The organism is Enterocloster sp. OA13 (assembly GCF_022440595.1).
GTDB classification, from domain to species: Bacteria; Bacillota; Clostridia; order Lachnospirales; family Lachnospiraceae; genus Enterocloster; species Enterocloster hominis.
On sequence record NZ_JAKNTF010000001.1, the window covers coordinates 4,498,381 to 4,613,723 of the forward strand.

The 115,343-nt window shown below is 52.1% G+C and carries 102 protein-coding genes and 1 riboswitch (2 of these 103 only partly in view); of the genes, 19 read left to right on the forward strand and 83 right to left on the reverse strand.

Features of this window, described 5'->3' with window-relative positions; all coding sequences use genetic code 11:
• The 3 genes from MCJ35_RS19955 to MCJ35_RS19965 all read left to right on the forward strand — a co-directional run.
• Positions 1-1,097, forward strand: partial view of a sensor histidine kinase gene (locus tag MCJ35_RS19955; protein ID WP_240299629.1) — the 3' portion only. 199 nt of this gene lie to the left of the window's left edge; 1,097 of the gene's 1,296 nt are visible here — the last part of the coding sequence; the start codon falls outside the window, past its left edge; it ends in the stop codon at positions 1,095-1,097.
• A 44-nt stretch (positions 1,098-1,141) separates the two neighbouring features.
• Positions 1,142-1,933 (forward strand): response regulator, encoded by a 792-nt coding sequence (locus tag MCJ35_RS19960; protein ID WP_025485681.1) that lies wholly within the window; start codon positions 1,142-1,144, stop codon positions 1,931-1,933.
• 83 nt (positions 1,934-2,016) lie between these two features.
• A complete protein-coding gene (locus MCJ35_RS19965; RefSeq protein ID WP_025485679.1) occupies positions 2,017-3,741 on the forward strand; it encodes a sensor domain-containing diguanylate cyclase in 1,725 nt (574 codons plus the stop codon).
• 220 nt (positions 3,742-3,961) lie between these two features.
• Here the strand turns inward: MCJ35_RS19965 and MCJ35_RS19970 are convergent, their stop codons facing one another.
• The 10 genes from MCJ35_RS19970 to MCJ35_RS20015 form a co-directional block, all read right to left on the reverse strand.
• Entirely contained in the window at positions 3,962-4,348 is a 387-nt protein-coding gene (locus tag MCJ35_RS19970; RefSeq protein WP_040380192.1) for a NifB/NifX family molybdenum-iron cluster-binding protein, read from the reverse strand.
• Positions 4,320-4,721 carry a DUF134 domain-containing protein gene (locus MCJ35_RS19975; RefSeq protein WP_008719582.1) on the reverse strand — a complete coding sequence of 134 codons (402 nt, stop codon included), beginning with the start codon at positions 4,719-4,721 and terminating at the stop codon, positions 4,320-4,322. The genes MCJ35_RS19970 and MCJ35_RS19975 overlap by 29 nt, the downstream gene beginning before the upstream one ends.
• A 186-nt stretch (positions 4,722-4,907) precedes the next feature.
• A complete protein-coding gene (locus MCJ35_RS19980) occupies positions 4,908-5,324 on the reverse strand; it encodes a type II toxin-antitoxin system PemK/MazF family toxin (RefSeq protein WP_008719583.1) in 417 nt (138 codons plus the stop codon).
• 71 nt (positions 5,325-5,395) lie between these two features.
• Entirely contained in the window at positions 5,396-5,941 is a 546-nt protein-coding gene (locus MCJ35_RS19985; protein ID WP_034577585.1) for a transcription repressor NadR, read from the reverse strand.
• Complete coding sequence (locus tag MCJ35_RS19990) at positions 5,925-7,760, reverse strand: ABC transporter ATP-binding protein (protein WP_025485676.1); 1,836 nt, start codon at positions 7,758-7,760, stop codon at positions 5,925-5,927. The genes MCJ35_RS19985 and MCJ35_RS19990 overlap by 17 nt, the downstream gene beginning before the upstream one ends.
• Entirely contained in the window at positions 7,747-8,523 is a 777-nt protein-coding gene (locus MCJ35_RS19995; RefSeq protein ID WP_025485675.1) for an energy-coupling factor transporter transmembrane component T family protein, read from the reverse strand. Before MCJ35_RS19995 ends, MCJ35_RS19990 begins: the two co-directional genes overlap by 14 nt.
• Positions 8,524-8,574: 51 nt before the next feature.
• Positions 8,575-9,177 carry an ECF transporter S component gene (locus MCJ35_RS20000; RefSeq protein WP_008719590.1) on the reverse strand — a complete coding sequence of 201 codons (603 nt, stop codon included), beginning with the start codon at positions 9,175-9,177 and terminating at the stop codon, positions 8,575-8,577.
• A gap of 238 nt (positions 9,178-9,415) precedes the next feature.
• Positions 9,416-10,801 carry a [FeFe] hydrogenase, group A gene (locus tag MCJ35_RS20005; RefSeq protein ID WP_025485673.1) on the reverse strand — a complete coding sequence of 462 codons (1,386 nt, stop codon included), beginning with the start codon at positions 10,799-10,801 and terminating at the stop codon, positions 9,416-9,418.
• Positions 10,802-10,806: 5 nt separating this feature from the next.
• Positions 10,807-11,124 (reverse strand): hypothetical protein, encoded by a 318-nt coding sequence (locus tag MCJ35_RS20010; protein ID WP_025485672.1) that lies wholly within the window; start codon positions 11,122-11,124, stop codon positions 10,807-10,809.
• Positions 11,106-11,981, reverse strand: a complete 876-nt coding sequence (locus tag MCJ35_RS20015) for a LysR substrate-binding domain-containing protein (protein WP_008719597.1) — start codon at positions 11,979-11,981, stop codon at positions 11,106-11,108. The genes MCJ35_RS20010 and MCJ35_RS20015 overlap by 19 nt, the downstream gene beginning before the upstream one ends.
• Positions 11,982-12,154: 173 nt before the next feature.
• On the opposite strand from MCJ35_RS20015, the gene MCJ35_RS20020 reads away from it, so the two are divergent.
• The gene (locus MCJ35_RS20020; protein WP_025485671.1) at positions 12,155-13,195 is read left to right on the forward strand and encodes a YeiH family protein; all 1,041 of its coding nucleotides are present in this window, start codon (positions 12,155-12,157) and stop codon (positions 13,193-13,195) included.
• A gap of 134 nt (positions 13,196-13,329) precedes the next feature.
• Here MCJ35_RS20020 and MCJ35_RS20025 read toward each other — a convergent pair whose 3' ends face one another.
• Positions 13,330-14,244: a ketopantoate reductase family protein gene (locus MCJ35_RS20025; RefSeq protein WP_025485670.1), complete on the reverse strand. Its 915-nt coding sequence runs from the start codon at positions 14,242-14,244 to the stop codon at positions 13,330-13,332.
• A gap of 24 nt (positions 14,245-14,268) precedes the next feature.
• Positions 14,269-14,958, reverse strand: a complete 690-nt coding sequence (locus MCJ35_RS20030) for a cyclase family protein (RefSeq protein WP_025485669.1) — start codon at positions 14,956-14,958, stop codon at positions 14,269-14,271.
• Positions 14,959-15,114: 156 nt separating this feature from the next.
• On the opposite strand from MCJ35_RS20030, the gene MCJ35_RS20035 reads away from it, so the two are divergent.
• Positions 15,115-15,762 (forward strand): GntR family transcriptional regulator, encoded by a 648-nt coding sequence (locus tag MCJ35_RS20035; protein ID WP_025485667.1) that lies wholly within the window; start codon positions 15,115-15,117, stop codon positions 15,760-15,762.
• Between the two features lie 80 nt (positions 15,763-15,842).
• On the opposite strand, the gene MCJ35_RS20040 is transcribed toward MCJ35_RS20035, so the two are convergent.
• The 7 genes from MCJ35_RS20040 to MCJ35_RS20070 all read right to left on the reverse strand — a co-directional run bounded on the left by MCJ35_RS20040 (position 15,843) and on the right by MCJ35_RS20070 (position 24,100).
• Entirely contained in the window at positions 15,843-16,862 is a 1,020-nt protein-coding gene (locus MCJ35_RS20040; RefSeq protein WP_025485666.1) for a zinc-binding alcohol dehydrogenase family protein, read from the reverse strand.
• Positions 16,863-16,920: 58 nt separating this feature from the next.
• The gene (locus tag MCJ35_RS20045; protein ID WP_008719608.1) at positions 16,921-17,373 is read right to left on the reverse strand and encodes a NanQ anomerase/TabA/YiaL family protein; all 453 of its coding nucleotides are present in this window, start codon (positions 17,371-17,373) and stop codon (positions 16,921-16,923) included.
• Between the two features lie 63 nt (positions 17,374-17,436).
• Positions 17,437-18,486: a 3-dehydro-L-gulonate 2-dehydrogenase gene (gene yiaK, locus MCJ35_RS20050; RefSeq protein WP_025485665.1), complete on the reverse strand. Its 1,050-nt coding sequence runs from the start codon at positions 18,484-18,486 to the stop codon at positions 17,437-17,439.
• Between the two features lie 62 nt (positions 18,487-18,548).
• The gene (locus MCJ35_RS20055) at positions 18,549-19,508 is read right to left on the reverse strand and encodes a hypothetical protein (protein ID WP_025485663.1); all 960 of its coding nucleotides are present in this window, start codon (positions 19,506-19,508) and stop codon (positions 18,549-18,551) included.
• 6 nt (positions 19,509-19,514) lie between these two features.
• Positions 19,515-21,653: a hydantoinase/oxoprolinase family protein gene (locus MCJ35_RS20060; RefSeq protein WP_025485662.1), complete on the reverse strand. Its 2,139-nt coding sequence runs from the start codon at positions 21,651-21,653 to the stop codon at positions 19,515-19,517.
• A 165-nt stretch (positions 21,654-21,818) separates the two neighbouring features.
• On the reverse strand, positions 21,819-23,213 hold the full coding sequence (locus tag MCJ35_RS20065) for a hypothetical protein (protein ID WP_025485661.1): 1,395 nt from the start codon (positions 23,211-23,213) through the stop codon (positions 21,819-21,821).
• A 173-nt stretch (positions 23,214-23,386) separates the two neighbouring features.
• A complete protein-coding gene (locus MCJ35_RS20070; protein WP_008719620.1) occupies positions 23,387-24,100 on the reverse strand; it encodes a GntR family transcriptional regulator in 714 nt (237 codons plus the stop codon).
• A gap of 465 nt (positions 24,101-24,565) precedes the next feature.
• Here MCJ35_RS20070 and MCJ35_RS20075 point away from each other — a divergent pair, with 465 nt between their 5' ends.
• The 4 genes from MCJ35_RS20075 (at position 24,566) to MCJ35_RS20090 (ending at position 27,637) form a co-directional block, all read left to right on the forward strand.
• Positions 24,566-25,300, forward strand: a complete 735-nt coding sequence (locus MCJ35_RS20075) for a GntR family transcriptional regulator (protein ID WP_034577582.1) — start codon at positions 24,566-24,568, stop codon at positions 25,298-25,300.
• Between the two features lie 44 nt (positions 25,301-25,344).
• The gene (locus tag MCJ35_RS20080; protein WP_025485658.1) at positions 25,345-26,124 is read left to right on the forward strand and encodes an SDR family NAD(P)-dependent oxidoreductase; all 780 of its coding nucleotides are present in this window, start codon (positions 25,345-25,347) and stop codon (positions 26,122-26,124) included.
• A 96-nt stretch (positions 26,125-26,220) separates the two neighbouring features.
• A complete protein-coding gene (locus tag MCJ35_RS20085; RefSeq protein WP_025485656.1) occupies positions 26,221-26,736 on the forward strand; it encodes a NanQ anomerase/TabA/YiaL family protein in 516 nt (171 codons plus the stop codon).
• A complete protein-coding gene (locus MCJ35_RS20090) occupies positions 26,717-27,637 on the forward strand; it encodes a M28 family peptidase (RefSeq protein ID WP_025485654.1) in 921 nt (306 codons plus the stop codon). The genes MCJ35_RS20085 and MCJ35_RS20090 overlap by 20 nt, the downstream gene beginning before the upstream one ends.
• Positions 27,638-27,746: 109 nt before the next feature.
• Here MCJ35_RS20090 and MCJ35_RS20095 read toward each other — a convergent pair whose 3' ends face one another.
• The 14 genes from MCJ35_RS20095 to MCJ35_RS20160 form a co-directional block, all read right to left on the reverse strand.
• On the reverse strand, positions 27,747-28,574 hold the full coding sequence (locus tag MCJ35_RS20095) for a MurR/RpiR family transcriptional regulator (RefSeq protein WP_008719633.1): 828 nt from the start codon (positions 28,572-28,574) through the stop codon (positions 27,747-27,749).
• 4 nt (positions 28,575-28,578) lie between these two features.
• Positions 28,579-29,463 carry an ROK family protein gene (locus MCJ35_RS20100; RefSeq protein ID WP_008719635.1) on the reverse strand — a complete coding sequence of 295 codons (885 nt, stop codon included), beginning with the start codon at positions 29,461-29,463 and terminating at the stop codon, positions 28,579-28,581.
• A 100-nt stretch (positions 29,464-29,563) separates the two neighbouring features.
• The gene (locus MCJ35_RS20105) at positions 29,564-30,013 is read right to left on the reverse strand and encodes a NanQ anomerase/TabA/YiaL family protein (RefSeq protein ID WP_008719636.1); all 450 of its coding nucleotides are present in this window, start codon (positions 30,011-30,013) and stop codon (positions 29,564-29,566) included.
• A 106-nt stretch (positions 30,014-30,119) separates the two neighbouring features.
• The gene (locus MCJ35_RS20110) at positions 30,120-31,622 is read right to left on the reverse strand and encodes a sodium:solute symporter family protein (RefSeq protein ID WP_008719638.1); all 1,503 of its coding nucleotides are present in this window, start codon (positions 31,620-31,622) and stop codon (positions 30,120-30,122) included.
• Between the two features lie 114 nt (positions 31,623-31,736).
• Positions 31,737-32,654 carry a dihydrodipicolinate synthase family protein gene (locus MCJ35_RS20115; protein ID WP_008719642.1) on the reverse strand — a complete coding sequence of 306 codons (918 nt, stop codon included), beginning with the start codon at positions 32,652-32,654 and terminating at the stop codon, positions 31,737-31,739.
• Between the two features lie 201 nt (positions 32,655-32,855).
• Positions 32,856-33,542, reverse strand: coding sequence for an N-acetylmannosamine-6-phosphate 2-epimerase (locus tag MCJ35_RS20120; protein WP_025485650.1), 687 nt, complete (start codon positions 33,540-33,542; stop codon positions 32,856-32,858).
• 413 nt (positions 33,543-33,955) lie between these two features.
• Positions 33,956-35,143 (reverse strand): mandelate racemase/muconate lactonizing enzyme family protein, encoded by a 1,188-nt coding sequence (locus MCJ35_RS20125; RefSeq protein ID WP_008719646.1) that lies wholly within the window; start codon positions 35,141-35,143, stop codon positions 33,956-33,958.
• 59 nt (positions 35,144-35,202) lie between these two features.
• The gene (locus MCJ35_RS20130; protein ID WP_025485646.1) at positions 35,203-36,561 is read right to left on the reverse strand and encodes an APC family permease; all 1,359 of its coding nucleotides are present in this window, start codon (positions 36,559-36,561) and stop codon (positions 35,203-35,205) included.
• 284 nt (positions 36,562-36,845) lie between these two features.
• On the reverse strand, positions 36,846-37,577 hold the full coding sequence (locus MCJ35_RS20135) for a FadR/GntR family transcriptional regulator (protein WP_050927269.1): 732 nt from the start codon (positions 37,575-37,577) through the stop codon (positions 36,846-36,848).
• Positions 37,578-38,097: 520 nt separating this feature from the next.
• On the reverse strand, positions 38,098-39,606 hold the full coding sequence (locus MCJ35_RS20140; protein WP_025485643.1) for an AMP-dependent synthetase/ligase: 1,509 nt from the start codon (positions 39,604-39,606) through the stop codon (positions 38,098-38,100).
• Positions 39,607-39,655: 49 nt separating this feature from the next.
• Positions 39,656-39,883, reverse strand: a complete 228-nt coding sequence (locus MCJ35_RS20145; RefSeq protein ID WP_008719651.1) for an acyl carrier protein — start codon at positions 39,881-39,883, stop codon at positions 39,656-39,658.
• Positions 39,884-39,953: 70 nt separating this feature from the next.
• Positions 39,954-41,360 (reverse strand): condensation domain-containing protein, encoded by a 1,407-nt coding sequence (locus MCJ35_RS20150; protein WP_025485642.1) that lies wholly within the window; start codon positions 41,358-41,360, stop codon positions 39,954-39,956.
• Between the two features lie 4 nt (positions 41,361-41,364).
• The gene (locus MCJ35_RS20155) at positions 41,365-42,357 is read right to left on the reverse strand and encodes an alpha/beta hydrolase (RefSeq protein WP_025485641.1); all 993 of its coding nucleotides are present in this window, start codon (positions 42,355-42,357) and stop codon (positions 41,365-41,367) included.
• Positions 42,358-42,383: 26 nt separating this feature from the next.
• Positions 42,384-42,701 carry an SCP2 sterol-binding domain-containing protein gene (locus tag MCJ35_RS20160; RefSeq protein WP_025485639.1) on the reverse strand — a complete coding sequence of 106 codons (318 nt, stop codon included), beginning with the start codon at positions 42,699-42,701 and terminating at the stop codon, positions 42,384-42,386.
• A gap of 212 nt (positions 42,702-42,913) precedes the next feature.
• On the opposite strand from MCJ35_RS20160, the gene MCJ35_RS20165 reads away from it, so the two are divergent.
• The 3 genes from MCJ35_RS20165 (at position 42,914) to MCJ35_RS20175 (ending at position 47,105) form a co-directional block, all read left to right on the forward strand.
• Entirely contained in the window at positions 42,914-43,570 is a 657-nt protein-coding gene (locus MCJ35_RS20165) for a TetR/AcrR family transcriptional regulator (RefSeq protein ID WP_008719655.1), read from the forward strand.
• 216 nt (positions 43,571-43,786) lie between these two features.
• Entirely contained in the window at positions 43,787-46,606 is a 2,820-nt protein-coding gene (locus tag MCJ35_RS20170; RefSeq protein ID WP_025485637.1) for a transglycosylase domain-containing protein, read from the forward strand.
• Positions 46,596-47,105, forward strand: coding sequence for a hypothetical protein (locus MCJ35_RS20175; protein ID WP_025485635.1), 510 nt, complete (start codon positions 46,596-46,598; stop codon positions 47,103-47,105). Before MCJ35_RS20170 ends, MCJ35_RS20175 begins: the two co-directional genes overlap by 11 nt.
• A gap of 602 nt (positions 47,106-47,707) precedes the next feature.
• On the opposite strand, the gene MCJ35_RS20180 is transcribed toward MCJ35_RS20175, so the two are convergent.
• From MCJ35_RS20180 to MCJ35_RS20210, 7 genes are all read right to left on the reverse strand, one after another.
• On the reverse strand, positions 47,708-48,931 hold the full coding sequence (locus tag MCJ35_RS20180; protein WP_025485633.1) for an AAA family ATPase: 1,224 nt from the start codon (positions 48,929-48,931) through the stop codon (positions 47,708-47,710).
• A 46-nt stretch (positions 48,932-48,977) separates the two neighbouring features.
• Complete coding sequence (locus tag MCJ35_RS20185; protein ID WP_025485632.1) at positions 48,978-49,910, reverse strand: hypothetical protein; 933 nt, start codon at positions 49,908-49,910, stop codon at positions 48,978-48,980.
• Positions 49,911-50,172: 262 nt separating this feature from the next.
• On the reverse strand, positions 50,173-50,832 hold the full coding sequence (locus MCJ35_RS20190; protein WP_025485629.1) for a shikimate kinase: 660 nt from the start codon (positions 50,830-50,832) through the stop codon (positions 50,173-50,175).
• A 97-nt stretch (positions 50,833-50,929) separates the two neighbouring features.
• Positions 50,930-51,574 (reverse strand): flavin reductase family protein, encoded by a 645-nt coding sequence (locus tag MCJ35_RS20195; protein ID WP_025485628.1) that lies wholly within the window; start codon positions 51,572-51,574, stop codon positions 50,930-50,932.
• Between the two features lie 10 nt (positions 51,575-51,584).
• The gene (locus MCJ35_RS20200; RefSeq protein ID WP_025485627.1) at positions 51,585-53,255 is read right to left on the reverse strand and encodes a putative manganese-dependent inorganic diphosphatase; all 1,671 of its coding nucleotides are present in this window, start codon (positions 53,253-53,255) and stop codon (positions 51,585-51,587) included.
• A gap of 511 nt (positions 53,256-53,766) precedes the next feature.
• A complete protein-coding gene (locus MCJ35_RS20205; RefSeq protein WP_025485626.1) occupies positions 53,767-55,332 on the reverse strand; it encodes an N-acetylmuramoyl-L-alanine amidase family protein in 1,566 nt (521 codons plus the stop codon).
• A 99-nt stretch (positions 55,333-55,431) separates the two neighbouring features.
• Positions 55,432-56,631 carry a cation:proton antiporter gene (locus tag MCJ35_RS20210; RefSeq protein ID WP_025485624.1) on the reverse strand — a complete coding sequence of 400 codons (1,200 nt, stop codon included), beginning with the start codon at positions 56,629-56,631 and terminating at the stop codon, positions 55,432-55,434.
• A gap of 48 nt (positions 56,632-56,679) precedes the next feature.
• Positions 56,680-56,755, reverse strand: a riboswitch (Fluoride riboswitch).
• A 131-nt stretch (positions 56,756-56,886) separates the two neighbouring features.
• On the opposite strand from MCJ35_RS20210, the gene MCJ35_RS20215 reads away from it, so the two are divergent.
• Positions 56,887-57,456, forward strand: a complete 570-nt coding sequence (locus MCJ35_RS20215) for a GNAT family N-acetyltransferase (protein ID WP_025485623.1) — start codon at positions 56,887-56,889, stop codon at positions 57,454-57,456.
• A gap of 66 nt (positions 57,457-57,522) precedes the next feature.
• Here the strand turns inward: MCJ35_RS20215 and malQ are convergent, their stop codons facing one another.
• Together malQ and MCJ35_RS20225 are read right to left on the reverse strand one after the other, a co-directional pair.
• On the reverse strand, positions 57,523-59,046 hold the full coding sequence (malQ, locus tag MCJ35_RS20220) for a 4-alpha-glucanotransferase (protein ID WP_227795879.1): 1,524 nt from the start codon (positions 59,044-59,046) through the stop codon (positions 57,523-57,525).
• Between the two features lie 163 nt (positions 59,047-59,209).
• The gene (locus MCJ35_RS20225; RefSeq protein WP_025485622.1) at positions 59,210-60,100 is read right to left on the reverse strand and encodes a helix-turn-helix transcriptional regulator; all 891 of its coding nucleotides are present in this window, start codon (positions 60,098-60,100) and stop codon (positions 59,210-59,212) included.
• 117 nt (positions 60,101-60,217) lie between these two features.
• Between MCJ35_RS20225 and MCJ35_RS32225 the strand changes: the two genes are divergently transcribed.
• From MCJ35_RS32225 to MCJ35_RS20235, 3 genes are all read left to right on the forward strand, one after another.
• Positions 60,218-60,439 carry a DUF6783 domain-containing protein gene (locus MCJ35_RS32225; protein ID WP_353656082.1) on the forward strand — a complete coding sequence of 74 codons (222 nt, stop codon included), beginning with the start codon at positions 60,218-60,220 and terminating at the stop codon, positions 60,437-60,439.
• Between the two features lie 14 nt (positions 60,440-60,453).
• Positions 60,454-62,727 carry a glycogen/starch/alpha-glucan phosphorylase gene (locus MCJ35_RS20230; RefSeq protein ID WP_240299630.1) on the forward strand — a complete coding sequence of 758 codons (2,274 nt, stop codon included), beginning with the start codon at positions 60,454-60,456 and terminating at the stop codon, positions 62,725-62,727.
• A gap of 158 nt (positions 62,728-62,885) precedes the next feature.
• Positions 62,886-64,283, forward strand: a complete 1,398-nt coding sequence (locus MCJ35_RS20235) for a S8 family peptidase (RefSeq protein ID WP_025485620.1) — start codon at positions 62,886-62,888, stop codon at positions 64,281-64,283.
• Between the two features lie 162 nt (positions 64,284-64,445).
• Here the strand turns inward: MCJ35_RS20235 and MCJ35_RS20240 are convergent, their stop codons facing one another.
• The 8 genes from MCJ35_RS20240 to ilvD all read right to left on the reverse strand — a co-directional run bounded on the left by MCJ35_RS20240 (position 64,446) and on the right by ilvD (position 75,169).
• Entirely contained in the window at positions 64,446-65,858 is a 1,413-nt protein-coding gene (locus MCJ35_RS20240; protein WP_025485619.1) for an oxaloacetate decarboxylase subunit alpha, read from the reverse strand.
• A gap of 38 nt (positions 65,859-65,896) precedes the next feature.
• Entirely contained in the window at positions 65,897-67,042 is a 1,146-nt protein-coding gene (locus MCJ35_RS20245; protein WP_120055300.1) for a sodium ion-translocating decarboxylase subunit beta, read from the reverse strand.
• A 50-nt stretch (positions 67,043-67,092) separates the two neighbouring features.
• Positions 67,093-67,476 (reverse strand): biotin/lipoyl-containing protein, encoded by a 384-nt coding sequence (locus MCJ35_RS20250; protein WP_008719698.1) that lies wholly within the window; start codon positions 67,474-67,476, stop codon positions 67,093-67,095.
• 45 nt (positions 67,477-67,521) lie between these two features.
• Positions 67,522-68,340, reverse strand: a complete 819-nt coding sequence (locus MCJ35_RS20255) for an OadG family protein (protein WP_025485617.1) — start codon at positions 68,338-68,340, stop codon at positions 67,522-67,524.
• A 17-nt stretch (positions 68,341-68,357) separates the two neighbouring features.
• Positions 68,358-69,809: an acyl-CoA carboxylase subunit beta gene (locus MCJ35_RS20260; protein ID WP_025485616.1), complete on the reverse strand. Its 1,452-nt coding sequence runs from the start codon at positions 69,807-69,809 to the stop codon at positions 68,358-68,360.
• A 259-nt stretch (positions 69,810-70,068) separates the two neighbouring features.
• Positions 70,069-71,283, reverse strand: coding sequence for an aspartate kinase (locus MCJ35_RS20265; protein WP_008719701.1), 1,215 nt, complete (start codon positions 71,281-71,283; stop codon positions 70,069-70,071).
• Positions 71,284-71,577: 294 nt separating this feature from the next.
• The gene (locus MCJ35_RS20270; RefSeq protein WP_025485614.1) at positions 71,578-73,317 is read right to left on the reverse strand and encodes a DUF5722 domain-containing protein; all 1,740 of its coding nucleotides are present in this window, start codon (positions 73,315-73,317) and stop codon (positions 71,578-71,580) included.
• A gap of 148 nt (positions 73,318-73,465) precedes the next feature.
• Entirely contained in the window at positions 73,466-75,169 is a 1,704-nt protein-coding gene (ilvD, locus tag MCJ35_RS20275) for a dihydroxy-acid dehydratase (RefSeq protein ID WP_227795782.1), read from the reverse strand.
• A gap of 199 nt (positions 75,170-75,368) precedes the next feature.
• On the opposite strand from ilvD, the gene MCJ35_RS20280 reads away from it, so the two are divergent.
• Positions 75,369-76,340, forward strand: a complete 972-nt coding sequence (locus tag MCJ35_RS20280; RefSeq protein ID WP_025485610.1) for a LysR family transcriptional regulator — start codon at positions 75,369-75,371, stop codon at positions 76,338-76,340.
• Here the strand turns inward: MCJ35_RS20280 and MCJ35_RS20285 are convergent.
• Entirely contained in the window at positions 76,321-77,175 is an 855-nt protein-coding gene (locus MCJ35_RS20285; RefSeq protein ID WP_008719710.1) for a MurR/RpiR family transcriptional regulator, read from the reverse strand. The genes MCJ35_RS20280 and MCJ35_RS20285 overlap by 20 nt on opposite strands.
• Before the next feature lie 95 nt (positions 77,176-77,270).
• Here MCJ35_RS20285 and MCJ35_RS20290 point away from each other — a divergent pair, with 95 nt between their 5' ends.
• A complete protein-coding gene (locus MCJ35_RS20290) occupies positions 77,271-77,819 on the forward strand; it encodes a CDP-alcohol phosphatidyltransferase family protein (RefSeq protein WP_025485609.1) in 549 nt (182 codons plus the stop codon).
• A 376-nt stretch (positions 77,820-78,195) separates the two neighbouring features.
• Here MCJ35_RS20290 and MCJ35_RS20295 read toward each other — a convergent pair whose 3' ends face one another.
• On the reverse strand, positions 78,196-79,107 hold the full coding sequence (locus MCJ35_RS20295) for a YitT family protein (RefSeq protein WP_025485608.1): 912 nt from the start codon (positions 79,105-79,107) through the stop codon (positions 78,196-78,198).
• 420 nt (positions 79,108-79,527) lie between these two features.
• On the opposite strand from MCJ35_RS20295, the gene MCJ35_RS20300 reads away from it, so the two are divergent.
• Positions 79,528-79,755, forward strand: coding sequence for a hypothetical protein (locus tag MCJ35_RS20300; RefSeq protein WP_008719716.1), 228 nt, complete (start codon positions 79,528-79,530; stop codon positions 79,753-79,755).
• Positions 79,756-79,930: 175 nt separating this feature from the next.
• On the opposite strand, the gene MCJ35_RS20305 is transcribed toward MCJ35_RS20300, so the two are convergent.
• The 31 genes from MCJ35_RS20305 to MCJ35_RS20455 all read right to left on the reverse strand — a co-directional run.
• Positions 79,931-81,307: an MATE family efflux transporter gene (locus tag MCJ35_RS20305; RefSeq protein WP_025485607.1), complete on the reverse strand. Its 1,377-nt coding sequence runs from the start codon at positions 81,305-81,307 to the stop codon at positions 79,931-79,933.
• Positions 81,308-81,441: 134 nt separating this feature from the next.
• The gene (gene tuf, locus MCJ35_RS20310) at positions 81,442-82,635 is read right to left on the reverse strand and encodes an elongation factor Tu (protein ID WP_008719723.1); all 1,194 of its coding nucleotides are present in this window, start codon (positions 82,633-82,635) and stop codon (positions 81,442-81,444) included.
• 109 nt (positions 82,636-82,744) lie between these two features.
• Entirely contained in the window at positions 82,745-84,862 is a 2,118-nt protein-coding gene (gene fusA, locus MCJ35_RS20315) for an elongation factor G (protein ID WP_040380227.1), read from the reverse strand.
• A 48-nt stretch (positions 84,863-84,910) separates the two neighbouring features.
• Entirely contained in the window at positions 84,911-85,381 is a 471-nt protein-coding gene (gene rpsG / locus MCJ35_RS20320) for a 30S ribosomal protein S7 (RefSeq protein ID WP_008719727.1), read from the reverse strand.
• 354 nt (positions 85,382-85,735) lie between these two features.
• On the reverse strand, positions 85,736-86,155 hold the full coding sequence (gene rpsL / locus MCJ35_RS20325; protein ID WP_008719729.1) for a 30S ribosomal protein S12: 420 nt from the start codon (positions 86,153-86,155) through the stop codon (positions 85,736-85,738).
• Between the two features lie 157 nt (positions 86,156-86,312).
• On the reverse strand, positions 86,313-87,521 hold the full coding sequence (locus tag MCJ35_RS20330) for a DUF401 family protein (protein WP_025485605.1): 1,209 nt from the start codon (positions 87,519-87,521) through the stop codon (positions 86,313-86,315).
• Positions 87,522-87,689: 168 nt separating this feature from the next.
• Positions 87,690-88,136 carry a TIM barrel protein gene (locus MCJ35_RS20335; protein ID WP_081739199.1) on the reverse strand — a complete coding sequence of 149 codons (447 nt, stop codon included), beginning with the start codon at positions 88,134-88,136 and terminating at the stop codon, positions 87,690-87,692.
• Positions 88,085-88,483 carry a cupin domain-containing protein gene (locus MCJ35_RS20340; protein ID WP_025485601.1) on the reverse strand — a complete coding sequence of 133 codons (399 nt, stop codon included), beginning with the start codon at positions 88,481-88,483 and terminating at the stop codon, positions 88,085-88,087. The genes MCJ35_RS20335 and MCJ35_RS20340 overlap by 52 nt, the downstream gene beginning before the upstream one ends.
• A 10-nt stretch (positions 88,484-88,493) precedes the next feature.
• Positions 88,494-89,885, reverse strand: coding sequence for an ABC transporter substrate-binding protein (locus tag MCJ35_RS20345; protein WP_025485600.1), 1,392 nt, complete (start codon positions 89,883-89,885; stop codon positions 88,494-88,496).
• Positions 89,886-90,021: 136 nt separating this feature from the next.
• Entirely contained in the window at positions 90,022-90,849 is an 828-nt protein-coding gene (locus MCJ35_RS20350) for a carbohydrate ABC transporter permease (RefSeq protein WP_155858471.1), read from the reverse strand.
• A 16-nt stretch (positions 90,850-90,865) separates the two neighbouring features.
• Positions 90,866-91,750, reverse strand: coding sequence for a carbohydrate ABC transporter permease (locus MCJ35_RS20355; protein WP_008719739.1), 885 nt, complete (start codon positions 91,748-91,750; stop codon positions 90,866-90,868).
• Positions 91,751-91,787: 37 nt separating this feature from the next.
• Positions 91,788-92,720 (reverse strand): transketolase family protein, encoded by a 933-nt coding sequence (locus tag MCJ35_RS20360; protein ID WP_025485598.1) that lies wholly within the window; start codon positions 92,718-92,720, stop codon positions 91,788-91,790.
• A 2-nt stretch (positions 92,721-92,722) separates the two neighbouring features.
• Positions 92,723-93,541, reverse strand: coding sequence for a transketolase (locus MCJ35_RS20365; protein WP_034577556.1), 819 nt, complete (start codon positions 93,539-93,541; stop codon positions 92,723-92,725).
• Between the two features lie 19 nt (positions 93,542-93,560).
• Positions 93,561-94,220, reverse strand: a complete 660-nt coding sequence (gene fsa / locus MCJ35_RS20370; protein ID WP_025485595.1) for a fructose-6-phosphate aldolase — start codon at positions 94,218-94,220, stop codon at positions 93,561-93,563.
• Positions 94,217-96,118, reverse strand: coding sequence for a TRAP transporter permease (locus MCJ35_RS20375; RefSeq protein WP_240299631.1), 1,902 nt, complete (start codon positions 96,116-96,118; stop codon positions 94,217-94,219). Before MCJ35_RS20375 ends, fsa begins: the two co-directional genes overlap by 4 nt.
• A 44-nt stretch (positions 96,119-96,162) precedes the next feature.
• Positions 96,163-97,245 carry a TAXI family TRAP transporter solute-binding subunit gene (locus MCJ35_RS20380; protein WP_025485594.1) on the reverse strand — a complete coding sequence of 361 codons (1,083 nt, stop codon included), beginning with the start codon at positions 97,243-97,245 and terminating at the stop codon, positions 96,163-96,165.
• 71 nt (positions 97,246-97,316) lie between these two features.
• Positions 97,317-97,604: a 2Fe-2S iron-sulfur cluster-binding protein gene (locus MCJ35_RS20385; protein WP_008719751.1), complete on the reverse strand. Its 288-nt coding sequence runs from the start codon at positions 97,602-97,604 to the stop codon at positions 97,317-97,319.
• Entirely contained in the window at positions 97,604-99,409 is a 1,806-nt protein-coding gene (locus MCJ35_RS20390) for an FAD-binding protein (protein ID WP_025485593.1), read from the reverse strand. Before MCJ35_RS20390 ends, MCJ35_RS20385 begins: the two co-directional genes overlap by 1 nt.
• Positions 99,410-99,508: 99 nt before the next feature.
• Positions 99,509-100,642, reverse strand: coding sequence for an NAD(P)-binding domain-containing protein (locus MCJ35_RS20395; protein WP_025485592.1), 1,134 nt, complete (start codon positions 100,640-100,642; stop codon positions 99,509-99,511).
• Between the two features lie 355 nt (positions 100,643-100,997).
• Entirely contained in the window at positions 100,998-102,218 is a 1,221-nt protein-coding gene (locus tag MCJ35_RS20400) for a M20 metallopeptidase family protein (RefSeq protein WP_051400653.1), read from the reverse strand.
• A 31-nt stretch (positions 102,219-102,249) separates the two neighbouring features.
• Positions 102,250-103,647: a YfcC family protein gene (locus MCJ35_RS20405; RefSeq protein WP_227795796.1), complete on the reverse strand. Its 1,398-nt coding sequence runs from the start codon at positions 103,645-103,647 to the stop codon at positions 102,250-102,252.
• Positions 103,648-103,683: 36 nt separating this feature from the next.
• Positions 103,684-104,769: a M24 family metallopeptidase gene (locus MCJ35_RS20410; protein WP_025485589.1), complete on the reverse strand. Its 1,086-nt coding sequence runs from the start codon at positions 104,767-104,769 to the stop codon at positions 103,684-103,686.
• Positions 104,770-104,821: 52 nt separating this feature from the next.
• Complete coding sequence (locus tag MCJ35_RS20415; protein ID WP_040380236.1) at positions 104,822-106,261, reverse strand: MATE family efflux transporter; 1,440 nt, start codon at positions 106,259-106,261, stop codon at positions 104,822-104,824.
• Positions 106,262-107,956 carry a thiamine pyrophosphate-binding protein gene (locus MCJ35_RS20420; protein WP_025485586.1) on the reverse strand — a complete coding sequence of 565 codons (1,695 nt, stop codon included), beginning with the start codon at positions 107,954-107,956 and terminating at the stop codon, positions 106,262-106,264. It lies immediately after the preceding gene.
• A gap of 149 nt (positions 107,957-108,105) precedes the next feature.
• A complete protein-coding gene (locus tag MCJ35_RS20425) occupies positions 108,106-109,071 on the reverse strand; it encodes a D-2-hydroxyacid dehydrogenase (protein ID WP_008719765.1) in 966 nt (321 codons plus the stop codon).
• Positions 109,072-109,104: 33 nt separating this feature from the next.
• Complete coding sequence (locus MCJ35_RS20430) at positions 109,105-109,995, reverse strand: sugar phosphate isomerase/epimerase family protein (protein ID WP_025485584.1); 891 nt, start codon at positions 109,993-109,995, stop codon at positions 109,105-109,107.
• Between the two features lie 34 nt (positions 109,996-110,029).
• A complete protein-coding gene (locus tag MCJ35_RS20435) occupies positions 110,030-111,046 on the reverse strand; it encodes a uroporphyrinogen decarboxylase family protein (RefSeq protein ID WP_025485583.1) in 1,017 nt (338 codons plus the stop codon).
• 16 nt (positions 111,047-111,062) lie between these two features.
• On the reverse strand, positions 111,063-112,364 hold the full coding sequence (locus MCJ35_RS20440) for an L-cysteine desulfidase family protein (protein ID WP_025485582.1): 1,302 nt from the start codon (positions 112,362-112,364) through the stop codon (positions 111,063-111,065).
• A gap of 122 nt (positions 112,365-112,486) precedes the next feature.
• Entirely contained in the window at positions 112,487-113,485 is a 999-nt protein-coding gene (locus tag MCJ35_RS20445; protein ID WP_008719769.1) for a uroporphyrinogen decarboxylase family protein, read from the reverse strand.
• 122 nt (positions 113,486-113,607) lie between these two features.
• Positions 113,608-114,105: an L-2-amino-thiazoline-4-carboxylic acid hydrolase gene (locus tag MCJ35_RS20450; protein WP_008719770.1), complete on the reverse strand. Its 498-nt coding sequence runs from the start codon at positions 114,103-114,105 to the stop codon at positions 113,608-113,610.
• Positions 114,106-114,220: 115 nt separating this feature from the next.
• Positions 114,221-115,343: the 3' portion of an SLC13 family permease gene (locus MCJ35_RS20455; RefSeq protein WP_025485581.1), read on the reverse strand. Its footprint extends 119 nt past the window's final position; only the last 1,123 of its 1,242 coding nucleotides appear in the window; its start codon lies off the right edge, out of view; the stop codon is at positions 114,221-114,223.

A 115,343-nucleotide genomic window follows, 5' to 3' on the forward strand; every position in this document is an offset into this window, starting at 1 on the left:
TCAGCTTCTGGATGGTACGGATAGCCAACTTCCTTGTGTTTACATTCGGATATATCCTGTTAGCAGTGTTTACGGATTATCTGGTCTGCTTTGTATCCGGGAAGGGGGCCGGGATATCCAGGGCCCCTTCCCGTCTCATGTGGTGGCTGGCCCTGTCAGCCATTGTCCTGGTAGTCATATCACAGTACAACCACATGTACTACCTGATTGACAGCCATAATGTCTACCACCGCCAGCGCTGGTTCTGGATATCCCAGATATACGGCATCATCTGCATGCTTATCAACGGGGCAATCCTGGCGCGGTACAGGAAGTATCTGTCCGGGAAAGAACTGGCCGGGCTGGCCGCCTACATATTGATGCCTGTCATAGCCATGCTGGTCCAGATGCTCATATACGGCATAGCGGTCCTATATATCGCCACCACGGTTTCGGCCCTGTGCATCTACATCAGCATCCAGGTGGAACAGTCCCGCAAATTCAGCCAGGAGGAGCTGGAACTGGAGAAAAGCCGGACAGCCATCATGCTGTCCCAGATCCATCCTCATTTCCTCTACAACTCCCTGTCCGTCATCAAGGGCCTGTGCCAGACCGACCCCAGGCAGGCGGAACTGGCTGTTGACCATTTCTCCGGTTTTTTAAGGGGGAACCTGGATTCCCTGACCGCCGGCTCCCCCATACCGTTCAGCCAGGAACTGTCCCATACAAGGCATTACCTGGAACTGGAACAGATGCGCTTTGGCCACAGGCTGAACGTTATCTATGACACGCCTGTGACGGACTTTTTAATCCCGCCCCTTACCCTGCAGCCCATTGTGGAGAATGCAGTCCGCCACGGCATCGTCAAGCGGGAGGAAGGCGGCACCCTGACGGTTGCCACTGCCCTGACCAGCGATGCCTATACGGTTACGGTGACAGATGACGGGGTCGGATTCGACCCTTCAGGCCCATTGCAGGACGGAAAAAAGCACATAGGCATACAGAATGTCAGGAAACGCCTCCAGGCCCAGTGCAGCGCAAGCCTGACCATCCGGAGTGTCCGGGGATGCGGCACCACGGCAATGATTACCCTCCCAAGGAAAGCTGGGGAAAAATAAAGCTGTTTTCATTCCATTTTAACAGAAAAGAGATGACTGAAACCATGAAAATAATTGCTGTAGATGATGAACCCCTTGTGCTGGATGTCCTGATAAAAGCCATCCGCGAGGCCGAGGCTGGCTGTGAAGTCCAGGGCTTCATGCGTTCCCGTGAGGCCCTGGCCGCGGTCCAGGACGGCCTGCGGCCGGATGTGGCATTCTTAGATATCGAGATGGCGGGCATAAACGGCCTGGAACTGGCCATGAAGATACGCGCCATTTCCAACAACACAAAAATCATTTTCGTCACAGGATATCCCCAGTATGCGCTGGATGCATACTCCATTCATGCCAGGGGATACCTGCTAAAGCCTGCCACCCCGGAACATGTCCGCGGTGAACTGAATGAGCTAAAACGCCCTCCGCTCCATGTAAACGGCCGTATCCGTGTGCAGACCTTTGGGAATTTTGAGATTTTTGTGGATGACAGGCCCCTTCACTTCAATCTGTCCAAGACCAAGGAACTGCTGGCCTATCTTGTTGACCGCCGCGGGGCGGCCGTCAACACAGGCGAGCTGTGTGCGGTACTGTGGGAGCAGCGGCCGGACAGCCTCTCGGTAAGAAGCCATCTGCGCACCCTGATATCTGATTTAAGCCGCACCCTTTCCCTGGCCGATGCCGGGGACATACTGATTAAAAGACGCAACAGCTTTGCCATTGACTGTGAAAAACTGGACTGTGACCTCTATGGTTTCCTGCGCCAGGAACCGGATGCCATCAACACCTACATGGGTGAATACATGATGCAGTATACATGGGCCGAGATGACACTAGGTGAACTGGAGCGCCAGAAATAGGATTTGATTTGCGGTTTCTTTGCGGTTTCCCTGCTATAGTAAAAAGAGAATACCCAGCACTGCGTTGCTAAAAGGAGACCCCTATGAAATCCATACAGACAAAATTCATTGCCCTGATATTAGGCTGCGTCCTGCTTTCCTCCCTGGTCATCGGAGGAGCCGGAATCATGAATGCCAATCAGGTGGTGGACAAGGATTCCGCCGATATCATGAATCTGATGTGCAGCGAAAAAGCCAATGAACTGAACGGGCTTTTTTCCTGCATCGAGCAGTCTGTCAATACAGTAGCAGTCTACGCAAACAGGGAACTGACGGATGTTAAGAAATTCAAGACCGACCCTGAATATGTGAGGGAATATACCAGACGTATCCAGGACATTGCCGTCAACGCCGCCAACAACACCCAGGGAGCGCTGGCCGTCTATGTGCGCTACAATCCGAATTTCACCTCCCCTACCTCAGGCCTTTTCTGGAGTAAGACAGCCCTGGACGGGCGGTTCCAGGAACTGCCGCCCACGGACTTCTCCCGGTACAGCCCGGACGACGTGGAGCATGTGGGCTGGTATTACCTTCCTGTCAAAAGCGGCCAGGCCACCTGGATGGCGCCCTATATGAACAAGAACATACAGGTTGAGATGATTTCCTATGTTGTTCCCCTGTACGCGGACAACACAACCATAGGCGTGGTAGGCATGGACATTGATTTCAGCCTTATCAAGAATTCAGTGAATACGATACACGTCTATGATACCGGTTATGCCTTCCTGACGGACGAACAGGCCAACATCATGTACCACAGGGATATACCGGCCAAAACCCCCATGGACAGCTTGGAAAGCAGCCTGCTCCCGGTTGCGGACAGACTGCGCAGCGGCGGCATCGGCAATTACCTGTTTTCCTATGAATGGAGGGGACACAGGAAACGGATGGCCCTGTGCAGCCTTAAGAACGGGATGCGTCTGGCCATCACCGCGCCCTCCAAAGAGATAGACGCAGCCAAGAATACGCTGATACTGCAAAGCAGCATTGCCCTGGTCAGCATATCCGCCCTGGCTGTCATCCTCACCATCCTGATGACCCGGCGCCTGATAAAACCCCTGAAGGAGCTGAACGAGGCAGCCAAGAAAATAGCCGAGGGTGACCTCTCCGTCTCCCTCTCCCACCAGACCAAGGACGAGGTGGGCATGCTGGCCGACAGTTTCCAGCAGACCGTCAACCATCTGCAGAAATACATTAATTACATCAACGGCCTTGCTTACCGGGACGGCCTCACCGGGGTCAAGAACAAAACCGCCTATCAGGAAACCGTGGCCAACCTGGAAGAAAAGACCAGGACCGGGCGGCCTGAGTTTGCGATGATTGTCTTCGACATCAACAACCTGAAAACAATTAACGACACCCAGGGCCATGACTTCGGTGACATACTGATCATCGATTCCTGCAAACTCATCTGCAAGGTATTCAAGCGCAGTCCGGTCTACCGCATCGGCGGCGATGAATTTGTGGTGATTCTGGAAAATGATGACTTTGAAAACTATGAAGAGCTTCTGGACCGCTTCAACACGGCTTTGGATGACTACAACAGACACGCCAGGCCTGACGGCAGGATATCCATTGCCAGAGGCATTGCCATCTATGAGGAAAATGTGGACCTGACGGTCAGCGATGTATTCAAGCGCGCTGACGATGCCATGTACCAGAATAAGATACAGATGAAAAAACGGAGGGAAAAGGCAGACCGCAGCGGATCAGGCAGTAACGCAGACCTTTGTCCGGACGGCAGTACCGACCGTAATCCGGACAGGTAGTACCGGCCATAATCCAGACAGGTAGTACCAGCCATAATCCGGACCGTAGTCTAAACAGTGGATTAAACACATAAATAGCCATGGTTATCCCAATTATATTATTGAGAGTCCCAAAACAGCCAGATACAGGCAGACGGTACAAATCCCCATCTGCCTGTATCTTTTCATCTTATCATTTCCAAAATCATGAGAAGCCATAAATCCCCGGCTTCAGGCCCGGTCAATGTCCGCATGTCCCACCATGCCCATGGCAGCTGTGTTCCCCGCCTTCATGGTGATGGTTACACATGGTATCCGGATCATAATCCAGGCTGCCTTTTAAGAATGCATCCACAGCCTCATCCGCATTACCGGATGCTCCCGGGTACAGATCAATCCCGGCCTGGGCCAGGGCAACCCTGGCGCCCCCGCCGATCCCGCCGCAGATAAGCGCTTCCACACCCAGGTTCTTCAAAAATACGGCCAGGGCTTCATGGCCGCTTCCTCCAGTCCCCACAACCTGTGATGACACCACCCTGCCATCTTCCGTCTCATAAAGCTTAAATGCCTCACAATGTCCAAAGTGCTGGAATATCTGCTCATTCTCGTATGTTACAGCTATCTTCATTACAATCTCCTCCTGATTTGTTATTGCAGCGGCGTCTCTGGCACCGGCGCTTCCCGCAGTCCTTACCGCAGCAGCTGCCAGCATCCGGGCACAGGCTGTAATTGCCTCCCCGTATGGCTAACTGCCGTCCATTGACCAGACAGTCCGCCAGCTTCTTCCTGGCGGAATTATAAACCGCCTGGACCGTGGTCCTGGCTACTCCCATCTGCCCGGCACACTCCTCCTGGGTGCAGTCAAGCAGATCAATGAGCCGTATTGTCTCATACTCCTCCAGTGTAAGCTCCACCCTTGTATCCGCATCCTGATCCAATGGACCGAATACTTCTACCGTTGGCTGTGAACAGACTCTTCTGGCTTTAAAGGGCCTTGCCATGCGCATTCTCCTTATCCGCTGCTGTTGCCGCATTGTTTCTGACTTATGTCATTAACTATACAATCATTATTGACATATGTCAATATCTTTTTTGGATTTATCGGCCCTGTTCCCGGAAGCAAACAAAACAGAGGCTGCGTCCCCATCAACGCCACCCCTGCCTATAAAAAAATCTCCTCTCTTCCCTCACACACAAGAGGGCACAAACACCTGTCCCCTTGCGCCAACCAGGTGCCCCAGCCCCAGACTGGTAACCATGGCCTGCTCAATCCCTTCCATCTGACAGGAATCCAGGTGTCCTATGTATTCCTTTAAACGGTTCCTGTCAATGGTGCGTATCTGTTCTGCCAACACGGTGGAATCCTGCTTCAGCCCTCCCCGCATCCTCCGGATACACACATGGGTCGGAATGGCTGCCTTAGTGGAACGGCTGGTGATGGCTGCTACGATGACCGTAGGGCTATACTTATTTCCCACATCATTCTGGATGACCAGGACAGGACGTACGCCTCCCTGTTCAGATCCTACCACCGGTGACAGGTCCGCATAATATAAATCCCCTCTCAGGACATTCTGACTGATATTTTTGTTCTCTCTATACATAACATTACCTCACTGATTCATAAATGGTGTTTCCTACTGGAGATTATCGCCATTTTTGAGGTAATTAAACATCAGTCCCGCATAAGATAACCTTTTTTATCCAATGCCTCCTCGATAAGATTCAGATTCCGTTCCTCCTGCGCGGCCACTGTGTGGTAATGACAGCCGCCTGTAAGGGCCTTTAACGGCTGGTCATGGGACTGCTCCATCTGTGCCACGAACTCAGACGCATCCAGGCGGTTATTGATGATCAGGTCCACGGTAATATGCCCGTAAAGCCCATGTTCCACCGACACATCCAGCACCCTTCCGCCGTAATCCACAATGGTCTGTAACTCATCCAGGGTATCCTCCGTGTTATGGTTCACGCGCATTACCCGCATGCATTCCCTGCCGTCCATTTCGGGGCTGTGAAGGATGTAACCCTTATAAGTAGACATAATCTCCTTATTATCCGCCCTTAAAAGAGCAATATCCTGCACAATCACCTGCCTGCTGACCCCCAGTTTCCCCGCCAGTTCGGTTCCTGATACTGGCGTTGTCCTGTCATTCAATATTTCCAGGATATTCATCCTTCGCATTTCACCGTCCGTCATCCTTTTACTTCCCGCCGTCATGTCTGTCTGCCTCCGCCATGTCCAGATCCACTGTGGATTCTACTATATCTGCATCCGCCATATCCGATGCTGCTTCCGCCATATCCGATGCTGCTTCCGTCACATCCGCCGGCTCCGTCACATCCGTTGCTGCCTCCGCCATATCCTCCACCGTCAGGAAACTCCCCTCATACCCCAGGCAGCTGCACAGACCCGTCACATGCGGCTGTTCCAGTCTTGCCTCACTGAGGGCGTCCGTTTCATAGTATACCCGGCTCTTCGGCCCGTCCGCCAGCACACGTCCATGGGCCATCACAATCATGCGTTCAAAATAAGCGGCGGCAAAATCCATGTCGTGCAGGATAGCCAGGACCATTTTCCCTTCCAGCGCCAGCTTCTGCACAATGCCGCCCAGCCGTCTGCGTCCTCCTGCGTCCTGCGCAATGGTGGGTTCATCCAGGATCAGCACCTGTGGTTCCATGGCAAGTACGGATGCAATGGCCACCATTTTCCTGTCCGCCAGGTCCAGGTCATAAGGATTCTCATCCTGTACTGACAACAGTCCCACTGTCTCCAATGCCTTGACCGCGCTCTTTCTGGCAGCAGCCCTATCCATCCCCAGGTTCACCGGTCCCACCATTACCTCGTCCAGCACACGGTTCTTAAATATCTGGTCATCCGGATTCTGGAACACATACCCGACCCGGCCGGCCAGTCCTGCCACGGTTTTCTCCCCGATATCCTCTCCCTGAAGCAGGATTCGTCCGCTGTCAGGTTTCAGAATCCCTTTCAGCAGCTTGACAAGCGTGGTCTTTCCCGCGCCATTCTGTCCGATGACGGCAGTGGGCCGCCGGTCCAGTTCCAGATTGAGCGCCTTGATGACCGGGCGGTCCTTGGTGTAGGAGAATCCCAGATTCTCTATGGAGAACACGGGGACGGATTCCGGTATTCCTTTTACATCGTCCCCTGCGCCCTCATCCATTTCCCCTGTCCGGCACAGTTTTTCCGGAAAATGCTCCCGCAATGCCAGGGTCTGCTCCAGCGTCACCGGATAACAATTCCCGTATTTCACGGAAAATACCTTTGCAGCCTGTGTATACACAGGAGGCTCAATCCCCAACGTCCCCAGATCCTCCCTGGAAAATATCCGCTCCGGGCTGTCATATGCAATCTGTTTACCCTCATGCAGCAGCAACAGGCGGCTGCAGTAGGATGCCAGCTTTTCCATCTTGTGTTCCACCATGATGATGGTAATCCCCGACCCTGCCAGGCGGTCCACCACCCGGAACACCTCCTCGCTGCCCTGGGGATCCAGCTGGGAGGTAGGCTCGTCCAATACAAGTACTTCCGGCTCCATGGCCAGGATACTGGCAATGGCAACCCTCTGTATCTGGCCGCCCGATAAATCAAATGGGTTGCGCTCCCTGTATGGGCTGATTTCCAACAGTTCCAGGCTTCGCTCCACCCGCTCCAGGATTTCCTCCCTTGGCACGCCCAGGTTCTGGAGCCCGAACGCCACCTCGCCAAACACCGTGTCCCTGGCCCCGGAGAGCTGGTTAAAGGGATTCTGGAACACCAGCCCTACCTTCTTGCAGAGTTCGGATACCGGGGTCTTGGACGCTTCCAAGCCGTCAATCATGACCTGCCCTCCGTAAGCGCCGCCGAACATCCCCGGCACCAGACCCATGAATGCCTGGCACAAGGTACTCTTTCCTGCTTTATTCCCACCCAGTATCCCGATGAACTCACCTTTCTCCACCTTGAACCCCAGGCCGTCAAGAGCCAGCTTCTCTGTGTGGGGATACCTGTATTTCAGATTCTTAACCTCAATAAATGACATGGACTGCCCTCCATCCAACGGCACATACAATGAGAAGGGCCATGGCCGCCGCGAAAAGCCTGTCCCTTCTTCCCATCTTCCCGTCCGTCAGGAATGTCTTCTTTTCCTTTGAATCAAATCCCCTGACCTCCAGTGCAATGGCCCTTTCCCTTGTATTGATCAGGGAGCTGCTGACTACGGGAGCAATGAGCGGGATGAATGCCTTGGCCCTCACAAGAAGGTTTCCCTCTGTTTCCATTCCCCTGCTTCTCTGGGCATCCATGATGGTATTCATGGTCCCCATCATCTGGGGTATAATCTGGAATACGGAACTGATCATATATCCGAATCTGGGCGGAAATCCAATCTGCTCCAGGTCATCCACCAGTTCGGCCGGCTTGGTGGACAGCACGAACACCGCAAATGCCAGCAGCATGTTAAGGATATTAAACCCGATACCTGCCGCATACCGGATGCCTTCCCGGTAGAACTGGAGCGGCCCCAGCGCGAACATCACATTCTGGTTGGCCCGGTTGAACAGACCGTGGATCAGGAACACCGTGGCAATGATGGTAAAGGAAAATGCAATCAGCGGGAAGACCCTGGATATAATCTTCCCACTGACCAAAAGACACAGGCTGACCCCGATGGACACCGCAAACATCCACAGGGAGCCTGCAATCAAAGGAACGCTGACCGCCGCCAGGATATAAGATAATTTTGCAAATGGATGGAGCCTCGTCAGGTATGTATCCTGCTCCACATAAAGGCTTATATTCTTCATACAGGTACCATTTCCTTCCTCATCGTTTCCTTCCTTATCATATCCTTACCGTCAGTCCAGGCTCTCCACCTTATTATCCACATCATACATGGATGTAAGCTTGCCTGGCAGCCCCTTCACAATGGCGTATACCACCAGGATGGTAATCAGCTTATCCGGCACATCCACCACCACTTCATCCAGAAGCGACCCAAGGAAAACCGGCATCCCGGAAGCCTGGGACCATGCAAATACAGCATCCCCCCATACATTGCCCGTGGTACCGCCCCAGAAGATGATGTTAAGGGGTGTGGAAATCACCACTGCGGCCAGTCCGGCCACGCAGGCTGAAAGAATCGCCCCCGGCAGCTTTTTCATCTGTCCCAGCCGGGCCATGATTCCCACTGCCACTCCGATTCCAAGGCTGGTAAGCGCATAAACCAGCGTTATGGTATCCCCTGTGGTAAAGCCGTAAATCAGGTTATTGGCAGCGCCGCACACAGCGCCGATGACCGGCCCGCCAAGGACGGCGCCAATGCAGGTTCCGATGGAATCCAGCCACAGCGGCAGCTTCAGCACGGATGCAAACAGCTTTCCAAGATAGTTGATCCCGATACATGCCGGGATCAGCACAAAACAGGCTGCGTTTAATTTTGTCTTAAATAAATGGTTCATACTCAATCCTCCCTGGTTTTTATACTATCCAGAGGATTTTAACGCAAATATACTGTCTTGTCAACCAAATGTCAGGTGACAAGACAGTATCATTTCCTGATGCTGCGTGTTAAGTCCGTTCCTTTCCCCGTCCGTGGGCTTCCGGCCGGCCCTTCTCATCCATCCACAGGCTTCCGGCCGGCCCTTCCCCATCCGTCCGCATGTTTCAGTCCATCCCTTCCCCATCTGTCCGAAGGCTTCAGTCCATCCCTTCCCCATCCAGCTGTCCGCTCCTGTCCCTATAACAGGTATGCAGCATCTTCTCAGCCAGTCCGCTTAAGGGTTTTCCATAAAATTCGCTGTACAGCGCCTTAATCTCTTCATTCTCATGGCTCAGGCGTACCTTCATGGCGCCGTCCCTCTTATAGAGGCTGTCAATCCGCTTCTGCCGCAGGGCATCCCCTTCAAACTTCTTATCCTTGGGCTGTCCGCCTCCGCCGATGCATCCGCCCGGACATGTCATGACTTCCACGAAATGGTACTGCTTTTCCCCTTCCTTCATCTGCTCCAGGAACCGGCGCAGGCTGGCGGTTCCGTACACCACCGCAACATTTACCGTCATACCGCCTACCTGCAGGCTGGCTTCCTTTACTGCCTCCATTCCCCTTACAGGTTCTAACTGGTAGAGCACGGCAGGCGCCTTGTCCCCTGTTATATACTCATAGGCCGTGCGCAGGGCCGCCTCCATCACTCCGCCTGTATTGCCGAAGATGACCCCGGCTCCGGAGCCCTGGCCCATAAGCCTGTCATAATCAGAATCCTCCAGGGCTGAAAAATCAATATTCTTCATCCTGGCCCACTGGGCCAGCTCCCTGGTGGTGATTACATAATCCATGTCCCGCATATCCTCAATACCAAGGTACTGCCCTGCCGCATTCATCTCCTGCCTGCGGATTTCATACTTCTTGGCCGTACACGGGGTAACTGCCACATTGACAATCCTCTTGGGGTCAATGCCCATTTTCTGTGCAAAATAAGTCTTAATGGTCGGCCCCTGCATGCCGATCGGGCTCTTGGCAGAGGAGATGTGGGGGAGCATTTCAGGATAATAGATTTCCGCAAACTTCACCCAAGCAGGACAGCAGCTGGTAAACTGGGGCAGCGGCCTGTCTCCCGTGGTAATCCGTTCAATCAGCTCACTGGCCTCCTCCATGATGGTCAGGTCAGCCGCAAAGTTGGTATCCAGCACATAATCCACACCCAGGGCGCGCAGCAGAGCCACCATCTTCCCCTGGACAAAGCTGCCGTCCTCCATGCCGAATTCCTCTCCCAGCGCAGCGCGCACCGAAGGTGAGGTAGACACCACCACCACTTTTTCCGGGTCCATGATATCAGCGGCCACCATGCCGTATTCAGGCTGTTCCCGGATGCTCTCCACCGGACAGACATTGGCGCACTGGCCGCAGTTGATACAGACAGCCCTGTCCCCGGTCCTTAACAGGTCATAGGTCCCAAGGACGCCGATGTAATCACGGCACATGTCACGGCATTGGCCGCACTTGATGCATCTGGATTCCTCCCTGAAGATGGAAACATTTTCCTTGTCAATGGGTACCCTTACTTCCGGTGATAAATGTTTACTCATAGCTTTTACCTCACACTTTCTCTGTTGTATTGTTTGTGGTAATTCCGTGCAATCCTAATATTAATAATAATTACTATTATTGTATTTGTCAACCACTTTTGGCTTTTTTTCTCATCTGCACAAAAAACAGGAGGGTCCGGATCAGGCAACAGGAAAACCATCGCCAGATCAGAACACTCCTGCTCTATCTCAAATATCAATCCATCCGCTATTAATCCGTCCGCTATTAATCCATCCGCCGCCTGGTTGTGCCTGTGCACCGTCCATACCGATTGGCCGGCCATATCTTCCCCTGTCATGGATCCTATTGCAGTTCCCTGCATATCTCCCTGTAAACATCCCCATATATACTGCCTTTGTTCCATATAAAAGCAAAATCATGCTCCATCTGGAAATCCCGCAGCTGCAGTTCACGGATCCTGCCGTCCTCAATTCCCTCTTCCACCGCGGTCCTGTAAAGGAAGGTGACGCCAGCGTCCTTCTCCAGCAGCTGGAGGATTACATGCATACTCCCAACCTCGGTCATATGGGCAAAATCCGTCAGCCGGATATTCTTTATCTCCAGGTTCTTCTCCAGTATATCCCTTGTCCCCGACCCCGGCTCCCGAATCAGGAGATGCTCCCCTAACAGGTCCTTAAGCTGCCCAGGCTCACGCTTAAACCGGTGGCAGGAAGCGCACACCGGGATAAATGGCTCGGTCCGGTACACCAGGGAATCGTAGATACGCTCATCATAGTACCCCTCCACCATGGCAAACTGGATATCCCCGTTTGAAAGCTTATGAAGAAGCTCATCCGTGTTGCCGATGGATACCCGGATATCCGCGTCCGGATGCCGGTGTATATAGGAAGCCAGGGGCGTGGATATGACTGACTCCCCAATAGTCCTTGTGGTCCCAAACCTCAAGGTAGGGGCCTGCTCCGGAACGCAGGCCAGCAGCTCCTTCAGGTGGGCCTCGTCATTCTTGAGCGTGGTAGCTGCCTGGAGCAGCCTTTCACCTGCCGGGGAAAGATGTACCTTCTTCCCCTCACTGATAAACAGCCTGACCCCATAAAGCGTTTCCAGATACCGTATATGCTGCGATACGGCTGGCTGTGTAATGTGCAGCTCCTCAGCGGCCTTGGTGTAATTCATATGCCTGCATACGGCAAGAAATGTGTAAACCCTGAAATCCAGCATGATCCAAATCCCCTTTATCCACCTATATTTCCAACGTATTTTATGCTTATTCCTTATCATAACATAACTTTATTAAAATATAAATATATATAATTTTACTTTATGCTTTCCATAAGTTACCATGTATTCCAGGTTACACCAATACATACCGATATTTTGAGGAGGAAAAAGGAATGATAGGATTGAAACAAAAATGGAAGGGACTGCTTCTGTGTCTGGTCATCGCACTGCCGTCCTGGTTTTTAGGGAAACTATTCCCCATTGTAGGAGGCGCCGTGATTGCCATCCTGGCGGGCATGGTCCTCACAGGCTTCATCCGGCACAAGGAAGCGCTGGAACCGGGAATTAAATTTACATCAAAGAAAATACTTCAATGGGCCGTCATACTTCTTGGCTTTGGGATGAATCTGAGTGTTGTCCTGGAAACGGGCAAACAGTCCCTGCCAATCATAATCTCCACCATCACAACCTCCCTGATCATTGCATATGCATTACATAAAGCCATGAATATTCCATCTAAGATATCCACCCTGGTGGGCGTTGGTTCCTCCATCTGCGGTGGTTCCGCCATTGCGGCCACTGCCCCGGTCATTGACGCTGACGATGAAGAGGTTGCGCAGGCAATCTCCGTCATCTTCTTCTTTAACGTGCTGGCAGCAATCCTGTTCCCGGCCTTTGGGAAAATGCTTGGATTTGACACAATGTCCGGCAACGCTTTCGGCGTATTCGCGGGCACTGCCATCAATGACACCTCCTCCGTGACAGCCGCCGCATCCACCTGGGACGGCATGTGGAACCTTGGCTCCGCCACCCTGGACAAAGCAGTGACCGTAAAGCTTACCAGGACCCTGGCAATCATCCCAATCACCCTGTTCCTGGCATTCATAAGGACCAGGAACGAAGAAAAAAATGATAGGGCACAGGGACAGTCCGTAAGCTTCAAGGATATATTCCCATTCTTCATCCTTTACTTCATGGCTGCCTCCATCCTCACCACCATAGCCCTTAATGCGGGTGTGCCCATGGCCTTTTTCCAGCCCATCAAGGAACTGAGCAAATTCTTCATTGTTCTGGCCATGGCTGCCATCGGACTTAACACCAACCTGGTAAAACTCATAAAGACCGGCGGGAAGCCAATCTTCATGGGTGCGTGCTGCTGGGCGGGCATCACGGCTGTAAGCCTGGGGCTTCAGAGTATTCTCGGCATCTGGTAAACCCAGCCCCCTTCCAGTGTTCAGTTTCCTGCGATTAAAATAAGGCCGCCACCGTCAGCTGACGGTGCGGCCTTACTTCATATTCCAATCGACTTCATATTCCAATCGGTAACCCTGCCTGAATGTATCCCGGGTCAGGCGTTCTTTCCTTCCAAAGCATGGACCATATTCACCACAAACTCATGGCTTGGCACTGGTACGCCCACCTTTGCCGCGGCGCGCACAACCGAACCGCTGATGGTGTCCACCTCGCTCTTCCTTCCATCCCTTAAGTCGGCACGGATGGAGGTGCAGCCATTGGGAGACATCTCGGAGGTCTTCCTTACCTTGGCGGCAATGGCTTCCTCGTCAGCCTCAAGGCCCATGGCCTTGGCCACTGCCACTGCCTCCTTAATGAGCCTGCGTGTCATGGCCCAGGCGTATTCATTGGATGCGATGTAGCCCATATCCACCTGAAGGATGCCTGTCACCGCGCTTAAGGATACATTGGTAAACAGCTTATCCCAGATCAGCTGCTGGATATTGGCATGGATTTTCACATTGAACCCGCAGCAGTCAAATGCTTCCTTCAGTCTTGGCAGGAAACCGTCCTTATCCTCAACCAGCATGCCCACATTGGTGTTTCCCTCACCGCCGCGTCTGATATGGCCCAGTCCAAGAACCGCGCCATTATCCTCAGTGGTCCCGATAACAATATGGTCCTGGTCAACAAACTCTCCCAGGATGTCTTCATGTCCGGAACCGTTCTGCAGTGTCATCACATAGGTATCCGGCCCAATCAGGCTCTTATTGCCTGACAGGGCTGCCCGTGAGAACAGGGACTTCACGAACAGGATGACCAGATCCACTGGTTCAAGCCCCTCCGTGGATGTCATGGCCTGTGGGCGGTATATCACATCCTGGCCGTTCTCCTGTATCTTAAGACCTTCTTTCCGGATATGCTCCACAACCGGAGCAGCCGTATCTACAAGATATACTTCATTGTTCTGTGACAGATGTCCGCCATAGATGGAACCCATGGCTCCGGCGCCGATTACAGCTATTCTCATATTTCCCACCTTCTATCATGCATATTATGCAGTAAATCCTGGCAGACCCTCGATTGCATATGCGCGGACCGGCATGGAGTCAGCGCCAATGAGCGGTAATGGGGTATAGGACATGAAGAAGGTATCGGTAGAAAGCTCCTCCAGGTTCTTTAATACTTCCAGGAATACAATGTCCACTTCCATCAGGATATCATGGAAAGGCTTAACGTCCTCGTTGCAGTTCTCAATGGAAACACCGTCGCCAAAGCCCACACATTTCACTTTGTGGTTGCGGAACCACCATGCGCTCTCGGCATTGATGAACAGACGCTTGTCATCCGGGCTGTTGGTAGCGGGTGTGAATGGAGGGAACTTCCAGTTGCTGTCCAGGATCACAATATCCCCTTCCTTGATGCGGTCCCCGCATGCACGGTCCAGGTCAGCTGCGCTGATGTGTGCATTGGGCTCCAGGAAATCGATGTTCACATAGATTGCACGTCCCATAAATGTAGTCAGAGGAAGATCCCCAACCGACTTCCCATCCTCAAAGTGATGGTAAGGACACTCGCAGTGTGTTCCCAGATGGGTGGTCAGATCCAGCGCCGTGTGGAAATCCGGGATCGGGCCGCCTGTGTTGTAGCGGATCAGATGACATCTTCTGGACTCTGTTGCCGGATCCAGCACCTTTGTTAAATCAACCAGTCTTAAACCATTGCCTAATTCGTATACGCTCATTGCTTAATACCTCCTGTTAATATGATTCATTATCGTTGAGTTCATTATACCAGTATACCGGTATACCGGTCAAGCACTTTTTCATTGACTTTATAGAATATCTGGGGTATGATTAATCCAATATCCCATAGGATTAAGAGTAAGGAGTTTTTTATGATGGTTGCCAAAAATTCACTGCAGTCCCAAGCATATAATACACTGAAGGAGCAGATCCTCTCCAATATCCTGACACCGGGCGAGCTCTATTCCGAGACAAGGATATCAAAGGAGCTTGGCATCTCACGCACCCCCATGAGGGAAGCGCTCCAGTGCCTGTCCCAGGATGGCTATATCACTATCATTCCCAGCCGCGGCTTCATGATACGCCAGCTGAGCAGGGAATCCATGAGGGAATCCATACAGATACGCTGTGCCATAGAGGGTTTCTGCGTCCATCTGATTGCATCCCAGCCATCGGAGAAACGCTGCCAGAAACTATTAAAGGAAATGGAGCGCTCCCTGGCCCGCCAGAAAAAGGCCCTGGACTCCCCCAATGCACGACGTTCCTTCATCGAGGAGGACCACCGGTTCCATCTTCTCCTGGTCCACTATGCGGACAATGACGAATTCAACCACCTGTTCCAGAGGCTGATGTACATGATCCATCTGACCACTGCGGGCGCCCTGGCCATTGACGGCCGCGCCCAGGCCACCTATGATGAACACGAGGAGCTTTACAGATGCCTGAAGGACGAGGACGGCGACAAGGCCTACCGGATCCTCATCGCACACCTGCTGATGCCTCTTAACATGGACCTTCTTTAACGGAATCCCTGATGGCAAAAATGCATCTTACACCAGTGCTGCCTGGTGCAGGATGCATTTTTAAAGTTGCCAAAGGACACTTAATCCATTTTTACAACTACCTTCATATAATTGCCGGGATTTTTCTCAATATCCCTGATTGTCCCAGGCGCTTCCCCAAGCCCGATGGTCTTTGTGAGGATTTTAGCCACATCTACCTTTTTCGTGTAAATCAGCTGGATTGCCTCCTCAAATTCCCCTGCGCTGGTGCGTGCGCCCCGGATGTCGATTTCCTTGCGCGTAATCAGGTCCGTTGGTATCGATGTCTCCTTTGGAGGCCATCCGGTAAGGGTAACCCTTCCGGCATGGCTTACAAGGTCCAGGCTTAAACGGACAGCCGCATTGGCGCCGCTGCACTCCATTACCTGCTGCGCCATCATCCCTCCGGTAATCTCGCGGACGCGTGTTTCCGGATCCTCATTGCTGGAATTGATGACATATTCAATCCCCAGCTCCTTTGCAAAATCCAGACGCTCCTGCACCAGGTCCAGCAGGATGGCATGGGCGCCGTAAGCCTGGGCAATCATTCCGGCCAACAGCCCGATTGGGCCTGCACCGATGATGGCGCAGTACTCCCCTGCCTTTAATCCGCCTCTGTGGACACCATGGAGGGAAATGGTCAGCGGCTCAGCCATGGCTGCATCCGTCCAATCCATATCCTCCGGCATCTTTACCAGCATGTCTGCGGGATGGCAGAAATACTCCGCCATGCCGCCGTCAATATGTACGCCCAGAACCTTTAAGTCCGTACAGCAGTTGGTGCGCCCGATGCTGCATGGATAACATTTCCCACAATAAAGATAAGGATCCACAATCACCTTATCCCCCGGCTTTAAGCCCTTTGGGTTATCAGCCGGAATCTCTTCAATGATGCCGGCCAGCTCATGGCCGATGATCCTTGGATAGGATACCAGCTTGTTGGTGCCTCTGAAGGCGCCGATATCACTGCCGCATATGCCTGCTGTCTTAATCCGTATCAGGGCCTGCCCGGGTCCTGGCACCGGCTTTTCAAGTTCAACGCAGTCCACCTGTCTTGGTTCTGCCAGTTTTATTGCTTTCATTGTCGTCTCCTCCTTACCGCATGCAATGGAACCCGCCGGGATCCATGCACCGCCCCTGTTACAGGGCTACCTTCACAACTACCTTCTTAACCTCACATGGTCCGCCTGCCTGGCATCTTGGCTTGTGGGCATCCTCAGGCGCAACCACGATCAGGTCGCCCTCCTCCAGGAATACGCTTCCTGAAAACTCCGGCTCCTCATAAAAGATTAAATCGCTGGCCTCGTTGCGCTCCTTCTCAACCAGTCCATCACGCTTGCACACGCCAAACTGCTCTTTGCCTGAAACCATGTACTGGATGTCAAAATATTTCTCATGTGTTTCAAAGGACCCCTGGCTTGCAGGAAATGTGGTGTACTCCTGGACATTGGCAACCACCGTGTCCCCCATGATGGGATAGCTTCCCGCAGCAAGGGACTTGATGTCGGTCTCAGCCAGCCACTTGTAGGCGCAGGTGAATTTCTCTTCCAGGTAATTATACTTCTCTGCAATACTTACATTTGAAAAAAACATGGTCATTACCTCCCTGTGTAAAAACCCCAGCGCTGTCCGCGCTGTGTCATATTGTCATATATACTATTTGCTTGCAATGTCCTTTGTCTCCAGGTTGCCTGCCGCAATGGCCTGCACCTGTTCCCATACCAGCTCATCCACATTCACGCCTTCAGCCATACTCCTGGCGCGTGTTGAAACTGTGCGCTCGCCCGGACAGGTCACATGGCTTCCCTCGCGCTCCGGGTGGCTTGCGTCAGCAGCTGCCACACGTCTGTTAAGCATGGACTGGATTTCATCCTTAGAACCGAACAGATAGGGGTCAAAGGCAATGAAAATCTGGCAGCAGCCAGTGCAGCTTCCCTGATCCGCCTCATCCATATCGGTTCCGCAGTTGCCGTTTGCCAGCAGGGCAGCAGCCAGGTCAAGGGCAATCGCCATGCCGCTTCCCTTCCAGTATCCGGTGGGTAGGATCCGCTTGCTCTCCTCAATCGCGCCAGGGTCGCTGGTCAGGTTGCCGTCCTTGTCAAATCCGCCTGGGAATGGAAGCTCCTTGCCAGCCAGACGGTAGACGCCCAGCTTGCCGTATGCATACTGGCTCATGGCCATGTCAAGGACAATGGGTCCGTCCTCCCTTGGGATGGCAATGCAGAATGGGTTGTTGCCCACGCCCGGCTCATCGCTTCCCCAAAGAGGCATGCAGCTCTCGGTGTTAATCCAGCTGATTCCCATGAATCCTGCTTCTGCCATACGCCACGCATAGGTGCCGCCCCTCATCCAGTGGGTTGTATTCTTAAGCGTCACACAGCCGATGCCGTGTTCCTTGGCCAGCTCCATGGCACGGTCCGCACAGAACAGTGCATTGGTGATTCCGATTCCCAGATGGCCGTCATAATTCTCCACCGCGCCCCTGGCTCCCGCCAGCTCCGGCTTACCCTCCAGGTTAATCCAGCCTTTCTGCACATATTCCACAAAACGCGGGATACGGTTAAGTCCGTGGCTCTCAACGCCGTCCGCGCTGGACTGGGTGTGGATGGTTGCGCAGACCTCCGCCTGCTCCTCGCTTAACCCCACATTTAAAAATGCCTTCTTAACAGTTTCCTTGATAGTATCATAGGGGATACGTAAACTCATAGTCCTTCTCCTTTTTCCGCACATTCCATGCGCTTTTATACACATTTTACAATCAATTCATATCAATCCGCGTCTGACGGCCGTCCCATGGCTTTTGCCGGATCAGGATCATCCTCCGGCAGACCGGAATCATCCTTCACCGGACCGGAACCGCCTTCCGCCGGACCGGAACCGTCCTCCGCCGGACCGGAACCATCCTCCGCCATACCGGAACCGCCTTCCGCCCGGACTGTCTCCAGTTCCTCCACGGACGGACACGGCTTAAGTCCTGCAAACTCCATCATTTCCTCGTAAAGCCCGCTGGCCTCTTCCGGTGAGTAACCATAGACCAGGAACACGTCCATGACATAGGGGGCATAGGGGATGCCCGTTATCTCCCTTGCAAACGCCATGGCAGCAATCTCGCTCAGGGCAATGATGGTGGAATCGTTGTGCAGGGGCCCAAGGGACCAGAGCCTGATTTTCTCTGTCCTGGTATAAATCTCATGTTTGTATTTTTCTTCCACATAATGGAAGAGTTCATGGGCCAGCAAAAGCCTGCTTATATTCAGGCTGTCCGTGAGCACATCCCTGATTTCCGGTTTTTCCAGGAATTTCTTTGCCTTTTTCACCGCATCCATATAGATGCAGATGGTGTCCGGCACCCGGTATTCGGCAAAAAGCACCCGGTCCGTCTTTTCAGGATAGGTGGGATAGGATACCTTCATGCCCATGGCCTTGGCAATGACCTCCGGATCGGAACTTTTATATTCCTCCATTACCTTTACCGCATATTCCCTGCCGCAGGCCAGGGCGTGTTCCATCCAGTCCCTGCGCTGCCCATCGTTAAATTTGCCGTTCAGGGGTTCCCGTGAGAACACGTACCGGAACCATTCCACCGCGTCAATGGAAGCCAGGTCCCGAAGCATCCGGTCCAGTGGACGCAGTGGAAAATGGGGACGCTCATAGCGCCTCGTCCCCTGTTTTCCAAACAGCCCGTCTGTTATGGGCTTTAAAGCTTTCTGAAACTCTTCCTTATTCATAGTAGATTAAATCTCCGTCACTGATGCCACGATAATGATATCCTCATCCGGTTCCCTGTCTCCCAGATCCAGGTCCATCAAAAGGAAAATCTGCTCTAAGTCAACCGCGCTGTAGTCGCCTACACGCGGGCCTACACATACGAAGAAGTCCGGTCTGAGAACGGTATCCGTCTTGAACACAGCGCCGTCCTTCCACATCTGGTCAACCACTTCCTTGTACTCGCTGACCTTACACTTGGTAACCTGTCCGTTGGAACACTGAACCTTGATGAAGCCCTTTTTATCAACAATACGCAGGGGGGTCTTGTCGCCGCGCACGCCCTCGTATACATAGAACTTGTCGGTCTTTTCAGAAAGCTTGATTTCACTGACCTTTGGTCCGAAGTCCTGGGTTGCCAGCTCGCATGCTTCTGCCTCGTCGCATTCCTTTAACAGGTCCGTGGTCTTAACCTCGGTGGATCCGGTTGCGATTGCGGTTACCTTACCGGTCTGGTTGTCAATCTCAATATGGACCTCAACCGTGTCAGGTGACGCGCCGGAACTTACAGCCATGTCGGCCGCTTCTTTCTTAAGTTCCCTGATATCGTCCTGGGACGGGTTGGGGATGACACGCTCCACCACGTCACGTACCATGGAAAGGGCCACGCCGATGGATGAGATGACTTCCGCATTCTCAGGAATGCTGTACTGGAGTCCCATCTTTCCTGCACAGTACGGAACAAGGGAAGCAGCGCCGCCGCCGCAGCCTACCAGCTTCATGCTGTCATGGTCAAGCTGATACTTCTCTGCCAGGGCAGTGATGGTTGCGTTAACCTTCTCAAAGTCCTTATCCAGGATCTGGGTTGCCAGTTCCTCCACCGTGATGCCTAACTTATCAGCCACCGGCTGCATGGCCTTGCGGGCCGCGCCCGCATTGCCGTGCGCAAAGTACTGCTCTTCAATCAGTCCCAGTACATTGGCAGCACATGTGTTGGTAAAGCAGATGCGCTTCCCGTTCTTTAAACGGATGGTGACATAGTCCGCCGGGTCACCCTGCTTCGGGCTTACCATCTCAATCTGCGGGTCTTCAATCTCCTCCTCAGGAGTAAAGCAAGCATACTCACATCCGGCAATATGGGCGGAACGCGGTCCTACATCCACAACCGCCTTGTCGTTAATACGCACCATGGAGCCGCCTGCGCAGCCCAGGATACGCACATCCAGGGAACTGATATATGTGTCATGTCCGCCGATCTGGGCATAGTCAACGCCCGGACGGCCATTCTTGATGACGCCGATGTTGGTGGTGGTCCCGCCTACCTCAAAGTAGATGGCATTGGAAGCTCGCAGGTACATAAGGGAACCCATGACGGAAGCAGCCGGGCCTGAAAGAGCGGTCAGGATAGGACGCTTACGCATCTCGCTGATTTCCATGACGCCGCCGTCTCCTCTCATGATCATCAGGGGAACGGTTACGCCTGCCGCGCGTACGGATGACTCGGTTGCATTGGCAGTCATCATCATTTTGGGCAGGATGGATGCATTAATTGCAGCGGTACGTGTACGGCGGGTAAGGCCGTACAGCTTTGTAATATCAGAAGCCATGGTAACTGGCACATTTTTCTTCTCCGCACAGTTATGAATCATCATTTCCTCATCCATACTGTCTACACCAAAGGCCATGGAGGCAACGATTACCTGTGAACCCTGGTTCAGTAATTCATCAATATTCTGGTTGATCACATCTTCTGTCAGCATTTTCTTCTTGATGAAGGTGTTGTATACCTTAATCATCCTGCCGACCTTTTCATCCAGCACGATATCCTTAAGGGCAAGCTGGCGCTTTGCAAGGAATCCCTCCAGGCCGCCGCCTGCAACACCGACTACACCAACGCTGGCCACGTCGCCTTCAATAAAAGCGTTGGTAGCCTGAGTGGTAGAGTGGGCAACGAACACAACATCCTCAGGGGCAATGTTATTCTCGCGCATACAATTCTGAAAACTCTTCACAACACCGGCAGCAACGCCACTCTTGTCATCATGTGTAGTCTTAACCTGATTTTTTCCTATAATTTCATGGGTTTCATTATCCATTGCCACGCACTTGGTGTAAGTTCCGCCTACGTCAATACCCATACGAACAGCTCTGCTAATACGCTCTGCCATAATTTTCATTCCTTTCACTCTACAATACGTACCCGCGATTCTTTTATCGGGGACTTCCATTCATAATCTAACGAAACATTTGTCAGGGGATAACGGGTGCGCATGACACGCACCCGCTTCTATAGAATAAATCTTTATTTTTTAAGAGAGATTCACTGCTGGAAATTAGATGAACCAAGCAGCTCCAAGTCCGCCTAACAGGATGAATGCAGCAACATACTGGATTACACCTGTCAGATAAGCATTCGGAATTGACAGTTTCAGGAAGTCTCTGGATTCTACCTTGGTATAAGCAAGACCCCATGCCACCCAAGACTGGGTGATACAGCTTCCAATATTAACGGTTATGGTCGGGATGGCAAATACAGCATATAAGAACGGTACTGAGAAGGATGCAACATTAGAAAGCACACCCAGCGTAGCAGCACCACATCCAACCAGTGTCATAGGTCCGCGGAACAGGCCCATGAACAGCAGTACGGCAAAAATCACACACACAGCCAGTTCACTCTTAGGCATTACATTTCCTAAAATCGCCTTGAAGTAAGGAGATGCATAGGTTGCAACCTGGTTGAACATCGGCAGGGTAAGAAGGAAGCCTACCAGCGGAGCAGTATCAACCACACCGTCATAGTACAGCTTGTTCACTAACTGACAGTTCTCTTTAAAGGTTCCTTTCATCCTGCCGCAAAGGAACAGGGCCAGGAAACCTGCAATGATGAAGCCGCCGATAACGGAGAAATCCAGCCAAATTTTCAGCACAACCGGAACGATTGGGAGGATTAATGTATACATTGGCGCATTCTTCTGGTCAGCAGAGGAATTGCGGCTCTGGGCTGCCCAGGAATGTACTGTCTTTGACTTCTTAAGATAAATTGCAGCCAGTAAGGTGGTTGCCACCAGCATGATGATCAGGGCTGCATAACCCCAGTGAGCTGCATACCATCCCAGTGTGAAGTCCGGTATCTCATCTGGAGTGATGTAGAATGCGCGGTACTGCGCAAAGTTAACAGGGTTCAGGTAGATGCCTGCTGCAACAGAGCCCATGAAGGAGAACATTGCAATTGCCTTCGGTACGCCAAGGGACATTAAGATTGGAAGTACGATAACGCCGATAGCGATAACAGGGCCTGCACCGGTCATGGCTGTGAAGATAAGTGCCGTAACGATGTTTAACAGTGCGATGGTAACCATTGGCTTGTCTCCGCCAAGCTCAACTGTCTTGCGGATCAGGGTAGATGCAATGCCTGTGTCCATCAGGACGCGGCCGAACCATGCGCCCCAGCACACATTAACCAGGGTGGTGCCCCAGCCTTCAGGAGCGCTCTGGAAAATCTTGTTCAGAATGGAAACCAGCTTTGTATCCGTGCCGGCGCCGAACTGAAGTACGGGGTTGGACTCGATGAATGCCGGGCTGGCAAACAGGGTCCCAAGCAAAGGCAGGACGGTCCAGATTACGGTGATAATCAGGAATCCGATCATCAGGTTGTGGCCTTTAATACAGTAATATGCCAGGCCGAAGAAAGAAAGTAACAAAATTATACCAATTATGTATTCCATGGTATTCCTCCTCATATCTTTTTTTATAATCCTACACTGTGGAACTGTTTCGGAAACCTGCGGTATCAGGCTTCCCTCTCTCTCAAAACATCAGAATATCCTAAATCCATCCCCCTTCATCATGTAATTAAATATATTTCCATCCAGATCATGGAACCGGATCCCGCCCGGGCCTATCTGGAAAAGAACTGTGGGTAAATCCCCTGGAGCGTATCCGTATTCCAGAGAACCGCGTTAAAATGGTTGGAGCATATAAGCGACGCCGCCTCCGCGTCCCCGCGTATGATGTTATCTAACAGCAGACGCGTCTCCACCTGGGTGTGTTCCCAGCGTGTAAGGCTTGACATATACACCTTGAAGTTGAAGGTACTGTACTGAAGGTAATTGACCCGCATCATGTCGCAGTCCAGTGTCCTGAAGTAATCCCAGATATGTTCCTTGCCGCAGAAGGTGGATAAGAGATACCGCATGTGCAGGTCCGCTGCCAGCAGCTCCAGCACATCACTGTCCCCTTTTACTTCTTTCTGCTTCTCCAGGCTTTCTTCCAGCAGGGCTTTCTGCTCCGGTGTCAGCCCCTGCCTGCAGACCTCCTCAATCACTGCCTGCTCCAGCACGATATGCGTATGTACGGACTGTTTAATCCTCTCAGGGTCAATCATGGTGACCACGGTCCCCCGCTGGGGATAGACCACGATATAGCCCTCTTCCGTCAGACGGGCCAGGGCGTCCCTTACCAGTGCACGGCTTACGCTCATCTGGGACGAAAGGGAATTCTCGCTGAGCATCTCCCCAGGCTCAATGGACAGGCTCAGTATCTGATTGCGCAAAAAGGAATAAATGTCATTCCTGGAATCAATTTTCGCCACCTTGTCAACGACCTCAGGCATCTCCCCATCCCCTCTCCGTCTGCCCTGACATCCCCATGCGGGGTGTCTGCCAGGATTGCATACAAGTTGATTTTTCTTTTGCATACCAGTTCGAGTTAAAAATGCATATCAGTTGCTCTTTTTCCGTCTCTCCATTGATTGTATCAATTTCAAGACATATACAAGATATCACATTTATCCCATGAACGCAACTGTTTTTTTATCATTTTCCACATGTTTATTGTTAAAATTTTGTTTACCAGTTGCTTTTTTCACAAATAATGATAAGATAATAGTAGAAATTACAAAGCCATAAATTGCATACAAGTTTATGATTGGAAATTTTTTACATTTCAATCTCCGGCTCTAATAAGGAAGAAAGAGCAAATGCATACTTATCAGACCGGATCTTCTATGCTATAATTTGATTTGCTGTACCAATCGAACGAACCGGATATCTGACAGAAACCAAGAAAGGTGATTGCCATGTCACTACTACCCTTTGATACCAATAACCGAATGATTGCAAGGCGCCCCACTGAAGACGCGCGCCAGTACGCGTACCGCGTAATAAAGAATTGTATATTAGAATTGTTCCTTCCCCCGGGACAGAAGATGAACGAGGCTGACCTGGCTTCTTCTTTAAACGTAAGCCGTACCCCGGTGCATGACACGTTTACCAGGCTCTCCCGGGAAAAACTGGTGGATGTCATCCCCCAGAGAGGCGCCTTTGTGTCCAGGATTGACTCAGAACGGATTGAACACGCCATCTGGCTCCACACCCGGCTGGGAACTTCCATGCTCCACACCATCTTCATCAAGAACGTGAAAAAAAGCGACCTGGAGGTGCTGTACTACCACCTGCGCCAGTTGGATGACTACCTGTACCAGGGCAACTTAAACCAGGCGCCCAAGCTTCTGACGGATTATTACCACCAGCTCTACATACTGGCCGGGGACATGGACCTTGTGTGGGAGTCCCTGCAGAAGGTGGACATGGACCTGCAAAGGCTTTTATACCTGGCCACCAGCAGCTCCGCCATGGTGGAAGGTTTCCTCTGCGAGCTGACCAACTTAACCGACGCCCTGGCTGACCGCAATAATGACCAGGCCTGCCTGATTTACAGCCATCACATGTCCAGGATGCTTTTACTGGTGCCGCCGTTAAAGCAGCACAACCCGGAGTATTTCATCTGTAACAGCACGGATGCCGCATCCTGATACTGGTACAGACTTGGATTGAAACGAATAAGGAGGATATATCTATGGAGAATTACCAGAACCTGTTTTCCCTGAACGGCAAGACAGCCCTGATTACAGGCGGGACCGGAGGACTGGGCAGCGCCATTGCCCTGGGCTTCTTACAGAACGGCGCAGATGTGGCTGTGTGCGGAGGCCATCCGGAAAAGGCAGCCGGGCTGGCTGACTATGCGGCCCAGGCCGGAAAGAGATTCCTTTCCCTGCGCTGCGATATCCAGAAACAGGATGACATTGACCGGATGCTGGATGAAATCGAGGAGCAGCTCGGCACCCTGGACATCCTTGTAAACAGCGCAGGCATGAACCGCCTGATGCCTGCCGAGGATTATGACGAGGAAGCATTTGACCAGGTCATGGGCCTGAATGTCAAGGGCCTTCACCTGGTAACCAAGGCCGTGGGCAGACGCTTCATGATTCCCAGGAACTACGGCAGGATTTTGAACCTTTCTTCTGTAAAAAGCTTTATCGGTACAACGGAAAACTATATTGCATACTGCGCCAGCAAGGGCGCGGTGAACATGTACACCAAGCAGCTGGCCTGCGAATGGGGCAAGTACCGCATTACCTGCAATGCCATCGCCCCAACCTTTGTCCGCACCCCCATTAATTCCTTCCAGTTAGACGACCCTGTATTCTATAAGAAGCTGACAGACCGTATCCCCCTTGGCCGCATCGGGCAGGAAAAGGACATTGCCGCCGCAGCCATCTACCTGTGCAGCGACGCGGCTGCTTTTGTGAACGGACAGGTACTGGCCGTGGACGGAGGTCTTACATCCATGCAGTAATCACGGACATGTCTGGGCGCCGGACATCCGCGCCCGCGCCCCGGCAGACCTCTGCCAGGGTAACATGAATCATATAAAAAGTCAGGAGGCACCATTATGATATTCGGAAATGTAAACAATGAATTCTTTGAACAGCAGACAGCAATCCTTCCCGCTCCCCTTAAAAGCGCCCTTTGCTTTTTAAAGGAAACGGACCTGGCAGCCCATGAGCCGGGCAGGTTTGATATTGAACTGGGAGGCGTTCCCATGGTCCTCCAGGTCCTGGACCTGACCACGGCCCCCCGCCAGACCCTGCGCCCTGAAATCCACCGCAAAAACATCGATGTCCAGTTCCTGGCCGCCGGGGGACCGGAAAAGGCCGGATACTATAATGATGACAAAACCAGCGTGGTGGACGAGGACCTTCTTGACACCCCAAGGGATATCCTGTTCTATAAAGATAACCAGGACGCGCCCGAGGGCACCATTGAGATGGTTCCCGGCACCTATGCGGTCTACTTCCCATGGGATGTGCACATTCCTGCCATCCAGACCGGGGATGTGCCTGCGGCCATCCGCAAGATTGTAATCAAAGTGCCCATGGATGCCTGTCTTGGCGCAGAGAGAGGCTGAGGACCTGATTATGGAGATTAAACGCCATCTGGAAACCCTGGCCCAAAAAGACCCGGACCTGCGCCGCCAGGCGCTGTCAGATGTCCTGGACGCAGAAGGCCTGTCCTGCTTCCTTCAGGAGGACGAACCCAGCTTCAAGAACCCCCGCGGCACTGTGAATTATATTCTGGATCCGTGGCAGGACGCGCCCAGCCTCCTGTTCTGCGCCCACTATGACGCTGTCCCCGGAAGCTTTGGCGCCAATGATAACGCCGCCGCACTCTGCATCCTCATTGACCTTGCAAAGGACCTAAAGGAAAATGGAGTCCCTGCACGCTTCGCTTTTTTTGACGGCGAGGAAACCGGCAACTCCGGAAGCAGGCTTTATGTGTCCTGTCTGGACAGGCAGGCCTCTGATAAGCAGGGCCTTCTAAAGCAGGAACCGGACAGGCAGGTCATCCGCAGGCAGGACCTTACCGGGGTCGTGAACCTGGACGTATGCGGATTCGGTGATACCATCGCCATCTGCGGCAAGGGCAATGAAAACAAACCTGTCTTTGGTCCCTTCTGCGACAAGGCCCTCTTAGGCAGACACAACGCGCAGGTATTAAAATACCTTCCAAGAAGCGATGAGGCCTCCTTTGCAGGAAGCCGCATCCCGGCCTTAAGCCTCTGTGCCATCCCCCGCTGGGACATCCAGTACCTGAAGGCCATGGCCACCTACGGGGACGGTTTCTTAGGCCGTCCCCCGGAGTTTGACATGATGATGGAGCAGATGGAAGTATCCACCACCATGCACGGCGGCTACCGCGACCATCCGGAATACGTGGAACCTGAGGCAATGAGCCGGATATACCATTATCTCAGAGAGGCCGTGACGGCGCCCCCGGCCGGCAGGAAGAAGCTGTTTGGGCTGCTGTAAGGCCAGGAGGTAATATTGAACCTTTTTAAAAACAAAGAAAAAAGAGCTGATAACCGCGGATTTTGACTGCCATGGGTTATCGGCTCTATATTTTTGTATCCTCTTCGGGTCATACCAGGGGTCTCCCCGTCTTCCCCAATGCCCGCAAGGTACTGTCATGGAGGATTTCCTTGGAGTACTTATCCTGGGACACATAACAGGAGTAAAAGATATCGGTCATCAGCAGGATTGGGAACTGAGGGGAAATGACATTGCCATGGTTCAGGTGGATGAGGGAGGGAAGGAGCATGACCTCATCGCAGAACGAGTCAAATTCCGGCTTGTTCTTGGCTGTGAGCAGCACGGTCCTTGCCTTTTTCTCATGGGCCTCCTGGAGCAGGAAGGTCACATCCTCCGTATCTCCGCTGATACTGACTCCGAACACAAGGCTGCTCTCATTCAGGAACACGCCCCTCATGCGGATCATGTCCCCGTAATCCATGGAGGTGATGTCCACGCCGATCCTCATGAACCGCAGCTCCATCTCCCTGGCCGCCAGGCCTGAACTTCCCATGCCGCAGACGAATACGCGGGCCGCCTTTGACATGTAACGGCAGATGCGTTCCACCTGCTTTTCATCCACCAGGTTATAGGTCTTATTAAGCAGTTCCTGGTAGGTGTTAAGGACAGTCCTTGTATTGCCTGTCATGGATTCCTGTTTGACCACGAAGTTTTCCCCGTACTGGTATATGAACTCCCGGTAACCTTTAAAACCGCACTTCTTGGCAAAGCGGGACAGGGATGCCTCAGACACAAACAGCTTCCCGGCCACTGCCTTGGCTGAAAAGTCCATTTCCTCCCTGTTATAAATAAAGAAATCCGCAATACTGCGTTCCACCGTGGTGAAGTTGTCATAGTTGGACTCAATTACCGGTATGACTGATTTCAGATATTCCATGGTTTCATCCCTGTCTCTCTTTAAAATGATAATAGGCTCCCTTCATTCCGGCGTCATTGCCGTGTCTGGCAAAGGCCAGGGTGGTGTTCTTACGGATGCCGGACACCAGGTATCTTGTGATGGCAGCCTCAATCCTGGGCTTTAAGTATTCCTCCTGGGCCATGATCCCGCCTCCCAGTACAACGACCTGGGGGTTCATCACATAACAGATATTGGCAATCCCTTTCCCAAGCACGTCGCACATCTCATCGATTGCCTGGACGCAGACAGCATTGCCCTGCTTTGCCAGTTCAAAGATACGCAGGCCGTTCCACTCCTGTTCCGGTTCCCCAAAACCAGCGGCCACCCGTTTTGTCAGGATACTGGCGGCGCCCAGTGTCTGGAAGTCACTGCCGTCCATATGCATATAGCCCACCTCGCAGGCGCTGTTGCTGTATCCGTGGTATACCCTGCCGTCAATGAGGATGCAGCCCCCGATTCCGGTCCCCACCGTCAGGCACAGCGCCGACCTGCTGCCTGCCGCTGCCCCGGATCTGGCCTCCGCCAGGCCTGCGCAGTTCACATCATTTTCCACTTCACAGGGAATACCGAATTCAGCTTCCATCCTGGCCTTGATTGCCGTGCCTGCATAATCCGGGATCAGGGGCGCTGCATAGAATATCTCCCCTTTCTCCACATCCACCATTCCGGCCGTGGATACACAGATTCCATCCGCCTTCCAGACCTTCAGGTAATCCCTCACGATCCCAACCACCTTTTCCAAAAGGCATGGGCCGCCCTTTGATGCCTCGGTGGGCGTCCTGTCCTTGGCCAGGAACATTTCCTTTTCATCCATGATGCCATATTTAATCTCGGTGCCGCCGATATCGATACATACATACTGTTTCATAATGCCGCTTCTCCTTCCATCCCCGGTACCTTTATGACCGCTGCCTGCCGCAAAAGGCAAACCTGCCGTCTGACCGTGGTTTGCCTTTTCTGGTTCTGGACTATATCCCCACCTTAAAGATGGCTTTCCTGATTTTCTCCGGTCCGTTAACAGCCACGGCTGTGCGGTGCCCGTCGTTGGGATAGCAGATAAGGAAATCCCCGGGCCTCAGCACCACATGGCTGTTGGCCTCCCCCTCGAGGGGAAGGAAATCATCCTTTTCCACAAATTCCTTCTGCTCCATGTTCTCTATAAAGTTTAAATCAATCTGTTCCTGTCCGTCAAGCATTAAATGGACATCCAGATACTTTCTATGGGCTTCCCAGAACCGGTTCTCCGGCAATGTGGTTTCATATTCAACTATATTGACAAAGAAGCGTTCCCCGTCAATGGGATGGCTTCCCTTTTCAAAACCAGCCAGATCATGGTTGGCCGCATATTCAAAAAATTCCTTAACGTCCCTGGGAAGAAAACCGTACGTCCCTTCCTGTCCGATATTTCCAAAAATCATATGATTCCCCCGCATTCCATCCCAGGGCGTGGTATCACCGGCAGGACCAGCCTTCAAAAACCGCTGTCATGTCCGGCTCCCACGTCCAGGGACCTAAACTGGTTGATTAGTTGTGATAAACAGTAGCATCCGCCACCGGCTTCGAGTCATCCCCATCCATTTTCCTGGTGATGATGCTGACCGGGATTCCGACCACCAGTGAGATGGTGATGGAAATGATGGAGTAGGACCAGATGGATACTGCTCCGGCCGGAGCCATGTATTTGATGCATACCATGGTGATGGCTGCCACAAAGAATGCCACGTAAGCGCCCTTTGCATTGGCCACCTTCGTGAATGTGCCAAGGGCAAAGGTACCGCCCAGCACGCCCAGCACCAGACCCATGAATCCGTTGAACCACTCGTATGCGGACTTGATCTCACCGTTGGCAAGCACCATGGAAACACCGATGGCAACAATACCCACGCCAAGGGACACATACTGTGCAATCTTTGTCTGAAGGGCAAAGCTCATTTCCTTTTTAGACAGGCGCTCCTGGATATCCAGGGTCCAGCTGGTTGCCACGGAGTTAAGTCCTGTGGACAGGGTGGACTGGGATGCAGCGTAGATGGCTGCCAGAAGGATACCGGTGATACCTACAGGAAGCTGGTATGCAATGTAGGATGCGAAGATCTGGTCCTGCTGCGCTGCGGGCGGAAGCGCGTTCTGGCTGTAGAACACATACAGTCCTGTACCGATTAAGTAGAATACGGTTGCGATGAAGATGGACAGGGCGCCGTTGGTCAGCATCATCTTGTTCAGCTTCTTCATGTCGGTTGTGGTAGTGAAACGCTGTACGATATCCTGGCTGGATACATAGGAGGAACAGGTATTTAAACCAGCGCCCACAATCAGCAGGAATACGCTGTCCTTCAGGATATTAGGATTGAAGATCGGCTGGTCAGGCGCCAGGAACTTGCCCTGCCCCATGGTGGAGAAAATAGCCCCGAAGCCGCCGTCAATGCCGTGGGCAAGGTACAGAAGGGCAAATGTGACGCCCACAAGGAGCACGCTGCCCTGGATGAAGTCGGTCCAGAGAACGGATTTCAGTCCGCCTGTGTAGGAGTAAATGATTGCAATCACACCCATGGCGATGATCAGTATATTTACATTGATTCCTGTAAGATTGGATAATACCATGGACGGAAGGTACATGATGATGGACATACGGCCCACCTGGTAAACGATGAACATGATGGCGCCCAGCACGCGCAGGCCCTTGCTTCCAAAACGGATTTCAAGGTAATGGTAAGCCGTGTCAATATCCAGCTTGCTGTAAATCGGCAGGAAAAACTTGATGGTGATGGGGATTGCCACAATCATTCCCAACTGTGCAAACCACATGATCCAGGTTCCCGCATATGAATTGCCTGCCAGTGACAGGAACGAAATCGGGCTTAATAAGGTTGCGAAGATGGAAACCGAGGTAACCCACCAGGGTATGGTTCCGTCCCCCTTGAAGAACTCCTTTCCCTTCATCTCCTTTTTGGAGAAGTAGAGGCCGGCAAATAATACTGCTCCGAGATATACAATAAGAATAATCAAATCAATTGTTGTGAATCCCTGCATTGTCAAACTCCCTTTCTATCATACATACCATTGATTTCCTGCGCGCCCTCCGTCCCTCCCGGAAGGCGCCGGAAAAATCTGTTCCCTCTGTCAAACCTTCTTTTGCAGGTATTTTTAGCAGAATTTTGCAACTGCCTCTTTTACCATGCGTGCCGCTTCCTGCGCAATCGGCAGGTCTGCCTCCACCAGCTGGGGAAGGGGTTCCCTTACGCCCCCAAGGTCCAGGTCCTCGTTAATGCGGAGCATTTCCTTGATGGCGCCGTACATATTGCCGCGGCAGGAGCACATCTTGTAAATGATGTCGTTGGCAGCGTACTGAACTTCCTTTGCTTCCTCCAGCCTGCCTGCATTTACCAGCTCATCCATCTTTAAGAACAGCTCAGGCATCGCGCCGTAGGTACCGCCGATTCCTGCTTCCGCACCGATGACGCGGCCGCTGATGAACTGCTCGTCCGGACCGTTAAAGATAATGTAGTCATTGCCCGCTGCAGCCTTGAACATCTGGATATCCTGCACCGGCATGGAGGAGTTCTTTACGCCGATGACCCTTGGGTTCTTGCGCATCTCAGCAAATAATCCCTGGGTCAGTGCAACTCCGGCCAGCTGCGGGATGTTGTAGATGATGAAATCCGTGTTTGGGGCCGCCGCGCTCATGGCGTTCCAGTACGCAGCGATGGCATGCTCCGGAAGATGGAAATAAATAGGAGGTATGGCTGCGATTGCATCCACGCCCAGGCTCTCGGCATGTTTTGCCAGTTCCACGCTGTCCTTTGTGTTGTTGCAGGCCACATGGGCGATGACGGTCAGCTTTCCTTTTGCAACTGCCATGACATTTTCCAGGGTAATCTTGCGGTCTTCCACGCTCTGGTAAATGCACTCGCCGGAAGAACCGTTGACATATACGCCCTTAACGCCTTTTCTGATGTGATATTCAGTCAGCGCCCTTACACGCTCCGGGCTTACATTGCCCTCCTCATCGTAGCATGCGTAAAATGCAGGAATAATACCTTTGTACTTTTCTAAATTTGCCATGATTGTTCTCCTTCTCCCTTTTGGGGCTGCTTTGTTTATGTTAACTCCTACTTTGTTTCCATGTCCGCGTTCTGGTCCGGGCGGCTTTCCCGGCCCGTCTTTCCTGGACCGTCTTTCCTGGACCGTCCTTCCTGGACCGTCCTTCCCGGTCCGGGCGGCTTTCCGGCCTCATCTGTCCCGTCCGGTGCCGTCCTAGCCGTTCTATCTGAGCGCTTCTGCAAATGATTTTGTAATCAGCTGGGGCCTTGTGATGATGGAGCCGACAACCACGCTGAACGTTCCCAGCTCAATGACCCGCCTTGCCTTCTCCGGCGTGTTGATGTTGCCCTCTGCTATTACCCTGTGTCTTACCTTTGCCACTATCTCACGGATGATGGCGAAGTCGTCTGCTTCTATTTTAAGTCCCCTGCTCTGTTCGGTGTATCCAACCAGCGTTGTGCCTATGAAGTCAAATCCAAGTTCATCCGCGTGGAGCGCTTCCTCCACCGTGGAACAATCCGCCATAAGAAGCTGTTCCGGATATGCGGCCCTGATTTCCCTGTAAAACCCATCCAGCGTCTTCCCGCCCGGTCTTAAATCAGAAGTGGCGTCCAGGGCGATGATTTCGGGTTTTACCTCCATCAGTTCCTCAATCTCTTTCATGGTCGGCGTGATGTATACCTTGCTGTCCTCATAATCCCGTTTTACGATTCCGATGACCGGCAGGTCCACCTGGGCCTGTATCTCGGCGATGTCCTCTTTGGTGTTGGCACGGATGCCGGCTGCGCCGCCCTCCTTTGCGGCCAGTGCCATCCTTCCCATGATGAAGGAAGAGTGGAGCGGTTCGTGCGGCAGTGCCTGGCAGGAAACAATCAATTTTCCTTTCAGGTTTTCGACTTTGTCATTCATGTCTGTTTCCTCCTCGTAACAATCACTTGGTTATGTCTCATGTCCTTGTAGCCTTAGTATAGCAGGTTTGTTTTTATTTTCAATAGCACATATACATTCTGAAAGTTCTTTCACAATCTTTGATTTACCCCTGCCTTTTCGCACAATTTTTCCATTCTGTTTTTGTCTAATATGCACAATTATCCGAAGGTTGTTTCTCTCAAATCGCAAAGGTTCATTGATACGCCGGCAACAAGGATTTAAACTTCAGGCAAATGCTGTCAAATATCCAGGTGTCAATAGACCCTTATCTGTATATCTGTCTCAAATCACTGCCATGGGATAGGATACAAAAATAGCCGGAAGCCCGGACAGGGCGGTTTTCCCACTCTGTCCGGACTTCCGGCTGATAATTCCGGATTCTCTTTTAATCTTTATTTCACTGTGCAGAACAGGGATTTCCCCATGGTTTCTTCGGTCAGTTCCTGTCCGATGCCCGGCCTATCCGGAACAGAGAAGTATCCGTTCTCAGGCTGGTAATTGTACTTGCACATATCGATATTTTCCTGAATCAGCGCTGCCTGATGGTGTTCATGGATAACAAAGTTAGGAATCACTGCTTCCAGCTGCAGGGCTGCCGCCGTGGAAATCGGGCTGCCGCAGATATGGATCTGTACGCCGATATCATAGGTGTGGGCCATATCGCAGATTTTCTTGCCCTCTGTCAGGCCGCCTGTGTTGCACAGGTCAGGCTGGATGATGCTGAGGGAACGGTCCTCATAGAAGGGACGGTAGCCCCATCTGGAGTATATCCTCTCGCCGGATGCCATCGGAATCCTGACATTGTTCGCAATCTCCTTAAATAAGGAAGGATTAAGGGGCTGTGTCGGCTCTTCATAATAGAAGCATCTGTATTGCTCCAGCTCGCGTCCCAGCTGGATGGCCGTATTGGTGTCGGTGAGGGAGTGAAGTTCGATGATGATATCAAGTCCCGGCCCGCCTGCTTCACGGATGGCTGCCACGCGGTCAACCGCAACCTTTAACTGGTCGTATTCCAGAAGGCCGTAGTTGCTCCACTCCATCCAGTTGCCCTTGGTGTTAAAGCCAACCGGGTCTACCTTTATGGCAGTATAACCTTCTGCCATGGCTTTCCTTGCGGCATTGGCATAATCCTCCGGCGTTACCATAGGCGCGCAGACCGGGCCCCAGTCAAACTGGATCTGGCTGGCATAGGCGCGCAGCCTGTCGTTGGTCTTGCCTCCAAGGAGCTGGTATACGGGAACATTCAGGGCCTTGCCCCGGATATCCCAAAGCGCGATATCAATGGCGCTGATGGCTGAGAAGATAATGGTTCCGCCGCCCATGCCCCAGAACGTGTCGCGGTGCAGCTTATTCCATATCTGCTCGTTGTTCATGGGATCCATGCCGATGATCATCTGGGCAAAATCCTTCATCAATCCCAGGGCAGCGTCGCTGCCGCTGCTGTAGCATACGCCTGCCTCGCCAAAACCTGAGATACCTTCATCCGTGTTGATACGGCAGATGGATGCCTTCCAATATGTACCTGCCACACTTGGCTTTCCGCTGGTCACCTGGTAAAGGTCTACGCTGGTAATCTTCATGATAAAATCCTCCTCATAATTAATTTTTATAGTTATAGATTGGTCATATGGTTTCTATATCAATCGTCCCAGACAGACGATTCGATGTGTACGTAAGGGCTCTTGCTGCGGATGAATCCAAACGCAAAGCAGCCGCCGATGATGATAAGGTTTGCGATGGTTATAAGCGGTGTCAGGGTAAGGCAGGAGTTGATGAACACACATGTATAGGCAATGACACTGACGGTAACCATCACATAGTACAGCTTATCGGGCATGTGGAGCCTGGACTTCTTCCATGCCTCAGGATACCGCTTGGGAAGCTGGTAATATGCAAACGCGTACAGGAATGACAGGGACGAGTTAATCAGCATGATGTTGTTGGTAATAGTGGTGACGCTGAAGTTAAGCAGCAGCGGAATCAGGCCAATCAGATACACAATGGTAAGTATCCTGTAGTATGACCCCCTCTTATTCTTCTTAGCCAGGGACTTGGGAAGCCAGCCGTCGGTACATGCCTGGGCAATGGGAACGCAGTTGTATGCCAGGGATGAGTTCATGGTTGTCATCAGCGCCATGATCGGGCCGCCTACCATGAATACCACAAACAGGATGGGGGACAGGGCGGTCCGTGCAACAAGGGTAAGGGGCTGGTTCTCCACTATCTCCAGAGGAAGGATACCTCCTGCAACAATGGCAACGCCGCAGTAAAGGATGACCAGGGTCGGAACTGACATCAGGATGGCCCAGGGTATATCCCGCTTTGCATTATGGGCGTCCCGGCCGTAGTTCATGGTCAGTGAATATCCGTTGGTGGAATACACAAACAGGGCAATCGCTGCTATGAATCCCTTTCCCCCATGTCTGATGAAATCCGGGGAGGATATCTGCAATACAGGCGTTTCCAGCTTTGTCATGCCCACGAAAATAAACATGAGCAGCACTGCAATCAAGGTCCATGTCATAATCTTCTGCGCCTTTGCCATGATGTCCACCCCGCCCAGGTTAATCACATAAAACAGGGTCAGGAAGACAATCCCCACAATACGCGGGTTTAACTGCGGCCACAGGGAATTGGCGTACACCCCCAGGGAAACCCCGAACAGGGAGATGCTCATGGTCTGCCACAGGAAGGCCACTGCGTACATCCCTGCCGCCTTCTCATTGGCAAGGCCCGCCAGCATGGAGTAGTATCCGCCTCCCAGCCTCAATGTGGATGTCACCCACACCACCGGCATGATCATCAGGAACCCCCATATGATGGCTGCACCATATGCAAGCCAGGCAGAGTATCCTGTCAGCGCCATAGCCGGACCCACAAGTGTGATGACTCCTGCTCCGATTACCTGTCCGATGGACAAGGCATACAGTTCCGGCTTCTTAAGAATACCCGGCGGGGGCGCTGGAACATATGTAACTTTGCTGCTTTCCTTCTGCATAACGAATCCTCCTTTAGTTGTTTCGCCTATTTATCTATTCACTTGTTCGCTAGGTTGATAATACATCAAGTCGCTAAATAATTCAATAGGTTTTATATATTTTTTTACTTTTCATCAATATGAACTGATCCAATTGTGACATATAGACAAAAAAGGTATTGTACCAGGAATACAGTTCCTTTGCACAATACCTTTTCTTCACCATGTCTTTTATTGTCTTGTTTATGTGATTATCTTGTTTACCTGATTGTCTTGTTTACCTGATTATCCTGTTTACCTGCTGATTACTCATCTAACGCAGGTATCAGCTGAATCTTAAGCATTCTCTCCCGCGCCCTCTTCAATGCCTCAATATCGCCGTTACAGATGCCATTGATGATTTCCACATGCTCATCCTCACGTTTTCCGCTCTTTTCTTCCCATTCAATCTCCTTGCGGATCCGGCTCTCCAGCAGTTCCCGTATGTGGCTGACGATTGCCTTTTTCGTCATCAGGTAAATATCGGTATAAAGATCGTTATGGCTCATGCGGATGACCTGATGGTGGAATTCAAAATCCGCCTCAGCCAGTTCATCCATTAACCGTTCGTTGTCCACATCCGCTTTCAGCTGGGAGCGTTTTTCCTCATACAGTTCGTAGCACTGTCTCAGTTCATCCCGCTCCTCCTCAGTGGAAACGGACACCGCAATCCGCATGGCCTCGCCCTCCAGCAGGTTCCTTAATTCCCGCACATCATTCAGGTGCTTCTCATCCATATAGATGTCAGCTATCTCATTCATATAAGGAGCCATGGAGAACTTCCTGACATAGGTGCCGTCCCCTACCCTGGTCTCTAAAAGCCCCAGCGTGTTCAGCTTCTGCAGCGCCATGCGCACACTCAGCCGGTTCACACCAAAGGTATCCGCCAGATCCCCTTCCGAGGGAAGCTTATCCCCTGGTTCCCATGTATGGTTCAGGATATTATCCTTCAAGGCCTCGCTTACCTGATCAACCACCGATACTTTCTTTATCTTCATACGTTCCCTTTCCGTACACCGAGGCATGTCAAGCATGCCCTCAACCTATATCTGTACAATATATTGTCTATTCATCTGTTCGATAGATATACATATATTTACATTATATGGCACACGGAAAAATATTACAAGGGCTTCCTTAAAACCGCTTGATTTTCATTGACAGACCAACCATAACTAATGTATACTTTTTCATACAAAATAATAGTACATTTGACCAGGGAGCCGATGGGGCGCTATTCTAGCCACCTACTCTTAAGAGAAAGGGGCTGGTGCTTATGTACGTTACTTTTAATGACTTATTCACATTTGTTATCATGCTTGTAGCTGTAATAACTCTTGTTAAGCATAAAAAATAACGCCCTCACCCTCGCAAAGTGTAGCGTTATTTTTTAATTACATATACCGAGGTGGCTAGGCTGCAGCTAGCTATCGGCTCTCTTGTTAAGTATATTATATCGGTTATCAAAGCCAATGTCAACGCATTTGCCGCAAGTCCCCCATAAACCAAAGCACTTCCTTAAAACCGCTTAATCTTCTTAGAAGGCGTCTTCTCAAACTCCGTCTCCCTCACGATCAGGCTGTAAATCCGCTTATACACAGGCATATCCTTATTAAAATCATCCACCAGCTCCTGAAGCTTTCCCTCCACATCCTTCACATGCTTTTTCTTTGCATACTCATAATCAGGGAAGATTTCCGCCTCAATCACCTTATCCTTTTCCCGCACCAGGATTTCCTTCACCAGTTCAGAACGGCTCAGCTGGTTCTCCAGTTCCTCCGGCGACACATTCTCGCCGTTGGCAAGGATGATCAGGTTCTTCCTGCGGCCCGTGATGTAGACGAAATTGTCCTCATCCACATAACCCAGGTCCCCGGTTTTCAGCCATCCGTCCTCCAGTGTCTCCGCGGTCTGCTCCGGCATCTTATAATATCCCTGCATCACGCTGGAGCCCCTGACCCAGATTTCCTCATCCACCACCTTGGCCTCGCAGTTGGGGAGCAGCTTGCCCACCGAACCCTTTTTGTTCTCCCACTCCAGGTTGGTGCTGATGACAGGTGAACACTCCGTCATGCCATAGCCCTGAAGGATGGTGATGCCATACTCTTTGAACTTATCCACATAATCCGGGTCCAGGTAAGCGCCGCCGCTGCATATGATCCTTAAGTTTCCGCCAAATGCAGCCTTTGCCACCATTTTCTTAGGGATAAGGCTGCCTGCGTCCTTAAGCTTGCCGTAGATGGATTCAATCACAAGGGGAACCAGCAGCACGATTTCCGGCTTAAACAGCTTCATGTTCCTCTGCACATGCATGATGGAATCATTGATGCAGATCACAAGACCGATGTGAAGTCCCTTGATGATGTCCATGGTCAGGCAGTACACATGGTTAATGGGCAGAAGTGTCATGGAAATGGTTCCGGCCGGAATCTTCATATCCAGGCACACCGCATTGTCCACCAGGTTCCTGTGGCTTAACATGACGCCCTTGCTCTTCCCCGTGGTTCCTGAGGTGAACAGGATGGTGGCCAGCTGGTCACCGCTTAGTTCCTTCTCATATTCCCCTGCGTGCAGGGCCATGAGCATGGACAGGGACTGTATCCCATCCCCTGCTTCCTCTGCCTGCATGGAGACAATATAGCGGACAGACGGACATTTTTCCTTTACGGCCTTTGCCACATCCCTGCGGATTTCATCAAAGATAAGCATTTCCACGTCCGCCCGTTCCAGCAGTTCACACACAGCGTCCGCCGGAAGCTGGGCGTCAATGGGCACTGCCACGCTGCCGCTGCCCACGATCCCAAAGTAGCCCACGATCCACTGGTACGTGGTTGTCCCGATAAGGGCAATGTGCTTTCCCTCCATGCCCATGGATTCCAACATACGGCTGACAGCCATAGAATCCCGGTTCACATCCAGGTATGTCCTGTCCACGATTTCCTTCTTCACTTTATAGCGGAATGCTGTCTGGCTTCCATAGGCATCCGCCCCATGGCGTATAATATCCCTCAAGGTTCCTACCGGCATAGTTTCCTCCCTCTCTGGCTTCCAAGCCCTGCTCCCCTCAGTCCTTTCATCAGTCCTGAAGTGACTGGATGTATTCCACTGCATCCTTTACGGTCTTTACATTGACCACTTCACGCTCTTCCACTTCCACATCGAACGTTTCCTCGATTTCCCCTACCATGCTCATGAAGTCGTAAGAGTTAAATCCAAGGTCCTCGATGAACCGTGACTCCTCTTTGATTGCAGACGGGTCCACGTCCACATACTCACATATCAATTCCTTCAATTCCTCAAACATTGCCAATCCTCCTATATTGTTGAACCATTTCCATTGTTATACCACTTCCATTGCTGAACCATTTCCATTATCAGACCATTTCCATAATTTCCCCTACCGTGCGCTCCGGGTCTTCCACACCGCGGAATATGATCCTGCACAGGTAGTAATAGATATACTCCAGTTTTTCCGGCGTCACCACCCCGGTCTGGTACTCAAACCCAAAGTCCAGTCCATTATCCATGGTCCGGTGGCTCACGGTCAGGTACAGGGTGTGGGCCGCCACCCCGTTGGAATAGCGGGCAGTCTTATATTTGATGTCGCCCAGCTTATCAAGGCCCGGTCCGTCGTATTTCATGGCCAGGGGCTGGTAGGTCAGGCTCAGGGGTTCATAGGTCTGTCCGTCCTTCAGCTTATAATAATCATGACGGAAATTAAAATACTCCGAGGGACTGTAGCCGGCATGACGGAAATACTGGTTCTGGGCATCCCTTATCTTAAGCAGCCCTTCCATGAAGGTATCCTCCCTGGGCACAATGGTCCTGAAGGGGAAACAGTGGATCCTGCTTCCGCCGCACCGCTTTTCCAGTAAGGTGGCCCGCCTTGCAATGGTGGTTGTGATGGAGATATCGTCCTCGTCATTTTCCTTCTGAAGGAAGGTGCGCAGCCCCATCAGCAGAAGGCATGTCATGGAAATGCCCTTCTCCTCACAGAAATCCAGAAGGCGTTTGGATGGCCCGCCCTCCAGGTGGAAATTAGTGATGTTGGCCTCCACGTTGTCAGAGGTGTTGGTGGCTGCGCGCAGCTTTTTGTTGCGGCTCTCCTTACGCTCCTTTAAAAGCTTCCCCGGCCCGTAAATATCCGCAAAAACCGGTTCGGACGAGGCAATCAGGTTTTCGAAAAACTCCCTGTCCCTCTGGCACGCCCTGCTGCCCGCCTCATAGGCCAGGTCCTTTTCCAGCTGCCTGATGTAGGAGGACATTTCCTTTGGATAATTCACCTCTTCATACAGCCTGCTGCAGTAGAGTTCGATTACATCCTTGAAGAATACAATCAGGGCCTGGGCGTCCATGGTCATATGGTCCACACAGATGTAAAGCCCCTGATAGCCGTCCGGCGTTTTTATCATCACAATACGGTGCATGGGGGAATCATAGCGTTCAAAGGGTATCTCGGTCCACTCCCTCAGCTTCTTATCAGCGTCCTCCTCCTGCCAGCCCGTGAAGTCGAAGTGCTCAATCTCCTTTGTCTCCTCCTTCACCACATACTGATAGATGTTTCCATCCCTGTCCTTTGCAAACCTGAGGCGCATGGATTCGCAGCGGGCAATGGCTTCCTTGATGCACTGCCTGAGCACATCCCAGTCCAAATCGCTCTCAATGGTCAGGCTGGAACCGATGTTCAACACCTGTTTTTTGGGACAGTACTTCAGACAGTAAAAATGCAGTTTCTGGGCAGCCGTCAGCGGATATGCCTTATAGCCTTTTCTGGTCCTCATCTCTCTATTCCCCTTTCTCATCCCGGGAGTTCCGGCCTTCATGCCTGTCTCCCAGCGGTTCAATGGTCCGTTCAATCAGCTCTGTTACCGCACGTTCATAACTCTTTGTGTCTTTATAGTAGGCCTCTGCATGGGCTGCCCCGCTAATGACCAGCAGTTCCTTCCCGGACCTGCATGCGCCGTAAAGCTGGTAAACCATGGAGCATGGCACAAAGGTGTCCGCATCGCCGTGTATGAACAGGATGGGAATCCGGGCCTTCTTAACCTCGTCCCTGGCATTGCACTGGTCAAGCCCATACCCGGCTTCCTGTCTTGCCATGCGGTCCGCTATCTGCATGATGGGGAAAGGAGGCATATGGTACATGGATTTAAGCACATAGCTGAACACTTCCCAGGCAGAGGTGAATCCGCAGTCGGAAACAGCTGCCTTTACCTGAGGGGGAAGTGAAAGCCCGGTGGTCATAAGCACCGTGGCCCCGCCCATGGAAATGCCGTGGAGCATGACCTGGCAGTCCTGTCCCAGACGTTCAATGACATACTCAATCCAGAGCCTGGCATCCATCCGGTCCAGGCAGCCGAATCCGATGTAGGTGCCTTCGCTCCTGCCATGTGCCCTTTCATCCACCACCATCAGGTTGAAGCCCTGCTCCAGATAGAACCTTGCAATGGAGGAAAAATCATTCAGCCCTTCGCTGGTGTATCCATGGAAGCAAATCACCGCCCGGTCAGAACCAGGGCATGGGAAGAATGTGCCGTGAAGCCTTAAGCCGTCGTCCGAGGTGATATACACATCCTCCTGGGGCTTTCCCGACAGCCATTCCTTGCTGGCCCTGATGCCCGGGATATAGGCGTCCCAGTCCGTGCCCGCCATTTTCTGGGTCCGCTCGCGCTTTGCATTGCCGCGCACCACCGTCCGGTGGAAAAAGTATCTGGCAATCCCATATTCCCCTGCCGCGCCCGCGGCTGCCAGGCCAAACAGTAATCCGATCTTACCCATATGTACTCCTTTCAGATGAATGCCGGTTACACAAATTTCTGAAGCTTCAGCGCCTTTTCCAGGCTTCCCTCCACCTTAAGCTTTCCGGTTGTAAATGCAAAAACAGGGTCCAATTTTCCTGCTGCCAGCTTTAACAGTGTGTCCGCAGAGCAGATGAAAATTGCATCCCTGTCATAGTACTCGTAAGGCTCCACATAGAGCCTGCCGTCCTTTGCTTCCGCATAAAAGATGCCTTCGCCCTCTCCTGTGATGTTAAACTGAAATGCCAGATGCTCATCCACCTTGCTCACATCCGCCTTCATGAATATTTCCTTTACCGTTTCAAATACTTTCTCGAATGTCATGATTGTCTCCTTCTCCTGATTTCAGGGCCTGGCCGGACAACAGGTTCCTGTATCCAGAATCCCCAGGTATCTATCCCCTTCTTTTTTCGACCAGTGGTCGAATCAACATTAAATTAACCATAACACTTTTTCGACCGCCAGTCAAGTCTGGCTTTTTCCATTGGCATCTGTTATACTGGGAAGTATTCTAAAGAGGAAACCGAGGTTTTTTTATGCAAAACAATAACAAACGGGAACGGATCCTGGACGCCATGCAGGAACTGATGCGCACCGCCAGCGCCCAGGCCATTTCCGTCAGCGATATTGCCCAAAAAGCAGGAATAGGGAAAGGAAGTATTTATTACTATTTTTCCTCTAAAAATGATATCATTGACGCTGTCATCGAGCGCTCCTACTCCCGGGTGCTGGACGCAGGCAGGGAACTGGCTGCCTCCTCCCACATGGACGCCTTTCAGAAAATGGAGATTATTTACAATGCCTGTCTTGACTCTTCCACGGAACTGCGGCGCCAGGAAGCCATCGGCACCTTCAATGAACAGCAGGAAAGCGCATTCATCCACCAGAAGTTTGCCCGCATCATCATCACCAAGCTAAAGCCCATACTGACCGACATCATCCGCCAGGGCATAGACGAGGGCGGCATCCGGTGCGAATACCCGGAGGAGACAGCCCAGATTGTCCTCACCGTGCTGACCATAACCCTGGACAACAACCTGGTTCCGGCCGGACCGGAACAGATCGGGCGGGTCCTGACCGCGTTCACGCAGATGCAGGAAAAGAGCATGGGGATGCCGGCGGATACCCTGCAGTTCCTTATGAGGAAAAATGAAGCGGCGGCAGCCCGTCCCCCCGAAGAAGCGGACAGATGATAAAGACGGCAATAAACTAAAAAAACAAAACCATAAAACGCCAAAACACTCCAAAATCATACTCTTTTTTCACTTTCCACTACCCTTTTTCCCCATTCTGACTTATAATATCATATGGCATGGTGGCCTGGTAAAAATATCCAGGCCATTCTATGATTGGCGCCCTTTCAGGCATTTCCCAAACACATCCGGGCGCGGAGAGGATAATCAGGAATTATGAAAGAAACACGAAAGAAGGCCCTTATCCAGGTACTCCTTTGCATACGCAATACAGCCGTCGGCCTTTTGGGCATCATGGGATGGCTTCTCCACACCCTGCTGGCAGTCCTTACCGTGGGACTTATAAGCGCCGCCCTGGTGTGTATCCTTATCTATGCAAAGGTCAAACCGCAGCTGGATGAGTGCCGTGAGCTTGCATATGACAAGCTGGCCCAGATGGAGAGGACGGATTTCTCCATGCTCTCTGATACGGTCATTTACGACAAGGACGGCAGGCAGGTGGGCCTCATCAATGCCGGACACTACCAGTATGTGGATATTTCCCACATCAGCATGAATATCCAGAATGCATATATTGCCCAGGAGGACAGGCGCTTTAAAAGCCACACAGGCGTGGACTGGATTGCCACCTTCCGCGCGGGACTGGCCCTTCTTAAGCACAACGGGCAGGTGACCCAGGGCGGAAGCACCATCACCCAGCAGGTAATCAAGAACACCTACCTGACCCAGGAACAGACCTTTACCCGCAAGATTGTGGAAATCCTCCTGGCCCCTGAGATTGAAAAGAAATACTCCAAAGCAGATATCATGGAGTTCTACTGCAACACCAATTTCTATGGCCACCAGTGTTACGGCGTGGAAGCTGCCAGCCGGTATTATTTCGGCAAGCATGCGGCTGATTTGCGTGTGGACGAAGCCGCTGTCCTGGTCGGAATCAGCAACAGCCCCTCTGCCTACGACCCGGTATCCCATCCCAAGGCATCCCTTGAAAAACGCAACGACGTCTTAAAAAGCATGCATGAAACAGGCGTACTGTCCGCTGAAGACTACAGCGCAGCCATAGAACGTCCCCTTACGATTGTAAAACAGGAATCCGAGGGAACGGACGAGAACTACCAGAGCAGCTACGCCATCCACTGCGCCGCCCTTGAGCTTATGAAGCTGGACAGCTTTGACTTTCAATACACCTTTGAGGACAAGGACAGCTACACCGCATACATGGACCGTTACAAGACCGTGTACACGGAGAAATCCGACCTGATACGCGCAGGCGGTTTTAAGATTTACACCTCCCTTGACAGCGGTCTTCAGGAAATGCTCCAGGCTGATATTGACCAGGGCCTTGCCTCCTACACGGAGCTTCAGGAGAACGGAAAATATGCGCTTCAGGGAGCCGGCGTCATCGTGGACAACCAGTCCAATTACGTGGTTGCCATCGTGGGCGGCCGGGGCAGCGAAGACCAGTTCAACCGGGCCTACCTAAGCGCCAGACAGCCGGGAAGCACCATCAAACCCCTGATTGACTACGGCCCTGCCTTTGACACCGGGGAGTACTATCCCACCCGTATTGTGGATGACCACAAATGGGAGGACGGCCCCTCCAACAGCGGGGAGCATTACTATGGCAGTGTGACTGTCCGGGAGGCCTTAAACCGGAGCCTGAACACGGTGGCATGGCAGATTCTTGAGGACATCGGGGTCAACTACGGCCTGAATTACCTTGGGGAAATGGAGTTCCAGAAGCTGACTTATGTGGACAACGGGGTGCCGTCCCTGAGCATCGGCGGCTTTACCAACGGGGTCCGCGTGGTGGATATGGCCAAGGGCTACAGCACCCTGGCCAACAACGGCATATACAATGACCGCACCTGCATCACGAAAATACTCCACGAGCATGACGGCGAGATCACCAGGGACATGAAAGCCTCCACCAAGCAGATATACCGGGACGACTCAGCATTCATGCTGACCGATATCCTGAAAGGCACCCTTACAGCCCCCTACGGCACCGGACGCGGCCTGGACCTGGACGGCGGCATGCCTGCCGCAGGCAAGACAGGGACCACCAACAGCAGCAAGGATACATGGTTCTGCGGCTATACCCGCTACTATACCACTGCTGTCTGGGTCGGCTACGACATACCAAGGAACATGCCGGGCATCTACGGCGCCACCTATGCAGGGAAAATATGGAAGAACATAATGAACCAGATCCACACCGGGCTGGAGCCATGGGACTGGGAGCAGCCCGAGTCCGTGGAACGCCGGGCGGACCCCAAAAACGGCATTGAGGATTACTTCAGTACCACGGCAGAGATGCGGGCACAGCAGAGCCTGCACGACAAGGAGCAGAAAAAGCTCACGGACTCCCTTAACGCAGATGTGGAAGACTTCACCTCACGGGAAATCAACACCGTAGAAGATACATACGCAGTCAAAAGCCAGTATCAAAGCATCACCTCAAGGCTTCCCTTGCTGGATGACGGGGATTTACGGGCGCGGCTGCTGGAGCAGGTGGAAAACAGGTATGACTACTTTGAAGGAATCATCAGCCAGATGTCAGACACCATTGCCCTGTATGAAAAGCAGAAGGCCGCCTATGCGGCCAAGGCCCAGGAAAAGGCCATGAAGGATGCGGAGGAACAGCGCAGACAGGCCGAGAAGGACACCAGGAAAAATGAATTCCTCCAGGCGCTTCAGGCCGTGGAGGAACTGGAATACCAGCAGCCCAATGCCCAGACACTGGTCCAGGATGCCATTACAAAGCTGCCGCTGGTGGCAGGGGACCCGGAACAGCAGGCCCTTGCAGACCGCCTCCAGAGCGCCATCAGCAGGATTACCACCCTGCCCACACAGGAGGAATGGGTTGCAGCCCAGGCCGCTAAGCAGGCCGCAGAAGAACAGGCCCAAAGGGAAGCGCTGCAGCAGGCCCAGATGCAGCAGAACCAGCTTAAATCCACCCTGGACAGGGAAAAGTTCAAGTGGAACAATATGGAATACTACGGACCGGGAGGGAGGCCGGAAAATGATAAATAAAAAGCTGAACAGAAGAAAAACATCCCCCGGCCCAAGGCGGCTAAAGGACAGGGATAGCGATATGACAGCCGGCAGGAATGGCGGGTTACATGACGGTTTGGATAAAGGATTGGATCAAGGGGTAGATAAAGAGGTAGATAAAGGGGTCCATAAAAAGGTGGATACAGGAATGAATAAAGGCGGCGGTGTGGCAGGCAAAACAGATAACGCCAGCACGCCCCCTGATAAAATGAGCAGTACCCCCTCCTTCCGCAGTTACTCCATGCCGCCCCGCGCCTGGTTCTTCACCTTCATGTGTATGAACATCCCTGTTGCAGGCTGGATATACCTGCTACGGCTGGCCTTTGGAAAAAAGGACAACCAGCTCCGGGATTTTGCCAAGGCTTATCTGCTGTACAAACTGGTATTCCTGGTCATCAGCCTTGTGATACTGGGAATCTTAATCTATATCGGTCTGGATGCCGCTGATAAAATACTGGCTTATATGGAAATGCTGTAAAGGCCGTTAAACAGACCGAAGGATAAAGCGCATTTAAATCCCCCCTGTCATATCCCATCATAAATATAATACTGGCGGTATTGAATCCGCCCTGCATGACAGCAAGGGGCGTGGACGCAAGGCAGAGTTAACAGATTCCGATATCACATGCGAGGAGGAATATGAAATAAAAAAGCATAAAATCTTTTTTGTTACGATAGTATCATTTTTTGTTATTACACTGTGGATAAAGTCTCTTTTCTATATTATGGCAAATCGAGACAAAATTGTATTCGAATATTTATTATATGATTATATAGAATACAATGGATATGCTTATTATATAGCAGAAAACCAGCACTTGTCTTTTCCCTCTGGAAAAAAGGGGAGTCCTGTGTATTTAATATATGAAGGAGATAAGATATACTATGAGTCTTGCCAAGACGCAGTAATATTTGCGGGGTATGAAGGCGCTGAAAAAGAAATTTATATTTTTTTTGACAGCGCAATTTATATTCGAGAAGATTATCGACAGATAGATGAAGACTAGTGTACTGACACGATGACATTCAGGCAAACCTCCTTGTCTATTTTCCTGAGGAGTTTTACCAGAAGTCATCGTGTCAGTACGCTAGGATTCCTTTCATATAAAACTCATAGATTTTCGTCGTTTCATATCTTATTTCAGGAAAATCAGCCAATGAATATAGTTCCGAATTCAAATCTTCCTTATTCTTTGTGACGAAATAAATCTGTTCCTTCATATAATTTTTTAAATCTAAATGTAATACATTATGGGTGGAAAAAATGAACTGTCCTTTATGTTTTTTTCCATTGATAAATGCAACCATACGTTCCGCTAAAAGAGGATTGATTACCCGGTCCATTTCATCTGCAAAAATTATTTTGTCCTCATAAACCACTCTGAACAGCTGGACCGCCCATGCAAAAAATTCCCCAACACCGCCTGAATCCATATTAAGTTCCCTGGCGAAATCCTCTCCGCTTTTCATTTTCCGGATAATTTTACTTTTTCTAAATGGTTTTTCATCGTCAATCTCAACACCGCAGATACTGTAATCTACCATACGCAGGATTTCTAAAAAGCGTGAATCCTTTATTATTCTTAAATCATCTTCTTCATTCTGTATATTTTTATATAGATAGTAATTATAATTTTTACTTTCTACAATCAGCTTATTATTAACCCAGTCAACAAACTCCAAGGCATGAACATCTCCTAAAATGGCTAATTTGGAAACAAAAAGCCCTATATCTCCTTTTGCGAAAGACGCCTGTTCAATAATTCTTTTTACTTCCTTATCACAATTTTCCGTATCCAATTCAAAAGAAACCGCAATGGAACCCTTGCCCTCTTCCCGTTTCATTTCATTCCTTTTTGCCGACACAATAAGCTTTTCCTGTCCACTTTTTGTACACCTGTAAGTCAGCTTTTCCTGAACAATGCTAAATTCGTCTATCTGTAAATCGTAATGATATATGGCTCCACTCCCGCCAATCATATGAATATTAAATTCCTGTTTTGTATCACACTGTGCAGGACATGCGGAAGGAAGATTGTTGATATTAATCAGTGCCCTGTAAGAATGTTTGGACTTATTATTTTCAAACAGACTTTTTAAAAAGGAAATGCTGTTAATAAAATTCGTTTTTCCTCCGGCATTCTCTCCGATAACAACGGCCGTTTTCAACACATCATATCCTGCTTCTGTTTCAATGTAATTATCCGGATATCTATTTTTCACTTTGTTTCCTGGTGCCAGTAAATCAAATTCCGCTTCGTTGCAAAACGAACAGAAGTTTTTGAACTTATATGATATCAGCATAATTTGAATCCTCTAATCTGTTTTTTGTTTTATAATCATCTTCCTCCTACACTATCTCCACACAGGACAGCCGCTCCCCTCCATCCGCAAACGCCGCCCGCGCGCTTCGGAAACAATACATCTCCATCGGCACAGCCTCCCCATTACATACAAACACCGTGTCCTCAGGCCTGCCTAACCTGTTTCCCAGGATACGGAGCATTTTCATTTTGCCGTGTTTTCCGTATCCACTGTCCATAATAATACCCATATGGCTTTTCATGATCAGGAAGGAACTGCTGCCCTCGACCCCCGGATGGAATACCCACTCTGAAGCAAAGTCTGTCTTTACCAAATCAAAATCATTATAGTAGTAATACCATAGATTATCCTGTTCATCCACATTCATGGCATAGCAGTCCGCGATAAAATGCTTTGTATTCTCCCATATCTTCTGTCCGTCCCGGTTCCAGACCACAAGCCCCCTGTCCCCCAAAGGCTTATTCCATCCGAAGTTTCCAAAGACCCCCTCGTCAAAATAGCTTGTGATGATCCTGCCGTCCCCCAGCACCATGCATTCCTGGATTCCATCCCCAAAGCATGTGCTGGACAGGATCTTGCCATGGCGGGTCAGGAACACCGCATTCTGGTCCGGAATCCCATTCTTATACATCATGGACCTGGCTCCCAGCAAAAGGATGTCATCCCCAATGGGCTGTATGAAATGGAAATTCATTTTCCGCACCCCGAATTCCAGGACCTCCTCCCCCAGGAGGCTTCCGTCCTGCCAGTCAATAAAGAGGCACAGGGCGCGGTACTCCGTGTTGGCCTGGGTATCCACGAACATACCCTGGATACGTTCCGGCACCCGGGCCGAAAACAGCAGGTACACGGCATCGTCATACCCGATTTCCATGTTCACCATGGTGTATTGCTCCAGTCCGTATTTTCTGATGATACTTCCGAGATTGATGCATTCCTTAACCGATATCTCTTTCAATTCCATCCCTCCTGCCTGATTCATTTTCCCATATCACATCATTTAATCCCATTATACTGTCAAACCAGGGCCAGGACCAGACAAACCGGCGGGAAAATAAAAAACAGGGCGTACCCAGGGCATGATGATTTTTATGAGCAACACATTTTGTCCATACCGCACAAACAGGAACACCCACGCAGCCTGTCAAAAAGGCCTGCCTCACATTCCCTGTAAAGCAGGCCCATCCTTGTACCACGATTTTTCCTGTATCCCTGTATCCTTACCGTACAGCCGCCAGCTGTTCCAGCTGTGCCTTCAATGCTGCAATCTCCTCCCCATACTCCAGAAGCAGCCTGTCCTTTTCCTCCAGAATACGGTCCTTCTCCTCCAGTATCCGCTTCTGCTCCTCCACAATACGCTGTACCATGGTGCGGTCCATCATGGATTCAATGATATCCCTCAGCTCATCCACGGTCTCCCCGGGAGTCTTGCCCTCCTCGTCAATGGTGATGTCCGCATACTTCTCATAATAGGGCACCCGTTCATTGTAAAGGTCGCGCAGGGTAAATCCCGGCTTTAACGCCACGCCGCGGTCCACCACGTTGCCGATGCGCTTTTCCATCTCCTCGTAGCTCATCTTTAGATAAACCACCTCGCTGATTTCCTTCAGATGGTTCATGGCCGCCTCGCCGTAGATCACGCTGCCGCCCGGAGCGATGACGGAAAGCTGCACATCCAGTCCTGCATTGACGCGCTCCTCCACCTTCAGGAACCCGTCCATGCCTTCCTCTGCAATGATTTCCTTCAGCAGCCTTCCTTCCTTTTCCTGAATCACAATATCCACATCCACAAAGGAAAATCCCAGCCTCTTGGCCAGCAGCACGCCCACGGTGCTCTTGCCGGATGAAGGCATTCCAATCATGGTAATATTCGGTTTCACTGTCGTATCCTCCTGGTCTGTCGTCTTACTGGACTATTTTATTCCATATCCTTCTTATTCTGCGTCATGACTGTCCTAAACCATTCCGGTCTGCAAACTATCCCTTTTTCGGACCATTCCTTTTCGGATTCCTGGTTTTCGAGGTCTTCCCCTCCGATGCCGCGGGACGTCTCTTCTTAATATTCTTCTTCACCGAATATCCAAAGCTGCCCAGCTTTTTCCCCAGTTCAAAATACTCGCCGTGGGAATAGCTCACAAGGCCGGAGGCGTTCAGGTTGAACTTGCCCCTGTCGTCCATATACTGGTTGTCAATGGTCACGCCCACCACCTCTGCGATGAACATATCGTGGCTTCCCAGTTCCTTTACTTCCTTCACCTTACACTCAATATTAACCGGGCTTTCCTCAATCCCGGGCGCTTTCACGTTACGGGATTCCTGGACCGTAAGCCGTGTCTCGGCAAACTTATCCACATCACGGCCCGACTTGACGCCGCAGTAATCCGTTGCCCGCACCAGCCTTTTATTCACCAGGTTGATGACAAACTCCCCTGTATCCTTGATGATATCATGGGAAAACCGTTCTTTGCGCACGGAAATGGACACCTGCGCCGGGTCGGAACAGATGGTGCCCGCCCATGCCACCGTTATGATGTTGGGGGTCTCTCCGGGCCGTCCGCAGCTGATCATCACCGCAGGCACGGGATACAGCATATTGCCTGGCTTCCAGTATTCTTTTGACATATTTTCTCTCCTAATCCTGTTCCGCCAGCATCAGCTCCGGAATCAACTGCTTTTTACGTGATACAACTCCCGGAAGGTTCAGGACCGGTTCCTCCTGGTCCTTGGCTTCTTCTATATCCAGATGGAAGGCCTTGGCCGCCAGCTGGACCGCTCCCTGTCCCTGGCATATCAGGTCCGTGGACTCGGTCAGTATATTGGTCAGCATGAAAAAGGTCATGTCCAGCCCGCTGCCCTCATGGGCCTTATCCATGAATGCAATCATCCTGCCCCTCAGATGCTGCAGCTCCTCGCCGTTCAGGGACGTGATCTGTCCCACGCCAATCAGCACCTTTCCGGCTGTAAAGCGCTTGAAATCCTGATAGAAGATTTCCTCATCCGACTTATCCTTAAGGTCGCTGCCTGCCCCGAACATTTCCATGGCGTACTTCTCAATGTCAAGACCCGCCATCTTGGCTAAGGCCCTGGCCGCCATCTCATCCACCGGCGTACAGGTTGGCGAACGGAACAGCAGGGTATCCGACACAATGGCACTGCACAGAAGCCCTGCAATGGCCTTATCAATCTTAACCCCGGCTTCCTGGTACATCTGATAGATGATCGTGGCCGTGCAGCCCAGGGGCTGGTTGCGGAAAAATACCGGTGACATGGTCTGGACCGTGCCCAGCCTGTGATGGTCGATGATTTCCTGGATTTCCGCACTTTCAATGCCTGCCACTGCCTGGTTCTTCTCATTGTGGTCCACCAGGATTACCTGCTTGCCTCTTGCGCCCAGCAGGTTCCGGCGTGAAATCATTCCCAGGTATCTTCCCTCCTTATCAAGGATCGGGAAGTCCCTGTGCCTCTTGCTGGCCATGACCTCGCGGATCTCGTCCGTATAGTCATCGCTGTTAAATGTAATCAGATGCTCCCTTGTCATGAAGTAGCTGATAGGCATGCTCTGGTTAATCAGACGGGCAGCCGTGTATGTGTCATAGGTGGTGGCAATCACGGTGCAGCCCCTGTCCTGGGCAATCTTCTTGATGGTCATGGACACCCCGGCCCCTTCGCACACAATGATGCAGGCAGCCCCCATCTCGATGGCGCACAGCTGTGACTCATACCGGTTGCCCAGTATGACCAGGTCGTGGGGTTCAATGTAAAACTCCATCAGATCCGGATTGGCCGCGGCAATCAGCACCTTTCCCTTATCAAAATAAACATCCGCATCCCCCACCAGCAGATCTGCCTCCAATGTCTCGATGATATTGGAATACTGTGTATTGGCCTTTGAAAGGATACTGCTGTCATAGATATTCATGTATGTCTTTGTGATGTCGCCCACGGTAATCAGGCCTTCCAGGGTCCCGTCCGGCCTTACGGACGGAATGGTCACGACATTATTCTCCTGCATGATCTTCCATGCCTTTTTCAGGGAAATGTTGTCCGCCACACCTTTGGTCTTGCGGATTTCAATATCCTTGACCTGGGTCCTCACATCCTCCACCAGCTTTGGCTCCTCCAGCCCAAAGTAGTTAAGCACGAACTGTGTCTCCCCGTTCACATGCCCGGCCCTTGCCGGAACATACTCATCCCCTGTCAGGGCGCGCTTCAGATTGGCATAGCAGATAGCCGAGCAGATGGAGTCCGTATCCGGATTCCTGTGCCCGATTACCATTGTCTTTCTTTTCAATTCCTGTTCCATTCTCTCTCCCTCAATTCCCTGCAGCCGCGGCTGCCAGTGGCGGTATGGTCCATGGCAGTTTATGGCAGGCAGTCTATGGTACTATGGTAATGTCTATGGTAATTTGTAATCTTTCATAATCTGTTTACATGGGATTCACATTTCGTTCATATTTATTTTTTATACTAATTTCATAAGAACTTGATATGTTCCAACAGGTTTAATGGTAAAATTGCACATAGATTTTTCATAATTGCCCCGGTTGCTATTTGACCGGGGTCTCCTCATGTCATGGGGCGCCATATGGCATGGCCTCCCCCTCATGTTCACGATTCTTCCCGCCATTTCAGTATATCAAACCAGATTTCTTTTTTCAACCAGAATATAGGCCGGGATACGCCATGACGTATCCATTTTGCATGGATATCCATTGTCAAAAGCAGAGGGGTGCAACTTCCGTCACACTCCCTCTGCCCATGGATTTCATCTGCCCCCGCATCCCAGCCGACGGAAAGCAATTTTCAAACACGCCCTACAGCTTATACTCCGCGTCACACTCAAACCCCGGAAGCACCGCGCCGCCTGACACCTTGCCGCCCTTTGCCCCGCTGCTGTCCGCGTGATACAGGACCCCGCCGTCCAGGCGGTACTTATATGTCCCGTCTACCTTATAAGCCTTCTCATTGGTCTGTATCTTACCCGCGGTATTCACCAGATACACCTTGCCGTCCACCTTAAAGGCCTGGTAGTCCGTGCCTTCCTTTGCAGTCACAAGAAGCCCGTTATAGTAAAGGAACCCGTCCTTTTCCCCGCTAAGCCCGGCCCCCTTGCCTGAACCGGACGCGTTGAAATAAAACGTATGCTTTTCCCCGGAACCGTCCGCAATCCCCTCAATCCGGCCGGTGCGCATCTTCCCGTCAGAATCCCTGCTTCCGAAATATCCGGTCAGGACCGTGTCACCGGCCGTTATCTTCACAAGCCCGTTCTGCCTGCATCCATACTGGTCAAAGAAATAACCTTCCCCATTAATCTTCGTAATGGCCCCGTTCATGGTCCTTGCCGTGGTCTTAAGATATGCCGGGACGCCGTCATTTTCAAAATAATACCACGCCTTATCCCCTTCCTGCGGCCCTTTGTAGGAATCCAGCCTGTTCAGCACGCCCTTATCCTCAGAATCCCCCGGATGACTGGACAGTTCCTTCCACTGCCCCTTTACCAGATACCCGTCATCCGGTCCGCCCAGGTACACAAAACGGCTGATTCCCACCGCATCGCCTGACTGCGGGGACGCCTTGACCGCGTGCCAGCCCGTAAGCATGACGCCATTTTCATCAAAATAGTACTTCTTCCCGTCAATGGATGCATCCTTAAAGTCCTTGGAATCCGCCCGTTTGGCCCTGCCGTTGGACTGGAAGTAAAACCACTTCCCATCCTCGCCCGCAGTCGTGTATTCCCTGGATACCGCGCCTTCCTGGGGCAGCTTATCCTCATCGAATTCCAGGCACTTCCAGCCCCTTGCCATGGCGCCGTTATCACCCAGGTAATAAATGTTGTTGCCTTCATAGTACCAGCCCGTGCGGAGCCTTCCGTCGCTGTCAAAGCAGTACCTGCCGTCCTCTATGTTCTTCCAGCCGTCCTCCTCTGCCTTACCGTCCTTGCCGAGGTAATACCAGCCTTCCTCCTTAAGTCCGTCCTTACCGTCGGCGTGGATCCAGGTGTTCCTGACCATGGCGCCGCTGTCATCCACATAATAGGTATTGGCAATCCAGGTGCCCTTCTCTATAGTTCCTTCACTTCCCAGATAATAGGACTTTCCGTCCCTGGTCTTCCAGTCATTGACAGCGTAATTACCCTTGCTGTCCTTGTATCTCCAGTCCCCGTCTTCTTTTACCCAGCCGCTTTCGGACTTCTTCACGCCTGCTGCAACGGTTCCGTCCACAGGCCCTCTTTCCTTTGGCTCGGCCTTTGTAACCCCTTCGGTAACGGTGTCATATGCCGGGCCTTTGCCCGCAGCTTCCTCTCCCATGGCTGTCCCGGCTGCTGCCGATGCCATCCACAGTCCTGCCGTCACTGCCCATATCACTCTTTTTGCGGTCATACAATCCACCTCCTTATAGATTTCATTTTACCAGAAACCGGAACAAAATAACAGGAAGACAAAGGGGAAAATTACATAAGAATTCATTAATTTTTATAATCACCCCTGTTCCGGCTGGTGCTTTTGGCATGTAAGCCATCTCCGGTAGGTCAGGTCAATGAGGAACGCCCCCAGGGGCGCCGTGATCAGGATTGCAAGCACTGCCACTGTCAGCACGATATTCCCGCAGGCCAGCCCCATGGACAGGGGCACGCCCCCGATGGCTGCCTGGACCGTGGCCTTGGGCATATACGCCGCCATGCAGAACAGCCGCTCCTTAAGGCTGAGACGGGTCCCCAGAAGGCAGCACATGACGCCTGCCATCCGGAATACCAGCGCTCCCAGTATAAGCAGGATGGCGGCAGCCCCGGCTGACACGGCATAATGAATGTCCACCGTTGCCCCAACCAGGACGAACAGCAGGATTTCCGCGCCCACCCAGAGCTTGTTAAACTTTAAGGAAAGCCGCCCAGCCACTGTCTCACGCTGCTTCTGAAGGGTAATCCCCATGCACATGACAGAGATAAGGGATGAAAATGTAAATGTCCCCTTCAGCGCATCCTCAAGGCTCACCAGTACAAAGGAGATGCACAGCAGGATGATGACCTTGGCCGTATCCCGGATATGGACCCATCTGAAATACAGGGCCAGGAGCGCCCCTGCCCCGCATCCGGCCAGGATACCCGCCAGGATGGACCATGGTATCTGCACAAAACTTACAGGCGAAACACTTCCCCCCTGTGCCAGCCCTGTAAACGCCGAGAACAGGACAATCACAAACACGTCGTCCACCGACGCCCCTGCCAGTATCAGCTGTGGGATGCTGTTATCCGTGCCATACCCTTCTTCCATGAGCATTATCATCTTAGGCACAATGACGGCCGGGGATACTGCTGCAACCACAGCGCCCATGACAGCGGCCTCCAGCACGGTAATCCCCAGCAGCCTGGGCGCCAGGACCAGCATGCCCAGGATTTCAAAACAGGCAGGCACAAAGCACATAAGGATAGCCGGCCGGCCCACCCGCTTCAGATCATCCACATCCAGGGACAGACCTGCCCGCATCAGTATGATAATAAGCGCAATCCTGCGCAGCTCCGCTGAAATCCCAAGTATGGAGCCGTCAATAAGATCCAGCGCATAAGGCCCCAGCAGGATTCCTGTGGCAATCATTCCTGCAAGGCCCGGCAGCCGCAGCCTCCTGCACGCCCAGCCCGCAGCCATCCCCACCATTAACATGTACGCAATACTTAAAAGCATATCCCATTCCTCCTGAAAGCGCAAAAAAAGCCGATGGTTCCTGCGTGAAATCACACAGAAGTCATCAGCTTAAATAAGCGGTTTTAGTATGACACTAAGGGAGAACCTCATTCCCCTGTAAACAATCTCTACTATATCCTATTGGGAATCAGTTGTCAATCCATAATTCTTACTTTCTGACAGTAGAAAAAATATGGATTAAGTGCTAGAATGGGGTAAAATCCAACTGTATTCCCATCGGAAAGGAGTAAGACCATGCACCCATCCCCCATCACCATCCGCACCGCCTCTGTCAGCGACGCACCCGCCCTTCTCTCCATCTACGCCCCCTATGTTGAAAGGACAGCCATAACATTCGAATATACGGTTCCCACCCTGGAAGACTTCAGAAGCCGCATCTCCCGCACACTGGCCCGGTACCCCTATCTTGTGGCTGAATGCAGCGGGATTGCCATGGGTTATGCCTATGCATCCGCATTCCACCCACGGGCCGCCTATGACTGGTCCGCGGAGGTTTCCATCTACGTATCAGAGGACGCCAGGGGAACCGGAATCGGTACCCGGCTGTACGGCGCCCTGGAAGATATATTGAAGCAGCAGAATATCATCAATGTCAATGCCTGTATTGCCTACCCCAACCCGGGCAGCATATCCTTCCACGAGAAGCTGGGCTACCGGACAGTCGGGCATTTTACAAAATGCGGATATAAGCTGGGAAAATGGTGGGATATGATCTGGATGGAAAAAATTCTTGGGGACCATCCCGATGTTCCCGGCAGATTAATCCCTTATCCTGAATTAGGAAATGGATGTATTCCATCCTGAACTCCAGCCGCCGGATTCATGCAAAGGCAGTCCGGCCGTATGTCTGCGAAGGAAATATCCCGTCCATCAGTCTGAGCCGGAAGTCCCCAGCCTGCCATATATCCTTGCCATACGCCTGCATTTTCCTATCAGCGTCTCATCCAGATCCCCGGAGCGCATCCTCCATCTCCAGTTCTTACCCAGTGTCGACGGCTCATTGGTCCGGGACTCCGTTCCCGTGCCCAGGTAATCCTGTACCGGAATCACGGCCAGCCGGGCCACGCTTGCAAGCGCAAGCCGGATGAAATCCCAGTGTATCTCCTCCTCAGGCGTATACCGGTTTCCTATGTACTCCCTTGCAAATGCCTTATCCCTGTCATTCATGGATGCAAACCACCCTGCCAGGGTATCATTGTCATGGGTTCCCGTATAAACCACACAGTTCTCACCGTATTTATGGGGGAGATAGGCGCTGTCCTCTGTATCGTCAAAGGCAAACTCCAGCACCTTCATGCCGGGGAACCCGGTGTCCCTTACCAGCTTCAGGACAGTGGGGGTAAGGAATCCCAGGTCCTCTGCAATGATAGGCAGGTCCTGACCGCCAAACCGCTGCTGCATGGTCTCGAATATGCCGATTCCCGGCCCCTTCTCCCAGTGCCCGTATTCCGCTGTCTTATCCCCATAAGGAATGGAATAATATTCATCAAACCCACGGAAATGGTCCACCCGCACCACGTCATAGAGATGGAAACTGTAAGCCATGCGGTCCATCCACCACCTGTACCGGGTCTCTTTGTGGTATTCCCAGTCATAAAGGGGATTCCCCCACAGCTGTCCCGTGGCTGAGAATCCATCAGGCGGGCATCCGGCCACCGCCACCGGCATATTATCCGCATCAAACTGGAACAGCTCCGGATGGGACCAGCTGTCCGCGCCGTCGAATGCAACATAAATCGGGATATCCCCTATGATCCGGATTCCCTGCCCATTGGCATACCGCTTCAGGCTGCCCCACTGCTCCTCAAACTTAATCTGCTGGAATTCATAGAAACCGATCTCGTCTGACAGCATTTCCCGGTAAGCAGCCACTGCCTCCGGTTTCCTGAGGCGGATATCCTCATCCCACAGGTTCCAGCTCTTAGAACCAAAAAAGTTCTTAACCGCCATATAAAAACAGTATTCCCTGGTCTCATCGCCCAGGGTTTCGGCTGCAGGTCCATGGACTGCAGGTTCATGGACTGCGTCTGCCAGCCCGTTTTTCCATCTCTCATACGCCTTCCTGAGAAGCGGGAACCTGCCGTCATACAGTTTTCCATAATCAATGTCCCTGTCATCACTTCCAAAATCCACTGCCTGGCATTCCTCTTCTGTCAGCAGGCCTTCCTCTGTCAGCTTCTCCAAATCAATGAAATATGGATTCCCTGCAAAGGCCGAAAAGGACTGGTAAGGCGAATCCCCAAAACCAGTAGGTCCCAAAGGCAGGATCTGCCAGTACTGCTGTCCTGCCGCCTTTAATTTATCAATAAAATCATACGCTTCCTTTGAAAATGCCCCGATACCATACCGCGAAGGCAGGCTGGCAATCGGAAGCAGCATTCCACATTCCCGCATCCCGTTCATCTCCTTTATTCCAATCCTGGTTGAATCCGGTCCAACCCACTGGAAAATATCGCTTAATTGTATCATAGTTTCCTCCCGGATACAAGACCACGGCAGACCAGCCATACGCAGCGGCCGGACGCACAGCTGACGGAAAGCAATTTTCAAACACACCCTAGTCCGCATCCCCATCTTTCCTGTACTCCCCCGGCGTCCCATGATACTTTTTACGGAACAGGCGGTTAAAATAGGAAATATTATCAAAACCGCACTTCTGTGCAACATCGGTCACTGGCAGCGATGTGGTGCGCAGGAATCCCGCTGCTTTTTCCAGCCTGAAATCATTGAGGTATTGTGTAAAAGGCATTCCCATATACCGCTTAAAGTACTTCATGAAATGGGAATTGCTGTAAAAGCACAGGGCTGCTCCATCCTCCACGGTAATCCGCTCGCCATAATGTTCTTCAATATATCCCAGGAGCAGCTTCATCTTTTCCCTGGATTTACTGGGGCGCTCCCCGTTAGCAGGAAGGCTTTCCGCCGCCAGAAGGCACAGAAGTGAGAACAGTTCTCCCTTAACCCCCAGTTGGTAGCCATACGGCTTATCCCTGCACAATACATCCAGATGCCTGATGCATTCCGACAGATATATATAATTCCCCATGCCCGCCTTCATATGGACCGGGCTTTTAATCCGGCCCTCGGACAAGGGAGAGAGGAACTCTGCCGTGCACACATCCTCATCAGCCGTCATGAGCATGGATGGACGGAATATGATATTCTCATACTCCATTGTCTCCCCGCCTGTCTGGCTGATTCCATGAAGCTGCCCCGGAAATACAGCAACCGCATCCCCCATCCCCACCTCATAGGGAACCATATCCACCGTAACCAGACCCCGTCCCTTTTTAACGGATATAATCTCCATCTCCTCATGCCAATGGACCGGAACCAGCTTAAAATCAAAAGGTATGGAACAGGGATAGATATTAAAAGGGAAATCCCTTCCCGCATGTTCCTTAATCTCATGGTAATCATAATAATGCAGACTTACATGCCCATCCAACCGGATAATCCCTCCCTGTCCTTTTATTTTGATAGTATTGTACTATATATAGACATAATTATGCAAGATTTTCTTATCATATAACACTATAATACAGACAAACGTACTAGAGCCTGTTTGAAAATTCATTCCCGCCATCTGCACGCCCCACTTCGCGGGAGATTTGGCCCCGATTCAGTCAGCGTAGCCCGCTACGCCTCCATCATCGGGACCAAATCTCCCGCGAAGTGGGACGCACAGCTGACGGAAAGCAATTTTCAAACACGCTCTAAGATGTGTTTGGAACCCCACAATATGGTTACGGAACCCATGTTACCCCCACATATAAGCATACATTGAAAGGAAGTAATCCCATGAACCAAAAACAATTGGAAGAAATGCTAACCGCTGCATGTAAGAAGAATCTGGCATCCTGCACCGACCAGGAGATTTATACCGGACTCCTGCATCTGGTAAAAGACCTGGCCGGGACCCGCAGATCCGATGAAGGAAAGAAGAAGCTCTATTATATTTCCGCTGAATTCCTTATCGGAAAACTGCTGTCCAACAATATGATTAACCTTGGAATCTATGACGGCGTGAAATCCATCCTGGACAGCCACGGTAAGTCCTTAAGCCGGATTGAGGAGATAGAGCCGGAGCCATCCCTTGGCAACGGAGGACTTGGCCGCCTGGCCGCCTGTTTCCTGGATTCCATTGCAACCCTTGGATTAAACGGGGATGGAATCGGCCTGAATTATCATCTCGGCCTATTCAAACAGCTGTTTAAGGATAACCTTCAGGATGAGGAACCTAATCCCTGGATCAAGGACACCTCATGGCTCACCAAGACTGATGTAACCTATGAGATTCCCTACAAGGGCTTTACCCTGACATCCAGGATGTACGACATCCAGGTAACCGGTTATGGGAACCGCACCAACACCCTCCATCTGTTTGACGTGGAGACCGTGGATGAATCCCTGGTAACAGAAGGTATTTCCTTTGACAAGGAGGACATCCGGAAGAACCTTACCCTGTTCCTGTACCCGGACGACAGTGACAAGGCGGGCCAGGTCCTGCGCATCTACCAGCAGTATTTCATGGTCAGCAATGCCGCGCGCCTGATTCTGGCAGAAGCGCTCAGCAAAGGCTCCAGCCTTTACGACCTGCCCGACTACGCGGTCATCCAGATTAATGACACCCATCCGACCATGGTCATACCGGAGCTGATCCGTCTGCTCACCGCGGAGCACGGCATGGAAATGGACGATGCCATCCAGGTTGTAAGCAGGACCTGCGCTTACACCAACCACACCATCCTGGCAGAGGCACTGGAAACATGGCCCATGGAATATTTCAAGGAAACCGTGCCCCAGCTGATTCCAATCATGGAAGTGCTGGACGACAAGGTGCGCCGCAGATTTGACGACCAGTCCGTGGCCATCATTGACAAAGGCGACCGGGTCCATATGGCCCATATCGACATCCACTACGGCTTCAGCGTCAACGGCGTGGCTGCCCTTCACACGGATATCCTGAAGGAAAATGAACTGAATAACTTTTATCAGATTTATCCTGAAAAATTCAACAACAAGACAAACGGCATCACCTTCCGCCGGTGGCTCCTCCACTGCAATCCCCAGCTGACCGCGCTGATTGAGGAATTAACCGGTAGCGGGTTCAGGAAGGATGCCATGGAGTTAAAGAAACTGGGCGCCCCGGAATTCATGAATAACATGAAGACCCTGCACCGCCTCTTAGCCATCAAGGATGGGAAAAAAGAGGACCTGGCCCTGTACCTTAAGGAGACACAGGGGGTGGATGTGAATCCCCAGTCCATTTTTGACATCCAGATCAAGCGCCTCCATGAGTACAAGCGCCAGCAGATGAACGCCCTGTACCTGGTGCACAAATACCTGGAGATTAAGAAGGGTAAAAAACCGACCACCCCAATCACTGCCATATTCGGGGCCAAGGCAGCCCCTGCCTATGTGATTGCAAAGGATATCATCCACATGATCCTCTGCCTGGAGCAGATCATCGACAATGACCCGGATGTAAAACCATGGCTTCAGGTAATCATGGTCAATAACTACAACGTGACCCTGGCTGAGAAGCTGATACCTGCCTGCGATATTTCCGAGCAGATTTCCCTTGCCTCCAAGGAGGCCAGCGGTACGGGCAACATGAAGTTCATGCTGAACGGCGCCGTAACCCTGGGCACGGACGATGGGGCCAATGTGGAAATCCATGAACTTGTGGGGGATGACAATATCTATATCTTTGGCGATTCCAGCGAAACGGTGATCCAGCGTTACAAGGACGGGAGCTACTGCTCCAGGGCCTACTACGAAGCGGACCCATCCATCCGGGAGGCCGTGGACTTCATCACCGGCCCCCAGATGCTGGCCGTGGGTTCAAAGGAACACCTGGAGCGTCTGTCCAACGAACTGCTGACCAAGGACTGGTTCATGACCTTCCCTGACTTTGATGCATACTGCAGGGCCAAGGAACAGGCTTACAATGATTATGAGAACCGCACAGAATGGGCCAGGAAAATGCTGGTCAATATCAGCCAGGCTGGTTTCTTCTCTTCCGACCGCACCATTGAAGAATATAACCAGGATATATGGAAGCTGGACTAAGCTTTTTTAGATGGGATATTGGATTTTAACCTCATTTGTAATATATTTGGAAGAAATTTCATAAAATCTTCAAAATCATGTGATATCTTATGTGCTATACTATTACAATGCAGTGTGAGCACAATTCAGATACATACATGAAAAGGAGTAACCCAGATATGAACAAATTAACGGCGGCTGCCCTCCCGCTTGCCATGACGGCAGCACTTGCGGCAGCCCCAATCCATACAGCACTTGACGGAGCCTATGGCCACATCCCATCCCTGACAGGAGAAGCAGGTTCAGGCCAGACATCCTCCCTTGGGGTTGCAGGCGCAGGCCAGACATTCTCCCTCGGCGATGCAGGCTCAGGCCAGATATTCTCCCTTTGCGATGCATCCTCCCCCAACAATTCATTTTCCCCATACGCAGTAGGGCCTGGACTCAACAACCTTTCCACCCGGGACGACTACGCGGCCTACCAATGGGCCTTTAAGAACGACGGACAGGTACAGAAGATTGAGCGGAAGCTGGATATAAAGACAGTGGATCCCATTGTCAAGACAGATGAAAACGGGGTGGACACCATATCCCTTCCGCCCCTTGGTCCCAGCAACTTCAAGGCCAGCACCATTGATGCGGTAAAGGGGATTGATATCAACCTCCAGCCTGCCTGGGAGCTTTATGATCAGATTGAGAATAAGCGCCCGGTCATCGTGGCAATCATTGACACGGGTATTGATGTGGATCATCCGGACCTTAAGGACGCCATATGGGTCAATGAGGATGAGATTCCCGGTGACGGGATTGACAATGACGGCAATGGCTTCATCGATGATGTGAACGGCTGGAACTTCATTGACAATAACAACCAGCTCTACACCGGTAAGGAAGACAACCACGGCACCCACGCGGCAGGCACCATTGCCGCCTCCAGGAACAACGGCGGTTCAGTGGGAATCACGGATAACCAGTATGTCAAGATCATGTCCATCAAAGCCCTGGGCGGCGAGGAAGGAAAGGGCAGCCCTGAAAGCGTCATTGCCGCCATCCGCTACGCCGAGGCCAATGGCGCCCAGATATGCAATCTAAGCTTTGGTTCTGAAAATTACACCGAGGAGTTCCGTGCAACCATCCAGAATTCCAAGATGCTGTTCGTGGTTGCGGCGGGCAATGGGAACGAGGACGAAATCGGCTACAATATAGATAAGAATCCTGTCTACCCAGCCAGCCTTCCATATGACAATATCATAACCGTGGCTAACCTGATATTCAACGGCAAGCTGGACAGAAGCTCCAACTACGGCCCGGTCAGCGTGGATATTGCCGCCCCGGGCACATTCATCCTAAGCACCATCCCGGATAAATCCTTCGCCTTCATGTCCGGCACCTCCATGGCAGCGCCCATGGTAACGGGAGCAGCCGCCATGCTGTACTCCGCCCGCCCGGAACTGAGCCTTCAGGATGTGAAGAATATCCTCATCACCTCGGCCCATAAGCTGGATACCCTGAACGGAAGGGTATATAGCGGCGGGATGCTGGATGTGTATTCAGCCCTTCAGTGGGCAAGACAGTAAGGATAGGCCACAATGAGACGCCATGAATCCACTAAATAAAGAAGCAGCCGCCTCAATGGGGGAATCCCATTGAGACGGCAGCTTCTTTATTCTTAATCTGTCTTTATTCTTAATGCTTCTTTATTCTTAATCTTTCTTTATATCCCTATTTCCCTTACCCAATTACACAGGATAAGCCTTACTCTCCTTATCAGCCACAGCGCTGTCCACCTTGGTCTGCTGTGCGGCCCTGTACTCGAAGAATTCCTTTGCAACAGCCGGGAACAGTGCGTAACTCAACACATCCTCATCCTGCTGCTTCCACTGTGCGCATTCCTTCTCAAACTGAGGAAGCTGCGGCGGAATCAGGTCGGCCGGACGGCAGGTAATCGGTGTCTCATCGCCGATGATCTTCTTCTGGACTTCAGCATTAAATGGCTTAACTGTCTGGCCGAACTCGCCGAGCATGATTTTCTTGGACTCCTTCGGAACCATCTTATAGCGCTCGCCCATGATGACGTTCATAACAGCCTGGGTACCGACAATCTGTGAAGACGGTGTAACCAGGGGAGGCTCACCAAAGTCCTTACGCACTCTCGGGATTTCCTCCAGAACCTGGCGGTACTTGTCTTCCTGTCCAGCATCCTTAAGCTGCTTAACCAGGTTGGAGAGCATGCCGCCCGGTACCTGATACTGCAGTGTCTTGATATTAACGCCCAGCACCTTCGGGTTCAGGAGGCCGCTCTTAAGCGCCTCGTCGCGGATTGGCTGGAAGTGGTCTGCAATCTCAGCCAGCAGTGTCTGGTCATAACCAGTGTCGTACGGTGTGCCGCGGAAGGTCTCAACCATGACCTCGGTTGCCGGCTGGCTGGTTCCCAGTGCCAGAGGTGACATTGCACAGTCAATAATCTCACAGCCTGCTTCTACTGCCTTTAAGTAGGTCATGGAGGCAACGCCGGAGGTGTAGTGGGTATGCAGGTCGATTGGAAGCTTGGTGCCTTCCTTCAGGGCCTGTACCAGCTCTGCTGCCGCATATGGTGTCAGAAGGCCGGCCATATCCTTGATACACAGGGAATCAGCGCCCATGTCCTCAATCCTCTTGGCAATGTCCTTCCAGTAATCCAGGGTATATGCGTCACCCAGTGTGTAGCAAAGGGCTATCTGAGCATGTCCTTTTTCCTTGTTGGTAGCCTTCACGGCTGTCTCCAGGTTGCGGATATCGTTCAGACAGTCGAAAATACGAATGATATCAATACCATTGGCAATGGACTTCTGTACAAAGTACTCCACCACATCATCTGCATAATGGTTATATCCCAGGATGTTCTGTCCGCGGAACAGCATCTGCAGCTTGGTATTCTTAAATCCATCCCTCAGTTTCCTCAGTCTGTCCCATGGATCTTCCTTCAGGAAACGAAGGCAGGAATCAAATGTAGCGCCGCCCCAGCACTCGACTGCGTGGTAGCCTACTTTGTCCATCTTATCAATAATGGGCAGCATCTGCTCAGTAGACATCCTGGTTGCAAGCAAGGACTGATGGGCGTCACGAAGGACGGTCTCCACAATCTTTACTGGCCTCTTCTCTATCTCTGCCATAGTTATAATCCTCCTATAATTGTCAAAATGTTATACCGTTATACCCCAAAGATTGCCATGAACGTACCGGCTGCGACCGCTGTGCCGATAACGCCTGCAACGTTGGGTCCCATGGCATGCATCAGCAGGAAGTTGGTAGGATCTGCTTCTGCGCCAACCTTCTGGGACACACGTGCTGCCATAGGAACTGCAGATACGCCTGCGGAACCGATTAACGGATTGATCTTTCCTCCGGTAATCTTGCAAAGGAGCTTGCCGAAAAGCACGCCGCCAATGGTGCCGAAGCAGAATGCAACAAGGCCCAGGACAACAATCTTAACGGTTGTTGCATTTAAAAATGCCTCAGCGCTGGTGGTTGCACCAACAGAAGTTCCCAGCAGGATGACCACTATATACATCAGCGCGTTGCTTGCCGTGTCAGCCAGCTGCTTGACAACGCCGCTCTCACGGAACAGGTTGCCTAACATCAGCATACCTACAAGAGGAGCTGTGGACGGCAGGATCAGACACACTACCACGGTCACGATGATTGGGAATAAAATCTTCTCCAGCTTGGATACCGGACGAAGCTGTTCCATCTTAATCTTACGTTCTTTCTCAGTTGTAAGCAGCTTCATGAACGGCGGCTGGATGATTGGCACCAGCGCCATGTAGGAATACGCTGCCACTGCAATGGGTCCCATGATCTGAGTCTGTCCCAGCTTACTGCACAGGAACAGGGATGTAGGGCCGTCCGCTCCGCCGATGATGGAGATGGCAGCCGCTTCCTTGCCTGTGAATCCCAGCAGGATGGCGAAGAAATAAGCGGAATAGATACCCAGCTGTGCCGCAGCTCCCATAATGAAGCTGATTGGGTTGGCAATCAGCGGACCAAAGTCCGTCATCGCGCCTACGCCCAGGAAAATGAGGGACGGTAAGATGCTCCACTCATCCAGCTGGAAGAAATACCACAAAAGCCCTCCGGTTCCATTGGATGTCTGCTCCGGTGAATACATGATCTCAGGATAAATATTAACCAGCAGCATTCCGAATGCAATCGGGATCAGAAGCAGGGGCTCATACCCCTTCCTGATGGCAAGATACAAGAACACCAGGGCTACTACGATCATTGCATAATTGCCTGCGTCCAGATGGAAAAACGCCATCTGGTTCAGCAGGTTGTTAACTATATTGCCAAAATCCATAATGTTCCCTCCATAATGAATCCCATATTACTATGGACCCACCTATTTTATTAGTTCAGAGTAGCCAAAACCGCGCCTGATTCAACGGAATCGCCAGTGGATACATTAATGCTGGCAATGGTTCCATCCTGAGGAGCCACGATATCATTTTCCATCTTCATTGCTTCCAGTACCAGGATGACGTCGCCCTTCTTGACAGCCTGGCCAACCGCGCCCTTGACAGCTACCACCTTGCCTGGCATTGGGGCCGCAACCTGCACGGAGCCAGCTGCGCCTGCCGGTGCGGGAGCTGCTGCCGGTGCAGGAGCTGCTGCTGGAGCCGGGGCCGCTGCCGGGGCAACAGGAGCTGCTGCCGGTGCAGCACCTGCTGCTGCGCCTTCTTCAACGGTTACTGCATATGCTTTTCCATTAACTGTAATTGTATATGTCTTCATTATATAATTCCTCCTGAAATTAAGAATAATTACGGAATCCTGTTCCTATCTCCGCCTGGAACCCTGTACGCGGCGGATGGAACGAACCACCAGACCGTTAGAAGAAGTTCCCTCATAAGCGGCTATGGCCGCTGTGATAACTGCTACAAGCTCAGCATCACCGGATAAATCCGGACCTGCTGCCGGTGCTGCGGGCGCTGCAGGCGCTGCCTTTACCGGCGCGGGTGCTGGCGCTGGCGTTTCATTCTTTGTCTTAAGCCCTGTCTCCCACTTGTGGATGAATTTGAAGCAGGCAATCAGCAGGCTGATGAAAATCAGGACAGCAAACACTGTACCGATACCAATCACAGCATATACCGTGGCTGTCTCCAGCAGGCTTGCGACGCTCTTATCTGCTTCCGATGCATCAACCAGTTCGGTAAATTCAGATACAACCGTACCGGTGGCATCATTTACATTGACCACGTACTGCATCTTTCCTTCGGTAAATGTAACCGGAAGGGCAACCGTATAACTGCCGTCAGCCAGAAGCACCACTGATGCGCCGTCCAGATCCACATCCCTTACTTCGCCGTATTCATGCTTCGCATCAATCAGGACATTAAAGTAATTGACGCTGTCTTCGGTTCCCACTTTCTCATACATGGCCTTCTGGACATTCAGCTGTTCCAGGGATACTGACAGATCCTGTGCCGCCTGGATTTTCTTACTGATGGCCATGTTCTCATCTACGGGGGTTCCCTCCATGCTGATCTGGGCAGCCTTTGCTGCAGCATCATCCTGTTTCGCAGAGCAGGCAGACAGGCTCATCAGGCAGGCAGCCATCAGAACCGCTGCTGCCGCTCGTTTCATTAATCGTCTCATATACCTGTCACCTCTCTTTAAACCGTGCCATGCTTCTTAGACGGACGGTCCTCTCTCTTTGTGAACAGCATTTCAAAGGCCGCGATTACCCTCTGACGGGTCTCCTCTGCCTTGATGATATCGTCTACATATCCTCTCTTAGCTGCTGCAACGGCGCTGGACTGCAGTGTGGCATACTCTGCTGTCTTCTCCGCAATCAGGGCAGCCCCATTGTCGGATGCGTTGATTTCACCTGCGTACATGATCTTAACTGCTTCAGCCGGATTCATCATGCCGATGACCGCGTTCGGCCATGCGTAAACCACATCCGCGCCAATGGACTTGCTGCCCATGGTCAGGTATGCGCTTCCGAATGCATCCTTCACAACAACTGTTACCTTTGGTACGCTTGCATTGGCATAAGCATAGGTAAGGCGTGCCGCTGCCTTGGCAATCCGTCTCTCGCTGCACTTCTTGGCCTTGTAGCCCTTAACGTTAACAAGGGTAAGTACAGGAATGTTGAAGGCGTCGCAGAAATTGATGAAGTCGGTGGCCTTGTCACAGCCCTTGCCGGACAGTACGGCCTCGAACTCTTCCTTCTTCTCACCGTTCTCATAAACCTCGGTACGGTTTGCAACACAGCCCACGGTTGTCCCATTCAGGCGGATGAATCCGGTTACCATGCAGGGTTCATAAGCTTTCTTAACTTCCATAAAGAAATTATTGTCAGAAATCATGGACAATGCCAGGGCCGTATCTCCTGTGCATGCATCCAGGTTCTCACAGATGCGGTTTAAATCATCCTGGCACTCGCCATAGGACATGTCATCTTCATTATTGGATGGCAAAATGGATACCAGGCTGCGTATCTGGGACAGGATAGAGGCTTCGTCCCCTGTAAAATCAGCCAGACCTGATTCCCTGCTCTGGAATTCAGCTGAGGAAGTGTCACATTTTTCCTTGTAGTTCCCGTCAATTGCATTCGGTGCATTGACAAACAGTTTGCCGGACTTCTCTTCCATAAAGGTGAAATCCGTAATGCCTGCAGATACCGCCATGCCGCCGCCGCAGGTCCCAAAGATTGCTGTTATCTGTGGAATCACGCCGGATGCCATGGTCTGGCTTAAATACAGCTTCCCAAAACCGTCCAGTGCGTCGGTTGCTTCCTGAAGACGCAGTCCTGCACAGTCTACTAGACCAACCACAGGCGCTCCCATCTTCATTGCCATGGAATAGATGTTGCAGATTTTCTTTGCATGCATTTCACCCATGGAACCGCCTAATACTGACGCATCCTGGCTGTATACATACACCAGGCATCCACCGATGGTACCATAACCGGTAACCACACCATCAGCCGGGGTCTCCTGCTCAGTCATGTTAAAGTCCGTACTTCTGGCAGTGATGTACGCGCCGACTTCAACAAAACTGTTCTCATCAAGCAGGGCTGCGATGCGGCTGCTTGCTGAAGTTTGTGCTGAATTACTCATTTTCCAGTCCTCCATCATTCATAAGTTTAACAATATCTAAGCATCAAAGCTGAAAAAAACAGCCATGACGCAAAAAAAAGCAGAAATATTGCCACATACTATTATAATAATAAATTTGTCAAATTTCAAGTTCTTTCGGTATAAAAAGGTGAAAATATTAACGAACCTCCAAATACGGGATATGGAAAGGAGTTGTAGCATTTCCAAAAGAAATAGAAAGGCTGCAACTCCATTTTTGTTAGATAGTACTCAATATTTTTTATCCGATTGAAAAAAATTTGTCATGGATGACCTGGACTGCTTTATCCGCATCCTTCTTGTCAACCAGGACCGATATCTTGATCTCGCTGGTGGAAATCATGTTGATGTTGATATTGGCATCGTAAAGCGCCTCAAAGAGCGTGGCTGCCACGCCGGGGTTGTTGATCATACCCGCGCCCACAACGGAAACCTTTGCAATATCCGTATTCGTCTCAAGCCGCGCATAGCGGATTTCGTCCCTGTGTTCCTCAAGCAGTCCGGCCGCCTTTAAAAGATCTGATCCGGCAACTGTAAAGCAGATGTCCTTGCCCTCCTCATGGCCAATACCCTGAAGGATGATGTCCACATTGATGTGGTTCTGGGCCAGCAGGGAGAATACCTTAAAAGAGGTTCCTATCTCGTTGGGCACCCCGATCAGTGCAATCCTTGAAATATTCTTGTCCTTTGCCACGCTGCTGATATATGACTTTTCCATACGCTTTACTACTCCCTTCACTTTTGTGCCCGGATGGCCCGTAAAGCTTGAGAGCACCTCCAGTCTCACATTATATTTCTTCGCCATCTCCACCGAACGGTTATGTAACACCTGGGCGCCCAGGGTGGCCAGCTCCAGCATCTCGTTGTAGGTCACCTCATCCAGCTTCCTGGCTCCCTTTACCGTCCTTGGGTCTGCGGTGTACACCCCGTCCACATCCGTGTAAATCTGGCAAAGCTCCGCATCCAGGGTGGCTGCCAGGGCCACTGCCGAGGTATCGGAGCCTCCCCTTCCAAGGGTGGTGATGTCCTGGTTCCTGTTTATCCCCTGGAATCCGGTGACAATGACAATCTTCTTCTGGTTCAGTTCCGCCTCAATCCGCTCCGTGTCCACCCGCTTGATCCTGGCGTTCCTGGAAACCGTGTTGGTATACATGCCGGCCTGCCAGCCCGTCAGCGATATGACAGGGCAGCCCAGGGCTTCAATGGCCATGGCGCACAGGGACACCGATATCTGTTCCCCTGTGGACAGCAGCATATCCATTTCCCGGTTTGAAGCATTGGGATTCACCTTCCTGGCCATCTCTATCAGGTCGTCCGTGGTGTCTCCCTGGGCGGATAGCACGGCCACCACCTGGTTTCCCGCCTTATAGGTGTCCGTGATGATCCTTGCCACGTTACGGAGTCTCTCCGTGTCAGCCACCGAGGTCCCGCCGAATTTCTGTACAATTAAACCCATACCTGTTCCTTTCCATACCTGTTCTCTGTTTCAATCCACGCCCAGTATATTGTCGAAGTGCGACTGCATCCTACGTAGATGCGTGGTTGACCTCATGGCAGTGGGGATACCGATTACTCTCCGCCCACCACTGCCGTTAAGTTTGTTTTTGGCAATTCATCCCACCACCTTAGAGGATGGGAGAATCCTTGCTAATATTTGTCAAAAAAGGAGCAGTGACCACCAGGGGCACTGCTCCTTAAGCCTTTTCTATTAATATTTTACACGCTGGGCCTTGTTTGTCAACCAGAGCCTTTAATTTTCCAGGTTACGCCACTTAAAGTCCGGCACCACGTCGGACCATTTACTGATTCCGATGATGGGTTTGGCAAACTCCGTTGCCTCCAGGGTGGCGTTCTTCTTATCAATATCCCTGAATACCTGCCATATCTTCTTGCGCTTGGTTGCCACGATCAGGTTGGGCTGGTTCATGTCGCACTCCCAAAGCCCGAACTTCAAGCCGTCCTTTGCCTCTGAAGGCGCATCCACCTGGCGGCTCACCGTATAGGCGTCAATATATGGGTTGCTGTCCACCAGATAGTAGGAATAGGCATAGGCAGCCGCCTGGATCTCTGGTATGTTGCCCCTGGTGGGGCTGTAGGACGTAAATCCCTGCTCGGTCAGTATGATATGGCGCACATGGCCGGAAGGGGTGCGCAGTGTCTCCTGCACAAAATAATCCGTCAGCACATTCAGATTGGCAAAGTTGATGACCGGGGAATTAAAATCATTGGTAAAAAGCCCGGTGGACTGTGGGTCATCCCAGAACTCCGGCTCCGTCATGGGGCATGGATACGGATGATAGGCCAGCCCCCACTCCATCTGCCCCTCTGTGTTGGCAATGGAGTTAAAACTGTCCACAATCTGCTTGCCGCCGTATTTTAACTTGCCGTCAATCTCGTTCATCCAGTTGTAGTCCAGGGAGAAGTAGACCCTGTCATTGGCATTGGTGCTCTTGATGGCAGTGTAAATCACGCGGAAGGCTTTCTGGTACGCCTTTACATAGGTAGTCAGGTCCGTGGGCCCCATGTAGTTCCACTGCTGGTTATTAATCTCATTGCCGATGATCCAGTTGGACACCTTGCCGTAATTGGGGTTCTTGCCGCTGTAATGGTCTGCCAGGAAGGAGGCGATTGCCTTGGTCTGTTCAAACCCGTTCTCAGTCTGCGCATTGAACATATAGTAAAATGCATTGGAGCTCTTCTGTGTCCCCGGATAGATAAGGTCCGGGGTATTAGGGTTCCAGTCATTGAGCAGGATGACCGTAACGGTCATTCCCTTGCCGGACAGGGCGCTGATGGTCTCGTCATAGGCATCCACCACCGCCTTGTTGAAGTTATAAGTTACCCCGTCATAATTGTACGTAATGCCGGTACCCATGATCTGGGAAAATGCAATGTTGGTGGTAACGTGCTTCACGCCCAGGTCAAAGGCATCGCTGAGCATGTCAATCTCAATATTCAGGCCCTTCTTTGTTAACGGGTCCTTGAAGGCTTCCTGGTTCTTCGCCACTATCTCAGGGTTGGTGATATAGTGGGGCTTGCTGACCGGTAGGAAGTCCGCCCCGTCATAGACCGCCAGCATGAACCTGCTGTACAGACGGTCCTGGGGTGTCCCAAGGTTCAGGGGGATGGTCACCGAGGTACTCCCAAGGGCTGCTGACGACGCGGCATAATCCCTGCGGCTTCCGATTTCATCCTCAAAGGGCTGCATCTCAAAAATATAAATCTTCCCGTCCGTGCCGGCCGCGTCCCCGCTGCTGTTAAATCCAATCTCAATGTTCTGTTTATCTCCGGTAATCTTACAGGAGGTTATCTGCCCCGACACTGCCGGAACAAATGCCTGTTCCGCCGCCTGGGCCTGGGCCGCTGCCTGGGCTGCCTGGTCCTGGGCCGTGTCCGCATAAGCGTATGTGCTGCCCAATGACGCAGTGGAGCACAGCAGGGCTGCGGCCAGCGCCAGCATCTTTCCTCCCTTGAATTTGGTTCTCTTCATTGTTTCATTCCTCCCAGCTTTCTCCAGAATAGGATACAAGGTACATCATACAGGATTAAGTTTACATTTTCCGTGAACTTTTTATTACATGTCTCTTAATTATTGTATGACGCTCTGGAAGATTTTACGTTTGGTTATGAAAAGAATCTTACAGCTTAGACACATCAATCACCGCCCCTGTGTCAGCCGAACTGACCAGCGCCGCATATTTGGCCAGCGCAGGTTTCCTGGGTTTCCTGACCGGGACGGATGTTTTCCGCCTTCTGTCAAACTCCTCCTCTGTCACCTCAATATGCAGGCTTCGGCCCGGGATATCAATCTCTATGATATCCCCGTCCTCCACCAGCCCGATGGGGCCGCCGGATGCCGCCTCAGGCGATACATGGCCCACGCATGGACCATGGGTTGCTCCTGAGAACCGTCCGTCCGTGACCAGGGCGCAGTCCTCGTCCATGCCCCTGCCCATGATAAGGGCTGTGGTGGAAAGCATTTCCCTCATGCCCGGGCCGCCCTTGGGGCCTTCATAGCGGATGACAATGACGGTTCCCTTTTCTATCCCGCCGCCGCTGACAGCCGCGTCCGCTTCCTCCATGGAATCGAATACCCTTGCCTTCCCACGGAAATGATACATGGAAGGCTTTACCCCCGACTGCTTCACAACCGCGCCTGAGGGCGCCAGGTTTCCCTTGAGGATTGCAATACCGCCTTCCGGTTTCTGGGGTTCATCCATGGACTTTAGCACCTGGTCCGGCCGGGCCTGGACCGGTTCAAGAAGTGTGCTAAGCGTCTTGCCGGTAACGGTCAGTACATCCTTATGAAGCCTGGATTCAATGGTCTTTAGCACTGCCTGGATCCCGCCGCTGGCATCCAGGGATACGATGGGATAATCCCCTGAGGGCTGGAGGTTGCATACAAACGGCACCTGGCGGCTGATGCGGTCAAAGTCCTCCAGGGTCAGCTCCACCCCTGCCTCATGGGCAATGGCCATAAGGTGCAGCACCAGGTTGGTGGAGGAACCGGTTGCCATGGCTCCTGCGATACCATTGAGCATGGTCTCCCTGGTCAGTATCTTCCTCGGTGTAAGCCCCTCCTTAAGCATTTCCATCACACACCGGCCCGATGCCTTGGCAATCCGTTTCCTCTTATTGGACACGGCCGGGGCGGTTCCTGCACCGGGCAGGGCCATTCCCAGGACCTCGGTCAGCATGCACATGGAATTGGCGGTTCCCAGATGGGCGCAGCTTCCAACCGTTGGAAGGGCGGCCTTCTCCGCCTCCTTCATCTCCTCTGCCGTCACCGTCCCCATCTCTACCCGGCCCGGATACTCCCGCAGCTCCGAGGAACAGAACAGCGGGTTGCCGCCCACATTGCCGGGAAGCATGGGGCCTCCGGGCACTATCACTGCCGGAATATCCAGCCTGGCGGCCGCCATCAGCATTCCCGGGATGATCTTGTCACAGCCGGGCAGCAGTACCATGGCGTCAAAATGATGGGCCTCCACCACCATTTCCACGGAATCCGCAATCAGGTCCCTGCTGGCCAAAGGATAGCACATCCCCTTATGTCCCTGGCACAGGCCGTCACAGATTGCAATGGTTTCCGACTGCCTTGGCACGCCGCCTGCTTCTATGACACCCTGCTTCACATAATCCGCCAGTTCCCGAAGATGCACATGTCCCGGCACCATCTCGCTGAAGGAACCGATGACCGCCACAAATGGCTTCTTCATATCCTCCTCATCCATGCCTGTGGCATATAAAAGCGCCCTCTGGCCGGACCGCCCCAGGCCGTTGGTCAGCATACTGCTGCGGTACCTCCTGTCCTTCATCTCAAACTCTTTCTCAAAATCCATATCACGTCCTCCTCGCTTTGCGCTGTTCCTGTCCGCGCCGTGTAAATATTCCATGGCTTTATTATAAACCCCGTCTTTTAGAAAGTAAAATTAATAGATATTGATGTATTGTTAATTTTTCTAACAGTATTATCTTTCCATTATTGTTTTTCTTCTCATTTCCTTCTATAATAAAGATAGGATGTAAAAGGAGGATTCCATGAACCTGAAGGAAATCGAATACATTGTGAAAATAGCCGAGGAGCGCAATGTGACCAGGGCAGCACAAAAGCTTTTCATCACCCCCTCCGCCCTGAACCAGCAGCTGCTGCACCTGGAGCGGGATATCGGCACCCCTCTGTTCAACCGCTCCCGCACCGGATGGACCCCCACGGAGGCCGGGGAGGTCTATCTGGGCACGGCAAGGGAGATGCTGCGCATGAAGCGGGAGACATACCGCCGCCTGCAGGATATCGCTGCCGTCAAAAAAGGCACCCTCTCCATCGGTTTCCCGCCGGAAAGAGGCGCCTTTATGTTCACGGATGTATATCCTGATTTTCACAGGGAGTATCCTGGAATCGTCATCAATGTAACCGAGGCAAGCGTGCGCAGGCAGCAGCAGATGATTGCGCAGGGCGGTCTGGATATCGGCTTCATGACCCTGAGGGACAGCCAGAAGACCGAGGATGCGTACATCCACATTGCTTCTGAGGAACTGATCCTGGCAGTCCCTTCTGTCCATCCCCTGTGCGGTCAGGCTTCCCTGACAGGCAAGGGTCCGTATCCGGAACTGGATATCAGGGGACTTAAGTATGAGCCATTTGCCCTGATGTACAGGGAATCCACCATACGGGAGTGTGTGGACAGCATTTTCCGGCAGGCGGGCTTTGTGCCCAATGTGCTCTTCGAAACATCCAGGGCAAAAACCATCATCGATATGATTGCCGCCAGGATGTGCTGCGGCCTGGTCCCCTATACGGACTCCATCCCTCCCAGGAAGGAAGTTGCCTTCTTCTGCCTGCCGGGCCATCCCACCTGGGACCTGGCTGCCAGCTACCGGAGGAACAGCTACTTAAGCATGCCTGCCAGACGTTTCATCGACCTGGCCTCCTGCTATTGGAAGAAGGAGCTTGCGCTGCCCGGTGCGGACGCCGGCGGTCAGGCAGCCCATGTCAGCACAGCTTCTCCATGACGGACGCGGATGTCTTTTCATTGTTAATACAGCAGGTATCATAGTACCTTCTGTAATATTCCGTATACAGAAGGTCAATCAGGAACAGCTGGCTGATTTCCGCGGATGAGGAACCGGCCTGAAGAGGGCTTTCATTGGCGCCGCAGAGCAATACCATGTCCCCATAGGCTGTAAGGGGGGATTTGATGAAACGGGTGATACATACAATATCAGCCCCGGCCTTCTTAGCCAGTTCCGCCACATGGATGGTGTCCTTGGTTGCGCCGGAATAGGAAAACACAACAGCCGTTTCGCCCTTTGACATGGTGGAGGCCATCATGGCCTGCATGTGGGAGTCTGCCACACAGTATACCTTGGGTTCTATTTTTAAGAACTTGTCCGCAGCCTTCATGGCCGTGGTCATGCTGGTCCCCACTCCGTAAAAGCAGATGCGCTTTGCCCGGTGGAAGCACTCTATGACCTTTTCAAAGTTCTCCCGCTTTAATAAGGAATGGGTTTCCCGCAGCGCATCGATATTGGAGGCCAGGACCTTCTGGGCCACCTGGGCAAACGAATCATCCCTGCCGATATCGCCTTCAATCTGCCCCAGGCCCTGCTTTCCCTCATTAAGGCTCAGGGACAGGAGCATTTTAAATTCCTGGTATCCTTTGCAGTCCATGGTCTTGCAGAAACGGAATACGCTGGTATCTCCCACGCCGCAGGCCTCAGCCAGTTCCGTAATGGACATGAACAGAACCTTTTTGGGATTATTGAGGATAAAATCCGCCACCTTTTTTTCCGCCTTTGTAAACTGGTTATATTCTCCTCTGATTCCCACTAAAAAATCCGCTGTCATATGCCTTCCTCCTTTGGATGCCCGCTATATGAAAAATTAATTTATCTTTATTATAAAAAAAAATATTTCTTTTAGCAAGAGAGAGGTGTTCTATTATGAAGTATTTTTCCAAAAAAGAACTTTTATCCATTCCTAACCTGATGGGGTATTTCCGCCTGCTCATGATTCCGGTCTTTGTCTGGCTGTATCTGACCGCCTCCACGGACATGGATTACTACATGGCCGCCCTGGTCATGGGCATCTCCTCGCTGACCGATATGTTTGACGGCATGGTGGCAAGGAAATTCAACATGATTACGGAGTTCGGCAAGTTCCTGGATCCCCTGGCTGACAAACTGTCCCACGGCGCCATCCTCCTCTGTCTCTTAAGCCGGTATCCGCTGATTCTTCTGATGCTTGTGCTCTATGTGATAAAGGAAGGCTTCATGCTGGTCATGGGCATCATCAAACTGCGCCAGGGCAAGAAGCTCAACGGCGCCAAGTGGTTTGGAAAATGCTGCACCGCCCTTTTGTATGTGGTACTGTTCATTTTCCTGATTTTCCCCCGTCTGCCCCTGGGGATTGTCAACTGTCTGATTTATCTGTGCACGGCCGCCATGGCCCTTACCCTGGTGCTGTACATACCGGTCTTCCGAAATATGTAGGCTGTGCTGCGGGGCAGTTTTATGGAACATGTATCCAGTACTGCGGGTTAGCCTTACGGAACATGTATCCAGTACTGCGGGGCAGTCTTACGGAACATGTAGCTAGTACTGCGGGGCAGTCTTACGGAACATGTAGCCAGTACTGCGGGGCAGTCTTACGGAACATGTAGCTAGTGTACTGACACGATGACTTCTGGTAAACCTCCGCAGGATATTTTTCTGAGAGTGCAGGTCAAAAAACGGAGGCGTAGCGGGCTACGCTGAGTATTTTTGACCTGTGCTATCAGGAAAATAGACAAGGAGGTTTGCCTGAATGTCATCGTGTCAGTACACTAGTACTGCGGGGCAGTCTTACGGTTCCCGCTGCCTTATATCCTCACTGGGCAGCCTCGCCATAATCAGCTTCCTGGTACGCCGCGTCCTGATACACCCGTTTCATGGTAAAACCGCGGCCCCTGACCTCATTAATCTGGTTGATTATCATAAATGCTTCCGGATCCTCGTTCATCACAAGCTGGTTAAGCCTTGGCAGGTCACGCCTTGCAATGACGGCCAGAATCATATCCTGTTCCTTGTGCAGATAGCCTGTCTCCATATGCAGCAGGGATGTGCCGCAGTCCAGGCGCTCTGCAATCAGCCTATTAATCCGCTCATAATACCGGGTGACCACCTTCACCTGTATCCTCACATTGCCGGACATCAATACCTTGTTAAGCACCATGGTGTACACGATGATTAACAGGATTCCGTACAGGATTGCATGGGAATCAGCCACAATGAACTGCAGCCCCAGGACCACGCAGTCCATCAGGTAAAGGCTGAAGGAGATATTGACGTCGAATTTCTTCTTAAGGATAAGGGATGGTATGTCCATGCCGCCGGTGGATGCCCCTGCACGCATGACGATACCGATGCCGCCTCCTATGAGGATACCGGCATAGATTACCGCCACCATCTTTTCCTCAAGCACAAAACCGCCAAAACCCGAGCCTTCCAAAAGCCCCAGCATCACAGGGTAGATGATGGTGCTTATTACCGTGGTGACAGCAAACTGCTTCCCCAGTATCCACGCCCCAAGGAGGAACATGGTGATATTGAAAATGCTGACAAAGAGGCTGATCGGTATCCCCATGGTGTGGGAGGCAAAAAGGGCCAGGCCCGTGGTCCCCCCTGTTATCAGCCCATTGGGTACGATGAACAGCACCACTGCCAGGGCGTACATGGTGTTGCCAAGGACAATCTGTCCGATTCTTATGAGTTCCCTTATTATCTTGTTTTTCTCTTCCATGTTTTTAGTCCTTTCTCACTGTAGCCGGGTAAAATCCGCAATAAAAAACAGCAGATTTCTCTGCTGTCATAATGCTTTATATGGGATGCTGCATGTAATACGGCCCAACCAGGCCCTGTATGGTGATAACCCAATCCTCATCTGTTTAACCTTCTGTTTCTGTTCTGCCAGCCGGAATCCAATCTGCCAAAGGGACATGACTGTCCGGCGTCCGGATCATCCTGCTGTATACGTATGATAACACGCAAAAGTAATGGTAACACGTTTTCCACCGCATGTCAAGACAGCTCTTTGCTGTCCCTTACAGCCCTTACAGCTCTTAACTTCCCATTTCTTTTTATTTCCATCCATCCCTCACTTCCAATCCCATCCTCCCTGTGTTAAACTAGAACTATAAAATACATAAGAGGAGGTATCACCATGAAAAAACTCATCCGCTGCGCGAACCAGTATATCTGGGAATCCGACTGGAAACTCATCAGCTTACTGAAGTTCTGCCTTCTGTCCCTTGGCATCTGCATCGGCCTTCATGTTCCCAGCCAGAGGAAGAAAACCGTATTATGCATAGCTGCCGCCACCTTCATCGTGAGCTACATTCCGCTTATGGCAAAGTTCATCCGGATTGTGTGCGCCGATGACGGAACGTGATGAAGGAAGTAAGTGATAGCAGAAGCCTGGAGTGGACGGACCTGTAATAGCTGAAATCCGAAATAGCTGGAACCAGAAATAGCTGAAACCAGAAATAGCTGAAAACCGAACAGAAAAAAACAAAAGCCGGTCATTCCCCATCAAATACGCGGGAATATCGGCTTTTATCCTGTATTTACCTGCTCCTCCCCTGCGATGACGGCCTGCCATCCATACGCAAAAGGGGATCTTTGCTTATGGCCTTCATGTAGATGCCGCAGAGCAGGATCTGCAGCAGGGTTGAGGCCGGCGTGGCCAGGCCAATCCGGAACAGGGAAACAGGCGCCAGCCTGCTCATCAGATAAGACACGGGAATCCTGACCCCAAACGCCCCAGCAATACCCTGAAACATCACGAAGGCTGTCTTGCCGCATCCATTGAAAAATCCCGTCATGCAGAACATGAAGGAAACCAGCAGACAGTCAATGGCATAGGCCCTTAGATAATCAGCCGATGCCAAAACCACTTCCCTGTCCCCGGAAAATATTCCAGACAGTATGTCTCCATGGAAAAAGGTGAACCAGGCCAGGAACACACCGGCTCCCAGGGAGGTGAGGATGCCGTACAGCAAGGCCTTCCTTGCCCGGTCCGGACGCTTTGCCCCGATATTCTGCGCCACAAAGGCGGACATGGCCTGGCTGTAGGCTGATGGGACCAGAAGCACGAAGCCAGCCAGCTTCTCCGCCACCCCTACCCCGGCTGAAGGTATGACCCCCAGCGTGTTCACAATGGCTGATATGACAAGAAATGAAATGGACACCAGCACATCCTGGAACGCAATGGGAAACCCCAGTTTAACGATATGTGACACCAGTGCACGGTTATAGCGTATGCTCTTCCGGTCAAATACAAAGGGCAGGTTCTGTTTCCTTATGATTGCAAAGGACAGCACCACGCTCACCACCTGTGCGAAGACAGTTGCAATGGCCGCTCCGGCCGATGCCATGCCGAACACCCCGACCAGCAAAAGGTCGCCCGCAATATTGACCAGGCATGCAATGGACACGGAAATCAGGGGCAGCCTGGAGTTCCCCAGTCCCCGGAATATACTTCCCATCACATTATATGCCACGATAAATACAGCGCCTGCCGAACATATCCTCACATATGATGCCGTGCTGTCAAATGCTTCCTTGGGCGCCTGCATCCACCCGGCAGCAGGCACCGCCAGAAACTGCATCACAATAGTGACCACGATCCCAATCCATGCAAACATCCAGATGCCCGCACCTGCCACGCGGCCCGCTTCCTCCGGCTGTTTTTCCCCTATCCTCCTGCCCAGCAGGATGGTGGTCCCCATGGAAAGGCCCACGATAGCAGTGGTTATGGTCTGCATGATCCAGCTGCCAGTGGACACGGCGGATACCTCCGCTGCCTGGCTGAACCGGCCCACAATCATCATATCCACTGCCCCGTACATGGTCTGCAGGAACAGGGCTGCCAGTACCGGAAGCGCAAATCCCATGAGGGATGACAGGATGTTCCCTTCCGTCAGGTTCTTTTGTTGGCTCATCTTCTCATTTCCTCCAAAATTTCCTCCAAAAAAACCCCTGAAATGCTTTCACATTCCAGGGGTTCAATTTACGCTTGGACACAATATCTATTCAGATATACCTATACAGGCAATTATGATTCATTTAAAATGAATTATTCAATAACGCTTACAACCCTGCCGGAACCAACGGTTCTTCCGCCTTCACGGATAGCGAAACGAAGACCCTGCTCCATAGCTACTGGATGAATCAGCTCTACGGTCATCTCTACGTTATCACCAGGCATACACATCTCAACACCTTCTGGCAAATCGCAAACGCCAGTAACGTCAGTTGTTCTGAAGTAGAACTGAGGACGGTAGTTGTTGAAGAAAGGAGTATGACGGCCGCCCTCGTCCTTTGTCAGAACGTAAACCTGAGCGGTAAACTTCTTGTGGCACTTAACAGAGCCTGGCTTACACAGACACTGTCCTCTTTCGATTTCAGTTCTCTGGATACCACGCAGAAGAGCGCCGATGTTGTCGCCAGCCTGAGCCTCGTCAAGCAGCTTACGGAACATCTCGATACCGGTGATAACAGTCTTGCGGATGTCCTCATGGATACCGATGATTTCAACTTCATCACTGAGGTGAAGTGTTCCACGCTCTACCCTACCGGTAGCAACAGTACCACGGCCGGTAATTGTGAATACATCCTCTACTGGCATCAGGAAAGGCTTATCTGTCTCACGGACTGGATCTGGAACCCAAGAGTCAACAGCGTCCATAAGCTCAAGAACTTTGTCGCCCCACTCGCTTGTAGGATCTTCCAGTGCCTTCAGTGCAGAACCCTGGATGATAGGAGTATCATCGCCTGGGAACTCATATTCATTTAACAGTTCACGGATTTCCATGTCTACTAATTCAAGCAGCTCTGGATCGTCAACCATATCACACTTGTTCATGAAAACAACAATGTAAGGAACGCCAACCTGACGGGACAGCAGGATGTGCTCTCTTGTCTGAGCCATAACACCATCGGTAGCAGCTACAACCAGGATAGCGCCGTCCATCTGAGCAGCACCAGTAATCATGTTCTTAACGTAGTCAGCATGTCCTGGGCAGTCAACGTGAGCATAGTGTCTGTTATTTGTCTCGTACTCAACGTGAGCTGTAGAGATGGTGATACCACGCTCCCTCTCTTCTGGAGCCTTATCGATATTCTCGAAAGCAACAGCCTCGCCGGTACCTAATCTCTCATGAAGAGTCTTTGTGATTGCTGCGGTTAAAGTTGTTTTACCATGGTCAACGTGTCCGATGGTACCAATGTTACAATGAGGTTTGTTTCTTTCAAACTTAGCTTTAGCCATTTTATAACGTCCTCCTTAATTTGCGCCCTGTATAATGGGCTATTATAGTTAATGTCAGGCTATCAATCATTATATTCTATTTTCCTTGGATTTACAAGCCTTTTGTTAATTATTTCTTGTGGTCGGAAAGCACCTTTTCCTGTACATTCTTCGGAACCGGCTCGTACTTATCAAAGAACATTGAGTAGTTTCCGCGGCCCTGGGTCCTGGAACGCAGGTCTGTTGAATAACCGAACATTTCTGACAGCGGGACGTATGCCCTTACCATCTTGCCGCCGCCGATATCTTCCATACCTTCGATACGACCACGACGGGAGTTGATATCACCGATGACATCACCCATGTAGTCTTCCGGCATGGTTACTTCCACCTTCATGATCGGCTCAAGCAGGATTGGGTTGCCCTTGTGCATTGCATCCTTGAATGCCATGGAACCGGCAATGTGGAATGCCATTTCAGAGGAGTCAACCTCATGGTAAGAACCATCGTATACGTCAGCGTGAACGCCCAGTACTGGGAATCCGCCAAGGATACCGGTCTTGCATGCTTCTGCGATACCTTCTCCAACAGCCGGGATGTATTCCTTCGGAATGGCACCGCCGACAACGGAAGAAGTGAACTTGAAGGTCTCTTCTGCGTTTGCTTCCATTGGAGTGAAGTGAACCTTACAGTGACCGTACTGTCCACGTCCGCCGGACTGCTTCGCATACTTGCTGTCAACATCCACAGCCTTGGTAAATGTTTCCTTATATGCAACCTGAGGAGCACCTACGTTGGCCTCTACGTTGAATTCACGCAGCAGACGGTCAACAATGATGTCCAGATGAAGCTCACCCATACCGGAGATGATGGTCTGGCCTGTCTCTTCGTCGGTGCGTACACGGAAGGTCGGATCTTCCTCAGCCAGCTTAACCAGCGCATCGCCCATCTTATCCTGGCTTGCTTTGGTCTTAGGCTCGATTGCGATGTCGATAACCGGCTCTGGGAATTCCATGGACTCCAGGATAACCGGGTTCTTCTCATCACAGATGGTATCGCCTGTGGATGTCATCTTAAATCCAACAGCTGCCGCGATATCACCGGCATAAACCCTATCCAGCTCGTTCCTCTTGTTGGCATGCATCTGAAGGATACGTCCAACACGCTCCTTCTTGCCCTTTGTGGCATTCAGTACGTAAGAACCGGAGTTCAGGCTTCCTGAATACACGCGGAAGAATGCAAGCTTACCAACGAACGGGTCTGTCATGATCTTGAATGCAAGAGCTGCAAATGGCTCTTCATCAGAAGAGTGACGCTCAACTTCATTGCCGTCCAGGTCAACACCCTTGATGGAAGGAATGTCTAATGGTGAAGGCATGAACTCGATGACAGCATCCAGTAACTTCTGGACACCCTTGTTCCTGTAAGCAGTACCGCAGCATACCGGAATTGCGGCACACTGGCAGGTAGCTGTCCTCAGTGCCTTCTTCAGTTCCTCGTTGCTTGGCTCCTCACCCTCAAGGTAAGCCATCATTAAATCGTCATCCAGCTCGCAGATCTTCTCCACTAACTCGGAACGGTATAATTCAGCGTCATCCTTCATATCCTCAGGGATATCAAGGACAGATATATCATCGCCCTTATCATCATTATAGATGTAGGCTTTCATTTCAAACAGGTCAATGATTCCTTTGAAATCATCTTCCTTGCCGATTGGCAGCTGAATGCAGATTGCATTCTTGCCAAGTCTGGTCTTAATCTGGTCTACTGCGCCGTAGAAGTTCGCACCCAGGATGTCCATCTTGTTGATGAAGGCCATACGCGGTACGTTGTAGGTGTCAGCCTGGCGCCATACGTTCTCAGACTGGGGCTCTACACCGCCCTTTGCACAAAATACGCCAACAGCGCCATCAAGTACACGCAGGGAACGCTCAACTTCAACCGTGAAGTCAACGTGTCCTGGAGTATCAATGATGTTGATACGATGCTCTAATGCACCTGGCTTTGGCTTGCAGTTTTCCTGCAGGGTCCAGTGACAAGTGGTAGCAGCGGAAGTAATGGTGATACCTCTCTCCTGCTCCTGAGCCATCCAGTCCATGGTAGCAGTACCCTCGTGGGTATCGCCGATTTTATAGTTTACACCAGTGTAATACAGAATACGCTCAGTCGTGGTGGTCTTACCAGCATCGATATGGGCCATGATTCCGATATTCCTGGTTCTCTCCAATGGATATTCTCTTCCAGCCAAGGGATTTTCCTCCTTAAATAATCAAACAGGTCTTGCACATGACCGCAATTAGAAGCGGAAGTGTGAAAACGCCTTGTTTGCTTCTGCCATCTTGTGCATGTCTTCTTTCTTCTTTACAGATGCGCCGGTGTTGTTGGCAGCGTCCATGATCTCGTTTGCCAGTCTGTCCTTCTGGGTCTTCTCGCCTCTCTTGCGGGAGTACAGGGTAAGCCAGCGGAGAGCCAGTGTCTGTCTCCTCTCGGTCCTGACCTCGATAGGTACCTGATAGGTAGCTCCACCGATACGTTTTGCCTTAACTTCCAGAACAGGCATGATGTTGTTCATTGCTTCTTCAAATACTTCCATAGCGTCCTTGCCGGTTGTCTCAGCAACACGGTCGAAAGCGCCATATACAATTTTCTGCGCAACACCCTTTTTACCATCTAACATAATGTTGTTGATTAACTTGGTAACAACCTTGTTATTGTAAATCGGGTCTGCCAGAACGTCTCTTTTCTGAGTATGTCCTTTACGTGGCACGTTACTTCCCTCCTTAATAGAGCTGTCCGGACCTGCCGTGCAGATCCTTACCAGCGTTTCATTAGATCATAGGTACTCGCATTGAGTGCTTAGCGAGGCCTTTTCGAGTTTAGCGATACATTGCACGCTCCGCGAGCAATATACCACATCCAGCAATCAAGCGCGCCTGCGAAACGGGCGCGTCTTCCAGCGCGACACCAGGCATGGTGCCCCAGCCCATTGTACTTCCTCATAAAGCCTTCCCGCCAGCCAAATGCGTTCATGCACGGTTCTACAATATATAATCCTGCAACCTACAGGTCAATATCATCAATCCGGCACAATTCCTACAATTCAAATATGCGGTCTAACTGATTACTTCTTGTCTTTTGGTCTCTTAGCGCCGTATTTGGAACGGGCCTGCCTTCTGTTAGCAACACCTGCTGTATCCAGTGTACCTCTAACGATGTGGTATCTGGTACCTGGCAGATCCTTTACCCTTCCTCCACGGATCAGTACAACGCTATGCTCCTGAAGGTTATGACCCTCTCCTGGAATGTAGCTTGTAACCTCGATGCCGTTGGAAAGACGGACTCTGGCAATCTTCCTCAGTGCTGAGTTAGGCTTCTTAGGGGTAGCAGTCTTAACAGCGGTACACACGCCACGCTTCTGTGGTGCGGATGCGTCTGTTGCCTTCTTCTGTAAGGAGTTGTAACCCCTCTGCAGAGCTGGTGCAGTAGACTTCTTAACGCTGGTCTGTCTTCCCTTTCTCACTAACTGGTTAAATGTTGGCATTCTTTTCACCTCCTGTGATATTGTCTGCGGTTGCTGTATATCAGCTTTTTGCGCACGAAAACATTACGTGTTCAAGCACGCCATATTATTATATACATGTAAAAATATTCTGTCAAGGAATTTCTTTTTATATTCCTGAAATATTCCCAAAATTCCCTTAAAATACACCCAGAGCCGCCGTATACACAAGGGTAATTGCAAAAAACAGCAGTATCATAGGTATATTCCGCTTCACCAGGCCGCCCATATTTACCTTAAAACACTCCGCTGCGATGAACAGGCATACATGGGTAGGGCTTATCTGCATGGCAGCATAAGCGGAACTCATGAGCAGCACCAGAAGAGGCACGCCGCCCTCCGGCATGGCCGCCATGGCCATGGGCATGCACAGGGGAATGATTGCATTGGAACCGCTGATGACAGTCCCAAAAAAGAAAATCAGTGCAAACACCAGAGGCATGGGAATCGGCAGGCCGCCAAAGAAGGCGGGCAATTCATGGATTACCCCGGTGGATGTGATGATATCCTTGAACATCATGATTAATATGGTGTTAAAAATAATGATGGGTTCAAAGGCAGTCCTGAACATGGGTTTAATCTCCCACGGCTTCAGCCTGTCCACAAACACATTCAGCACCGCCACCAGCGGCGTGGCTATGTAGACCGGTATGTCAAATGCAATGATCAGCACCACAATCAGTATGATGGACCACAGGCTGCGCACCAGCAGCTTTGCAGCCTCTCCCTTGCCGCCCTCCGAAACCATCCCCGTGGGTTTCGGCACCTTGCGCAGGAAAAAAAGATAGCCGATGAAAAACAGGGCCGCCACCAGCGGGATCATGGCCACCACAAACTCCCCGGCCCCTATGCCGGAAACGGCCAGTGCAATCAGGATGGAGGAATAGGTGGGCAGGAAGCTCTCCGGTATATGCCTGTAAAAGCTGGTGACTGCCGTCATATCCTCGTCGCTCAGATAATCCTCGCAGGAGGACCGTACGATTTCCGCACATATGGTCATGGCCCCGGCCGAGGGCAGCAGGCCGATGACAGCAGGGGCGGCTGAGGCATTGATCTTCCGGTTGTTGAACAGGCCGTTAAGGGATTCCTCTGCCTGTTTTAACCGGTTCCTGCGTTCCAGCATACGCTGGAGGAAGGTGATGAAATAAAAGCTGAGCACCACCGTAATGGTGTCCTTGCTGACCATGGATTTCCCCATGATCACAAGGGCATCCGGCAGACGGATGCCGTACAGCAGCACTGCCGCTGCCAGACCGCCGGAAATAGCCAAAAAAAGAGGCCGTTTCATCCAAAGGATTGCGATGATGACCAGAAAGACAAGACAGAGTTTCAGTATCAGAATGTTCATTTTAAATCTCCCATACCCATTATTCAGCCGCCTGACACAGGCGTTGCATCAACAGCCCCCTTATTCCCTTTAGCGGACGAAAAACAGCTGTCATGATTCCCATTCTATCATGACAGCCGTCTTCCCCACAACCACTTTTTCACTTACTGGCAGCGGTCCAGGATTCCCTTACAAAACCAGCCCCTGTCCGGACCATGTCAATGAATCCCTCAGGGTACCGAAAAATCCTTCCCAGTCCATATGGCTCTTTCCGGTTCCCGGAACCCTTCGGTTGGCTTCCCCAATATGGATTCCTCCTATTTTATCATGCATGTGGGCATGACGTATGGCTTCCCCCATATCATCCTCTTCTATATTCATATGGAATGAATCCAGCAGCACCTTGCAGAAACCGCTCTCCGTCTCCTCTGCCATCCTCAGCCCTTCCCCGGCCGTGTTCAGCAGGTAATGCTCATACCGGTTAACCACCTCCAGGCTCAGGGTCACCCGGTAATCCCGGGCCGTCTTCAATATTTCCTTTAGTGAACCGACACTGTGTTCCCATGCCTGTTTCTGAATATAATTTACAGTATCAGCCTCCGGAGTTCTTCCGCTTCCCCGTCCTCCAGATGATATATCTCACTGTTGGACATGCCTGTACCCGGGTCTTCAATCAATACCATCCTGGTTCCCGGGACCGTGATGGTATTGTGCCACAGCCCCTGTGGGATATTGTATACCTTTCCCCGCTCCATGGAGACGGCGCCGAACTTCATTTCCCCATCTGCCCCGTCTGCATATACAAGGGTGCATGCCCCTGCTGTCAGTACAAACAGTTCATCGGTTTCATTGTGGCGCTCCAGCTCATTAAAAAGGGATTTATCATTCGCTGGTTTGTAATTCTTGATTCCCACGGTCCATTGTCCATTCTCATAGACCCGGCTCATGCCTTCGCCGGTATATCCAAAGGATTCTATCTTCATCCTGCCCTCCTTACTGTCCGTTCAGGGACTGGTTCATGACCTCCAGCGCTTCCTCCGGGGTGACCTGTCCCAGCAGCGCCTGCTGGTTGGTGTTGGACCATACGCTGTTGATAAACTCTGTTACCGTATCCGTTGGAGGCAGCACGCCTGCTATGGGTATGCTTTGTGCGGAAACCTCCTGGAACGGGTTGGCCGCATACTCAGGGGTGGAGGTTACGTTGTCTGTTCCCAGGCCCTTGCCGGTGCCTTTAAACCATTTGGTCCCTCCATCGCCCGTAATCATATATTTGATGAACTCAAAGGCCGCCTCCTTGTCCCTGCACTGCTCATATACCACCAGTTCCGTGTCCCCGGTGCAGGTCCACTGCCCCTTTTGCGTACCGGGCATCACAAATGCGTCCACATCGTCCCCGAAGGTTTCCAGCCAGATGCTGCTGGAACCGACGTGGTGAAGCATCATGGCCGTCAAGCCTGACTTGAAACCGTCCACCAGCTCCGCGTACCCTGCATTGGGAGCGGATTCCGGAGCCCATCCGTTTTCATAAATGCCCAGATATGCCTGATAGGCTTCCACCGCCTCAGGCGTTGTCAGGTCGCTCCAGTCCGCCCCGTAGGCGTAAAGGAAGCTTCCCAGATGTTCCTGTCCCCCGTTAGCGCCTCTCAGGCCATAGCCGTACACATCGGTCTGGCCGTCCCCGTCCGTGTCCATGGTACACTTCTCAATGCACTCCAGCCACTGGTCAAAGGTAGTTGGTACGCTGACCCCTGCCTTCTCAAAATAGGAGGGCCTGTAATACACATACAATGGTTCCAGGGTCCAGGGCATGACGTTCAGCTGTCCGTTTCCCGTGCTCTCCTTTACGATGTCCCAGGCAGCATCGCTGATCTGGCCCGCGTCATCCCAGTTTTCCACATAGGATGACATATCTGCCAGCAGCTGGTTGGCCGCGTACATTTTCCCGGCCGACAGTTTGAAGGTGGATACATCCGGGCCGCCTCCGCCCATGACAGCGGTAAAGGTATCCTCGCTGAAGCCGCCGCCGTTCCAGGGATACTCCTCTGCCTTTACCGTAATCCCCCTGCTATTGTCCCTGTTAAAATCCTCCACAATGCCCAGTATCAGATCTGACTGTTCCGTGTTGTCAGCCCAATACCAGAACATCAGCTCCACCTCCTTAGCCCCTGCCTCATCCATACCTTGGGCAGGGCTGTCCGTCCCGGCGCCTGTGCCTTTGGCGTCCGCGTCCGGGGAACTGGCGGCCTCTCCGGCGCCGGGACTTCCTGTCCCTCCGGCACCGTTCCCTCCGGGACTCCCTGTACTGCCGACAGAACCGCCTGAGCATGCTGACAGCGTCAGGACTGCCGCTGTCACTGCTGCGGTCATGATTGATATTTTCTTCATAAAAATCCTCCTTTATGTCATTCGTCTTATACTGTCTTTTTGTATTCCGTCTTCCAATCTTTCTGACTTCCTATCTTCCTGACTTTCCATCTACCAAAACATCAGATTATCCCAGGCCATGCAGGGAGGACACCCCCTAGCCCTTCACTGCCCCTGCGGTCAGCCCTTCCACCAGCCTCTTCTGCGCAAAGAAGAACATGACGCACACCGGAAGGATGGCCACCATGCCGCCTGCACACAGCATATCCCACTCCACCCCCAGCTGTCCGATCAGGCTGTTGAGGGCCACTGGTATGGTCCTTGTCTGGGGGTTGGTGAACATGGAGGACAGCGTGTATTCATTCCATGCCTGCATGAATATATAGACCCCGGCCGCAATCAGGCACTGCTTCATAATCGGAAGGAACACATGGAAAAACGCGGTCAGCCGGCTGCAACCATCCACCAGGGCCGCCTCCTCCAGGGAAAATGGGAAGTCCCGGATAAATCCCTGCAGCAGCCAGATGGTGAATGGGATGGTAAATGTTGTATAGGAAAGCACCAAAGCGCCCGGCGTATACAAAAGCCCGATCTGCCGCATGATGGAATAAAGGGGTATCATCAGCAGCACGGTCGGAAACATATTGTTGGACAGGAAAATGCACATCAGCAGCTTCCTTCCCCGAAACTGATACCTGGAAAATGCATAGGCCGCCAGAAGGGATACGCACAGTGACAGAAGCATGGTAACCACCGCCACCACCAGGCTGTTCTTCATGTACCGGAGAAAGTTAAAATATCCGAACAGTTTCCCATAGGTTGTCCAGATTACTTCCTTTGGCCAGTAAACCAGGGGACTGGCATAGATTTCCGCATCCGTCTTCACCGATGTCACAAACATCCAGTAAAAAGGAAACAGTAAGAATACCAGGAACAAAAGGACAAGTATCCATACAAAGATGGAGCGTTTCCGGTTATGGTCCATCTGCACCCCTCCCTTCCTAATCATCAATCTGGCGGAAGGTATACCTGAGATAGGGAACCGATACAGCCAGAAGGATGATTGTCATGATTACTGCCAGCGCGGAAGCGTAGCCCAGGTTCAGCACCCTGGCTTTCTGATACACATAGATGCCAATGGTCTGGGTGGCATAGGCAGGCCCTCCCGCCGTCATGTTCTGTATGATGTCAATGGAATTGGCAACCCAGATAACCCGCAGCAGAAGCGTTACATATATGGTATTGCGGATGGACGGGATGGTGATGTAAAACAGCTTCTGGAAAAAATTAGCCCCATCAATGTCAGCCGCCTCGTACATTTCCGTGGAAACGCCCTGTAGTGCGGCCAGGAGCATCAGGGCAAAAAATGGGATTCCCTGCCATACGACAGAGAAAATAGCCGCGGGAAGCGCGGTATCCACCCTGGACAGATAGGCAATTCCCCTGGTGAGGAATCCCATCCGTTTGAGCAGGTCGTTGATGACCCCGTAATCCCCGTCATACAGCCATCTCCAGATCAGTCCGATCAGGACGCCCGGCGTGACCCAGGGTACCATGGCCGCCGCGCGGACAATGCCGCGGAACCGGAACCTGGTGTTCAGTACCAGGGCCAGCACGAACCCCAGAAGGAACTGGAACCCCACGCCAAATACAACCCACAGGATTGTCCTGTATAAAGAAGGCCAGAACTGGGAATCCGCTGTCAGCAGGTCGGAATAATTCTGAAGCCCCACCCATGCCGTCCTGTTTGGATAACGCAGGTCATGGTATTTAAGGCTGGTGATGACAGCCTCAATCACGGGAATGAATACCACGCAGATTACCACAATCAGCGCAGGCGCAATGAGCAGGTAGGGCCATATCCAGGAGTATTTCTTTCCATTCATCGGGCATATGCCTCCTTTCCCCGGCCGTCTGGCAGGATCATAATAACCCCTTCACTTTCATTACCGTATCCCCGGCAGTCATATGATAATACTTCATCAGGTCCGCCGCGTCCCCGGACTGGCCAAAGGTATCGTCCATGCCGATGAAGGCCATCGGCACCGGGCAGGTTTCAGAGAGGGCTGCCGCCACGGCGGAGCCAAGGCCGCCCACAATGATTCCTTCCTCCATCACAACCGCCTTTCCTGTCTTTTTGACGGACTTTGTGATGATTTCCCTGTCCAGGGGCTTGATGGTGGCAATGTTGATGATTTCAGCGGAAATACCTTCCTGTAAAAGGATATCCGCCGCCTTCACCGCCACGTCCAGCAGGCAGCCCGTGGCTATGAGGGTCACGTCCCCGCCTTCCCGCACAACGGTTCCCCTGCCGATTTCAAACCGGTAGGTTTCCCTGTCAAATACAACAGGAACCGGATTCCTGCCAAGGCGCACATAGACCGGCCCGTCATATTCCACCATGGCCTTCACGGCAGCTTCCATCTCAACCGCATCCCCCGGGTTGAGCACCACCATGTTGGGAATGGCCGACATGATGGCAAGGTCCTCTATGGCCTGATGGGTGGCGCCGTCCTTGCCCACCTGTACCCCGCCGTGGCTGCCGCAGATCTTCACGTTCAGCCTGGGGTAGGCCACTGAGTTGCGTATCTGTTCAAAGGCGCGCCCCGCTGCAAATACGGCAAATGTGCATGCAAAGGGAATCCTGCCTGTCATGGACAGTCCCGCGGCCGTGTCAATCAGATCCCCCTCTGCAATTCCCACGTCAAAAAAGCGCTCCGGATATGCTTCCTTAAACCTTACGCTCATGGTCGCCTTGGCCAGGTCCGCATCCAGCACAACAATATCCTTGTTCTCCCCGCCGCAGGCAATCAATGCGCTGCCAAAGGCATCCCTTGTTGCTATCAATTCTCCCATGGTCAATTCCCCTCCAATTCTTTCAGCGCCAGCTCCACCTGTTCTTTGGTTGGGGCTGTCCCATGCCATCCGGCCTGGTTCTCCATGAATGAGACGCCCTTGCCCTTTACCGTGTTCATGATGATGCAGGTGGGCAGGCCCTGTGTCTTTTTGGCTTTTGCAACAGCGTTCAGGATTTCTTCCATATCATGGCCGTCAATGGTCATGGTACGCCAGCCAAATGCCTGGAACTTCTCCTCAATCCTGCCATTGCCGATGACTTCCTCAATGGTGCCGTCAATCTGGAGGTGGTTGTAATCCACGAATCCGATTACATGGTCCAGTCCGTAGTGCGCGCCTGTCATGGCTGCTTCCCAGACCTGGCCCTCTTCAATCTCCCCATCCCCCAGCAGGCAGTACACATAGTAGTCCTTATGGTCCAGCCTGCCGCCCAGGGCAATGCCGTTGGCAATGGACAGTCCCTGGCCCAGGGATCCGGTGGAGACATCCACCCCCGGCGTCTTGCCGGAATAAGGATGGCCCTGGAGCATGGAACCCAGTTCCCGCAGATGATCCAGTTCCTCCACCGGGAAATATCCCTTTAACGCCAATGCCGCGTACAGCGCAGGGCACGCATGTCCCTTGGAAAGCACAAAACGGTCCCTGTCCTCCCACCGGGGATTCCCCGGGTCGATGTCCATGATATCAAAATACAAAGCCGCAATCAGGTCCGCACAGGACAGGGAGCCGCCGGGGTGTCCGGAGCGGGCCTGTCCAATGGAACGGATGACCAGTTTCCTGATTTCATTTGCTTTTGTCTGCAATTCCCCTATATTGCCCATGATTTTTCCCTTTCTTTCATTATAGGATTTTCTTGTTGCCCATTGCCTTTTTCCAGTCGCTCATAAAGCCGTCCAGACTCACGTCCGTCATTGGATGCCAGAACAGTTTCTTCATGCACTCATAGGGAATGGTGGCAATATCAGCCCCTGCCTTGGCAGCCCCCACGACATAGGCCGGGGTACGCATGCTGGCCGCTATGATTTCCGTCTTTATATTATGGATGCGGTAAATCAGGGATATCTCAGCCAGCATCCCCAGTCCGTCCATCAACACATCATCGGACCTGCCTACAAAGGGACTTACATAGGCGGCGCCTGCCTTGGCCGCAACCAGGGCCTGGGCAGAGTCATAGACCGTTGTCACATTGGTCCTGATTCCCTTTGCCGACAAAGCCCTCACTGCCTTGATTCCCTCCGGCGTCATGGGGATTTTTACCACCATGTTACGGTGCCAGCCCGCAATCTCCAGGCCCTCTTTAATCATGGTTTCCGCATCCAGCGCCAGCACTTCCCCGCTGATCGGGCCGTCCACCATGTTGCAGATCCGGATCAGGGTTTCCTTTAAGTCCTTCCCCTCCCTTGCAATGATGGAGGGATTGGTGGTAACCCCGTCCACGATCCCGTAGGCAGACATTTCCTCAATCTCTTCCAGGTTTGCGGTGTCGATAAAAAATTTCATACTGTTTTCCTCCTTTGTGAGTTTTCTTTTTTCCTGTTCCGTATCTGAATTGCCAGGACAGCCGCCATTAACAGGATTCCTCCTATGTCCGTGATGGTTTCGGGTATGATTAATAATAAGGAAGCCGCCACAGCCGCAATCCGTTCCATCTGCTTCATGGGTGCAATCCCAACCCCGATTAACCCCATACCCAACCCGTAAGCGCTGACCAGGCAGGTAAGGCTGGCCTGTAAAAGCTCCGTGACCGCCCCGATTCCCAACATGGCCGGACTATATACAAAGGTGTAGGGGATAATGAAAATAATGAAGCTATATTTAAATGCCGAAAGCCCAAGCTTCCACATATTGTCATTCACAATACCGGCCGCAGTAAAAGAGGACAGGGCCACGGGCGGCGTAATCATGGACAGGTTGGCAAAATAAAAAACAAAAAAGTGCGCTGCCAGCGTAGGCACGCCCAGCTTGATGATACTTGGACACAGCAGGGTCGCGGACATGATATAGGCCGCGCTGGTCGGCATGCCCATGCCTAAAATCAGGGCCATCAGCATAGTTGCCATGAGGGCAAACAGCAGATTGCTGCTGGCCAGGGCATTTATCATGCTGGAAAAACGGATGCCAAGTCCGGTGGCGGTAATCTGACCGACAATAATACCTGCCAGGGCACAGGGCAGCGTGACAACAATGGCCTGTTTCCCGGTGGAAACCAGCGCCCTGACCGAATCAAACAGACTGAGCCGCGTATCCCTGCGGATCATGCACAGGGCCACAAGCACAATGGTGGCATAGGTACAGCAGCGCATCATGGAACCGCCCCGGATAATGAGTGCCACAAGGACCGCCACACTGAGAAGAAGGTAAATGTTCTTCCCGATTTCCCTCCGGCATTCTGCCGCATCAATCTGTGGCTTAGGCAGTTTATATTTCCTGGCGTACATGTCAACCAGGAAATATAGGGCTGCCAAAAAGATAAAAGATGGGATTACGGCAGCCAGCATAATGGAGGAATAACTGATTCCCGTCATATCAACCATGATGAAAGCAGCAGCCCCCATCACGGGAGGAATCAGCTGGCCCGCTGTTCCGCCAATGGCCAGGATGCTTCCTATGAACCGGTTCTCAAAGCCCTGCTGTTTCATGGGCCTGTACATAATCGTCCCGATGGACGCCACATTGCCCGGGGCGCTGCCGGAAATCATCCCAAAGAAAGCAGAAGCCACAATGGTTGCCTTACCTGCGCCGCCGTTGGCCCTGCGGGTAAGGAGGGTCGAAATATTAACAAACAGCCTGCCTGCAGGCGTTGCTGTCAGGAACGCCCCGAATAAAAGAAAATAGAACACGGTACCGCAGGCAGTGCTCACAGGCGACCCCAAAACACCTGTGGTTGAATATATCTGGACCTCAATGAACTTTGCCAGCGGCATATTGGAGTGGGCCAGCAGGCCAGGCATCATTTCCCCGAAAAAGCCATAAGCAATAAATATCAGCACAATTACGGTCAGTGCCATATTTACGGCACGGCGGCTGCATTCAAGCAGCAGCAACAGCATGGCTATGGCTACCGCATGGTCCATGGCGGTAAGGGGGTCCACGTAAGCCATCCTGGTATCATATCTTGCGCAGTTCATCACGATATAGATGCCGCAGAAAATGGTTATGATAAAAAATATGTATTCATACCACCGGGGGATGTATTTCTCCCCTTTGGGGACCTTATGCCTTTTTAAGGCAGGAAAGGTGAGGAATACCAGCCCCATTGCAAAACAGACATGGACAGAACGCATGATGAGGGCGCTGTAAGAGCCTCTGACCACAACCCAAAGCTGGAACATGACCCAAACCAATGCCCAAACCGCTCCCGGGTTACAGAAGGCTTCTATGTATTTATTTTTCTTCATATGTCAGGTCTATATCCTTTCTTATAGGTGGACAGGAAGATCCGTCATTCCAGCAGCCCGGCTTCTTTGTAGTATTGTTCAGCTCCCGGATGGAGTGGGATTCCCATCCCCCCGGGGTCACAGGCGCTTTCGGCCGTAAACCGCTGAAGGGCAGTATGCCCGGCCCTGATATCCTCCACATTTTCACACAAAGCCCTGGCAATGCCGTAAGCCACATCGTCGGGCAGTTCCGTGGAACAGAACAGGGTGGACGTGACGCCGAATGTGCGGATGTCCGTGTCCTGGCCCTTAAAGCAATTGGCCGGCAGGGTTTCGGGGCTGAATCCCTTCTCACCCACAAAGGTGTCAATCATGTCCTGAGGAAATTGGATGAAGGTCATGTCAACCGTGGATGCCAGTTCCGTCACGGCGGCGTGTCCCTGGGTAATATTGTGGCAGATGAAGTCCGTGCGGCCATCCTTTATATTCTCCACACTGGTGCCCCAGTCCGCGTACTCGACCTTTCCGCCCCAGGCAATGATATCGTCAAATGTCATACCGTAATATTCAAATATCATGGAAGCCACGATATTGCCCATGTTGCCCGCGGGAAGCACACTGATGTTGATGGGAATATGATTGGCGGCAACATCAGCCAGATCGGTCCATCCGGCATCGGTGCGCACCACTGCAATATAATAAAATGTGTCTAAATATCCGGCTATGCCGCGGAGGTTATCATAGGGTTCCGTATACAGGCTTTCCCCGCCAAAGGCCCATTTGTCAGACAGATTGTATCCGATTCCCAGCTGGTAGGTACCATTGGAAACCTGAATGGGATTGGAAGTGGCGCCGCCTTCCGCAGCCGCATTAATCATGGAACCGGAAGGCAGTCCCCTGGGAAGGACCTCTGCAAATGTGGCGCCGTAGGAATACCAGGAGGTACCTGTGCTTCCGGTAACAAGGTCCAGCGTAACTGCCTGACCGGAGGATCCGCCGTCCGCCCCGCCGCTGTTCCCGGAAGCCGTGTTTTGGGTATCAGCCTTGTCATCGGCAGGGCTGACGTTGTTTTGATTGCCGCCGCAGGCAGACAGGGATATGGCCATAGCCGATATCAGAATCAGAGAAAGACATTTTCTTATTTTCATTCCTTATACCTATTCCTTTCATTTAAGCAGACCTATAATACACCATAATATATAAGAGACATCATGGATTTTCAGCGGATTACGACCAGATCACGTATGATTGTCCCATCTGCGGGACTCAGATGCATTGTTCCGGCGGCGGCATCCACCTCCTTTGCACACGGGAGGATGGCCCTGCCATCCAGCTTACAGGCACAGCGCCCGCAGATTGCCTGACAGCAGGATGAATGCCTGTAATATGCCAGTTCATGGTTCAGATTGGCATGGATATAATCCAACACATCCATCACCTTCATCCCCTGCACAACCGGAACATCATAAACAGCAAGGCCTGCGCTTTCCTCAATTTCCACTTTCATCACGTCCCTCCTTTCAATATGGCCTTAGCTATGTATTCCTGCACGTTCGTATAATCATCCGTGTCCAGCGGCAGATAGGCCGGTACAGGGATTTCCTTTTCATAGACAGGCTTTCCGTCCTTTAATCCAGCGGTCCAGCTGAACAGATATTCCTTATTGTTTACCTGAGGTTCGTCCATCCTCAGGTGGCATCCACGGCTCTCCCTGCGGTTCAACGCGCAGTAGATCCCAATCTCAGTGCACAGCGCCAGATTACGGAGCATTACCGAATTCATCCATTCCAGGTTGTACTGCCCAGGTCCGGGAGCCGCCATATAATCCAGGGAGGAACGCAGTTTTGTCATCTCATCATAGGCTTTCTGCAGGCGTCTGCCGTCACGGACAAACCCAAAGCCTTCCTCACTGACCTGTTCCAGCTTTTTCCAGGCTTCAACAGGGCTGATGCCCTCGGACCGTTTCCGGGGCGCTGTCAGTAAATCCACAGCCGCTTCCACGTTTTCAGGCTGTGCGACGGAAGCCGCCCGGGCGTAAACTGCCGCGTTTTCCCCGGCCGCCAGTCCGTTGGCCAGCATTTCCGTAAGCCCATCGCCGCTTCGGAAGGCCCCGAACAGGCCGCCTGTAACTTCTCCGGCCGCATAAAGACCGGGGATATCAGTCTCAAAGTCTTTGTTGATGATGATCCCGCCCATGGTGTACTCATTGCCAAAGCCGCACATCAGCCGTTTCCCGTTGGCAATCATGTCCTGGGCCAGTCTCTGAAGGTCGATGTGGTGGTATTTGTCCTTTCCGTGCCACCAGTGCTGATTTTCATAAAATATCTTAAAGCCGTCCCGGATTTCTTCATCTGTATAAGCGGAATAATCCATGTAGAAACGGTTTCCATATGTATCCCATTTTTCGTACATCCCCGGGGCGTAAAAGGCGCAGTAGAGAAGCTTCTTGACCTTACTGTTGGAGGCATTGGTCCTGAATCTCTGGTCATTGGGATATATCAGTTCTCTGCCGTCCAGGTCTGTGGCCTTATGCCGCAGCGGAAATAGATTGGGCATGGTCATCTGGAACGGCAGGATGGAACCTTTTGCATAAAGGGGTTCCTGTATGGTGGGAATGGCCAGCACAAACTCCATGTCCCTGACCCTGGCGCCTGCCCTCAGGGCCATTCCTATGCCATCCCCTGTCATGTCACTGTCCGTATTCTTCAACTCATACGGCTGCCAGCCGCCCGTGGCCAGGATAACCGCTTTAGCATGGAACTCAATGATTTCTCCGGTAAATACGTCAAAACCAATAGCGCCGCAGACTTTACCGCTGCCGGTCAGAAGGTCGGAAATGATGATATCCTCATAGGCACTTATCTGGTCCTGGGTTTCCAATCCGTGCTTTAAAGCCCTTCCAAAGGCCACCCCGCCTGCCCTCCAGCGGCAGGCCTTGGGTGAAAATACAAAGGTGCTGCCGCACTCTTTGACCCATTGGAGTAATTCCTTCACCGCATATGGACCGTCCTGCACAAACCGCTTCTGAAGTTCCTGGTCCCCCAGTCCAAAGCCGCAGGCGGCCATCTTCTCAAACAGGCTTTCCGGCGTATACTCCTGGTTGGCCTCAGACTCGCCGCAGATATCCCTGGCCCCCCTGCCGTCCACCCCGAAGCTGCCTCCCAGCATGATGGCGTTCCCGTTCTTTCCAACCCTGCCCTTTGAAACCAGGACCACGTCAGCCCCTTTCCTGGAAGCTGCCACCGCACTCATCACCCCGGCCCCGGAACCTCCGATGACCAGGATATCACTTGTAACTATGTTCCGTGTCATTCCATCCCTCCTTTATTCTCCAATATCCGCTTTCATCCCCATACCTGTTCCTGTGCCCTATTTCCGGTTCCCGGTTTGGACCCCGTCCGTCCTCCTGCGTCACTTTGGGGCTGCCAGCCGATAGGCATGGCGGTTCACCGTCATATTGATGGTGTAAGCAATCCCTTCCGCCGTATCAAAAAAGCTTTGATCCAGGCTCCCCTCCATCCAGTCCCTGGCGGCCTGGCGCAGATGCCCGGTAAAATAGCTGCGGAAGGTGCTGATTCCCTTTTCCGTAACGCCGCCCTTGGTGGCCCGGTGCCTCATGTCCTCCTCCATTCCAGTACGGTCAGACAATTGGGCAGCCAGGGAAAATGCCTCAAAATTAGCGCCGTGGAACCCCTGTGCCAGGGTCTCATCGCATCCCAGCGACAGAATGTAGCGCAGGATGCCGTCATACCATGCGTCTGACATGCGGCACACAAACTCACGGATATATGCAGGAGCGTCCTCCTCTGCGCAGGGATACATCCCCTGTCCCTCCAGCCCGGTATGCCGGCGGAAAGCTGCCCGCCACCCGGATGCAATGTCCTTTACAGGGACCTGGCAGCCCATGTCCCCCAGGCCGTCGGCAATGGCGCAGACACAGTCGGAAATGGTATAGGTGGTTATCTTGCTGGAAAGACCATATAGACTCTGGTCCTGGTCCACAATGAAACTCCGGCTGAACATGTCGGAAAACTCAATGGCCCGGGCTTCCCGTTCCCTGGGGAAGGAACCTGCAAAGGTGAGGAAACCTGCGCCCAGCTTATGCAGCGGGACTCCCTGTTTTTCTTTAATCATGCTGGGAAGGAATTTTGCCGCCAGGACATCCTCCCCCAGAAGATCAAGATACATCCGTGGCTCCGGTGTGGGACCAAAGGTATATATATCCGGCAGGTTCCAGCCCTTCCTGCGCGCCTCCTCAAAATAGGGCTTAAGGTCCTCCTGCGCCACAAGAGGGATGACCGCAGGCGGCGTGGAAACGATTATGATATCCGGCCGTTTCTCCCGGAGCAGCCGGACGGTATTGCCTGCCGATACAGGGAAGGGAACCTGCTTTTGAAGTTCAGCCACCTTGTCCGGGTTGCGGCGTACCCCGAATACATTGCTCCCTGCCTTGTCTCCCAGAAGACAGCGGTACCCCGGCATCAGATACTTTCCGATATTCCCCATACCGATGACTACGATGTTATAATTGGGTTCCATGATCATATATGTTAACCTCCTTATTCTTTGTCAGGACGTGCAGACGGCCGGTGTGGATCATTAAACAGCCCACCGTGCAGAAGCAGCCGCTGTACGGATCCGTTCCGTTCCATTTGTATATTTCAACTGTTTCCTTCCTCTTTAACCGCAAACTTTTGTGAGCCTTTTCCTCCAATTATACTCGTTATAGTTAGCTTGTCAATGAAAATATTATATATTTACTCACAAATGTTAATTTTTTAGACTATTCTGCCAACCGGTAACAAGCCGGGACACAAAACAGGGATGTAATACCGTAAGCCGGATTCCATCCCTGTAACTGTTTTTTATGTTTTTGAAAAAATGTCTCACCTTACATCCGTCAGATACCGTTATGTTCCAGCCATCTGTCAGCGCAGTACGCATACCCCGCCGCCCCCAGAGGCAGCATATCCTCGTTAAAACGCACCTTTGGGTTATGCTGGCTGTAAGGATAGCCATTCTCCCTGTCCGGCCCCGCTCCTATGAAAAAATATGCGGAAGGAACCCGCATGGTGACGCAGGCAAAGTCCTCCGACCCCATTTTCATGATTGGCGGTTCCACTACCGTGCCTTCATTTCCCAGGGCCTCCTCCAGGTATGCCCGAAGTTCGGTTTCCAGCTGCCTGTCCACCAGAAGGGGTTCCTGCTGGTGGTCAAAGGACACCTGGCCCGTGCAGTTAAAGGACCTGGCGATTCCTTCCACCACCTCCTTCAGGCGGCTGACAAGGACGGCCCTCTGATCCGGGTTGTAGGTCCTTATGCTGCCTGTCAGTGTCACGGTTTTGGGGAACACGTTAAATGTCTTGCTGTCGCTCTCAATGGAACAGACCGTCAGCATGCAGGTTTCAGTGGGAATGGTCTCCCTGGCAATCAGGGTTTCCAGACCAGTGACAATATGGGCCGACGCATTAATGGCGTCAACTGCCTGATGAGGGCGTGCCCCATGTCCCGACCTGCCGCACACCAGGATTGTGAATACATCATTGGAACAGAAGGTGGGACCCACACTGTAATTCAGCCTGCCTAGGGGCAGGGCGGCGTCCACATGGAACGCCACCGCCGCGTCCGGCCTGGGATTTTCCAGCACCCCGGCCTCTACCATGGCCTGGGCGCCGTTGCCGGTTTCCTCTCCCGGCTGGAACATCAGCTTCACCGTCCCTTTCAGGCCGGACTCATTTTCCTTTAACATCCTGGCAGCGCCTAACAGCATGGCAGTATGTGTGTCATGCCCGCAGCAGTGGGCCTTGCCAGGGTTTAAGGAGGCAAAGGGCAGTCCGCTTTCCTCATCCATCGTAAGCGCGTCCATATCGGCCCGCAGCAGGATGACCGGGGTTCCCTGGCCAACCGTGGCAACCAGGCCAGGCCCCACATGGGCAGCCTGATACCCCATCTCCCTCAGCCGTCGTTCAATATACTCCATGGTCACCGGAGTATCACAGCCGGTTTCCGGGTGTTGGTGCAGATATCTTCTATCTGCGGTAATCTCCTCTGCCAGTTGGAAGGCTCTCTCTAAGTAATCTATGGTAATTCTCCTTTCGCATTCTATAAAGCCTGCTATCAATCCATTACGATACCGCTTCCTTACAGCCGCCTTACAGATGGATCATGGTGGCAATCACCACCATGGCGCCGCCGATGCACAGGTTGGTCACAATGATCCTCCAGATGTACTTCACATACTGTCCATAGGTAATCCCCGCAATGGCAACCGCCCCCATGGTGGCCGCGGACATGGGCAGCAGCAGGTTGGTGAGGCCGTCACCGAAAATGAATGCCGTTACAACGGTCTGAGGCGTAAGCCCCAGCACATCGCCCAGAGGTCCCATGATCGGAATGGTGGCAGCAGCCTGGCCGGAACCGGAGATGATGAAGCAGTTCATGATGACCTGGAATATGTACATGAACAGCGCGCCGATTACCTTTGGCATGCCGCTTAACAGGCTGGAGAAGGCATACACGATGGTATCCGTGATGAACGCCTGGTCCATGACAAGGCTGATGGCCTTTGCAAAGCCCACCACCAGGGCGCCTACCAGGACCCTTCTGGCCCCGGCCACAAACTCGTCGCATATCTGGTTGCCGTTAAAGCCGCCTGTCAGTCCGCATACAATGGCCATGATAAGGAACACGGCCGCAATCTGGGTACCGAAATCCCACCCGTTCAGGGCGCCGTAGATAACACAGCCGATACCCGCCGCAAACTCAACAAGGACAAGAAGCCTCCTGGTGGTCAGCTGGGAATCAATTTCATTCACCTGTCCCGCATCAGCCTGGGCCGCCAGCTCAACATCATAGCAGCAGCTCTTTGCAGGATTCTTCTTAACCCTCATGGCATACCATACGGTCCAGAAACAGACGGAGCACAGCAGCAGGATATAGCCCACGGCGCGGAACCACAGGCCGGAAAACATTTCAATCCCCAGAAGGGTCTGTGCCACGCCGGTGGTCATGGTGTTAAACAGTCCGCTGGCAAATCCCGCATTGCCCGCGGCAATGGTGATGGATACGCCCACCATGGCGTCAAAGCCCAGGGTCCTGGCAAACAGTATGCCCAACGGGACAAAGGCCAGCATGCTCTCGGCATTCCCGGTAAATGCAGGAAGCATGGAGAATGCGATGATCACAAGCGGAAGCAGGGCCGCGCCCAGATGTCCGCCCATCTTCAACACCTTTGCCAGCATTGCCTTGGTAGCGCCGGTGGCCTCGATGACGGCAAAGGAGCCGCCGATGATAAGAACCATGTTCGCGATGGAGGCCACTGCCTTCATACCGGACGGAATGGCGGTGAAGATATCAAACAGGGATGCCGGGTTGGCGTCAACCATATGATAGCTGGCAGGGTCGACTACATTTCTTCCGGCTACTTCAATACGGTCATATTGCCCCGCCGGGATGAGATACGTCAGGACTGCCGCAAATACAATCATGATAAGTATGATGATCAGTGTGTGCGGAAATGCCATTTTCTTTTTCGTATTCGTATTGTTCATTTCAGTCACCTCGTAATTTTATACTGGTTTTATCTCTTAATCGGCCTTGATGACGCGCAGGTCCTTGCTCATCCGGTTCAGGCAGTCACAGCCGTCCTCCGTTACAGCCACCAGGTCCTCTATGCGCACGCCGCCCAGACCAGGTATGTAAATGCCCGGTTCCACGGAAAAGACCATGCCCGGCCGTATCTCCATGGTATTGCCGCCTCCCACATCCGGGAACTCATGTCCGTCAATGCCGATGTTGTGGCCTATTCGGTGGGTAAAATAATTGCCAAAGCCATGTCTGGCAATCACGTCACGGCCGGCCCTGTCAATATCGCAGAATCTTGCGCCTGGCTTCACAGCGTCCATGGCAGTCAGCTGGGCCTCCTTAACCACCTCGTAAATATTCCTCATCTTATCTGGAACGCTCTTGTAAAATACGGTGCGCGTCATGTCCGAGCGGTAGCCGTTAAGGCGCGCGCCCGCGTCTATCATGATGCAGTCACCGGGGACAGGCTTTGTATCATCCGGCTTATGGTGGGCGTAACCGCAGGATTTCCCGTAAGCCACCACGCCTATGATGTTATAGCCGTCCGCACCGTAGGAACAATATGCCTCATGAAGCATGCGGTGATGCTTCTGCTCCGTCAGGTCCGGATCCACATATTCAAACATCTGTCCGATGACCTTCTCATTGACTTCCTGGGACTGGCGCAGCAGCTGGATTTCCCCTTCGTCCTTTACCATACGGATGTAATCAATCACCCGGCTGTTTAACACATAGCGGGCCTCCGCCTGGGACATCAGGCCCAACAGAAAACCGGAGGACCAGTTCCTGTCCACGCCCACCACTGCGCCGGGGTGGATTTTACCGGCAAGAAGCCGGATTGGATCGTCGCTGTCTGAATACCAGACAATCTCAGCGCTGCCCGCCATCCGGGCGTAGTCAGTCTGAAGGGTATTCATGAAAAAGGCGAGGCCGCCCTGGGTATCCAGGTAGAGGGCAAACAGGCGCCCGCCGGAAGGAGCGAACCGGCCTGTGAGGTAATAAAGGGTGGAGGGGTCGCTGATAATCATCTGGTCCATGCCATGCTCCCTCATTCCCTTGAGGATTTTTTCAATACGGTCTGTTCTCATTTGGGGTTCTCCTAAATCTGAACTGTTGTTGCAATGAGGAAGGAGGACGTGGTCAGATTACCTTCTTCTCCTTCCATCTGCCTGTAAGGTACCTTGAAAATGATATTATATAGTTGGCGATCCATCCCATGGGCGCGGAATACCACACAGCCGCTATTCCCCAGACAGGGGCAAAATAGAAAGCGGCAAATACACGGATTCCCAGGTTCACCAGATTGGATACAGTGAATACCAGCATGTCGCCGGAACCCCTGAGCACGCCGTCCGCACACGTCTTCAGCCCCACGAACAGGAAGAAATAGCACACCCCGGACAGGTATCCGGTGCCTGTCTCAAAGGCGGTGACGGAAGCAGATGCCCCGGTCCCCGGCACGGCGGCAGCCCCTGACAGGATTCCCCCGGCGGCGCCGGCTCCTGTGCCCGCGGCCCCGCCGCCCAGGAACGCAGCAATAAGAGGTCCTTTAAAAAGCGTCAGGACCAGGGCAATGATCAGTGCAAAAACTGCCACGATGATGTGGCTGGCCCTGTAGCCCTGCCTGACCCGTTCTATCTTTCCCGCCCCGATGTTCTGGGCCGTGAACGTAGCCATGGCATTGCCCGTGGCGCTCATGGGCACGATACAGATGGACTCGATGCGTCCCCCCGCGGAGTAGCCGGCCAGCGCAGCGGAACCGAATCCGTTTACCACGGACTGGACCAGCAGCCTTCCCACGGAAACAATGGATTGCTGGAGGATGGAGGGGACCGAGATCCTGGTCCCCTTTCCCAGCATTTTCATATCGTAATATGTAAATCCTTCCTTTTCCTGTCCCCCATAACCTTTGAGCCTTCTGATAAGAAGACAGAATAACAGCAGGGCAGAAAAGCCCTGGGCGAACACAGTGGCAATTGCAACCCCGTCCACACCCATTCCCAGCCAGGTAACTGAAAACAGGTCCAGGGCCACATTTAACAGAGATGAAAAGACAAGAAAGCCTAAAGGAGTCCTGGAATCCCCCATTGCGTTAAAAACAGCGGCCAGGATGTTGTACATGAAAAGGAAGGGCAGTCCCAGGAAGTAGATTCCCAGGTACAGCCTGGCCTGCTCCAGGATATTGTCCGGCGTGTGCAGGGTTTTAAGGATTGCGCCATTGAAACCGAACCCCACTCCGCCTAACAGGAGGCTGATACAGAGGAAGGTAATCAGTGATGTGGAAACAGAGGTCTTCATCCTCCCATACTGTTTCGCTCCCAGATACTGGGAAATCAGTACAGACACGCCGTTTCCCCCGCCGATGGCCACCATGATGAACACGTTGGTGAGGGCGTAGGAGGCCCCCACGGCGGCCAGGGCATCCTCCCCCACAAAGTTTCCCACAATCATGGAATCAGCCATGTTGTACAGCTGCTGGAACAGATTCCCCAGTATCATGGGGAGGGCGAAGAGAAGGAGGCTGATACCGGGCCTCCCCTCCGTCAGGCCGGCCCGTTGTTTCCTGCCTGACTTAAACATTTATACCTCAGGCGCCCATGATTTGATGTTTGCAATGGAAAGCCCCATGTCGCAGGCCTGCAGTTTCACACAGATTGCGTCAATGAGATAGCAGCGGCCGGAGCTTTCCGTGGATGCCTTGGCCCTTACCAGCGCGTCCTTCAACCCATCCGGGCTGAATACGCGTTCGGCCACGCAGCCATAGGCCTCTCCCAGCTTCACATAATCAATGGTACCATCCTGGTTGTATGGCATATCCACGGCATACTCAAAACCGTAGCCGCTCTGGTTCTGGCGGATCAGGCCCAGGTATGCATTGTTCACCACCACAATGATGATTGGTTTCTTAAAGGCGGAAGCAACTGCAATCTCCTCTCCCATGAAGGTCAGTCCGAAGTCCCCGACCAGGGTCACGCTGTGGCACCCAGGCTGGGCCACCTTCACGCCAAAGGCCGCCGGCACCTCATATCCAAGGGTTCCTGCACCGCCGGACGGCAGATATTTTCCGGCTTTGTTGATGGTCTGAAGCTGTCCGCTCCAAATCTGGGTAATGCCGCATCCCACCGTAAAATAGGTCTCATCGTCAAATGCCTCATTGACTTCCTGGAACACGCGGTGGGGCATGATGGGGCTGCAGTCATAATCCATCCTGCGCGCCAGCTCTTTCCGAAGGGCAGGTATGGCCTCTGCCCTGGCCGGATTCACAGGGCCAAGGCCCGCTGCCTCCACTTCCGTGATCAGCGCCTGTACAGCCAGCCCTGCATCGGATACGATTCCCAGTTCAGGCTCAAATACCATCCCAATCTGGCTTGGCTCGATATTGATATGGATGAACCGGCGGCCTTCGCAGTATGTCTTTAAATCCCCGGTGTGGCGGTCTGAGAAACGGTTGCCGATGCCGATGACCAGGTCGGAATCCAGGAAAACCCGGTTGCCGATGGGCTGCCCCACCTGGATACCCACATGGCCCGCGTTCAACGGATGGTCCTCCGGTATCCCGCCTTTGGCCTGGTAGGTGGTAACCACCGGAATCTGAAGCATTTCCGCCAGCTTAACAACCTGGTCCGTGCAGCCGTCTATCAGGCATCCGCCGCCCATGATGAGGACCGGCGCCTTGCTTTCCTTTATCATCTGGACTGCCTGCTTAATCCGGTCCATGTCCGGGCCAGGAACAGGAACCTCCCTGGGCACATAGCTGTCGATGTCAAAGTCCAGCTCCGCCTTCTGTACATCCAGAGGAAGCTCCACCAGTACCGGGCCTGGACGGCCTTCCCTCATCAGGTAGAATGCTTCATTCATGATGGCCGGAAGGTCCTCCGCCTTCATCACGCACCACGCCTTCTTGGTCACGGTCTTGACAATGTCAGGCATGTCCACGCACTGGAATGGTTCCTGGCCCAGCTGGCCGGTATTGGCCTGTCCCACCACGCACAGCACCGGCATGGAATCAATGAATGCCGTATAAAGCCCGGTGACAAAGTTGGTGGCGCCGGGGCCTGCGGAGCAGATTGCCAGCGCGATTTCGTGCTTTGCGCGCTGGTAGCCGTCGGCCGCATGGACGCAGGCCTCCTCATGGCGCATGGTGAAATGTTCAATGGGCGCATGCTCCATATATTTATACACGGGATTGATGGCTGCTCCCGGGATGCCGAAGGCGGTTTTTATGCCTTCCTTACACATGATCTCCACAATAGCTTGTGCAACTGTCATCTTCATATTTCTTTCTCCTTCTTTTCCCTTCCACGGTTTGTTTTTATCGTGGACTTTTATTGCCCTTCCACGGTTTATTTCATCGTGGACTTTTATTGCCCTTCCACGGTTTATTTCATCGTGGACTTTCATTATCAATGGTTTCACTTTGCATTTTACCGGTTCACCACATGGATGGGCGCGCCTGCAAGATATGCCTTCACATTCTCCACCGTGCAGTCCATGATCCTCTGTCTGCTCTCCTTTGGCGCCCAGGAAATGTGAGGCGTGATGATGCAGTTCTTTGCCTTTAATAACGGGTTGTCCCCCTTAATAGGCTCCGTGGACACCACGTCCAGGCCGGCCGCATACACCTTGCCCGAATCCAGCGCATCCGCCAGGTCCTGTTCCACCACCAGCGGTCCCCTGGAATTGTTAAGGATGATCACGCCGTCCTTCATCCTGGCAATGGATTCCCTGTTGATGATGCCCTGGGTATCCGGGAACAGCGGGCAGTGGAGGGCAATGACATCTGACTGTGCAAAGAGCGTATCCAGATCCACATACCGGGCAATGGCCCTGCCCGCGTCATTCTGGAAGCTGTCATATGCAATAATGTCCATTCCCATTGCCTTGGCAATCTTCCCTGTCTGCTGCCCGATACGGCCAAAGCCGATGATGCCCATGGTCTTGCCGTCCAGCTCAATCAGCGGATAATCCCAATAACACCAGTCCTGGCAGTTTTCCCATTTCCCAGCATGCACGGTATCGCTGTGGTGGGCCACATGATGGCAGATTTCCAACAGCATGGCGATTGCAAACTGGCCCACGGCGGCAGTCCCATAGGAGGGCACATTGGACAGGGGAATGCCCTTTTCCTTCGCATATGCATAATCCACCACATTGTATCCGGTGGCCAGCATGGCAATGTACCTGATAGACGGGCATGCATCAATCACCCGCTTTGTGATGGGCGTCTTGTTGGTAATGACAACCTGCGCATCCCCGATGCGTGCGATGGCCTCTTCCTCATCGGTCAGGCTTGTGCGGTCATAAACCGTTACCTGGCCCAGTTTCTCCAGTTCCCCCCAGCTTAAATCTCCCGGGTTTTCCGTATAACCATCCAGAACCACAATTTTCATAGACGTATCCTTTCTATAATTAATAGTGCCCCATCAATCCTCCAGCATGGCCCATGCGCGGTTTAACACCCGCTTTGTGTTGGCCAGGACAATCTCTTCATCCTCGCCAGGCCGCAGGGTGACCTCCATGGACAGCACGTAAGGGCTGGTGGCGTCTAAAAAGCCTTCCTCTTTTATCACCCTCAGATAGTCAATCAGCTCCGGCGTATCATTGGCGCTGTTTGGATATCCGAAACGTGGATGCAGGTCGCCGTACCCGTCAAATCCCTTCCTGACCACCGCATTGCCAAAGTGGAAATGGGTAATATAGGGCCTGAGAAGGCGGATTACAAACTGGCTTGTCTCATAGGTGGTGGGGAAATGGCTCAAATCCACCAGAAGTCCGAAATTATTGTGGGTGGTGCGCATATCAGCGGCAAATCTGGCCGCATATGGGGCCGGGCCGATTAACGCGGCCTTGTCCATGTCAAAGTCAAATACCTCCAGCTCCACCGACATGCCCTTGGCGCCCGCATAATCGCAGACCGCGCGGGTTGTCTTGAGCAGCTGGGCATAGGCCTGTTCCTTTGTCTCCGGCTGCCACTTGCCTGCCAGGAATGCTATCCCCCTGGCGCCCAGGTACTCTGCCTCATCCACCGCTTCAATCAGGGTGGCCTCCGCTTTCCTGCGCTCCTCCTCGTCTATGTGGTTGGGGTTCAGGTTCCCTCCAAGCAGGCGGGGCTGGGCGCCGTAGCATACCTTCAGGTGGCTCTGTCCCAAAAGCGCCCTGGCTTCCTCATTGTTGACCCCAAAACCCTTTACCTCGACGGCGTCAAAGTAATCATCCCTGCATATGGCTTTTAGTGACTCCATGGGTTCCCTCCTGGGATAACTCATCCACTGGATGGTCCCTACCTGAAAATATTTATGAATCGATTCCCTCATGGCTTTTTACTCCTTATCTGACTGCTATGTACGACTACAATTCCACTGCCTCCCGCACAGCCCGCAGGTTCTCCTCAGGGGAACGCGGGTCTGCCACGCAGCCCGGGCCGACTAACAGGCCCTTTCCGTCCACCATGTCAATGGCTTCCCGTATATGTTTCTTTATCATGTCCGGCGTGGTTCCCGGCCTGGACATGATGCTGTCATACTCCAGACTGCTTCCCACAATGGCCGGGCCTTCATAAAGCCCGCCCAGGAATGCCTTCGAACACTTCGCCCTGGCTTCCTTTAAGGACGGTCCGTTCTGGCGGTCATGCCAGTTCAGCACATTGCAGGGATACCTTGACATTTCATCGAAACGGATGTTGCTGCCATGGACATGGAGCACGTTGAACCAGGTAACATCCTTGTAGGAGTTGATGACCCGTAAATCATATGGCTTGCAGAACTCGGCAAACATGGTGTCGCCCATCAGGTCATAGCTGGCGCACTGGCTGGCAAAAAAGAAGCCGCTTACCCCTGCCTCGATGTTGGCTTTGACGAAATTAATGGTTGTCTGCGTAATGGCGTCCAGGGCCTGGTGTACCAGATCCGGGTTCTCCAGCATGTCCTGGAGCATACGGTTTCCCGCCAGCTTCTTAAGGGTGGTGGCAGGCGAGAAAATGGTCTGGATATAGGGTGTTCCAGGCTTAACCAGCCGCTCCATCCACTGGGAAAGCTGGAGCACCTTGCCCCAGGTGCCATAGATGGCGGGCAGCGGTTCAATGTACCTGTAATCTTCAATGCTTGAGATACCCGAGGCAGCAATCTCCACCTCTTTGTATTTATCGCAGTAAATATCCAGCTTGGCGCCCCAGTCAGGGATGGTATAAGCCCCGAACGGCATCATTTTAATAAAGTCATAATCATACTTCTCGTTAAATTCCACCATGGCTTCCGCCAGTGAGCGGGAATCCTGGTCCTTATCAGATATGTGCATCCAGACGCTGACAGGCACCCGGTCCGGTTCCCGGCCTTCCACAGCCGCGCGTACACGTTCTTCCCTGGTCATAAACTATCTCCTCTCTTTAGTCAGAAATCATGATTCTCAGGATTTCCCGGTCCGTCTCAGCCATGCCGTCATGGCCCAGGCGTCCCACGCTGGCAATCATGTTCTCCACGCCCTTCTTGACAATGCCGTCGCCGCCCACGAACTGCTGTCCTTCCAGATGCATCTCATATCCAAGGATGCCGTTGTCAACCGCCAGGGCAATCTTGCCCGCGCAGGATGCCTTGGCTCCGTCGCACACAACACCGGAAGCAATGGCCAGGGCATTGACCAGCGTATGGATGATTCCATCCAGGTCAGCGCCTTTGAGGTAGGCAATTCCGCAGCCAGCGGCAGCGCCTGCATTGATTGCCCCGCAGTAAGCGCTCAGGCGTCCGATGGGCGTTTTCTGATGGATGCCCAGAAGGTTGGACAGCACCAGGGCGCGGTACAGCTTTTCCTGGCTTACGCCCATAGCCCTTGCGTATACGATGACCGGTACGGAAGCGGTAATCCCCTGATTGCCGGAACCGGAATTAATGATGACCGGCAGCTCGCAGCCGTTCATGCGTGCATCGCTGCCCGCAGCTGCCATGGCCCTTGCCTTCAGGCGCAGCGCGGACTCCCCGCCATGTTCCATCACATCCTTGTTAGCCTTTAAAAGAACGGAACCTATGTTGGCGCCGTAATCGTTCTTAAGGCCTTCCTCGGAAATGGCCATATTATAATCAATCTGGACATCCAGGACCTTTTTCACATCCTCAAGTTCCACCGTATTGGCAAAATCATAAATCAGTTCCACTGAAAGGAAGGAGCGGTCCGTCAGGTCTGACTCGCTGTCATCCTTAATCTCACTGGACTGAAGGACTTCACCATCCTTCTCAATCAGGACAATATTGGTATGATAGTTGGCAATGCGGACCTTGGCATAGGACTCACCTGCGTAAACAATGACATTGATATCGAAAATCAAAGGTGACGAAGCTATCTCCACCTGAATCGGAACTGTTTCCATGAACGTGCGGATATCCGCCTGCTGTGCTTCGCTGACTTCAGCAATCACTTCCAGCTGTTTCCCCGCATCCCCGGCAACAATGCCGGCTGCGGCTGCGGCCGGGATACCGCGCAGATGCCCGGTGTTGGGCACGATGACACTCTTTACATTCTTAATGATATTGCCGCTGGCTTCCACCACCACGCGGTCAGGCGCTTCCCCCAATGTCTCCCTTGCCACGGCCGCGCAGTAAGCAACCGCAATCGGCTCCGTACAGCCCATTGCGGGCAGCAGTTCCTCTTCCAGGATTTTTATACAGTCCTGATACTGGATATCACTTCTCTTCATTGAACGTTCTCCTTTACTTTTCCACGATTCTCTTTATCGCGGACTTTCCTTATTCTTATCCTGACTGCAGGAACCCCCTGCCTTACAGGGGCCAGGGGCCTGCAATCCTTGTTTACTGGAAATCAGATGCCTGCCAGCGCTTCCTGCGCCCTGGCCAGACGGTCTTCCGGAACATATAAGGGCACGCAGCAGCCTGGCGCAAGGATAAGGCGGCCATCCGGCACCTGCTCAAGGGAGGACTTAAGATGCGCTTTCAACTGCTCATCATCCGCTTCTGCCAGGACCTTTAACTCTTCCACTCCGCCGATTAACAGCTTATCGCTCATCCTGCGTCCATCGGCCAGGGAAATGTCCACCAGCTGGTCATGCCAGTTAAGGGCCTGTACCGGATACTGGGAAAGCAGCTCAAACATAGGGGCATTTCCATGCATATGCATGATATTGAACCACATATCCTGTGCCGCCTCCAATACGCGCAGGTCATATGGACGCCCGAATTCCTCATACTCAGCCACGCTCATCTTGTCGTAAGTCCCCAGCTGGCTTGCAAAGAAAATGCCGTCTGCCCCCAGTTTGGACATCTCTTTCACCAGATTGATGGTTGTCTGGCAGATAATCTCAAGGCCCTTGTGGAACGCCTCAGGGCTGCGGCGCATATGTACCAGCATCTTATCCCCGCTCATCTTGGCGGCCGTGGTCAGGGGATTAAAGATGGTGATGACAACAGGGACCTCTCCCTTATAGTGGTCAACCACGCCCTTTGCAGCTTCAATGGTAGCCGCCATGGAACCCTGGTCCATGGGAAGCACGTTCAGCTTTGTCCAGTCCTCATCATGCTTGATGCTGCAGTCTGTCACGACACCTACGCTGGAGCAGGTTTCCGGCCATACATTATCGCGCACCGGCCATTTGATGGTGGAGCCCCAGTCCTGGATGCTGAAGAGTCCCTGATATGTCACTTTAACGAAATCCCACTGAAAACGGTCCTGGAACTGGATGATCTTCTTGACCAGTTCCTTCGGATCTTCATCATAAGGAGGAAAATGCTTCCAAAGGTTCATTGATGGTGTATCCAGTTTCCTGCCCTCCAATAAAGCTTTAATTCTCTCTGTCTTAGTCATAGTTTTTAATCTCCTCTCATATTGTGTTAATATTATTTATCATGATACCGTCCGGACCACCGGAACCACGGTTGGAACCAGCCGTCCGGTCAGTAACATAAACATAAGTAATTACAGATGTATTATCTATAGAAGCGAAGCTTACATATAGGGCATCCGTCAGCCAGGGTTTCAGTCAGATCCAGCTTCAGTCCCATGCCCTCGGCGATACCCCGGTCCCCGTCCATGGCAATGTCGCAGAACAATGCGCAGGTTTCGTCATCAAAGCCCAGCTTCTTCCATGCGCTTAACAGCGGACAGTAATGGAAATCCACAAGGACCTCTGACTCTGACATCTCAATGATTTTCTTTTCAAAGGTCTTTCTTCCCAGTTCATTTAAGAACACATCCGCAAAATCCCTGCAGTCCTCCGGGTTGGCGCAGGCCGCCTTATAGTTCTCACCATGGATTTTTCCACATTTCCAGATTGCCCTCCTGATTGCCGGTTCAGGATCAATACCGTCCTTTTTCAGTTCGTCATAAATCAAAGCCATCCAGGATGCCCTGTGCTCAATTGCCGACCTGTTGATATTGGCCTGCGGGTCATCAATCAGTAATGCCACATTCTTAATCTCTCCCATGTTCCTTTCATCCTCCTTATCCTGTTAATCCACGCTTAATCTAGTGCCCCATCCAGTCTGATCCGCAATATGGATACCCGTTGTTTCAAATTGCCGCGCCGGGCTTCACATATCCTTACAGATAGAACACTGCACAAAGAATTGTTGTCACGATGCCGAAAATGATACAGAGCGGAAGGCCGCACTTAAAATAGTCCTGAACCGTGTATCCGCCCGCTTCCCATACCAGAAGGTTTGGACCTGTTCCAAATGGGGTTGTAAATACGCCGGATGCCGAAACTGAAACCGCCATTGCTCCTGCAAGCGGATTAATTCCTGCCGCTTCACAAAGCATCAGGGCAATCGGAAGCATTAAGACCGTTGCCGAAGAGTTCATGAAGAACTGTGTTGCAAGGAGCATGAGGAAGGTAATCCCGCCCAGCAGGATGACCGGAGGCATTCCCTGCAGCATGGGGCTCAGCTTCGTAACCAGAAACTCAGCAGCGCCTGTGCTTACCAATGCCTTGCTCAGAGGGAAAATGCCGCCAATGATAAATATGGTTGATACCGGGAACGACTTAACGGCCTCTTCCATGCTGATACATCCGGTCAGGACAACCAGGATGGCTCCGAACACGCCTGCCACATGCATGGGCACAAGGTTTGTTGCCATGGCCACAAGGACTCCCACGAATATGACGCCTACCGTAATCATCTTCTTAGGATCATTGTTGCTCTCCCGGTCCCCGCCCTTAATCTCAATGTCCTTAGCAGGAAGAAGCTTTATACCTACGAAACACATGTAGAGCATACCGACAATCAGAAGAGGAAGACCAATCTTCGTATATTCGAAGAAACCAAGTTCCCGCAGATTGTTCTCCTTCAGGATACCGTTGGCGACAATGTGCGGCGTGGTGCCTACCAGGGTAATGGTACCGCCGAGGGAGCAGAAATACGCAAGGGCCATTAAGAGCTTTGACTTCTGCACATGTGCCTTTTCCGCCATGGAACTTACAATCGGCATCAGACAGGCAGTGGATCCCGTATCATTCAAAAATGCGGAAAGCCCGCCAGCCACAATTCCCGTCCCAAGGATAAGACCCTTTTCAGTCCGCCCCAGAAGACCTATGATTTTGCCTCCTATGTACCCCGCAAGTCCGGTCTTAAAAAACGCTTCCCCTACAACCACTAACCCCATGAAAAAAACGACTGTGGTATTACCAAATTCCATATAAGCGCTGTCCGGTTTAATCAGTCCA

Excerpts from the sequence above, each read along its gene's own strand:
- MCJ35_RS19960 (WP_025485681.1), top strand. The coding sequence starts at position 1,142 with ATGAAAATAATTGCTGTAGATGATGAACCCCTTGTGCTGGATGTCCTG.
- MCJ35_RS19965 (WP_025485679.1), top strand. The coding sequence starts at position 2,017 with ATGAAATCCATACAGACAAAATTCATTGCCCTGATATTAGGCTGCGTC.
- MCJ35_RS19970 (WP_040380192.1), bottom strand. The coding sequence starts at position 4,348 with ATGAAGATAGCTGTAACATACGAGAATGAGCAGATATTCCAGCACTTT.
- MCJ35_RS19975 (WP_008719582.1), bottom strand. The coding sequence starts at position 4,721 with ATGGCAAGGCCCTTTAAAGCCAGAAGAGTCTGTTCACAGCCAACGGTA.
- MCJ35_RS19980 (WP_008719583.1), bottom strand. The coding sequence starts at position 5,324 with ATGTATAGAGAGAACAAAAATATCAGTCAGAATGTCCTGAGAGGGGAT.
- MCJ35_RS19985 (WP_034577585.1), bottom strand. The coding sequence starts at position 5,941 with ATGACGGCGGGAAGTAAAAGGATGACGGACGGTGAAATGCGAAGGATG.
- MCJ35_RS19990 (WP_025485676.1), bottom strand. The coding sequence starts at position 7,760 with ATGTCATTTATTGAGGTTAAGAATCTGAAATACAGGTATCCCCACACA.
- MCJ35_RS19995 (WP_025485675.1), bottom strand. The coding sequence starts at position 8,523 with ATGAAGAATATAAGCCTTTATGTGGAGCAGGATACATACCTGACGAGG.
- MCJ35_RS20000 (WP_008719590.1), bottom strand. The coding sequence starts at position 9,177 with ATGAACCATTTATTTAAGACAAAATTAAACGCAGCCTGTTTTGTGCTG.
- MCJ35_RS20005 (WP_025485673.1), bottom strand. The coding sequence starts at position 10,801 with ATGAGTAAACATTTATCACCGGAAGTAAGGGTACCCATTGACAAGGAA.
- MCJ35_RS20010 (WP_025485672.1), bottom strand. The coding sequence starts at position 11,124 with ATGCAGGGAACTGCAATAGGATCCATGACAGGGGAAGATATGGCCGGC.
- MCJ35_RS20015 (WP_008719597.1), bottom strand. The coding sequence starts at position 11,981 with ATGCTGGATTTCAGGGTTTACACATTTCTTGCCGTATGCAGGCATATG.
- MCJ35_RS20020 (WP_025485671.1), top strand. The coding sequence starts at position 12,155 with ATGATAGGATTGAAACAAAAATGGAAGGGACTGCTTCTGTGTCTGGTC.
- MCJ35_RS20025 (WP_025485670.1), bottom strand. The coding sequence starts at position 14,244 with ATGAGAATAGCTGTAATCGGCGCCGGAGCCATGGGTTCCATCTATGGC.
- MCJ35_RS20030 (WP_025485669.1), bottom strand. The coding sequence starts at position 14,958 with ATGAGCGTATACGAATTAGGCAATGGTTTAAGACTGGTTGATTTAACA.
- MCJ35_RS20035 (WP_025485667.1), top strand. The coding sequence starts at position 15,115 with ATGGTTGCCAAAAATTCACTGCAGTCCCAAGCATATAATACACTGAAG.
- MCJ35_RS20040 (WP_025485666.1), bottom strand. The coding sequence starts at position 16,862 with ATGAAAGCAATAAAACTGGCAGAACCAAGACAGGTGGACTGCGTTGAA.
- MCJ35_RS20045 (WP_008719608.1), bottom strand. The coding sequence starts at position 17,373 with ATGTTTTTTTCAAATGTAAGTATTGCAGAGAAGTATAATTACCTGGAA.
- yiaK (WP_025485665.1), bottom strand. The coding sequence starts at position 18,486 with ATGAGTTTACGTATCCCCTATGATACTATCAAGGAAACTGTTAAGAAG.
- MCJ35_RS20055 (WP_025485663.1), bottom strand. The coding sequence starts at position 19,508 with ATGAATAAGGAAGAGTTTCAGAAAGCTTTAAAGCCCATAACAGACGGG.
- MCJ35_RS20060 (WP_025485662.1), bottom strand. The coding sequence starts at position 21,653 with ATGGCAGAGCGTATTAGCAGAGCTGTTCGTATGGGTATTGACGTAGGC.
- MCJ35_RS20065 (WP_025485661.1), bottom strand. The coding sequence starts at position 23,213 with ATGGAATACATAATTGGTATAATTTTGTTACTTTCTTTCTTCGGCCTG.
- MCJ35_RS20070 (WP_008719620.1), bottom strand. The coding sequence starts at position 24,100 with ATGCCTGAGGTCGTTGACAAGGTGGCGAAAATTGATTCCAGGAATGAC.
- MCJ35_RS20075 (WP_034577582.1), top strand. The coding sequence starts at position 24,566 with ATGTCACTACTACCCTTTGATACCAATAACCGAATGATTGCAAGGCGC.
- MCJ35_RS20080 (WP_025485658.1), top strand. The coding sequence starts at position 25,345 with ATGGAGAATTACCAGAACCTGTTTTCCCTGAACGGCAAGACAGCCCTG.
- MCJ35_RS20085 (WP_025485656.1), top strand. The coding sequence starts at position 26,221 with ATGATATTCGGAAATGTAAACAATGAATTCTTTGAACAGCAGACAGCA.
- MCJ35_RS20095 (WP_008719633.1), bottom strand. The coding sequence starts at position 28,574 with ATGGAATATCTGAAATCAGTCATACCGGTAATTGAGTCCAACTATGAC.
- MCJ35_RS20100 (WP_008719635.1), bottom strand. The coding sequence starts at position 29,463 with ATGAAACAGTATGTATGTATCGATATCGGCGGCACCGAGATTAAATAT.
- MCJ35_RS20105 (WP_008719636.1), bottom strand. The coding sequence starts at position 30,013 with ATGATTTTTGGAAATATCGGACAGGAAGGGACGTACGGTTTTCTTCCC.
- MCJ35_RS20110 (WP_008719638.1), bottom strand. The coding sequence starts at position 31,622 with ATGCAGGGATTCACAACAATTGATTTGATTATTCTTATTGTATATCTC.
- MCJ35_RS20115 (WP_008719642.1), bottom strand. The coding sequence starts at position 32,654 with ATGGCAAATTTAGAAAAGTACAAAGGTATTATTCCTGCATTTTACGCA.
- MCJ35_RS20120 (WP_025485650.1), bottom strand. The coding sequence starts at position 33,542 with ATGAATGACAAAGTCGAAAACCTGAAAGGAAAATTGATTGTTTCCTGC.
- MCJ35_RS20125 (WP_008719646.1), bottom strand. The coding sequence starts at position 35,143 with ATGAAGATTACCAGCGTAGACCTTTACCAGGTGACCAGCGGAAAGCCA.
- MCJ35_RS20130 (WP_025485646.1), bottom strand. The coding sequence starts at position 36,561 with ATGCAGAAGGAAAGCAGCAAAGTTACATATGTTCCAGCGCCCCCGCCG.
- MCJ35_RS20135 (WP_050927269.1), bottom strand. The coding sequence starts at position 37,577 with ATGAAGATAAAGAAAGTATCGGTGGTTGATCAGGTAAGCGAGGCCTTG.
- MCJ35_RS20140 (WP_025485643.1), bottom strand. The coding sequence starts at position 39,606 with ATGCCGGTAGGAACCTTGAGGGATATTATACGCCATGGGGCGGATGCC.
- MCJ35_RS20145 (WP_008719651.1), bottom strand. The coding sequence starts at position 39,883 with ATGTTTGAGGAATTGAAGGAATTGATATGTGAGTATGTGGACGTGGAC.
- MCJ35_RS20150 (WP_025485642.1), bottom strand. The coding sequence starts at position 41,360 with ATGAGGACCAGAAAAGGCTATAAGGCATATCCGCTGACGGCTGCCCAG.
- MCJ35_RS20155 (WP_025485641.1), bottom strand. The coding sequence starts at position 42,357 with ATGGGTAAGATCGGATTACTGTTTGGCCTGGCAGCCGCGGGCGCGGCA.
- MCJ35_RS20160 (WP_025485639.1), bottom strand. The coding sequence starts at position 42,701 with ATGACATTCGAGAAAGTATTTGAAACGGTAAAGGAAATATTCATGAAG.
- MCJ35_RS20165 (WP_008719655.1), top strand. The coding sequence starts at position 42,914 with ATGCAAAACAATAACAAACGGGAACGGATCCTGGACGCCATGCAGGAA.
- MCJ35_RS20170 (WP_025485637.1), top strand. The coding sequence starts at position 43,787 with ATGAAAGAAACACGAAAGAAGGCCCTTATCCAGGTACTCCTTTGCATA.
- MCJ35_RS20175 (WP_025485635.1), top strand. The coding sequence starts at position 46,596 with ATGATAAATAAAAAGCTGAACAGAAGAAAAACATCCCCCGGCCCAAGG.
- MCJ35_RS20180 (WP_025485633.1), bottom strand. The coding sequence starts at position 48,931 with ATGCTGATATCATATAAGTTCAAAAACTTCTGTTCGTTTTGCAACGAA.
- MCJ35_RS20195 (WP_025485628.1), bottom strand. The coding sequence starts at position 51,574 with ATGTCAAAAGAATACTGGAAGCCAGGCAATATGCTGTATCCCGTGCCT.
- MCJ35_RS20200 (WP_025485627.1), bottom strand. The coding sequence starts at position 53,255 with ATGGAACAGGAATTGAAAAGAAAGACAATGGTAATCGGGCACAGGAAT.
- MCJ35_RS20205 (WP_025485626.1), bottom strand. The coding sequence starts at position 55,332 with ATGACCGCAAAAAGAGTGATATGGGCAGTGACGGCAGGACTGTGGATG.
- MCJ35_RS20210 (WP_025485624.1), bottom strand. The coding sequence starts at position 56,631 with ATGCTTTTAAGTATTGCGTACATGTTAATGGTGGGGATGGCTGCGGGC.
- MCJ35_RS20215 (WP_025485623.1), top strand. The coding sequence starts at position 56,887 with ATGCACCCATCCCCCATCACCATCCGCACCGCCTCTGTCAGCGACGCA.
- malQ (WP_227795879.1), bottom strand. The coding sequence starts at position 59,046 with ATGCGGGAATGTGGAATGCTGCTTCCGATTGCCAGCCTGCCTTCGCGG.
- MCJ35_RS20230 (WP_240299630.1), top strand. The coding sequence starts at position 60,454 with ATGAACCAAAAACAATTGGAAGAAATGCTAACCGCTGCATGTAAGAAG.
- MCJ35_RS20235 (WP_025485620.1), top strand. The coding sequence starts at position 62,886 with ATGAACAAATTAACGGCGGCTGCCCTCCCGCTTGCCATGACGGCAGCA.
- MCJ35_RS20240 (WP_025485619.1), bottom strand. The coding sequence starts at position 65,858 with ATGGCAGAGATAGAGAAGAGGCCAGTAAAGATTGTGGAGACCGTCCTT.
- MCJ35_RS20245 (WP_120055300.1), bottom strand. The coding sequence starts at position 67,042 with ATGGATTTTGGCAATATAGTTAACAACCTGCTGAACCAGATGGCGTTT.
- MCJ35_RS20250 (WP_008719698.1), bottom strand. The coding sequence starts at position 67,476 with ATGAAGACATATACAATTACAGTTAATGGAAAAGCATATGCAGTAACC.
- MCJ35_RS20255 (WP_025485617.1), bottom strand. The coding sequence starts at position 68,340 with ATGAGACGATTAATGAAACGAGCGGCAGCAGCGGTTCTGATGGCTGCC.
- MCJ35_RS20260 (WP_025485616.1), bottom strand. The coding sequence starts at position 69,809 with ATGAGTAATTCAGCACAAACTTCAGCAAGCAGCCGCATCGCAGCCCTG.
- MCJ35_RS20265 (WP_008719701.1), bottom strand. The coding sequence starts at position 71,283 with ATGGGTTTAATTGTACAGAAATTCGGCGGGACCTCGGTGGCTGACACG.
- MCJ35_RS20270 (WP_025485614.1), bottom strand. The coding sequence starts at position 73,317 with ATGAAGAGAACCAAATTCAAGGGAGGAAAGATGCTGGCGCTGGCCGCA.
- ilvD (WP_227795782.1), bottom strand. The coding sequence starts at position 75,169 with ATGGATTTTGAGAAAGAGTTTGAGATGAAGGACAGGAGGTACCGCAGC.
- MCJ35_RS20280 (WP_025485610.1), top strand. The coding sequence starts at position 75,369 with ATGAACCTGAAGGAAATCGAATACATTGTGAAAATAGCCGAGGAGCGC.
- MCJ35_RS20285 (WP_008719710.1), bottom strand. The coding sequence starts at position 77,175 with ATGACAGCGGATTTTTTAGTGGGAATCAGAGGAGAATATAACCAGTTT.
- MCJ35_RS20290 (WP_025485609.1), top strand. The coding sequence starts at position 77,271 with ATGAAGTATTTTTCCAAAAAAGAACTTTTATCCATTCCTAACCTGATG.
- MCJ35_RS20295 (WP_025485608.1), bottom strand. The coding sequence starts at position 79,107 with ATGGAAGAGAAAAACAAGATAATAAGGGAACTCATAAGAATCGGACAG.
- MCJ35_RS20300 (WP_008719716.1), top strand. The coding sequence starts at position 79,528 with ATGAAAAAACTCATCCGCTGCGCGAACCAGTATATCTGGGAATCCGAC.
- MCJ35_RS20305 (WP_025485607.1), bottom strand. The coding sequence starts at position 81,307 with ATGAGCCAACAAAAGAACCTGACGGAAGGGAACATCCTGTCATCCCTC.
- tuf (WP_008719723.1), bottom strand. The coding sequence starts at position 82,635 with ATGGCTAAAGCTAAGTTTGAAAGAAACAAACCTCATTGTAACATTGGT.
- rpsL (WP_008719729.1), bottom strand. The coding sequence starts at position 86,155 with ATGCCAACATTTAACCAGTTAGTGAGAAAGGGAAGACAGACCAGCGTT.
- MCJ35_RS20330 (WP_025485605.1), bottom strand. The coding sequence starts at position 87,521 with ATGAACATTCTGATACTGAAACTCTGTCTTGTCTTTCTGGTCATCATC.
- MCJ35_RS20340 (WP_025485601.1), bottom strand. The coding sequence starts at position 88,483 with ATGAAGATAGAATCCTTTGGATATACCGGCGAAGGCATGAGCCGGGTC.
- MCJ35_RS20345 (WP_025485600.1), bottom strand. The coding sequence starts at position 89,885 with ATGAAGAAAATATCAATCATGACCGCAGCAGTGACAGCGGCAGTCCTG.
- MCJ35_RS20350 (WP_155858471.1), bottom strand. The coding sequence starts at position 90,849 with ATGGACCATAACCGGAAACGCTCCATCTTTGTATGGATACTTGTCCTT.
- MCJ35_RS20355 (WP_008719739.1), bottom strand. The coding sequence starts at position 91,750 with ATGAATGGAAAGAAATACTCCTGGATATGGCCCTACCTGCTCATTGCG.
- MCJ35_RS20360 (WP_025485598.1), bottom strand. The coding sequence starts at position 92,720 with ATGGGAGAATTGATAGCAACAAGGGATGCCTTTGGCAGCGCATTGATT.
- MCJ35_RS20365 (WP_034577556.1), bottom strand. The coding sequence starts at position 93,541 with ATGGGCAATATAGGGGAATTGCAGACAAAAGCAAATGAAATCAGGAAA.
- fsa (WP_025485595.1), bottom strand. The coding sequence starts at position 94,220 with ATGAAATTTTTTATCGACACCGCAAACCTGGAAGAGATTGAGGAAATG.
- MCJ35_RS20375 (WP_240299631.1), bottom strand. The coding sequence starts at position 96,118 with ATGAAGAAAAATAAATACATAGAAGCCTTCTGTAACCCGGGAGCGGTT.
- MCJ35_RS20380 (WP_025485594.1), bottom strand. The coding sequence starts at position 97,245 with ATGAAAATAAGAAAATGTCTTTCTCTGATTCTGATATCGGCTATGGCC.
- MCJ35_RS20385 (WP_008719751.1), bottom strand. The coding sequence starts at position 97,604 with ATGAAAGTGGAAATTGAGGAAAGCGCAGGCCTTGCTGTTTATGATGTT.
- MCJ35_RS20390 (WP_025485593.1), bottom strand. The coding sequence starts at position 99,409 with ATGACACGGAACATAGTTACAAGTGATATCCTGGTCATCGGAGGTTCC.
- MCJ35_RS20395 (WP_025485592.1), bottom strand. The coding sequence starts at position 100,642 with ATGATCATGGAACCCAATTATAACATCGTAGTCATCGGTATGGGGAAT.
- MCJ35_RS20405 (WP_227795796.1), bottom strand. The coding sequence starts at position 103,647 with ATGAACAATACGAATACGAAAAAGAAAATGGCATTTCCGCACACACTG.
- MCJ35_RS20410 (WP_025485589.1), bottom strand. The coding sequence starts at position 104,769 with ATGAGAACAGACCGTATTGAAAAAATCCTCAAGGGAATGAGGGAGCAT.
- MCJ35_RS20415 (WP_040380236.1), bottom strand. The coding sequence starts at position 106,261 with ATGTTTAAGTCAGGCAGGAAACAACGGGCCGGCCTGACGGAGGGGAGG.
- MCJ35_RS20420 (WP_025485586.1), bottom strand. The coding sequence starts at position 107,956 with ATGAAGATGACAGTTGCACAAGCTATTGTGGAGATCATGTGTAAGGAA.
- MCJ35_RS20425 (WP_008719765.1), bottom strand. The coding sequence starts at position 109,071 with ATGAAAATTGTGGTTCTGGATGGTTATACGGAAAACCCGGGAGATTTA.
- MCJ35_RS20430 (WP_025485584.1), bottom strand. The coding sequence starts at position 109,995 with ATGAGGGAATCGATTCATAAATATTTTCAGGTAGGGACCATCCAGTGG.
- MCJ35_RS20435 (WP_025485583.1), bottom strand. The coding sequence starts at position 111,046 with ATGACCAGGGAAGAACGTGTACGCGCGGCTGTGGAAGGCCGGGAACCG.
- MCJ35_RS20440 (WP_025485582.1), bottom strand. The coding sequence starts at position 112,364 with ATGAAGAGAAGTGATATCCAGTATCAGGACTGTATAAAAATCCTGGAA.
- MCJ35_RS20445 (WP_008719769.1), bottom strand. The coding sequence starts at position 113,485 with ATGACTAAGACAGAGAGAATTAAAGCTTTATTGGAGGGCAGGAAACTG.
- MCJ35_RS20450 (WP_008719770.1), bottom strand. The coding sequence starts at position 114,105 with ATGGGAGAGATTAAGAATGTGGCATTACTGATTGATGACCCGCAGGCC.